The 111416-nt window shown below is 71.1% G+C and carries 108 protein-coding genes, 3 tRNA genes, 1 rRNA gene and 3 pseudogenes; 55 read left to right on the forward strand and 60 right to left on the reverse strand.

The genetic code is table 11. The features are described 5' to 3' along the window. Nucleotides 1-289: helix-turn-helix domain-containing protein (locus G567_RS29355; RefSeq protein WP_154667158.1), on the reverse strand; the 289-nt coding region annotated here is incomplete at its 3' end. On the opposite strand from G567_RS29355, the gene G567_RS37230 reads away from it, so the two are divergent. Then, entirely contained in the window at nucleotides 171-998 is an 828-nt protein-coding gene (locus G567_RS37230; protein ID WP_084796191.1) for a sensor histidine kinase, read from the forward strand. The genes G567_RS29355 and G567_RS37230 overlap by 119 nt on opposite strands. 3 nt (nucleotides 999-1001) lie before the next feature. Then, the gene (locus G567_RS33370; protein ID WP_084796192.1) at nucleotides 1002-1688 is read left to right on the forward strand and encodes a response regulator; all 687 of its coding nucleotides are present in this window, start codon (nucleotides 1002-1004) and stop codon (nucleotides 1686-1688) included. Nucleotides 1689-1773: 85 nt separating this feature from the next. Here G567_RS33370 and G567_RS36895 read toward each other — a convergent pair whose 3' ends face one another. The 5 genes and pseudogenes from G567_RS36895 to G567_RS0116300 form a co-directional block, all read right to left on the reverse strand. After that, complete coding sequence (locus tag G567_RS36895) at nucleotides 1774-2082, reverse strand: hypothetical protein (protein WP_307724169.1); 309 nt, start codon at nucleotides 2080-2082, stop codon at nucleotides 1774-1776. After that, on the reverse strand, nucleotides 2052-2465 hold the full coding sequence (locus G567_RS36900) for a hypothetical protein (protein WP_307724168.1): 414 nt from the start codon (nucleotides 2463-2465) through the stop codon (nucleotides 2052-2054). Before G567_RS36900 ends, G567_RS36895 begins: the two co-directional genes overlap by 31 nt. Beyond that, nucleotides 2465-3323, reverse strand: a pseudogene (locus G567_RS29365) (ATP-binding cassette domain-containing protein). The gene G567_RS36900 and the pseudogene G567_RS29365 overlap by 1 nt, the downstream one beginning before the upstream one ends. Before the next feature lie 17 nt (nucleotides 3324-3340). Continuing rightward, nucleotides 3341-3700: a GntR family transcriptional regulator gene (locus G567_RS0116295; protein WP_028930815.1), complete on the reverse strand. Its 360-nt coding sequence runs from the start codon at nucleotides 3698-3700 to the stop codon at nucleotides 3341-3343. Between the two features lie 97 nt (nucleotides 3701-3797). After that, nucleotides 3798-4688 carry an AraC family transcriptional regulator gene (locus G567_RS0116300; RefSeq protein WP_211223950.1) on the reverse strand — a complete coding sequence of 297 codons (891 nt, stop codon included), beginning with the start codon at nucleotides 4686-4688 and terminating at the stop codon, nucleotides 3798-3800. A 190-nt stretch (nucleotides 4689-4878) separates the two neighbouring features. On the opposite strand from G567_RS0116300, the gene G567_RS0116305 reads away from it, so the two are divergent. Then, nucleotides 4879-5577 (forward strand): class I SAM-dependent methyltransferase, encoded by a 699-nt coding sequence (locus tag G567_RS0116305; protein WP_037057494.1) that lies wholly within the window; start codon nucleotides 4879-4881, stop codon nucleotides 5575-5577. A gap of 42 nt (nucleotides 5578-5619) precedes the next feature. Here G567_RS0116305 and G567_RS36685 read toward each other — a convergent pair whose 3' ends face one another. Continuing rightward, complete coding sequence (locus tag G567_RS36685) at nucleotides 5620-5751, reverse strand: hypothetical protein (protein ID WP_261763878.1); 132 nt, start codon at nucleotides 5749-5751, stop codon at nucleotides 5620-5622. A 293-nt stretch (nucleotides 5752-6044) separates the two neighbouring features. Here G567_RS36685 and G567_RS0116315 point away from each other — a divergent pair, with 293 nt between their 5' ends. Next, nucleotides 6045-6410, forward strand: coding sequence for a DUF1330 domain-containing protein (locus tag G567_RS0116315; RefSeq protein ID WP_028930818.1), 366 nt, complete (start codon nucleotides 6045-6047; stop codon nucleotides 6408-6410). A 5-nt stretch (nucleotides 6411-6415) separates the two neighbouring features. On the opposite strand, the gene G567_RS0116320 is transcribed toward G567_RS0116315, so the two are convergent. Together G567_RS0116320 and G567_RS0116325 are read right to left on the reverse strand one after the other, a co-directional pair. Further along, nucleotides 6416-8581, reverse strand: coding sequence for a 3-hydroxyacyl-CoA dehydrogenase NAD-binding domain-containing protein (locus G567_RS0116320; RefSeq protein ID WP_028930819.1), 2166 nt, complete (start codon nucleotides 8579-8581; stop codon nucleotides 6416-6418). Between the two features lie 42 nt (nucleotides 8582-8623). Continuing rightward, complete coding sequence (locus G567_RS0116325; RefSeq protein ID WP_028930820.1) at nucleotides 8624-9844, reverse strand: acetyl-CoA C-acetyltransferase; 1221 nt, start codon at nucleotides 9842-9844, stop codon at nucleotides 8624-8626. A 98-nt stretch (nucleotides 9845-9942) separates the two neighbouring features. Here G567_RS0116325 and G567_RS0116330 point away from each other — a divergent pair, with 98 nt between their 5' ends. Together G567_RS0116330 and G567_RS0116335 are read left to right on the forward strand one after the other, a co-directional pair. Beyond that, nucleotides 9943-10683 carry a MerR family transcriptional regulator gene (locus tag G567_RS0116330; RefSeq protein WP_051233190.1) on the forward strand — a complete coding sequence of 247 codons (741 nt, stop codon included), beginning with the start codon at nucleotides 9943-9945 and terminating at the stop codon, nucleotides 10681-10683. Between the two features lie 38 nt (nucleotides 10684-10721). Continuing rightward, nucleotides 10722-11141, forward strand: a complete 420-nt coding sequence (locus G567_RS0116335) for an acyl-CoA thioesterase (RefSeq protein ID WP_028930822.1) — start codon at nucleotides 10722-10724, stop codon at nucleotides 11139-11141. 167 nt (nucleotides 11142-11308) lie between these two features. On the opposite strand, the gene G567_RS29370 is transcribed toward G567_RS0116335, so the two are convergent. From G567_RS29370 to dps, 4 genes are read right to left on the reverse strand one after another with little or no spacing between them, the layout of a single operon-like run. After that, nucleotides 11309-12511, reverse strand: coding sequence for a fumarylacetoacetate hydrolase family protein (locus G567_RS29370; RefSeq protein WP_051233191.1), 1203 nt, complete (start codon nucleotides 12509-12511; stop codon nucleotides 11309-11311). A 54-nt stretch (nucleotides 12512-12565) separates the two neighbouring features. After that, nucleotides 12566-13318, reverse strand: coding sequence for an enoyl-CoA hydratase/isomerase family protein (locus G567_RS29375; RefSeq protein ID WP_051233192.1), 753 nt, complete (start codon nucleotides 13316-13318; stop codon nucleotides 12566-12568). A 50-nt stretch (nucleotides 13319-13368) separates the two neighbouring features. After that, nucleotides 13369-13722 carry a 2Fe-2S iron-sulfur cluster-binding protein gene (locus tag G567_RS0116355; protein ID WP_051233193.1) on the reverse strand — a complete coding sequence of 118 codons (354 nt, stop codon included), beginning with the start codon at nucleotides 13720-13722 and terminating at the stop codon, nucleotides 13369-13371. Nucleotides 13723-13732: 10 nt separating this feature from the next. Further along, nucleotides 13733-14398, reverse strand: coding sequence for a DNA protection during starvation protein (dps, locus tag G567_RS0116360; protein ID WP_028930824.1), 666 nt, complete (start codon nucleotides 14396-14398; stop codon nucleotides 13733-13735). 189 nt (nucleotides 14399-14587) lie between these two features. Here dps and G567_RS0116365 point away from each other — a divergent pair, with 189 nt between their 5' ends. After that, a complete protein-coding gene (locus tag G567_RS0116365; protein ID WP_028930825.1) occupies nucleotides 14588-15013 on the forward strand; it encodes a Fur family transcriptional regulator in 426 nt (141 codons plus the stop codon). Between the two features lie 9 nt (nucleotides 15014-15022). Here the strand turns inward: G567_RS0116365 and G567_RS0116370 are convergent, their stop codons facing one another. After that, the gene (locus G567_RS0116370) at nucleotides 15023-16477 is read right to left on the reverse strand and encodes a glutamate synthase subunit beta (RefSeq protein WP_028930826.1); all 1455 of its coding nucleotides are present in this window, start codon (nucleotides 16475-16477) and stop codon (nucleotides 15023-15025) included. Between the two features lie 309 nt (nucleotides 16478-16786). Here G567_RS0116370 and G567_RS0116375 point away from each other — a divergent pair, with 309 nt between their 5' ends. From G567_RS0116375 to G567_RS0116385, 3 genes are all read left to right on the forward strand, one after another. Further along, the gene (locus tag G567_RS0116375; RefSeq protein WP_161631713.1) at nucleotides 16787-17521 is read left to right on the forward strand and encodes a G1 family glutamic endopeptidase; all 735 of its coding nucleotides are present in this window, start codon (nucleotides 16787-16789) and stop codon (nucleotides 17519-17521) included. 67 nt (nucleotides 17522-17588) lie between these two features. Continuing rightward, a complete protein-coding gene (locus tag G567_RS0116380) occupies nucleotides 17589-18860 on the forward strand; it encodes a cytochrome P450 (RefSeq protein ID WP_028930828.1) in 1272 nt (423 codons plus the stop codon). Between the two features lie 87 nt (nucleotides 18861-18947). Continuing rightward, nucleotides 18948-19706 (forward strand): acetoacetate decarboxylase family protein, encoded by a 759-nt coding sequence (locus G567_RS0116385; protein WP_037057496.1) that lies wholly within the window; start codon nucleotides 18948-18950, stop codon nucleotides 19704-19706. Here the strand turns inward: G567_RS0116385 and G567_RS0116390 are convergent. Continuing rightward, nucleotides 19694-20851, reverse strand: a complete 1158-nt coding sequence (locus G567_RS0116390; protein WP_028930830.1) for an MFS transporter — start codon at nucleotides 20849-20851, stop codon at nucleotides 19694-19696. The two genes, G567_RS0116385 and G567_RS0116390, sit on opposite strands and share 13 nt — an antisense overlap. Before the next feature lie 218 nt (nucleotides 20852-21069). Between G567_RS0116390 and G567_RS0116395 the strand changes: the two genes are divergently transcribed. Genes G567_RS0116395 through G567_RS0116415 form a run of 5 tightly spaced genes read left to right on the forward strand, consistent with a single transcriptional unit; the run spans nucleotide 21070 to nucleotide 25243 of the window. Further along, the gene (locus G567_RS0116395; protein WP_051233195.1) at nucleotides 21070-21765 is read left to right on the forward strand and encodes a metal-dependent transcriptional regulator; all 696 of its coding nucleotides are present in this window, start codon (nucleotides 21070-21072) and stop codon (nucleotides 21763-21765) included. Next, entirely contained in the window at nucleotides 21762-22715 is a 954-nt protein-coding gene (locus G567_RS0116400) for a metal ABC transporter solute-binding protein, Zn/Mn family (RefSeq protein WP_037057498.1), read from the forward strand. The genes G567_RS0116395 and G567_RS0116400 overlap by 4 nt, the downstream gene beginning before the upstream one ends. A gap of 10 nt (nucleotides 22716-22725) precedes the next feature. Continuing rightward, nucleotides 22726-23511: a metal ABC transporter ATP-binding protein gene (locus tag G567_RS29380; protein WP_051233206.1), complete on the forward strand. Its 786-nt coding sequence runs from the start codon at nucleotides 22726-22728 to the stop codon at nucleotides 23509-23511. Then, complete coding sequence (locus G567_RS0116410; RefSeq protein ID WP_028930833.1) at nucleotides 23499-24392, forward strand: metal ABC transporter permease; 894 nt, start codon at nucleotides 23499-23501, stop codon at nucleotides 24390-24392. The genes G567_RS29380 and G567_RS0116410 overlap by 13 nt, the downstream gene beginning before the upstream one ends. Continuing rightward, complete coding sequence (locus G567_RS0116415) at nucleotides 24389-25243, forward strand: metal ABC transporter permease (RefSeq protein WP_028930834.1); 855 nt, start codon at nucleotides 24389-24391, stop codon at nucleotides 25241-25243. Before G567_RS0116410 ends, G567_RS0116415 begins: the two co-directional genes overlap by 4 nt. A gap of 20 nt (nucleotides 25244-25263) precedes the next feature. On the opposite strand, the gene G567_RS0116420 is transcribed toward G567_RS0116415, so the two are convergent. From G567_RS0116420 to G567_RS0116445, 6 genes are all read right to left on the reverse strand, one after another. Next, complete coding sequence (locus G567_RS0116420; protein ID WP_028930835.1) at nucleotides 25264-26400, reverse strand: amidohydrolase family protein; 1137 nt, start codon at nucleotides 26398-26400, stop codon at nucleotides 25264-25266. Between the two features lie 96 nt (nucleotides 26401-26496). After that, nucleotides 26497-28185, reverse strand: a complete 1689-nt coding sequence (gene groL / locus G567_RS0116425) for a chaperonin GroEL (RefSeq protein WP_028930836.1) — start codon at nucleotides 28183-28185, stop codon at nucleotides 26497-26499. 98 nt (nucleotides 28186-28283) lie between these two features. Continuing rightward, the gene (gene mimD, locus G567_RS0116430; protein WP_028930837.1) at nucleotides 28284-28655 is read right to left on the reverse strand and encodes a propane 2-monooxygenase effector subunit MimD; all 372 of its coding nucleotides are present in this window, start codon (nucleotides 28653-28655) and stop codon (nucleotides 28284-28286) included. After that, nucleotides 28652-29842, reverse strand: coding sequence for an aromatic/alkene monooxygenase hydroxylase subunit beta (locus G567_RS0116435; protein WP_028930838.1), 1191 nt, complete (start codon nucleotides 29840-29842; stop codon nucleotides 28652-28654). The genes mimD and G567_RS0116435 overlap by 4 nt, the downstream gene beginning before the upstream one ends. Further along, nucleotides 29839-30894, reverse strand: a complete 1056-nt coding sequence (locus G567_RS0116440) for an FAD-binding oxidoreductase (protein ID WP_028930839.1) — start codon at nucleotides 30892-30894, stop codon at nucleotides 29839-29841. Before G567_RS0116440 ends, G567_RS0116435 begins: the two co-directional genes overlap by 4 nt. 96 nt (nucleotides 30895-30990) lie before the next feature. Continuing rightward, nucleotides 30991-32628, reverse strand: a complete 1638-nt coding sequence (locus G567_RS0116445) for a ferritin family protein (RefSeq protein ID WP_028930840.1) — start codon at nucleotides 32626-32628, stop codon at nucleotides 30991-30993. A 482-nt stretch (nucleotides 32629-33110) separates the two neighbouring features. Here G567_RS0116445 and G567_RS0116450 point away from each other — a divergent pair, with 482 nt between their 5' ends. The 3 genes from G567_RS0116450 to G567_RS0116460 are packed head-to-tail and all read left to right on the forward strand — an operon-like array spanning nucleotide 33111 to nucleotide 37022. Next, nucleotides 33111-34922, forward strand: coding sequence for a sigma-54-dependent Fis family transcriptional regulator (locus G567_RS0116450; RefSeq protein ID WP_028930841.1), 1812 nt, complete (start codon nucleotides 33111-33113; stop codon nucleotides 34920-34922). Between the two features lie 16 nt (nucleotides 34923-34938). Beyond that, nucleotides 34939-35835, forward strand: a complete 897-nt coding sequence (locus G567_RS0116455; RefSeq protein ID WP_028930842.1) for an ABC transporter ATP-binding protein — start codon at nucleotides 34939-34941, stop codon at nucleotides 35833-35835. Continuing rightward, nucleotides 35832-37022: an ABC transporter permease gene (locus G567_RS0116460; protein WP_028930843.1), complete on the forward strand. Its 1191-nt coding sequence runs from the start codon at nucleotides 35832-35834 to the stop codon at nucleotides 37020-37022. The genes G567_RS0116455 and G567_RS0116460 overlap by 4 nt, the downstream gene beginning before the upstream one ends. Before the next feature lie 23 nt (nucleotides 37023-37045). On the opposite strand, the gene G567_RS32250 is transcribed toward G567_RS0116460, so the two are convergent. The 4 genes from G567_RS32250 to pdxH form a co-directional block, all read right to left on the reverse strand. Beyond that, the gene (locus tag G567_RS32250) at nucleotides 37046-37552 is read right to left on the reverse strand and encodes a sunset domain-containing protein (RefSeq protein ID WP_147201035.1); all 507 of its coding nucleotides are present in this window, start codon (nucleotides 37550-37552) and stop codon (nucleotides 37046-37048) included. A 175-nt stretch (nucleotides 37553-37727) separates the two neighbouring features. Beyond that, nucleotides 37728-39035, reverse strand: a complete 1308-nt coding sequence (locus G567_RS0116470) for a citrate synthase (protein ID WP_028930844.1) — start codon at nucleotides 39033-39035, stop codon at nucleotides 37728-37730. Between the two features lie 126 nt (nucleotides 39036-39161). Continuing rightward, nucleotides 39162-40526: an MFS transporter gene (locus G567_RS0116475; protein ID WP_425414261.1), complete on the reverse strand. Its 1365-nt coding sequence runs from the start codon at nucleotides 40524-40526 to the stop codon at nucleotides 39162-39164. 57 nt (nucleotides 40527-40583) lie between these two features. After that, a complete protein-coding gene (gene pdxH / locus G567_RS0116480; protein WP_028930846.1) occupies nucleotides 40584-41249 on the reverse strand; it encodes a pyridoxamine 5'-phosphate oxidase in 666 nt (221 codons plus the stop codon). Nucleotides 41250-41613: 364 nt separating this feature from the next. On the opposite strand from pdxH, the gene G567_RS29390 reads away from it, so the two are divergent. The 3 genes from G567_RS29390 (at nucleotide 41614) to sepH (ending at nucleotide 45360) form a co-directional block, all read left to right on the forward strand. After that, the gene (locus tag G567_RS29390) at nucleotides 41614-42687 is read left to right on the forward strand and encodes a citrate synthase 2 (RefSeq protein ID WP_245585675.1); all 1074 of its coding nucleotides are present in this window, start codon (nucleotides 41614-41616) and stop codon (nucleotides 42685-42687) included. Between the two features lie 173 nt (nucleotides 42688-42860). Further along, complete coding sequence (gene serC, locus G567_RS0116490; RefSeq protein ID WP_028930847.1) at nucleotides 42861-43997, forward strand: phosphoserine transaminase; 1137 nt, start codon at nucleotides 42861-42863, stop codon at nucleotides 43995-43997. A 223-nt stretch (nucleotides 43998-44220) separates the two neighbouring features. Further along, entirely contained in the window at nucleotides 44221-45360 is a 1140-nt protein-coding gene (gene sepH, locus G567_RS0116495) for a septation protein SepH (RefSeq protein WP_028930848.1), read from the forward strand. A 51-nt stretch (nucleotides 45361-45411) separates the two neighbouring features. Here the strand turns inward: sepH and G567_RS0116500 are convergent, their stop codons facing one another. Next, complete coding sequence (locus tag G567_RS0116500; RefSeq protein ID WP_028930849.1) at nucleotides 45412-45966, reverse strand: DUF2537 domain-containing protein; 555 nt, start codon at nucleotides 45964-45966, stop codon at nucleotides 45412-45414. 4 nt (nucleotides 45967-45970) lie between these two features. After that, on the reverse strand, nucleotides 45971-46783 hold the full coding sequence (locus G567_RS0116505; RefSeq protein ID WP_028930850.1) for a TrmH family RNA methyltransferase: 813 nt from the start codon (nucleotides 46781-46783) through the stop codon (nucleotides 45971-45973). Nucleotides 46784-46949: 166 nt separating this feature from the next. On the opposite strand from G567_RS0116505, the gene G567_RS0116510 reads away from it, so the two are divergent. The 6 genes from G567_RS0116510 (at nucleotide 46950) to G567_RS29400 (ending at nucleotide 52793) form a co-directional block, all read left to right on the forward strand. Next, nucleotides 46950-48458: a glutamate-cysteine ligase family protein gene (locus G567_RS0116510; protein ID WP_028930851.1), complete on the forward strand. Its 1509-nt coding sequence runs from the start codon at nucleotides 46950-46952 to the stop codon at nucleotides 48456-48458. 243 nt (nucleotides 48459-48701) lie between these two features. After that, a complete protein-coding gene (locus G567_RS0116515) occupies nucleotides 48702-49493 on the forward strand; it encodes a chromosomal replication initiator protein DnaA (protein ID WP_028930852.1) in 792 nt (263 codons plus the stop codon). Between the two features lie 5 nt (nucleotides 49494-49498). Beyond that, a complete protein-coding gene (locus tag G567_RS0116520; protein ID WP_147201032.1) occupies nucleotides 49499-50083 on the forward strand; it encodes a hypothetical protein in 585 nt (194 codons plus the stop codon). 10 nt (nucleotides 50084-50093) lie between these two features. Next, the gene (locus tag G567_RS0116525; protein WP_147201031.1) at nucleotides 50094-50840 is read left to right on the forward strand and encodes a VldE C-terminal domain-containing protein; all 747 of its coding nucleotides are present in this window, start codon (nucleotides 50094-50096) and stop codon (nucleotides 50838-50840) included. Nucleotides 50841-50874: 34 nt separating this feature from the next. After that, a complete protein-coding gene (locus G567_RS32255) occupies nucleotides 50875-51972 on the forward strand; it encodes a glycoside hydrolase family 16 protein (protein WP_051233198.1) in 1098 nt (365 codons plus the stop codon). Then, the gene (locus tag G567_RS29400) at nucleotides 51948-52793 is read left to right on the forward strand and encodes a glycoside hydrolase family 16 protein (protein ID WP_051233199.1); all 846 of its coding nucleotides are present in this window, start codon (nucleotides 51948-51950) and stop codon (nucleotides 52791-52793) included. Before G567_RS32255 ends, G567_RS29400 begins: the two co-directional genes overlap by 25 nt. A gap of 107 nt (nucleotides 52794-52900) precedes the next feature. On the opposite strand, the gene G567_RS0116540 is transcribed toward G567_RS29400, so the two are convergent. Both G567_RS0116540 and G567_RS29405 read right to left on the reverse strand, forming a co-directional pair. Then, entirely contained in the window at nucleotides 52901-54190 is a 1290-nt protein-coding gene (locus tag G567_RS0116540) for an MFS transporter (RefSeq protein ID WP_028930855.1), read from the reverse strand. A gap of 22 nt (nucleotides 54191-54212) precedes the next feature. Then, a pseudogene (locus G567_RS29405) lies at nucleotides 54213-55254 on the reverse strand (NCS2 family permease). 41 nt (nucleotides 55255-55295) lie between these two features. Here G567_RS29405 and G567_RS0116560 point away from each other — a divergent pair. Both G567_RS0116560 and G567_RS0116565 read left to right on the forward strand, forming a co-directional pair. Beyond that, a complete protein-coding gene (locus G567_RS0116560) occupies nucleotides 55296-55553 on the forward strand; it encodes a DUF2530 domain-containing protein (protein WP_028930858.1) in 258 nt (85 codons plus the stop codon). Nucleotides 55554-55582: 29 nt separating this feature from the next. Continuing rightward, nucleotides 55583-56335: an SDR family NAD(P)-dependent oxidoreductase gene (locus G567_RS0116565; RefSeq protein WP_028930859.1), complete on the forward strand. Its 753-nt coding sequence runs from the start codon at nucleotides 55583-55585 to the stop codon at nucleotides 56333-56335. A gap of 146 nt (nucleotides 56336-56481) precedes the next feature. On the opposite strand, the gene G567_RS0116570 is transcribed toward G567_RS0116565, so the two are convergent. The 4 genes from G567_RS0116570 to G567_RS0116585 all read right to left on the reverse strand — a co-directional run bounded on the left by G567_RS0116570 (nucleotide 56482) and on the right by G567_RS0116585 (nucleotide 61707). After that, on the reverse strand, nucleotides 56482-58107 hold the full coding sequence (locus G567_RS0116570) for a helix-turn-helix transcriptional regulator (RefSeq protein ID WP_028930860.1): 1626 nt from the start codon (nucleotides 58105-58107) through the stop codon (nucleotides 56482-56484). 30 nt (nucleotides 58108-58137) lie between these two features. Beyond that, nucleotides 58138-59238 carry a flavin-containing monooxygenase gene (locus G567_RS0116575; protein WP_028930861.1) on the reverse strand — a complete coding sequence of 367 codons (1101 nt, stop codon included), beginning with the start codon at nucleotides 59236-59238 and terminating at the stop codon, nucleotides 58138-58140. Between the two features lie 154 nt (nucleotides 59239-59392). Beyond that, a complete protein-coding gene (locus tag G567_RS0116580) occupies nucleotides 59393-60562 on the reverse strand; it encodes a L,D-transpeptidase (protein WP_307724136.1) in 1170 nt (389 codons plus the stop codon). Between the two features lie 137 nt (nucleotides 60563-60699). Further along, complete coding sequence (locus G567_RS0116585) at nucleotides 60700-61707, reverse strand: UDP-N-acetylmuramate dehydrogenase (RefSeq protein WP_245585676.1); 1008 nt, start codon at nucleotides 61705-61707, stop codon at nucleotides 60700-60702. 78 nt (nucleotides 61708-61785) lie between these two features. Here G567_RS0116585 and G567_RS0116590 point away from each other — a divergent pair, with 78 nt between their 5' ends. The 4 genes from G567_RS0116590 to G567_RS0116605 all read left to right on the forward strand — a co-directional run bounded on the left by G567_RS0116590 (nucleotide 61786) and on the right by G567_RS0116605 (nucleotide 64916). Further along, a complete protein-coding gene (locus G567_RS0116590; protein ID WP_028930864.1) occupies nucleotides 61786-62292 on the forward strand; it encodes a DUF2505 domain-containing protein in 507 nt (168 codons plus the stop codon). Between the two features lie 26 nt (nucleotides 62293-62318). After that, entirely contained in the window at nucleotides 62319-63212 is an 894-nt protein-coding gene (gene purU, locus G567_RS0116595) for a formyltetrahydrofolate deformylase (protein ID WP_261763833.1), read from the forward strand. 115 nt (nucleotides 63213-63327) lie between these two features. Then, the gene (locus tag G567_RS0116600; protein ID WP_028930866.1) at nucleotides 63328-63525 is read left to right on the forward strand and encodes a hypothetical protein; all 198 of its coding nucleotides are present in this window, start codon (nucleotides 63328-63330) and stop codon (nucleotides 63523-63525) included. 5 nt (nucleotides 63526-63530) lie between these two features. Beyond that, entirely contained in the window at nucleotides 63531-64916 is a 1386-nt protein-coding gene (locus G567_RS0116605; RefSeq protein ID WP_028930867.1) for an amidase, read from the forward strand. 42 nt (nucleotides 64917-64958) lie between these two features. Here the strand turns inward: G567_RS0116605 and lon are convergent, their stop codons facing one another. From lon to G567_RS29410, 5 genes are all read right to left on the reverse strand, one after another. Next, the gene (gene lon, locus G567_RS0116610; RefSeq protein WP_028930868.1) at nucleotides 64959-67316 is read right to left on the reverse strand and encodes an endopeptidase La; all 2358 of its coding nucleotides are present in this window, start codon (nucleotides 67314-67316) and stop codon (nucleotides 64959-64961) included. Between the two features lie 121 nt (nucleotides 67317-67437). Beyond that, a complete protein-coding gene (locus G567_RS0116615; protein ID WP_028930869.1) occupies nucleotides 67438-68001 on the reverse strand; it encodes a YbaK/EbsC family protein in 564 nt (187 codons plus the stop codon). Beyond that, the gene (locus G567_RS0116620) at nucleotides 67998-68306 is read right to left on the reverse strand and encodes a DUF2516 family protein (protein ID WP_245585672.1); all 309 of its coding nucleotides are present in this window, start codon (nucleotides 68304-68306) and stop codon (nucleotides 67998-68000) included. Before G567_RS0116620 ends, G567_RS0116615 begins: the two co-directional genes overlap by 4 nt. Before the next feature lie 105 nt (nucleotides 68307-68411). Then, on the reverse strand, nucleotides 68412-69053 hold the full coding sequence (locus tag G567_RS0116625; protein ID WP_147201029.1) for a hypothetical protein: 642 nt from the start codon (nucleotides 69051-69053) through the stop codon (nucleotides 68412-68414). 20 nt (nucleotides 69054-69073) lie between these two features. After that, nucleotides 69074-69508 carry a helix-turn-helix domain-containing protein gene (locus tag G567_RS29410; protein WP_037057503.1) on the reverse strand — a complete coding sequence of 145 codons (435 nt, stop codon included), beginning with the start codon at nucleotides 69506-69508 and terminating at the stop codon, nucleotides 69074-69076. A gap of 153 nt (nucleotides 69509-69661) precedes the next feature. Here G567_RS29410 and crcB point away from each other — a divergent pair, with 153 nt between their 5' ends. After that, on the forward strand, nucleotides 69662-70135 hold the full coding sequence (crcB, locus tag G567_RS0116635) for a fluoride efflux transporter CrcB (protein ID WP_147201028.1): 474 nt from the start codon (nucleotides 69662-69664) through the stop codon (nucleotides 70133-70135). Continuing rightward, nucleotides 70132-70500: a fluoride efflux transporter FluC gene (locus G567_RS0116640; RefSeq protein WP_028930873.1), complete on the forward strand. Its 369-nt coding sequence runs from the start codon at nucleotides 70132-70134 to the stop codon at nucleotides 70498-70500. The genes crcB and G567_RS0116640 overlap by 4 nt, the downstream gene beginning before the upstream one ends. A gap of 27 nt (nucleotides 70501-70527) precedes the next feature. Here G567_RS0116640 and G567_RS0116645 read toward each other — a convergent pair whose 3' ends face one another. The 5 genes from G567_RS0116645 to G567_RS0116665 form a co-directional block, all read right to left on the reverse strand. Next, a complete protein-coding gene (locus tag G567_RS0116645) occupies nucleotides 70528-71331 on the reverse strand; it encodes an ABC transporter permease (RefSeq protein WP_028930874.1) in 804 nt (267 codons plus the stop codon). Then, nucleotides 71328-72314, reverse strand: coding sequence for a daunorubicin resistance protein DrrA family ABC transporter ATP-binding protein (locus G567_RS0116650; protein ID WP_028930875.1), 987 nt, complete (start codon nucleotides 72312-72314; stop codon nucleotides 71328-71330). Before G567_RS0116650 ends, G567_RS0116645 begins: the two co-directional genes overlap by 4 nt. Nucleotides 72315-72372: 58 nt before the next feature. Then, complete coding sequence (locus G567_RS0116655; RefSeq protein WP_084796197.1) at nucleotides 72373-73581, reverse strand: DUF445 domain-containing protein; 1209 nt, start codon at nucleotides 73579-73581, stop codon at nucleotides 72373-72375. A 370-nt stretch (nucleotides 73582-73951) separates the two neighbouring features. Next, complete coding sequence (locus G567_RS0116660; RefSeq protein WP_028930877.1) at nucleotides 73952-74476, reverse strand: hypothetical protein; 525 nt, start codon at nucleotides 74474-74476, stop codon at nucleotides 73952-73954. 382 nt (nucleotides 74477-74858) lie between these two features. After that, entirely contained in the window at nucleotides 74859-75062 is a 204-nt protein-coding gene (locus tag G567_RS0116665; protein WP_028930878.1) for a cold-shock protein, read from the reverse strand. Nucleotides 75063-75419: 357 nt separating this feature from the next. Here G567_RS0116665 and G567_RS0116670 point away from each other — a divergent pair, with 357 nt between their 5' ends. Beyond that, nucleotides 75420-76364, forward strand: coding sequence for an acyl-CoA desaturase (locus G567_RS0116670; protein WP_028930879.1), 945 nt, complete (start codon nucleotides 75420-75422; stop codon nucleotides 76362-76364). Between the two features lie 9 nt (nucleotides 76365-76373). Here the strand turns inward: G567_RS0116670 and G567_RS0116675 are convergent, their stop codons facing one another. Both G567_RS0116675 and G567_RS0116680 read right to left on the reverse strand, forming a co-directional pair. Continuing rightward, nucleotides 76374-76790, reverse strand: coding sequence for an iron chaperone (locus G567_RS0116675; protein ID WP_028930880.1), 417 nt, complete (start codon nucleotides 76788-76790; stop codon nucleotides 76374-76376). Nucleotides 76791-76861: 71 nt separating this feature from the next. Then, nucleotides 76862-77449 (reverse strand): protoglobin domain-containing protein, encoded by a 588-nt coding sequence (locus G567_RS0116680; protein ID WP_028930881.1) that lies wholly within the window; start codon nucleotides 77447-77449, stop codon nucleotides 76862-76864. A gap of 77 nt (nucleotides 77450-77526) precedes the next feature. On the opposite strand from G567_RS0116680, the gene G567_RS0116685 reads away from it, so the two are divergent. Further along, on the forward strand, nucleotides 77527-77997 hold the full coding sequence (locus G567_RS0116685; protein WP_028930882.1) for a TlpA family protein disulfide reductase: 471 nt from the start codon (nucleotides 77527-77529) through the stop codon (nucleotides 77995-77997). 9 nt (nucleotides 77998-78006) lie between these two features. Here G567_RS0116685 and G567_RS34870 read toward each other — a convergent pair whose 3' ends face one another. Further along, nucleotides 78007-78447 (reverse strand): MarR family winged helix-turn-helix transcriptional regulator, encoded by a 441-nt coding sequence (locus G567_RS34870; RefSeq protein ID WP_051233200.1) that lies wholly within the window; start codon nucleotides 78445-78447, stop codon nucleotides 78007-78009. A 51-nt stretch (nucleotides 78448-78498) separates the two neighbouring features. Between G567_RS34870 and G567_RS29420 the strand changes: the two genes are divergently transcribed. Continuing rightward, nucleotides 78499-81504: an ATP-binding protein gene (locus G567_RS29420; protein ID WP_051233201.1), complete on the forward strand. Its 3006-nt coding sequence runs from the start codon at nucleotides 78499-78501 to the stop codon at nucleotides 81502-81504. 80 nt (nucleotides 81505-81584) lie between these two features. Next, nucleotides 81585-81857, forward strand: coding sequence for a DUF4242 domain-containing protein (locus G567_RS0116700; protein ID WP_028930883.1), 273 nt, complete (start codon nucleotides 81585-81587; stop codon nucleotides 81855-81857). Nucleotides 81858-82598: 741 nt separating this feature from the next. On the opposite strand, the gene G567_RS0116710 is transcribed toward G567_RS0116700, so the two are convergent. Further along, entirely contained in the window at nucleotides 82599-83255 is a 657-nt protein-coding gene (locus tag G567_RS0116710) for a hypothetical protein (RefSeq protein ID WP_028930884.1), read from the reverse strand. Nucleotides 83256-83266: 11 nt separating this feature from the next. Then, on the reverse strand, nucleotides 83267-84121 hold the full coding sequence (locus G567_RS0116715; protein WP_028930885.1) for an AfsR/SARP family transcriptional regulator: 855 nt from the start codon (nucleotides 84119-84121) through the stop codon (nucleotides 83267-83269). Between the two features lie 83 nt (nucleotides 84122-84204). On the opposite strand from G567_RS0116715, the gene G567_RS29430 reads away from it, so the two are divergent. The 3 genes from G567_RS29430 (at nucleotide 84205) to G567_RS29435 (ending at nucleotide 88622) form a co-directional block, all read left to right on the forward strand. After that, nucleotides 84205-84927 (forward strand): class I SAM-dependent methyltransferase, encoded by a 723-nt coding sequence (locus tag G567_RS29430; RefSeq protein WP_051233202.1) that lies wholly within the window; start codon nucleotides 84205-84207, stop codon nucleotides 84925-84927. A gap of 104 nt (nucleotides 84928-85031) precedes the next feature. Continuing rightward, nucleotides 85032-87137, forward strand: coding sequence for an ATP-binding protein (locus tag G567_RS0116725; RefSeq protein WP_028930886.1), 2106 nt, complete (start codon nucleotides 85032-85034; stop codon nucleotides 87135-87137). Between the two features lie 60 nt (nucleotides 87138-87197). After that, nucleotides 87198-88622 (forward strand): FAD-dependent oxidoreductase, encoded by a 1425-nt coding sequence (locus G567_RS29435; RefSeq protein ID WP_051233203.1) that lies wholly within the window; start codon nucleotides 87198-87200, stop codon nucleotides 88620-88622. On the opposite strand, the gene mftR is transcribed toward G567_RS29435, so the two are convergent. Together mftR and G567_RS0116740 are read right to left on the reverse strand one after the other, a co-directional pair. Then, a complete protein-coding gene (gene mftR / locus G567_RS0116735) occupies nucleotides 88569-89198 on the reverse strand; it encodes a mycofactocin system transcriptional regulator (protein ID WP_028930887.1) in 630 nt (209 codons plus the stop codon). The two genes, G567_RS29435 and mftR, sit on opposite strands and share 54 nt — an antisense overlap. 85 nt (nucleotides 89199-89283) lie before the next feature. Continuing rightward, nucleotides 89284-90447 (reverse strand): FAD-dependent monooxygenase, encoded by a 1164-nt coding sequence (locus G567_RS0116740; RefSeq protein ID WP_028930888.1) that lies wholly within the window; start codon nucleotides 90445-90447, stop codon nucleotides 89284-89286. Between the two features lie 132 nt (nucleotides 90448-90579). On the opposite strand from G567_RS0116740, the pseudogene G567_RS32260 reads away from it, so the two are divergent. Both G567_RS32260 and G567_RS37235 read left to right on the forward strand, forming a co-directional pair. Further along, nucleotides 90580-91026, forward strand: a pseudogene (locus tag G567_RS32260) (YybH family protein). Further along, on the forward strand, nucleotides 90930-91358 hold the full coding sequence (locus G567_RS37235) for a nuclear transport factor 2 family protein (RefSeq protein WP_147201025.1): 429 nt from the start codon (nucleotides 90930-90932) through the stop codon (nucleotides 91356-91358). The pseudogene G567_RS32260 and the gene G567_RS37235 overlap by 97 nt, the downstream one beginning before the upstream one ends. Before the next feature lie 21 nt (nucleotides 91359-91379). Here G567_RS37235 and G567_RS0116755 read toward each other — a convergent pair whose 3' ends face one another. The 6 genes from G567_RS0116755 to G567_RS0116780 form a co-directional block, all read right to left on the reverse strand. Further along, nucleotides 91380-92081, reverse strand: coding sequence for a cation diffusion facilitator family transporter (locus G567_RS0116755; RefSeq protein WP_028930889.1), 702 nt, complete (start codon nucleotides 92079-92081; stop codon nucleotides 91380-91382). Then, complete coding sequence (locus G567_RS0116760; RefSeq protein WP_147201037.1) at nucleotides 92078-92425, reverse strand: ArsR/SmtB family transcription factor; 348 nt, start codon at nucleotides 92423-92425, stop codon at nucleotides 92078-92080. The genes G567_RS0116755 and G567_RS0116760 overlap by 4 nt, the downstream gene beginning before the upstream one ends. A gap of 308 nt (nucleotides 92426-92733) precedes the next feature. Continuing rightward, nucleotides 92734-92807 (reverse strand) — tRNA-Phe (locus G567_RS0116765). A gap of 33 nt (nucleotides 92808-92840) precedes the next feature. Further along, a tRNA-Asp gene (locus G567_RS0116770) sits at nucleotides 92841-92914 on the reverse strand. Nucleotides 92915-92933: 19 nt separating this feature from the next. Continuing rightward, nucleotides 92934-93006 (reverse strand) — tRNA-Glu (locus G567_RS0116775). A gap of 306 nt (nucleotides 93007-93312) precedes the next feature. Continuing rightward, nucleotides 93313-93540 (reverse strand): hypothetical protein, encoded by a 228-nt coding sequence (locus G567_RS0116780; protein WP_028930891.1) that lies wholly within the window; start codon nucleotides 93538-93540, stop codon nucleotides 93313-93315. Between the two features lie 287 nt (nucleotides 93541-93827). Here G567_RS0116780 and G567_RS29445 point away from each other — a divergent pair, with 287 nt between their 5' ends. The 5 genes from G567_RS29445 to G567_RS29450 all read left to right on the forward strand — a co-directional run bounded on the left by G567_RS29445 (nucleotide 93828) and on the right by G567_RS29450 (nucleotide 99486). Further along, on the forward strand, nucleotides 93828-94208 hold the full coding sequence (locus G567_RS29445) for a hypothetical protein (RefSeq protein ID WP_051233204.1): 381 nt from the start codon (nucleotides 93828-93830) through the stop codon (nucleotides 94206-94208). A gap of 77 nt (nucleotides 94209-94285) precedes the next feature. Continuing rightward, a complete protein-coding gene (locus tag G567_RS0116790; RefSeq protein ID WP_211223952.1) occupies nucleotides 94286-96184 on the forward strand; it encodes a propionyl-CoA synthetase in 1899 nt (632 codons plus the stop codon). Nucleotides 96185-96211: 27 nt separating this feature from the next. Continuing rightward, entirely contained in the window at nucleotides 96212-96406 is a 195-nt protein-coding gene (locus G567_RS0116795; RefSeq protein ID WP_028930893.1) for a ferredoxin, read from the forward strand. A 127-nt stretch (nucleotides 96407-96533) separates the two neighbouring features. After that, nucleotides 96534-98144 (forward strand): acyl--CoA ligase family protein, encoded by a 1611-nt coding sequence (locus tag G567_RS0116800; RefSeq protein ID WP_028930894.1) that lies wholly within the window; start codon nucleotides 96534-96536, stop codon nucleotides 98142-98144. 205 nt (nucleotides 98145-98349) lie between these two features. Further along, nucleotides 98350-99486 carry an MFS transporter gene (locus G567_RS29450; protein ID WP_245585673.1) on the forward strand — a complete coding sequence of 379 codons (1137 nt, stop codon included), beginning with the start codon at nucleotides 98350-98352 and terminating at the stop codon, nucleotides 99484-99486. 162 nt (nucleotides 99487-99648) lie between these two features. On the opposite strand, the gene G567_RS0116810 is transcribed toward G567_RS29450, so the two are convergent. Then, a complete protein-coding gene (locus G567_RS0116810; RefSeq protein ID WP_028930895.1) occupies nucleotides 99649-100512 on the reverse strand; it encodes a DUF72 domain-containing protein in 864 nt (287 codons plus the stop codon). Between the two features lie 64 nt (nucleotides 100513-100576). Here G567_RS0116810 and G567_RS0116815 point away from each other — a divergent pair, with 64 nt between their 5' ends. From G567_RS0116815 to G567_RS32265, 4 genes are all read left to right on the forward strand, one after another. Continuing rightward, nucleotides 100577-101410, forward strand: coding sequence for a serine hydrolase domain-containing protein (locus G567_RS0116815; protein WP_028930896.1), 834 nt, complete (start codon nucleotides 100577-100579; stop codon nucleotides 101408-101410). Between the two features lie 228 nt (nucleotides 101411-101638). Next, nucleotides 101639-101899, forward strand: coding sequence for a hypothetical protein (locus tag G567_RS0116820; protein WP_028930897.1), 261 nt, complete (start codon nucleotides 101639-101641; stop codon nucleotides 101897-101899). Nucleotides 101900-101940: 41 nt separating this feature from the next. Next, a complete protein-coding gene (hrpA, locus tag G567_RS0116825) occupies nucleotides 101941-106050 on the forward strand; it encodes an ATP-dependent RNA helicase HrpA (RefSeq protein ID WP_245585674.1) in 4110 nt (1369 codons plus the stop codon). A 57-nt stretch (nucleotides 106051-106107) separates the two neighbouring features. Further along, a complete protein-coding gene (locus tag G567_RS32265) occupies nucleotides 106108-106809 on the forward strand; it encodes an acetoacetate decarboxylase family protein (RefSeq protein ID WP_051233205.1) in 702 nt (233 codons plus the stop codon). A 6-nt stretch (nucleotides 106810-106815) separates the two neighbouring features. Here the strand turns inward: G567_RS32265 and G567_RS0116835 are convergent, their stop codons facing one another. Both G567_RS0116835 and G567_RS0116840 read right to left on the reverse strand, forming a co-directional pair. Then, nucleotides 106816-107670, reverse strand: a complete 855-nt coding sequence (locus tag G567_RS0116835) for an alpha/beta hydrolase (protein WP_028930899.1) — start codon at nucleotides 107668-107670, stop codon at nucleotides 106816-106818. 12 nt (nucleotides 107671-107682) lie between these two features. Next, entirely contained in the window at nucleotides 107683-109245 is a 1563-nt protein-coding gene (locus tag G567_RS0116840) for an MSCRAMM family protein (protein ID WP_028930900.1), read from the reverse strand. Nucleotides 109246-109442: 197 nt separating this feature from the next. On the opposite strand from G567_RS0116840, the gene G567_RS0116845 reads away from it, so the two are divergent. Together G567_RS0116845 and G567_RS0116850 are read left to right on the forward strand one after the other, a co-directional pair. Next, on the forward strand, nucleotides 109443-109817 hold the full coding sequence (locus G567_RS0116845; RefSeq protein ID WP_028930901.1) for an RNA-binding S4 domain-containing protein: 375 nt from the start codon (nucleotides 109443-109445) through the stop codon (nucleotides 109815-109817). A 38-nt stretch (nucleotides 109818-109855) separates the two neighbouring features. Then, nucleotides 109856-110962 (forward strand): quinone-dependent dihydroorotate dehydrogenase, encoded by a 1107-nt coding sequence (locus G567_RS0116850; RefSeq protein ID WP_028930902.1) that lies wholly within the window; start codon nucleotides 109856-109858, stop codon nucleotides 110960-110962. Nucleotides 110963-111107: 145 nt separating this feature from the next. On the opposite strand, the gene rrf is transcribed toward G567_RS0116850, so the two are convergent. Continuing rightward, nucleotides 111108-111224: ribosomal RNA gene (rrf, locus tag G567_RS0116855) — 5S ribosomal RNA — on the reverse strand. Between the last annotated feature and the right edge of the window lie 192 nt (nucleotides 111225-111416).

A 111416-nucleotide genomic window follows, 5' to 3' on the forward strand; every position in this document is an offset into this window, starting at 1 on the left:
CGACCTGCTCGTCGGTGACCGTGCGCGGAGCACCGGGCCGCGGCTCGTCGGACAGGCCGTCCAGGCGCGCCTCCACGAAGCGGCGCCGCCACTTGCCCACCGTCTGCGGCCACACCCCGAGATCGGCGGCCACGTCCTGATTGGACCCACCGTCCGCGCAGGCCAACACGATGCGCGATCGCAGCGCCAGCGCCTGCGACGACTTCGCCCGCCGCGACCAGCGCACCAGAGTCGCCCGTTCGTCGTCGATCAAGGTCACCGCGGCCACCGGCCGTCCCGTGCGTGCCACGACGCCCATACTAGACATCATCAACGAATTTCAGGCGCAAGACACTAGGGATTGTGAAAGGAGGCTCCGGCAAGAGGTCCAGAAGTACTCCGTAGAGCTGCGCCACGCACACGAAACGGAGCGGCACCGGGTCGCGCGGGAACTACATGACGAAGTCGGCCAGACACTGACGGCGCTCAACTACACATTGGAGCGCATGGCCCTTCATAGCAGCGGAACGGGCATCGAAATCGCTAAAGAAGCAAGCTCGCTCGTGGCCGATCTGACGTCGCGCGTAGGCGACCTGTGTCTGGCTCTTCGCCCGCACGTTCTGGACGATTTCGGCCTGGGCCCAGCGCTCATTTGGCTTACCCAGCGCTTCGAGCAGCAAACGGGGATCCTGGTCGAACTACTTCACGATGGACTTGCCAAGAGGCTACCTCGCGAAGTTGAGTTGGGGGTTTATCGGCTTATCCAAGAAGCACTCACGAATATTGCTCGCCATGCAGGCGCCAAGCGTTGCGCCGTCCGGTGCGCTTCATCACCGGAGAATCTCGTCGTGTCGGTTCGTGACTACGGTGTTGGATTCCAGGTGGACCGACTGAGTAGTGGGCTCCGTGGAATGGATGAGCGTGTACAAGAACTTGGCGGGAGGCTCACAATCCGATCGTCGCCTGGTCAGGGGACATGCATACGCGCCAAAATTCCGTTGCCGATCAAGGCATGGTGATAGATGATCCAGATCCTCCTTGTCGAAGATCATAGTGTGGTACGAGAGGCGCTTCGGGCCCTGCTAAGTGCGCAACTAGGTATGGAGGTCATCGCGGAGGCCGGCAAAGGCGAGGAAGCTGTCCGGCTTGCTCGCAAGGTGCGGCCGGACATCGCCGTAGTAGATCTCATGCTGCCGGGCATGACCGGCTTCGAGGTAATTCGCGAAGTGCTTAGGGTCCATCCCCGTTGTAGAGTGGTCGTGCTCTCAATGTATTCGAATGAGTCGTACGTTTTGGAGGCACTTCGATTGGGTGCATCCGGCTACGTCCTCAAGCAGGCTCCGGCGGGAGATTTCGTACGCGGACTGCGGGAAGTGGCAGACGGCAGAAGATACCTCAGCCCTCCGCTCTCGGTATCGAAGCTGGACGCTTATGCGGAGCGTGTGGGCGATGGAGACAAGGGCGGAGAACTGTCTACCGACGTACTATCCGGACGGGAGCGCGAGGTCGTCCGGCTTGTTACGCAAGGAAAAAGTAATGCGCATATCGGCGAGATACTTGGAATTAGCCACCGGACAGTCGAAGGCCATAGGGCCGCAGCAATGCGCAAATTAGGGCTTCGCAACCAAGCTGATCTCGTTAGATATGCCCTATCCAGCGGCCTTCTTCCACAGGATCCAGTTCTGCGGGAGCCTTGCTTCGGTGACTGAGCCCCACCACGGTGACGACCTGGTCCTCCGGTGGTAGGGCGTGATCATGTTTCGGGTCGTCGTGCGTAGTGGCTGCTGCCGGGCATCAGGGTGTCGCGCGGCGCAGCGTCAGGTACCCGGCACCGACCATCAGCACAGCCAGCGCGAGCGGATAGCCGGCCAGTGGCGCAACCGCAGGCTGCTCGACGAAGAACCGGCCGACCGCGGGCCACCAGCCCCGCCAGGTCACGAGCACCGCTGCGACGGCCAGCAGCACGCCGAGGCCGAGCCACATCACGTACATGCCGAACTGCCCCCACCGCTTGAACACCACGCCGGTGAACACGCCGAGGAAGCCGATGAACACGAACGGCGCCGTGTAGATCAGGATCCGCACCAGCGGGTTGTCGTGCACGAGGAACGGCAGGCCGAAGAACTCCAGCGACAGTCCCCATCCCCCGTCGCCCGCTCGGCGAGCAGCATCAGGTACAGGCCCACGCCGTAGGCCAGCGACTGGCCCAGCACCACGAGCCCGGCGGCGGCGAAGAAGTCCCGGCGGGTGACGCTCAGCCCGAGCGCGAACGGGAAGGTCTGGGTCATCGTCTGCAGGTGCGTCACCATCATGGCGATGTAGATCGAGATCAGGGCGCCGATATAAGTGTTCGGCGGTGTCTCGCCGATCGCACCGAAGATCGCGAGGTTCGCCAGGAACGCGAGGGCGAGGACCAGCACCGGCACCCCGAGCACGGAGGGTGCGTTGACGAGCTGGATCCGGGCGACGCGCAGCACGCGGTTCATCACAAGTCCTCCGTCCGGTCGGATGCGAACTGCTGGGTGGTCCGGACGACGAGCTGCTGCAACGACACCGGCTCGAACTCCAGGCCATCGCCGTTCATCGTGGGCCGCGCGTCCTGCAGTGTGACCCGCAGGAACCCGCCCAGCCGCTCGCGGTGCAGCTCGGTGTGCCTACCGGCGAACGCCTCGACGGCGGACGCAGGCCCGGTCACCGTGACCGCGCGGCCGCGCAGCGTCTTGGCGTTCTCGTCGATGAGGATCCTGCCCCTGTCGATCAGGATGACGTGCTCGATCAGCTCGCTGACCTCGTCGATCAGGTGTGTGGAGAGCACGACCGTGCGGGGGTGCTCGGCGTAGTCGGCCAGCAGCCGGTCGTAGAACAGTTGGCAGGCAACGGCGTCCAGGCCGAGATAGGGCTCGTCGAAGAAGGTCAGCGGGCCCGCGAGGCCAACCTGATGATCACACCCACCGCGGAGAGCTGCCCCGGGACAGCTTCTTGATCGTCCGGTTCGGCGGCAGGCCGAACTCCGCCGTCAGCGAGGCGGCGAACTCGGCGTCCCAGTTCGGGAACAGCAGCTCCGCCGCGGCGAGCGCGTGCCGGACCTTGAAGATGTCCGGATACCGCTGCGACTCCTTGACGAAGCAGATCCGGCGCAGCACGTCGGCGTTCTCGCGGGGATGCGCCCCGAACACCTCGACCCCTCCGGCGGTCTCGAAGCCCTGACCGGACAGGATCTGCATGATCGTGGTCTTGCCGGCGCCGTTGCGGCCCAGCAGCCCGTGGATCTGGTTCTCCCTTAGGTCCAGGCTCACCTCGTCCAGCGCCGCGACGTCGCCGTAGCGCTTCGTCACGTTACGCATGCTGGCCACGGCGGTCGTCACCGATCGTCTCCCCACAGTTCGATCATCTTCTTGAGCTCCTCGACGTCCATTCCGAGCTTGCGTGCCTCAGCCAGCAGCGGAGCGATGTACTGACGGCCGAACTCCTCCCGGCGCCGTTCCAGCAGCCGGGTGCGTGCCCCTGTGGCCACGAACATTCCGATCCCCCGTCGCTTGTAGAGAATTCCGTCGGCAACCAGCTGGTTCACGCCCTTGGCAGCGGTGGCCGGGTTGATCCGATGGAAGGCGGCCAATTCGTTGGTCGAGGGCGCCTGTGCCTCCTCTGCGAGCGAACCATCGATGATCGCGCCCTCGATCCGCTCCGCGATCTGGACGAACAGCGGGCGGCCGTCGTCCATCACGGCGCCCGCCGCGACCGACTTCGGTTCATCGGTTCATTACTCATATAGCCAACCATGGAGGCAAAGTGGTCTCGGTGTCAAGCCGGGCCGGGGATCAGTCCGGCCGGCGCGGTGCCCCGCCCGCCGACCGCCATCCGCGCGGGGTCAGGCCGTGCATTCTCCGGAAGGAGCGCGCGAAATAGCCCGGGTCGGTGAACCCGACCATCCGACCGACCTCGCTGACGCCCAGGTCGCTCTCCGCCAGCAGGCGGCGCGCCTCGGTCATGCGCCGCTCGGCGATCCAGTCCTGCACCGTGCGCCCGGTCATGCGCCGCACCGTGGTCGTCAGGTATCCCGGTGACAGGTTCACCGCCCTGGCCACATCGCTCAGCGACAGCCGCCCCCGGTAGCGCCGCTCGATCACCGTGAACACCTCGGCGAGCAACGATTCGTCATTGAGCCGAAGGTCGCCGACGACGTCGGTCGCCAGCCTCGAGACACCGACCAGCAGCAGGACGAGATGGGCGAGGACGGCCTGCCGGTAACCGTCCCGGCGGTCGGCGAGTTCCGCCTCGATCGCCCTCACTCGTGCGAGCCAGCCCGCCCGGTCGGCCTCGGGCACCTTCAGCCGCAGCGCCCCGGTCGCCGCGCCGCCCACGAAGGGGAACAGCAGCGGATGAGCCCGCCAGGACAGGAACGCTCCCGGCCGATCCGGCCCCAACGCGTCCTGGGTGAAGAAGACGGCGATACCCCCGGCGTGCTCCAGCCCGGCGGTTTCGCCCATGCCCATCACGTCCCCGGGAGCGATCACGTAGAGATCACCCGCCTCGACCAGCCACTCCCGGTTCCCCGAGCGCAGCGAGCCGCCGCCGCGTTCGAAATACGCCAGTCCGGGAAAGTCGTGGGTGTGCTCGCCGGGCTGCTTTCGGTGGAAGGCGGCAGGATCCAACCGCAGAACCGACACCGGCGGCAGCACCGGATCGGGGACGTAGGTGTAGACCGGCACGCGGGCGCTCCGCCGATCCCGTCTCGCCGTACCGGCCACGTCGCACCTCCTCGGCCGCGCCGGTCATGCCGCGGTGGCCTGGCAAGGATCCTCCTACTCAGCGCAAACTTCGGCGCGGTCGCGCCGGGCCCGCGGCGTTCAGGATGGGTGGACAGACCGCGTCATCATCCTCGAACCCGGAGGCACCGCCATGAGCAGCAAGACCATTCCCGCCCGCGAGCCGAGCCATCGTCACGGCCACGACTACCTCCCCGGTTTTGGGCACGATCGCCTCCTCCCGCTCTACGACCTGGTTCAGCGGTTGTTCGGCGCGCCCGAACAGCACCGAACCCTCGTCGACCTGGCGGGCCTGGACCGCAGCAGGCGGACGCTGGAGATCGGCTGCGGAACGGGGAATCTGGCGATCCTCGCCAAACAGCTCCACCCGACGACCGAGATGGTGGGGGTCGACCCGGACGAGCTCGCGCTGGCCCGCGCGAGGCGCAAAGTCGAGCGTGGGCCACAGGTCAGCTTCGACCACGGCTACGGCCAGGATCTTCCCTACCCGGACGCCACATTCGACCGGGTGCTCTCGGCGTTCATGTTCCACCACCTCGATGCGGACGCCAAACGGGCGACCCTGCGTGAGGTGCTGCGCGTGCTCACCCCCGGTGGGGCGCTCTATCTCGTCGACTTCGGTGGACGGGTGCGCGCCGCCGACGGCCTGATGGCCCGGCTGCAGCTTCGCTCGCAGCGAGTTCGCGACAACCTCGACGAGGCCATTCCCAACCTGATGCGCGAGGCCGGCTTCACCCGGCCCGCCGCGCTCACCTCCCGGGTCGGCCGATTCGGCCGGGTCACGTTCTACGAGGCCGTCCGGGAACCCGCCGCTGCCAGACCATCTCGGTGACGTGGCTGCGGTCCGTGACGCTGCTCACCTTCGCGCTCGACTTCAGCCGTTGGCTGTGCATCTCGCCGGGCCGCATGAGGCGCCGTCGACCCATGTGTCGATCCGGCCGAACTTCTCGACGGCGGCGCTCGCGAGCCGCTCGACCTGATGGTACTTCGCGACGACGGTGGCCACCTGAGCACCTCGTCGTTCCGCGCGGCCGCGACCACCGACGAGCCGCATCGCGCGAACCCCCGCACCGCGGCCCGTCCGATCCGCTGGACGCACCGGTGACCACGACGGCCTGCTCGACGATGGGATGTGGCATCGGGAACCCCGTCGGGTCACCGAATGAGCCTCGCCGGGGCATGCCCGCGCGGGGCCGGCTGCCACCCGTTCCCGACTCGGTCGCGGAAATACCCCGACTCGCGGGGAGGGGCCCGGCCAGTAACTCGGCTGCATGGCGGCCGGCGCGACAGGATGGGCCCATGGCCGTGAACCCGACCGGTGCCGACATGAAGGCGTTCCTCGCCGCCGGCCCCGACCAACCCATCGTCATGCTCAACCTGCTGCGGTTCGCCGAGGGCGGCGCCGAGCGGTACGAGGAGTACATCGCGCACTTCCGGGTGTTCGCGGAGAAGGTCGGGGCCACCGTGTTGTACTACGGCCACGGCGCCGAGCCGGTGGTCGCCGAGCCGGGCCAGGCCTGGGACGCTGTTCTCCTGGTGTCCTACCCGAGCCGGCAGGCCTTCTCCGACATGGTGCGCGACCCGGGCTACCAGGCGGGCACCCAGCTGCGCACGGAGGCGCTGACCGAGGCGGTGCTGCAACCGACCATCCCCCGCCCGGCCTGACCGCATCAGGCCGCGGCGGACGTCCGCTGTGCGCGCTCGCGCAGCGACGCGGGCACCGCGAAGCGCTCGCCATACTTCGCGGCGAACTCGTCGGCGCGGGCCACGAAGCCGGCCACACCGCCCGGGTAGCCCTCGATGTACTGCAGCACGCCCCCGGTCCAGGCCGGGAAGCCGATGCCGAAGATCGAGCCGATGTTGGCGTCGGGCACCGAGGTGAGCACCCCCTCGTCGAGGCACTTCTGGGACTCGATGGCCTCGACGAACAGCATCCGCTCGGCCAGCTCGTGCAGGTCGACGTCGTGATTGGTGGCACCGAACTCCGAGCGCAGCCCGGGCCACAACCGCACCCGCTTGCCGTCGGCGTACTCGTAGAACCCGGCGCCCGAGCTCTTGCCCTTGCGGTCGAACTCCTCGACGAGCCGATCGATCACGGCCTCGGCCGGATGCGGGCTCCACATCCCGCCCGCGGCCTCGACCGCCACCCTCGACTCCTGGCGGATCTTGCGCGGCAGCGTGAGGGTCAGCTCGTCCATCAGCTGCAGCACCGGGGCCGGGTAGCCGGCCTGCGAGGAGGCCTGCTCGATCGTCTGCGGGTCGATGCCCTCCGCGATCATCGCGACGCCCTCGTTGAGGAAGGTGCCGATGACCCGGCTGGTGAAGAAGCCGCGGCTGTCATTGACCACGATCGGCGTCTTGCGCATCCCCTGCGTCACGTCGAACGCCTTGGCCACCGCGGCGTCCGAGGTCTGCTCACCACGGATGATCTCCACCAGCGGCATCTTGTCGACCGGGGAGAAGAAGTGCAGGCCGATGAAGTCGCCCGGCCGGTCGACGCCCCGGGCCAGCTCGGTGATCGGCAACGTGGACGTGTTGGAGCACAGCAGGGCGTCCGGCTTGACGACCTTCGCCGCCTCCTGGAAGACCTGGTGCTTCAGCTCGACCGACTCGAACACGGCCTCGATGACCATGTCGCACCCGGCGAGGTCGGCGTAGTCGGCCGTGGGGTGGATGCGGGCCAGCAGCGCGTCGCCCTTCTCCTGCGTGGTCTTCCCGCGCTTGACCCCCTTGGCGACCAGACCCTCGGAGTACGCCTTACCCTTCTGCGCGGCCTCCATGGAGACGTCCTTGAGCACGACCTCCCAGCCCGACAGCGCGCAGACGTAGGCGATACCCGCCCCCATCATCCCGGCGCCGAGCACCGCGACCCTGGTGAGCGAGTAGCGGTCGAACCCGTCCGGGCGCGATCCCCCACCGTTGATGTGCTGCAGGTCGAAGAAGAACGCCTTGGTCATGTTCTTCGCGACCTGGCCGGTGACCAGCTCGATGAAGTACCGCGCCTCGATCCGCAGCGCGGTGTCGACGTCGACCTGGGTGCCCTCGACGGCGGCGGCCAGGATGTTGCGCGGGGCCGGCATCGGAGCGCCCTTGAGCTGCTTGCGCAGGTTCGCCGGGAACGCCGGCAGGATCGCCGCCAGCTTCGGGTTCGACGGGATACCGCCGGGAATCTTGTAACCCGGCTTGTCCCACGGCTGCGCGGCGTCAGGGTTCGCGGCGATCCACGCCCGCGCCTTGTCCATCATCTCCTCGGGCGTCGCGGCCAACTCGTCGACGATGCCGATCTCCAGCGCGGCGGCGGGCTGGTGCCGCTGGCCCTGCGCGAGCACCTTCATGAAGCCGTCGACGATGCCGAGCATCCGGGTGATCCGGGTGACGCCGCCCCCGCCGGGCAGCAGCCCGAGCGTGACCTCCGGCAGCCCGTAGACCACGCCCTTGGCGTCGAGTCCGATGCGGTGGTGGCAGGCCAGGCCGATCTCCAGCCCACCGCCGAGCGCGGTGCCGTTCATGGCGGCGACCACCGGCCTGCCGAGGGTCTCCAGCTTGCGCAGCTGGGCCTTCACCCCGGTGACGTTCTCCAGGATCGCCGGGGCGTCCGCGGGCGTGGCCTTGATCAGGGTGTCCAGGTCGCCGCCGGCGAAGAAGGTCTTCTTCGCGGACGTGATGATCACCCCGGTGACCTCGTCCTTGGCCGCCACCAGCTCGTCGACGACCTGGCCCATCGCCGCCTTGTAGCGATCGTTCATCGTGTTGGCGCTGCGGCCCGGGTCGTCGAGGGTGACGATCGCGATCCCGTCCGCGCCGCGCTCCCAGCGGACGGCCTGCTGCTCACTCACTGGTTTCCAGTCCAATCTCTGGTGCCGCTCGCGCGGGGATGGTCAGACGCGCTCGATGATCGTGGCGATGCCCATGCCGCCGCCGACGCACAGCGTCGCGAGGCCGTAGCGCAGATCGCGGCGCTCGAGCTCGTCGAGCAGGGTGCCGAGGATCATCGCGCCGGTCGCGCCCAGTGGATGCCCCATCGCGATGGCGCCGCCGTTGACGTTGGTCTTGTCATGCGAGATACCCATGTCTCGCATGTACCGCAGCGCGACCGCGGCGAACGCCTCGTTGATCTCGAACAGGTCGATGTCGTCGACGGTCAGCCCGGCCTTGGCCAGCGCCTTGCGGCTGGCCGGTGCCGGACCGGTGAGCATGATCGTCGGGTCGGCGCCGGACAGCGCGGTGGCCACGATGCGGGCCCGCGGGGTGAGCCCGGCGACCGTGCCCGCCGCCTCGGTGCCGATCAGGCACAGCGCCGCGCCGTCGACGATGCCCGACGAGTTGCCGGCGTGGTGCACGTGGTCGATCTTCTCGACCCAGTGGTAGCGCTGCAGCGCAACGGCATCGAAGCCGCCGGCCTCACCCATCATCGCGAACGACGGGGTCAGCCCGGCCAGCGACTCCAGGCTGGCGTTGGCGCGGATGTGCTCGTCGCGGTCGAGGATCGTCAGACCGTTGCGGTCGCGGACCGGGACGACGGAACGGGCGAAGTAGCCGTTGGCCCAGGCCTTGGCCGCGCGGGTCTGGGACTCGACGGCGAAGGTGTCGACGTCGGTGCGGCTGAAGCTCTCGATCGTCGCGATCAGGTCGGCGCCGATGCCCTGCGGGACAAAACCGGTCTCGTAGCTGGTCTCCGGGTCCATCGCCCAGGCCCCGCCGTCGGAGCCCATCGGTACCCGCGACATCGACTCGACGCCGCCGGCGAGGACCAGGTCCTCCATGCCGGACCGGATCTTCTGCGCCGCGACGTTCACCGCCTCGAGCCCCGAGGCGCAGAACCGGTTGAGCTGCACGCCGGCGACCGTGTGGGGCAGGCCCGCCGCGATCGCGGCCGTCTTGGCGATGTCGCCACCCTGGTCGCCGATGGGCGAGACCACCCCGAGCACGACGTCGTCGATGACGGCCGGGTCGAGCTCAGGGAAACGGGTGCGGATCTCGTTGATCAACCCGATGACCAGCGATACCGGCTTGACCTCGTATAGCGAGCCGGAAGCCTTGCCCCGGCCGCGCGGTGTGCGGATTGCGTCGTAGATGTACGCCTCGGGGATCTCGCTCATGTGAACCTCTCGTCTGCTGGTGCCAACGATGTGGACACTCCCCTCCGTTGTTACAGCAGTACTGTCACATAGGTCAAGGACTGCCGTAACCTGCTCACATGGCAGTGCCGACCCCGCCGACCCCGCCCGCCGAGCCCGATCCCGAGCTGCTCACCATCGACGAGCTGGCCGAACGCAGCGGTATCACGGTCCGCACGATCCGCTTCTACGCCGGGCGCGGCCTGCTCCCCCCGCCTCGGCTGCGCGGCCGCACCGGGCTGTACGGCCCCACCCACCTGGCCCGGCTGGAGCTGGTCAGCGAGCTGTCCGCGCTCGGGTTCACACTCGCCGCGATCGAGCGCTATCTGCAACGGATACCCCTGTCCGCGGGGGCCGACGAGCTCGCGCTGCACCGGGCGCTGCTGAGCCCGTGGGTGCCCGAGCAGATCGAGGAGATCGACCGCGCCGAGCTCGACCGCCGGACCGGCCGCACCCTGGATGACGATGCCCTCGACGCGCTGGAGGCGCTCGGAGTGCTGGAGCGGCTGGAGTCCGGCCGGATGATGCGGCTGCACGGCCCGTTCGGCCCCGGGCTGGAGATGCTCGACTCCGGTCTGCCCACCCCTCTGCTGCGCGACTCGCACGAACTCATCGAGAAGCACACCACGGCGCTCGCGGAGGACCTGATGGCGCTGTTCCAGCGGCAGGTCCTCCAGCCCTACCGCGATGCCGGGCATCCGGCCGAGGAACGCGACCGGCTCACCGCCATGCTCAGCAAGCTCAAGCCGATCACGGTGCAGGGCGTCGTCACGGCGTTCGGCCGCGCGGTGAACCGAGCCATCCGCGAGCGGATCGGTTGACGCGCTCGCACCGCTGCCGGGGCGCATACGCTCGCGGAGTGGCTGATGTCTTCCTGCACCCGGTCAACGTGCGTTATCTCGAGGTCGATGCGCAGGGCGTCGTCTTCAACTCCTGGTATCTCGCCTATTTCGACGACGCGATGACCGCGTTCCTGCTCGACCGCGGGCTGCGCTACCGGGACATGATCGAGGCAGGCTACGACGTGCAGCTCGTGCGCTCGGAGATCGATTGGAAGGCCGGAATCGGCTGGGGCGACGAGATCGTCGTCGCGGTGTCGACGGCGAAGGTCGGGCGGACCAGCTTCGCGCTCGACTTCGAGGTGCGCCGGTCCGGGGAGGTCACCTGCACCGGGCGGACGGTCTACGTGGTGGTCGCCACCGACGGCTCGGGCAAGCGCGAGATCCCACCCCTGATCGCCGATGCGCTGGGCGAGCCCTCGCCGCTACTGGCGCCCTAGCCGTATCGGGCATCGGGCGAGCCCGGCCGGGCCCGCCCGACAACCTTGATCGCGGTTTGGGAGCCGGGAACCGCGGCGATCGCGGCCGACGCTGCCCAAATGACGATCATGGTGACCCGGGAGGCCGCCGGACCGGCCATCCGGCAGCAGGCCCGCCGGTCCGGACCTCAGCGCGCGGGCAGGATCTTGCCCTGGACCTCGCCCAGCGACAGCCGCCCACCACCCACCGCGGGGGCCGTCGCCGTGATCACCACCTCGTCGCCGTCGAGCAGATAGCTGCGCGCCGACCCGTCGGCCAGACCCACCGGTTCGGCTCCGTTCCAGGCCAGCTCGAGGAAGCAGCCGCGCTGCTCGCGGCGCGCGCCGGAGACGGTGCCGGAGCCGAGCAGGTCACCCGCGCGCAGCGGCGCCCCGTTCGACGTCAGGTGCGCGATGAGCTGCGCCGGCGTCCAGTACAGGTCCGCGGCGGGCGGGCTGGACACCAGCTCGCCGTTCAGCCAGATCTCCAGCGTCAGGTCCAGCCCGCGGTCGGTGGGCCCCAACAGGTAGGGCAACGGCGGCGGATCGCGCGGCGGCGGGTCGATCCAGGCGGCGGCGAGCTCGTCGAGTGGCGTGACCCACGCGGAGATCGACGTCGCGAACGACTTGCCCAGCAGCGGTCCGAGCGGCCGCGACTCCCAGGCCTGGATGTCACGGGCCGACCAGTCGTTGAGCAGCACGACACCGAAGACGTGGTCGAGCGCGTCCTCCAGCGGGACGGGTTCGGCCGCGGCTCCCCGAGAACTGCCGAGGACGTATCCGATCTCGGCCTCCACATCGAGGGCGCCGCTCGGCCCCATATCCCCCGGCCCGCGCTGACCCGCAGGCCGCGCCACCGGCGTCCCGCTGACGACGACCGTGCCCGCGCGCCCGTGGTAGCCCACCGGCAGGTGCCTCCAGTTGGGGGCGAGCGGCTCGCCGCGGGGCCGGTAGATCTTCCCGGCGTTGACCGCGTGCTGCTCGCAGGCGAAGAAGTCGACGTAGTCCGCGACGGTGAACGGCAGCACCGGGACCACCCCGGTGGCCGGCAACAGATGGCCGGACAGCCGGTCCGGGTCGGCCAGCCGCTCGGCCAACCACCCGACCACCTCCCGCCAGACCGCACGTCCGGCGGCGAGCAGCCCGTCGAGATTCGGCTGCTGGAGCAGCGCCGCATGCGGCCCATGCTCGGCGACGGCCAGCGACGCGACGTCGAGCACTGTGTCACCCACCGGGGCCGCGATCCGCGACGGGCCCGGCCGCCCGCTCCCGGCGACGACCCCGAGCGCGGTGCCGAGCGGCGGCTGGGCGGGCGTGCCTGCCGGACGGGTGCCAGAACTGCCGAGCCGCATGCCTCACCGTAGCGACGCGCCCGCCCCGGGGGCACCGAAGTCCGCCCCGACGGGTTACCGCCGGGTCGCCGCCTCCAGGTAGGCGGCGGTCCAGCCGTCGGTCGCCCGCCTGCTCCACAGCTGGATCGCGGTGTCGTCATCGCCGGCATAGCGGGCGGTCCGCTCGAGCGCCTCGCGGCGCAGCTGGGTCTTCGTGGCGGCGAACGTGTCCGCGGGTGACTCCTCCGCCAGCGCGCGAGCCGTCCGCACGGCACGGGTGAGCAGCTCGTCCCCGTCGACGAGCTGGTCGACCAGCCCGATGGCCTTGACCTCGGCGGGCGGGTACGTCTGGGCGCCGAGCATCAACCGGCGGGCCGCGACCTCGCCCACGGCGTAGCGCAGGACCTCCAGCGCGATCCGCGGGAACGACACGCCGACCTTGATCTCCGGGACCCCCATCCGGCCCTTGCCGTCGGTCATCAGCGTGACGTCGGCGGTCGCGGCGAGCACGCAGCCGCCGGCGATCGCATGTCCGTTGACGGCCGCGACCACGGGTTTGGTCAGCTCGAACGCGGCCTGGAAGGAGCCGGCGAGGGCGGGCATGAACCGTTTCACGTAGTCGGCCCCGCCGTCGAGAAAGCGACGAAGATCGACCCCCGCGGAGAACGACGACCCACTGCCGGTGATGACGACGGCGCGCGCCGAATCGGTGACCAGCGCGTGGAAATGCGCGATCAGGCTCTGGCAGAGCTCCAGGTCCATGGCGTTCACCGGCCCGTGGGTCAGCCGCAGCACCGCGATGTCTCCGTCGTCCGAACGCTCGATCATGGCCAGGAACCTAGCCGCGATGGCGGACGAAGTCACCGAGGCCGAGCGGGTCACACGCCGTACGGGGTCGGCAGCCGGTGGGCGAGGCGGTGATCGCGCATGGCGATGGCCTGGTGGGTGCGCAGCCGCAGATCGGCGCGCGGCGTGGCGCGGCAGATCAGCGCGAAGCCCGCCTGCTGATCGGCCGGGAAGTAGCGCTGGGCATCGGTGTGGTCGAGCTCACCGTCCAGGACGCGCACCGCGCAGGTCAGATCCCAGCCCACCTCGCAGCGGCTCGGCAGGTCGAGTCCGGCCCGGCGGGCCGCCGCGAGGACGTACTCGTCGCGATCCGTAGTGACGGTGTGCTCGCTTCCGTCGGGAAACTCGAACGTGATGTGGAACGTGTCGGTTCCGTCCCCGGCCACGAGGTGCTCGTCAGTTGCCGGCACCGCCGTGGTGGAAGGCGCGGTTGCGCGAGTAGGGGGCCTCCCCCGGTGCGCCGCGGCGGAAGTGGCCGGACGGCTGGACCTGTCCGTCGCGTTCCATGGCGAGCAGCTCGATGAACCAGGCCTCGTGCTCGATCTCCTCGTTCAGGATCCGCGCGGCCAGATCGTAGGTGCGTGGGTCCTTACCGGCGCAGATGTCGCAGATCTCCTGCCAGGAGCGGATCGCGCACCGCTCGGACTCCAGCAGCACGGTGAGGATGTCGGCCGCCGAGGGTGGCTGCTCGGGCGGGTGCGAGCCGTTGTCGGTGCCCGGCAGGTAGGCATGGGGGCAGCCGGCCCGGTCGGCGAACTCGTGCAGGCTGTAGGGCAATGATCCGCCCAGCTCGTAAATGCGCGGCAGGATCAGCTCATAGTGCTGGCGATCCTCCAGCCGGGCGTCCTCGCAGATCTCCTTGTAGTCCTCGTGCCCGGCCAGATACATCCGAAGAATGGAGTAGTAATAGTACGTCGAGGCGAACTCCGCCGCGGCATTGTCGATCAGCTTTTGGATCAGCTGTTCGACGTCGATCCCGCGTTGCCGGAGCATCTCGATCCCGACCCGGCGGGTGACATCGCCGGGGGCAACCGTCCCGGTGGCGTGCGGTTTCTCCGTCATGTCAACCCTCCTGCGTAGACGTCGGTGCACACAGAGTCATCCCGGTCCGGTGGCGTCCGCCCGAACGCGGCGCCGGGGCATCGACTCTGGCTCCGTCGCGCGGGCGGCTACCGCCCGGTGGGCCTGCAATATAGGCTGGTGCGACCGGGTCGGCTATGCAAGAGGCTCATTCCATTGAATCGCCACAGAATGCAGATCCAGGACCGCAGACATGCCGACTGGTTGCGTGCCGCGGGCCTTCGGGTCACCGCGCCCCGGATGGCGGTGCTCGCGGTGCTCGAGCACGACGGCCACCCTACGGTCGAGGACATCGCGCACGCGGTGCGCAGGCGGCTGGGCGCGGTCTCCACCCAGGCGATCTATGACGTCCTGCACGCCCTGCAGCGCCACGGGCTGATCCGGCATGTCGAACCGGCCGGGCATCCCTCCCGGTACGAGACCCGCGTCGACGACAACCATCACCACTTCATCTGCCGTGAATGCGGCGCGGTGGCCGATGTCGACTGCGCCGTCGGCGAGGCTCCCTGCCTCCTTCCCGCCGACGATCCCGGCTACCTCATCGACGAAGCCGAGGTCACGTACTGGGGTCGCTGCGCGAACTGCCGGCGCGCCTGACTCCCGGGGTCAGGCGAGGGGATTGGCGGTCGGCAGGATCGGGCGAGGCAGGAGATCCCGGCCGGTCAGGTAGGCGTCGACGCCGGCCGCGGCGGCCCGGCCCTCCGCGATCGCCCAGACGATCAGTGACTGCCCGCGGCCCATGTCGCCCGCGACGAAGACGCCCTCGACGTTGGTCATGAAGTGCTCGTCGCGCCCGACGTTGCCGCGTTCGTCGAGGTCCACACCGACATCGGCGAGAAGCCTGCCGCGCTCGGGACCGAGAAACCCCAGGGCCAGCAGCGCGAGCTGCGCCGGGATCTCCTCGACGGCGCCGATTCTGGGGTGGAACCGCTTGTTCTCGTCGCGATATCCCTCCGTGATCGTGATGGCCCGCAGCCCGCCCTGCGCGTCGCCGTGGAACTCCAGGGTGTCCACGGCGAACAGCCGCGCGCCGCCCTCCTCATGAGCCGGGGACGTCCGGTAGATCGCCGGATGGGTCGGCCACGGCATCTCCTCGGTGCGCCGGGCAGGTGGTCGTGGCCGGATGTCCAGGTGCGCCACCGACCGCATGCGCTGCCGGTGGGCGGTGCCCAGGCAGTCCGTGCCGGTGTCGCCGCCGCCGATGATGACGACGTCGCGGCCCTCGGCGGTGATCGGGGAGACCGCAACATCGCCTTCCTGGACGCGGTTTGCCCATGTCAGATACTCCATCGCGAGATGGACGCCGGAGAGTCCGCGACCGGGGACGCGAAGCTCGCGGGGCGCGGTGGCGCCCCCGGCCAGTACGACCGCGTCAGACCCGGACCGGAGTTCGTCGACGGTGAGGTCGATGCCGACCTCCACGCCCGGCCGGAAGACGGTCCCCTCGGCTCGCATCTGCTCGATGCGCCGCTCGAGCCGGAACTTCTCCATCTTGAACTCGGGGATGCCGTAGCGCAGTAATCCCCCGATCCGGTCGGCCCGCTCGAAGACGACGACGTCGTGCCCGGCCCGGGTGAGCTGCTGTCCGGCGGCGAGCCCGGCCGGGCCGGAGCCGATCACGGCGACCGTCCGCCCGGTCCGTCGCTGCGGTGGCAGCGGGGTCACCCAGCCGCGGCTCCAGGCATGGTCGATGAGCTGTAGTTCGACCTGCTTGATGGTGACCGGATCGCTGTTGATCGCCAGCACGCACGCGTCCTCGCACGGAGCCGGGCACAGCACCCCGGTGAACTCCGGGAAGTTGTTCGTGGCGTGCAGCCGTTCGATCGCGGCGTACCAGTCATCGCGGGAGACCAGGTCGTTCCATTCGGGGATGAGGTTGCCCAATGGGCAACCCTCGTGGCAGAAGGGAATGCCACAGTCCATGCACCGGCCGGCCTGCTGCCGCAACCGGGCGTCGGGCAACGGCCTGTGGACCTCACGCCAGTCCCGCAATCGCAGGTCGATCGGCCTGCGCTGCGGAGCCTCGCGCGCGGTGTGCAGGAATCCCCTGACATCGCGCATGGCCGGCCTCCCCGATTTGGCCACGCCCCCGAGTACGCATTTGGTCGCTTACGGTGCCGGGCCGGTGGCCTCTTGACAAGAGACGGGTCCACCCTTCGCCCGGTTGCGAAATGATCGTATTCCGCGGCCGGGGCCGGCTGCCGTACTCGATCGCGACGAGGCTCCGCCGTGATATCGGCAACAGGTCTGAGGGACCCGCGCGTCGGTCCTTCCGGCACTATGCCGGGTACGGCTCGGTTCGTAGCGTTCGACGCTCGCCATCGGAGAGGCAACTGGACATCGACGACAGATGACGGGATGTGCACCAACGTGCGGAACAAGAGCATATGGGCCGGCAGAAACATCGGGATGCTGCTCGCCTCGCTGATCGGTTTGGCATCCCTGCTGCTCGCACCTGCGGGGACGGGAGCCGATGGGGCCGCCGCGGAAGCTGATCCGGGGACGGACTCCCAGATCAGGTTCAACCAGGACGGCGGAAATTGGTCGGGATTCGTCACCTCGGGCACGGGATTCCACTCGGTATCCGCCAGCTGGCGACAACCGCCCGTCACCTGTAGTTCGGTCGGCAACAAATTTGCGATCTGGGTCGGCATCGACGGCTACGGCAGCAGCACCGTCGAACAGACCGGCGTGGCGACCGACTGTTCCTCCGGCTCCCCCAGCCACCAGGCGTGGTACGAGATGGTCCCCGCTCTCCCCGTCTACCACGACGACCCGGTCCAAGCCGGTGACTCGATGACGGCCGGCGTGGTCCGCAGCGGCAGGCACTACACGATGACGATCACCGACAACACCCGGGGCTGGACCAGAAGCGTCACCGCGGCCGCCGATGCCGCCAACACCTCTGCCGAGATCATCGTGGAACCGGCCGCTGGTTCGCTCCCCCGGTTTGGCAAGATCACTTTTACCGATGTCACGGTCGATGGGAATCAGCTGAGCGCCGGCACCGCCTTCGCGATCGACGCAACCAACAGCGGCGGCTTCGAAACTCTCACCAGCCCGCTGTCCGGAGGTCGGTTCTCGGTCAGCTACCTGCGCGAATGATGCGTCCTGCGCCCCGAGCCGCGGGCCGCTTCGGGGGCCTCATCGACAACCATTAGGATTGTTGATCATGGGATTGGGCTCACGGGTCGTCGCCTGGTTCGGACGCAGGTACCTCGCACGATCCCGGAACCACGGCTTCGCACTGTCCAGGCTCTCCTACTTGCCCAGCGCCACGCTGATGCCGTTGCGGCGAATCGGTCTCGACCCCGTCCCTGAGCTGGGACGCAAGCGCCGCGCGGAGCCGATCAGCAAGCTGAAGGTACCAATTGGACTCAATACGTGGCTGGTGACCGGCCACGAAGAGACCAAGGCAGTGCTCGGCCGTACGGAGGGATTCAGCAACGATTTCGACCATCTGGTTGGTAACACCGGAGTTACCGCGGAGCAGAATCCGGGTGGCCTGGGATTCTCCGATCCGCCGGTGCACACCCGGTTACGCCGTTTGCTCACACCGGAGTTCACCCGACGCAGGCTGGCCCGACTCGCACCGAGAATCGATGCGATCGTCGCCGATCAGCTCGACGCGATGGAGGCGGCGCGGCAACCGGTCGATCTGTGGCAGGCCTTCGCCCTGCCCATCCCGTCGCTGACGATCTGCGAGCTGCTGGGGATTCCCTACGCCGACCGGGCCGACTTCCAGCGGTTGAGCACCGCTCGGTTCGACCTCGTCGACTCCGCGGACTCCCCGCTGAGCGCGATCTCGGAGTCACTCGACTACCTGCGTACGGTCATCGAGAAGAAGCGTGGAGCTCCGGACGACGGCCTGCTCGGCATGCTGATCAAGGAACACGGTGACGAGATCGACGACGAGGAGCTCACCGGGCTCGCCGACGGCCTGCTCACCGGCGGGTTCGAAACCACCGCGAGCATGTTGGCCCTCGGTGCGCTGATGCTGCTGCAGAACCCGGAGGCCGCTGAGCTGCTCCGCCGCGACGACGACGCAACCACGCCGTTCGTCGAAGAGGCGCTGCGCTATCTGACGGTGGTCCAGGTGGCCTTCCCCCGCTTCGCCACGCAGGACATGGAGATCGCCGGGGTGCAGATCTCCCGCGGGGACGTGGTGTTGTGCTCGCTCAGCGGTGCCAATCGCGACGACGCGCTGGGCGCCGGCATGGAGAGCTTCGACCCGTCGCGGCGACCCACCTCGCATCTGGCGTTCGGCCACGGCATCCATCGCTGCGTCGGCGCGGAGCTGGCCCGGATGGAGCTGTGCACCGCCTTTCCCGCGCTGGTGCGCCGGTTTCCCGCGATGCGCCTTGCGGTCCCACCGGAGAAGCTGGCGTTCCGCAAGACCTCGATCGTCTACGGGCTGGAGGCGCTGCCGGTGCTGCTGCGATAGAACCGGGCGGCGCTATCCGATCGCCAGGGACTGTGGCACGTTCGGGGACGTGGCCCGATACGGTTCTCGGCAAGGGAGCGCTACGCGATGAACACCGCTCCGTACAGCGGAATGGCCGGTGGGGCATGGACGCCGCCCGCCCCGCAGCTGCTCAAGGACGTCCTGATGCTCATCGTCGGCTACCGGGCCGACCCCGACGTGCTTGCGCAGCTCCTCCCACCCGGGCTCGAGCCGCATCCGAGCGGCCTGATCCAGATGAACATGTACGAATGTCCCGATCCGGCACAGACGAGCGGCTTCGGTGCCTTCAGCCTCACCTACCTGACGGTGGAGATCGCCGGTCACGACAGCCAGACCGCGGACGGCACCATGTCGATCCCGGGGCGGTACTGGGTGGGCTACTGGAACAGCTCACCGCGGGTGCGGACCTACGCCCGCGAGCAGGCCGGCATCCCAGCGCTTCCCGGCGAATGCACCTGGACGCTCGACGGTGATCGTCTGCTGTCCCGGCTGTCCGTCGACGGCACGCCCGCGATCGAGGTCACGGCGCGGGTCGGCACCGAGGAGATCGGCGTGCTCGGCGGTCACCTGAACTACTACACCCACCGCGAGATCCCGGCCCCGGCGGGCGGGACCAACGCCATCAGCGAGCTGCTCGAGATCCCGATCCCGTTCGTGGCCCACCTGCGCAACGCCGAGGTCGAAGATGTCACGTTCCGGTTCCGGGAGAGCTCGCCGTTCGCCCGCCTCGCACCGAACTCGCCGCTGGAGATCGGCGGAGTCCTGCACGGCAAGGTCACCTTCACTTACTCGATGGCCCGTCGCGTGGTCGACTACCTGGCCTGACGATCTCGAGCGCGGGTGAACGGGGCCGTCAGCACCAGCAGCAGCGCTGCCGCGCCGAATGCCGCCCGGAACCCGAACGGTTCCGCGATCGCCCCGAGGCCGACAGCGCCCGCGGCGGTCCCGGCGTCATAGGCGATGTTCCAGACCGCGCTCGCAGTGCCGTACCGCTGCGGCCCCGCCGCCGCGAACAGCGCGACGAGCGCGTCGTTCTGCACCAGCCCGAAGCCGAGCCCGACGACGAGCGCCCCGGCCGCCAGCCCGGCCCCGCCGGCGGCCCCGGGTACGCCGGCGGTCAGCACCTCCGCCGCCATGCCCAGCGCCGCCACCAACACGCCGGGCCACAGCAGCCGCCCGGCGAGACCGCGGCGGTCGACGAGCTCACCGGCGGCCAGCCGCCCGAGCAGCGCGCCCGCCGCGGTGCCGAACAGCGCGATCGGCGCCACGAGACCGGGATCGGCGGCGGCCAGCGGCAGGAACGTGACGAGTCCGCCCTGGGCCGTCGAGCAGGCGAGCATGGCCAGCGTCGGACCGACCGCACTGCGCCGCAGCCGCTCAACCCGCTCGGCGGGATGCGACGCCGGGCTGGTCACGGGCCGCATCCCGATGAACGGCACCAGCAGCACACCCAGCAGCGGCACCGCGCCGGCGAGGAACACCACCGGGAATCCGAGCTGCCCCACCACCGCGACACCGGCGGGCAGCACAGCGAGCTGCGGCAGCCCGACCGCCAACCCGTAGCGCGCGGTCGCCCGGCCGTGTTCGGACGGCGACACCAGCTCGGCCACCAGCGCGCTACCGGCCACCGTCAGGAAGCCGAAGCCGATCCCGCGTACCGCGGAGACGGCAAGCACCGGGCCGAGCTCGGCCGAGACCATGAGCAGCGGCACCGGTCCCCCGAGCAGCACCAGCCCGGCCCCGAGCACGAGTCGGTGCCCCCAGCGACGCAGCAGCCACGGCACCCCGAGCTGGGTGATCACCGTGGCGAGCAGCAGCACCCCGGTGCTCGATCCGGCCCCGAACGCCCCCGAGCCACCGTGCACCACCCATAGCGGCACCACCGGCAGCAGCAGCGCGTACCCACCGAATCCCAGCGCCGTCGCGCCCAGCATGAGCCGGAACGAGGGGCTGCCCAGCCCCGCCCTCACCTGGCGGGCCGCCGCGGGGACGGCCGCGTGGCGATCACCGTAACGCGGGTGTTTCCGGCCGCGGGCGGGTCGATCACGGGCGCTGGCACGCGAACCAGCCTAGGCCGACGCGTCACGTTCCCGGTGGTGTCTCACTCTGCGACGACGGGGAGGCCCGACCTTCCGCATGGCCGATACTCCTCGTTAGAGTGCACTGAGGCCGGAGTTAGAGGAGACTAATGTCAGAGTTAGAGCAATCTCCCTGCTGCGGGCTGGTCCGGTCCCCGGCCGTCGAGGACGCGCTGCGCACCATCTACGTGCGCACCGGTCGTGGCGAACAGATCGGCACCTCCGCGCTCGCCCAGCACCTGAGCGTCACGCCGCCGTCGGCATCGGCGATGCTCAAGCGGTTGACGGCGCACGGCCTCGTCGAACGCGGACGTGACCACCGGGTCGCGCTGACCGCGCACGGCGCCGAGCACGCCCGCGACGTCGTTCGCCGGCACCGGCTGCTGGAGACCTTCCTCGCCATGGTGCTCGGGCTGACCTGGGACGAGGTCCACGCCGAGGCCGATCTGCTCGAGCATGCGGTCTCCGAGCGGTTGCTCGACCGCATCGACGAGTATCTGAAACACCCTGCGAGAGACCCGCACGGGGACCCGATCCCGCGGCCGGGAACGGAGCACGAGGAAGGCTGGAGCACCCCGCTGGCCAGCGCGCCGGTCGGGAGCCGCTTCCTCGTCGAACGCGTCTTCGACGAGGACGGCGCGGCGCTGCGTTACCTGGCCGGGCTCGGCATCCACCCCGGTGTCACCCTGGAGGTGACCAAACGCCAGCCGTTCGGCGGTCCGCTGTGGGTCCGGCTCGACGCCCACCACTCGCACGCCCTCGGCGACCAGCTGGTCGGCCTGGTGGCCGGGCGGGTGGCCTCGTGAGGCGGCTGCTGGCGGTGCTCGTCGCGCTGGCCGGTGCCCTCACCCTCGCCGGCTGCACCGCCGAGGCGTCCGGCACGGCGCCGATCACCGACGGCCGCCCGCTGCGGATCACCACGACGACGAACTTCATCACCGACACGGTCGGGCGGATCGGTGGCGACCGGCTCGAGGTCACCGGACTGATGGGGCCGGGGGTGGATCCGCATCTGTACCGGGCCAGCGCCGGGGATGTGCAGGCGCTGCGCGAGGCCGACATCATCTTCTACGGGGGCCTCAACCTCGAGGGCAAGATGGGCGACCTACTCGCCGACCTCGGCCGCAGCCGGACCGTCCGGGCGGTGACCGACGGCATTCCGCGCGATCAGCTGCTCAGGGGACCCGGGACGAGCGAGGCCGACCCGCACGTCTGGTTCGACGTCACGCTCTGGCAGCACGCCAGCCGGGCGATCGCCGAGACGCTGGCCGCGGCCGATCCCGGGCACGCCGCCGACTACCGGCGCAACCTCGACGCCTACCTCGCCGAGCTGACCTCCCTGGACGCCGGGATCCGCGAGCGGATGGCCGCGGTGCCGGCGCCGCGGCGGGTCCTGGTCACCTCCCACGACGCGTTCGCCTACTTCGGCCGCCGCTACGCCGTTGAGGTGGCCGCCATCCAGGGCATCTCCACCGCCGCCGAGGCCACCACCGCCGATATCGAACGGGTGGCCGAGCTGATCGCGAGCCGTCAGGTCCCCGCCGTGTTCGTCGAGACCTCGGTGCCCCGCCAGACCATCGACGCGCTGCTCGCCGCGACGGCCCGGCGCGGACACCCCGCGGTCGTCGGCGGGGAGTTGTTCACCGACGCCGCCGGGGCACCCGGAACGCCCGAGGGCAGCTACCTCGGGATGGTGCGGGCCAATGTTGATCGCATCGCGGACGCGCTGGGCGCGCCCGCCGCAGCGGGAGGCTGATCGGATGCTCATGCCCAGCCCGAGTCCGGGCGCAGCCCCACCCACAACGGATACCGCGGCCCGCCCCGCGGTGGAGGTCCAGGGGCTGACCGTCTCCTACCGGGAGGCCCCGGTCCTCTCCGGCATCGACGCGCAGTTCCCGACCGGGACGCTCAGCGCCATCGTGGGGCCGAACGGCGCGGGGAAGTCGACGTTGCTGCGCGCGGCGCTGGGGTTGGTCCCGGCCGAAGCCGGGCAGGTCCGGATCGCCGGCGCGGAGGGCAGGGCGGTGCTCGACCACGTGGCCTATGTCCCGCAACGGGAATCGGTGGACTGGGACTTTCCGATCACCGTCCGCGAGGTCGTCGAGATGGGCCGCTACCGGGCCACCGGCTGGTTCCGCCGGGTCGGCCGGACCGACCGGGCGATCGCCAGGGAGTGTCTCGACCGGGTCGGGATGGCCGCGTTCGCGCGGCGGCAGATCGGCCGGCTCTCGGGTGGCCAGCGGCAGCGGGTGTTCCTCGCCCGCGCCCTCGCCCAGCAGGCCCCCGTCCTGCTGATGGACGAGCCGTTCGCCGGGATCGATGCCCGCACCCAGGCCGACCTGCTCACGCTGCTGGGTGAGCTGTGCCGGGACGGCGGCTCGGTCGTCGTCGTGCACCACGACATCGCGCAGGTCCGAGCCGTGTTCGACTGGACGCTGCTGCTCAACGTGCGGGCGCTGGGCTGCGGGCCGACCGCGGAGGTGCTCACCGACTCCGCCATCCACGAGGCCTACCTCGGGCCCGGCGAGGGGACGGTCGTATGGGCGAGCTGAGCACCCTGCTGCGCCTGCCCTACACCGACACCGTCGTCGTTGTCGGGGCGGTCGTGCTCGGGGTGACCAGCGGTGTGCTGGGCGCATTCACGGTGCTGCGCAGGCGCAGCATGGTCGGCGACGCGGTGGCGCATTCGACCCTGCCCGGGGTCTGCCTGGCGTTCCTGGTCGCCGGGGTGAAGGACGTGCCGTCGCTGCTGGTGGGCGCCGCGGCCGCGGGGCTGGTCGCGGCGCTGCTCATGGTGGGGATCGAACGGGTCGGGCGGATCCGCCCGGACGCCGCGATCGGCGTGGTGCTCTCCGGGTTCTTCTGCCTCGGCGTCGTGCTGCTCACCCACATCGGCAGCAGCGGCAACGCCGACCAGGCCGGCCTGGAGAACTACCTGTTCGGTCAGGCCGCCGGGCTGTTGGAGCGCGACGTCGCGATGATGGGCGCGGTCGGCGGCGCCGGGCTGCTCGTGGTGGTGCTGCTGCGCCGGGCGTTGACCACGACGCTGTTCGACCCGGGTTTCGCGGGCGCGATCGGATTGCCCGTGCGGGCGGTCGAGGCGCTGATGACCGGGCTGCTGGTGGTGGCGGTCGTCGTCGGTGTCCGGGTGGTCGGGGCGATCCTGATGGTGGCGATGCTCGTCATCCCCACCGTCACCGCCCGCCAGCTGGCGGACCGGTTCACCGTGGTGCTTGCACTCGCCGGCCTGGTCGGCGCGGTGGTCGGCGCGACCGGATCGCTCACCGCCACCAAAGCCGAGCTGCCGACCGGGCCGGTGGTGATCCTGGTGGGGTTCGCCGTCGTGGTCGCCGCGCTGACGCTGGCCCCCGGCCGTGGGCTGCTGTGGCGCGCGCTGCGCGACCGGCGCAGGCCCGCGGGGCTCCGCTCATGAACGACGATGCGGTGATCGTCGTCGTGGCCGGGTTGGTCGCGACGGCGTGCGGGCTGCTCGGCCCGTTCCTCGTGTTGCGCCGCATGGCGCTGCTCTCCGATGCCGTCAGCCACGCCGTGCTGCCCGGGATCGTCGCCGTCTGGCTGATCGGGCAGACTCGGGCGCCGCTGCCGGTGATCGCCGGCGCCGTGGTCTTCGCCGTGCTCTGCGTGCTGGCGATCGACGCATTGCGCGCCAGTCGCCTGGTGGCCTCGGACGCGGCCATCGCGCTCACCTTCCCGGCGCTGTTCTCGCTCGGGGTGCTCGGCGTGACCCGGTTCGCCGAGGGCATCCATCTCGACCTCGACTCCACCATCTACGGCGAGATCGCGTTCACCCCGTTCGACACGATCACCCTCGGCGGGCTCCCGTTCGCCAGGGCCGCGGTCGTGCTCGCCGTTGTCACTGCGCTGAACGCGCTGTTCGTCGGGCTGCTGTGGAAGGAGCTGAGGGCGACGACGTTCGATCCCGAGTTCAGCACGGCGATCCGGCTCCGCCCGCGGCTGCTGTCGCGGTTGCTGCTCGGCGCGGTCGCGGTGACGGCGGTCGCCTCGTTCGAGGCGGTCGGCGCGATCCTCGTGGTCACCATGCTCATCGTCCCGGCGGCGACGGCGTATCTGCTCACCGAGCGACTGATCGTGATGGTCGGGCTGACGGTGGCGGTGGGGTGGTTCGGGGCCATCGCCGGGCACCGGGTCGCGCTGATGCTCGACAGCTCGATCGCCGGCGCCGTGGGTCTGGTCTGCGTGGCCTGCTTCGCCCTCGCGCTGCTCGCCAGGCTCGCCTCACGACGCGTCGTGCGATCGTCCTGACGCTGCGCCGTCCGGCCACTCTATGAGCCCGCACCCGGACGGCGCAGCGGCAGCTGGGGAGCAGTGGTGCCCGCCGGGAGCGGGATGCGATAGAGCCGGGCGGCATTGCCGCCCAGGATCGCGTGCCGGGTCACCGCGTCCAGCTCCGCGAACCCCCCGCGCAGCTGGGCCGGGAAGCGGAAGGTCGCGAACTCCTCCACGAGGCGGCCCGGGCGCATCAGCGGATAGCCGCTGCCGAACAGCAGCCGGTCCCCGCCGAACGCCTCGAGCAGGGTGCCCAGGGCGCGGGCGGCCGGAAGCGGGCGGATCCGCAGGCCGGCCAGCAGGTCGGTGAGCAGGACGTGAACGTTGGGCAGCCGGGCCAGCCGGCACAGCCGGGCCGTCGGCAGGCAGGCCGCCCCGAGGACGAACTGGACGCGTGGCAGGGCTCGGGCCAGCTCGCCCAGCTCGGCCGGATCGAAGCGGATGCCGGCCGGTCGACGGGCCGCGCGAGTGCGGACCGGCAACGCCGAGCCTGCCCGCACCGGGTCGGCCCACTGCGGCCACCGCGGCCCGTCGGCGGCCGATCCGGTGGTCGCACGGACCATCCAGTCGGGCTCGTCGGCCCCGGCCGGTGCCGACGGGCCGACGCCGAGGTGTACGACGGCGGCCCCGGACTGCTCACAGCGCGCCAGCACGCGGCGCAGCCAGGGCTCGGCGAGGCCGAGCCGGCCTGTCGGACGGCGGGCGGGGGCCAGGTGCAGGCCGCGCAGGTCGCCGTTACGGACCCGCGCGGCGAGCCCCCTGGCCCCCGCCGAACCCAGGCTCGGGTCGAGCTCACCGGTGAGCACGAACCGTCCGGGCAGCAGCTCGGCGAACTCGGCGTGCCAGGTCGTCGGGCTGAACCCGAGCACGAACAGCTCGTCGAGCGCGACGGGCTGCAGCACCCCGCGGTCGACGTGCCCGCCGAGGACGTCGGCGGTCAGGCCCGCCTCGGTGACCCGGGCGAACTCATCGGCCGTAACCGGCCGGGGCATCCGGTCGAGGAGCCGGTGGCGCCGGTACAGCTCGGCCACGAACTCCTCGCCGGACGGCCCGGCCTGGTTGTGCGGGCTGCCGTCCCAGGCATGCACCTGGGCGTCGACCACGGCGTAGCGCTCGGAGGCGACGTGGTACATCTCGGCCTCCTACCAGCGGTTGGTCGGGCGGTCTCCGGCAGCTCATCGGGCACGGACATCCCGCGACTCGGTCGCGGAAATACCGCGACTCGCGGGTCAGCCGACGGAGGGGCCGAGCCCGAGTGACTGGGGTGTACTCGAATCCGGGGACGGCTGCGGGATACCCTCGTCGAGCGAGCCGAACTCGGTCATCAACGCCTTGTTCCAGGGCGTCTGCTCCTCGGCCACCAGCGAATTGGTGGTGAGCACCAGCCCGGCCACCGACGCGCCGTTCTGCAGCGCCGAGCGTACGACACGCAGCGGGTCGATGATCCCCATCTCGACCATGTTCCCGTAGCGGCCCACCAGTGCGTCGAATCCCTCGTCGATGCCGAGCGCGGTCATCTGCTTGACCACCTCCTGGCCGTCATAGCCCGCGTTGCTCGCGATGAGGTGCGCAGGCTCGGTGAGCGCGCCCCGGACGATCTCGACCCCGATGCGGTAGTCGCCGTCCACGTCCAGGCCGTCCAGGGCGGACTCGGCATGCAGCAGCGCAGCGCCGCCGCCGGCCACGATGCCCTCGGCCATCGCCGCCCTGGTTGCCTGCAGCGCGTCGTCGACCCGGTGCCGGATCTCCTTCAGCTCGGCGTTGGTCGGGGCGCCGACCAGGATGATCGCCGCCTTGCCGGACAGCCGGGCGATGCGCTCGGAGAAGAAGTCCTCGTCCGTGCCGATCGTGGCTCGCTCCAGCTCGGCGTGCAGTTGCCGCAGCCGCAGCTCGACCGCCTCCCGGTCGCCGGCCCCCCCGATGATCGTGGTGTCCTCGCTGGTCACCCGCACCTGCGAGGCGCGGCCGAGGTGCTCGACGGTCATCTGCTCCAGCGAGAACGACGACTCCTTGCTGTGCACCTTGCCGCCGCACAGCGCGGCCATGTCCTCCAGCAGGTGGATGCGCTTCTGGCCGAACCCGGGTGCCTTGATCGCCACGGCCTGGAACGTCTTGTTGACGTGGTTGTGCACCAGCATCTGTAGCGCGGTGCCCTCGACCGTCTCGGCGATCACGACCAGCGGCCTTCGCTCGGCGCGCATGATCTTGTCCAGGATCGGCATCAGGGACTGCACATCCTTGATCTTCTCCGCGGAGAAGAGGATGTACGGGTCCTCGACGACCGCCTCCAGCCGGCCGGGATCGGTGACCATGTACGGGGAGACATAGCCGTTGTCGAACTCGAAGTCCTCGACGAAGGCGACGCCGAGGCCGAGTTGCGGCGAATCCTCCACGGTCACCACGCCGTCGTCGCCGACGGTGTGCAGCGCCCGGGCGACGACCCGGCCGATCGCGTCATCGTCGTTGGCCGAGATCGCGGCGACGCGGGCATAGTCCTGCTCGCTCTCGACGGGGTGGGCCACCCGGGTGAGGCGCTCGACCAGCGCGCCGACCGCAAGGTCGATGCCGCGCTTGACCAGCACCGGGTTCCCGCCGGACTCGATCGCGCGCATGCCCTGGTGCACGATCGCCTGCGCGAGCACGGTGGCGGTGGTCGTGCCGTCCCCGACGATGTCGTTGGTCTTGATCGCCGCTTCCTTGACCAGCTGGGCGCCCATGTTCTCGAACGGGTCGCGCAGGTGGATCTCCCTGGCGATGGTCACCCCGTCGTTGGTGACATCCGGCGTTCCGGTGATCTTCTCCAGAATGACGTTGCGACCCTTGGGGCCGAGCGTGGATTTCACTGCCTCGGCGAGCTGGTCGACGCCGGCCTGCAAGGCGTGGCGGGCGTCGGCCCCGAATCGAAGTTCCTTGGCCATGGGTTCTCCTGGACTTCTCGATCGACGTTGGTCTGCTGCGCGGGTGCGGAACAACGCCGGGCCGCCGCCCTGGTTTCGGGCGGCGGCCCGGGGTCCAGCTAACTGATGGCCTGCAGGTCGAATCCGAGGTACTCGGCGGCGTCCTCCGGGTTCGCGAACATGATCGTGCGGTCGTCCAGGTGGACCATGCGGCCGTAGTGGGTCGACATGTTCTCCTCGAACTCGGCCGAGTTGAACCAGCCCTCCTCCTCGCCGGCCTCCTCGTCGACGTCGGCGTAGACGACGTCGAACCGCCCCTTGCCGTCGACCCGGATCATCGAGGGCAGGTGGGTGACCGTCACGTTGTCCAGCCTCGACATCACGTTGGTGATGATCACCCCTACCTGGTTGTTCATCAGGGTGAACCCGCATCTGTTGGACGCGGTGTTGTCCGACTTGAACGGGCTCTCGGCCGTCTTGAAGGTGGTCACTGGCTGAGCTCCTTCGGGGTCTCGAGGTGAAGATCGCTGAGGATGCCGGCGAACCGGTTCTTGGCGCGGTCGAGGCTGTCCTCGAAACGTGGCGGCTTGGCATCGGGCTGCGACCAGATCGGCTGCAGCGTGCGCGCGGCCTCGATGCACTGCGGGACCCAGTGCGCCAGCCAGCCCTGCATGAGCTGCTTGTTGTGGTCGGCGAACTCGCGGTCCTGGGTGAGCGGCGCGAAGCAGGCGATCGTCCAGCGCAGGTCGCGTTGGGCATAGTCGTACTCGCCGGCGCCCATGACCGTCGGCGTCACGAAATCGCCGTTGCCCGCGGCCGACTGCATCACCAGGTTGCTGCGGAACAGCTCGCCGAGCAGCGGCTCGAACACGACGTTCGCGGCGAAGACCGACTCACCCCAGTCGTCCTGGACCGCCGTGAGTGCCTCGGCGACCTTCCGCACGCCCTGCCACACCGGGTCGTTGTTCCACGCGTCGAGGTGCGCGGTGCCGTCGAAGCCGTCCAGTTCCTCGGTCAGGGTCAGGTTGTACAGCGCCAGGTCCTGGGCGAACCGGATCTTGTGCGCGCTGTTCACCGCCATCGCCGTGTTGTGCATGTTCGTCGGGCCGGACCGGTTGCACGCGGCGAACACGTAGAGCCCGAGGACGTGCTCGACGTGCATCCAGGCGCCGACGTTGCGCTCGACGAACTGGACCCAGTTCCGCGTCCACTGCCCGAAGGCCTTCGCATTCCGGGCATTCTCGATGTTCTGGTTGAGCTGCCGGACAACGTTCGCGTTGTACCGGTAGAGCGTCATCTCCCATTCTTCGTTGGGGTCGCGGAACTCGTGCCAGCCGTGCGCGGGCCAGGTGAAGTCCTTGGGCAGACCGCCGGTTCCGACGCCGCGCACCGGCTCGGGTTTGTCGACGCCCCAGGCCTTGAGCTTCGTCCAGTGCAGCGGGTATCCGGTCTCACCGTTCGCGAAGCCGTAGATCCAGCCCTGGGCGAGGTAGTGCCGCGGATCCGGCTGGACCTCGACGGTGACGTCCTCGTAGTGGCTCTGCTTGCGCTTGGCCGGTGTGAAGTAGTTGAAGCGGCGGGCCTTGGCGTCGGAGTCGGGGAACTCGCGCGCGCCGGCTTCCGCGTCGGTGAACACGGGCTTCGGCACGCTGCGTTCGGGACGTTCGGTTGTGGTCATGGGCCGTCCTCGCCTTCCGGTTCACCTGTGGTGGTGAACTTGTCGTAGAAGATGTTCTGCTCGCGCACTCCCAGCGACGTCAGCATCGGGATCGCCGCATCCACCATCGGCGGCGGTCCGCAGACATAGGCGTCCACCCCTTCCAGCCCGGTTTCGCTGCGCTTCACCACATCGGTGATGAGCCCGACCTCCCCCGCCCAGCCCTCCGCGTCGGAGGGCTCGGACAACGCCGGCACGTACCGGAATCCGGGCCGTTGTCCCTCGAACGCCCGCAGCTCCTTCTCGAAACAGAGGTCACGCAGCCCCCGGGCTCCGTAGTAGAAGGTGGCCTTGCGCTCGACGCCTCGTTCCGCCATCGACCGGAGGAGCCCGAGAATCGGTGCCATTCCGGCCCCGCCGCCGACGAAGATCAGGTCCGAGGTCCGACTCTCGCGCAGTGTGAAGGTGCCGAACGGGCCCTCCACGTCGAGCCGGTCACCGACTTGCACCCGAGTGGCCAGATACTCCGAGAACAGGCCGTCCGGATAAATCTTGATGACGAACTCGAAGTGCTGGTCCCGACTGGGGGTGTTCGCCATCGAGAACGAGCGGCTCTCGTTCGTCCCCGGAACGGTGAAGTCCATGTACTGCCCGGGGAAGAACTTGATCTCGTCCGGTTCGACCAACCGGACGACCAGATGCCGCATGTCGTGCGTCACCGGCTCGTTGGCGACGACCTCGACGGATCCCTTCCGCAGCGGCAGCCCGGACCGGATGATCTCCTCGTCGTAGTTGAGGAGCTCGATCACCAGATCCTCGTAGGCGTGCGCGCGGCAGAGCAGCGTCGAGCCTTCCTCCTTCTCGTAGTCGGGCAGGGCGAAGGTCGAGTACCGGTCGAGCTCGATGTCCTCGCCCTCCAGCACGAACGACTTGCAGGCGGCGCACTGGCCCTCCTTGCAGCCGTGCATCAGCTGCACGCCCTGCTCGGCCGCGGCCCGCAGGATCGTCTGGTCCTCGTCCACCTCGATCTCGATACCGACCGGCTCGAACCGGACTACGTGTTTGTCACCCATCTATGGCAATCCTTCGGCTCATCACCGGTCGGGAAGGGCGCTGGCCTGGCAGGGGGAGGGCCGGCGACCGGCCCTCCCCCCTCGCCTGACCCGCGCTCAGGCGTTCGCGGGTGCCGGGCGACCGGCCGGACCCTGACGGACGTAGTCAGCGGCGAACGCTTCGCGTTCGGCGTCGGTCATCTCGTTCAGGACCACGTTCGGGCTGACGAACGACGGGCAGCGCCGCATGTGATCCAGGGTCCACATCTTCTTGGGATCCAGGTTCAGATGTGGCTGCGCCGTCATGGTGTTGCCGTCGTCGCGGACCATGCCCATGTCCTTGACGACGTCGGCGAAGTTCCAGCCGTGGTAAAGCGTCTCCCACTCCCGCTTACCGACGAGCCGGCCCATGTTCGGGGTCTCCCGGCCCTGATAGGTCGGCCGGAACGCCACGGTGTCGGTCCAGTGGCAGACCTCGTGGCAGTACGTGCGCCACTGGCCGTCGACCTTGTCGGTGACCATGTCCTCGCGCACCAGGCACGGCACCATGCAGGTCCAGCAGCGGTGCGGGTACACGTAGTCGACGTCCTCGAAGATGATCGGGTTGTGCCCGTTCGGGGTCGCCAGCCTGCTGTAGTTCTCCCACCACTTGCCGTACTTGTCGTACCAGCCCGGGTACTTGTACTCGAACCACTCGAAGTCCTCGTCGGTCATGCCGTCGATCCGCCAGTAGTTGGCGAGCCAACCGGTGGCGAAGAACTGCGCGACCTCGTGGACGTAGCCCTTCTCCCAGATCTGCTTCCACGCCTCCTCGATGAGGTCGTGCGGGATCACCAGGCCATACTTCTCCAGCGGCACCAGATAGCTGCGGTAGTAGTCGTCGTAGATCCAGCGACGCCACATCTCCGCGTAGGACTCGCGGTCCTTGCGCCGGTCCTTCGTGCCGTACTCGATGAAGGTGCCGATCGCGGCGTCCACCACGCGGTGGTTGTTCCACCACGCGTAGCGCAGGTCGCGCTCGAGCAGCTGGCGGTTGTCCTCGTCCGACAACGCCATCAGCAGCGTGGCGTAGCCGTTGGAGATATGCCGCGACTCGTCGGACTGCACCGAGTGGAACACCGTCGGCAGCAGGTAGTCGCCGTTGGCCGCCGCCTCGGCCGGCATGGCCACGAACAGCGTGTTGGTGAACGCCGTCTCGGCGACGATCGTCAGGTAGATGCTCGCCGCGGTGATCGCGTCACCGGTGATGAACCCCTCAGCGAACTGACGGCCGATCGTTCCGCAGTAGTCGTTGTGGAAGTTCCGCAGGCTGTTGTTGAAACCCGCCGGGTCGATGTAGTTGTTCATGTACAGGCGCTTGAGGTTCTGCTGGATCGTGCTGTGCCGAACCTCGTCGATCATCTGGATCGCCTGGCCGTTGTGCAGTTCCGGGTTCGGTACCGCGTGGAACAGCATCGGCATCGAGCGGGCCGCTGAGATCTCCGGCAACGGAATGATCGACAGGAAGAGCTTCTGCCATTCCAGCCAGCGCTCCTGCACCTGACGGAACATGTTCCCGCGGATGGCGCCGTCAGAGGCGCCGTACACCCGGTGGTCCTTTTCCTCCTGCATGGGGAAGTAGGACCGCAGGACCTGCTTGAGCGGGTCCTTCTTCTGCGCCTTCCGGAAGGTGTAGTCGGTTCCGTACTTCATGTACGGCTCGTGGTACTGCGGCTCCCAGGCGAGTTCCTGGATCTTCTGGTGAGCCTTCGCCAGACTCTGCCGACTCACGTCGTCTCCTCACGGTGGTGGGTGGTGGAGCCAGCGCCAGGTGCTGACCCCGCTTCCCGCGGCCCCGCGGGCCGCCGGCCTGGTGGTGGGACCGGCGGGGGTCGTGGGCGTTCTCCCGTTGTGCGCCCGCCGCCTCGGGCCGGGGCTGACGCGAGATCCCCGGCGACAGCGGTGGACCGGAGATGAAGCCAGGCCGGGTTGCGCGGGTCCTCGGCGTAGCTCATCTCGTGCTGGGAATCACACATCCGCCACCCGCGGCCTGCGGTCTCAATATGAGACGGTTGGCAGTTGGTCCCCCCTATCGTGGAGCGCGTCCGGGCGGTACCGTCCGGATCGATACCGGCTGCCGCGACGACGCGGACCACAGCTGCTCCGAGGAGGGCGACCGGTTGGGCCATCCGGCAGAACGCTCGACCCCCGAAGAGGCCCGTGAGACGCCCAAGGGCGGCACGCGGGCGGTCCCCGCCGTGTCCGTCCCCCTGGCTCCCGCCGAGCGGATCGCGCACGCGCGCACGGCGTTTCTCGTGAACGACCCGGTCGACCCCGGCATCGTGCGCGCGCCGATCCTGGCGTCCTGGACCCGTTCCCGACACTACGACGTCCCGGCCGACCATCTCGAGCTGCCCTACGAAAGCGACTGCGCGCCCGACTCGCCGCTCGTCCGCGCCGCCACCCCGATCGTCCTCGAGGTCGCCGACCAGCTCTCCGGCGAGCCCGTCAGCGTCATCCTCTGCGACGACGAGGGCGTCGTCCTGCAGCGACGCACCGGTGATTCAGCGCTCAACCAGCATCTCGACCGGGTGTGGCTGGCACCCGGGTTCAGCTACGCCGAGCGCTATATCGGCACCAACGGCATCGGCACCGCGCTGGAGGGCCGCGGACCGGCCCAGGTGTTCGGCCACGAGCACTACATCGAGCAGCTCGAGGACCTGGCCTGTGCCGGCGTCCCGATCCGGCATCCGATCAACGGCAAGCTGCTCGGCGTCATCGATCTCACCTGCTGGCGGCGCGAGGCGAACAAGATGATGGCGACGGCCGTCGCCACGATCGCCCGGCGGATCGAGGAGACGCTGCTCGAACAGTCGGGCCGTCGCGAGCTCACCCTGCTGCACGACTATCTGGCCGCCTGCCAACGCAATCGGGGGGCGGTGCTCGCACTCAGCGACGACCTGCTGATGATGAACGATCGGGCGCGCGAGCTGCTCGATCCCGGCGACCAGATGCCGCTGGTGACCAACGCCGCCGAGGCGCTCAGCTCGGGGCGGCGGCGCCAGCTGCTCATCGACCTGCCCAGCGGGGCAACCGCCAGGGTGCAGTGCCGGCCGAGCTGGGTCGAGGGCGGAAGCAGCGGCGGGGTGCTGCACGTCCAGCTGGTCTCCGCCGACACCGCGGGTTCGCGCGCCCTGAGCCTGCCGCATCCGGCGGCGCTGCCCGCCACCGTCGGCTCGGGGCCGATGTGGGCGAAATGCTGCCAGGCCGTCGACCGGCACTTCCGATCCCGCGAATGGCTCGTGCTGCAGGGTGAGCCCGGCACCGGAAAGCGGACCCTGGCCAGGGCGACCCACCAGCTGCGCAGCCCGGCGGCCCATCTGCGGCTGCTCGACGCCCAGGACTACGGGCCGCGCTGGATCGCCGAGGTCGTCGAGGAGCTGGCAACCGGGGCCGGGACCCTGGTGCTCTGCCATGTCGACCAGCTCTCGGCCGAGGGCGTACAGGCCCTCGGCGATGCCCTCGAACCGCATCGGGAGTCGACCGATCCGGAGCGGCCGTGGGTGGTCGCGACCGTCGATCGCAGCCGGGCGCGGATGAGCCCCGCGCTGACCGAGCTGCTCGCCTCGTTCCCCCGAACCGTCGACGTGCCGCCGCTGCGCCATCACATCGAGGACGTCACCGAACTGGTGCCGCATCTCATCGCCCGGCTCACCCGGGGCGCGGAGCTGACCTGCTCCCCGGACGCCATGCGGGTGCTCATGCGCAACCACTGGCCGGGCAATGTCGAACAGCTCTACCAGGTGCTGCGCAAGATCGTCGCGCGGCGGCGGACCGGCCAGGTCAGCCCGGCCGACCTGCCCGCGGAGTGCCGGGCGACTACCCGTCGCGTCCTCACCCCGCTCGAGGCGATCGAATGCGACGCGATCGTCGAGGCGCTGATCGAGACCGACGGGAACAAGGCCGAGGCGGCACGGCACCTGGGGATGTCCCGGGCGACGATCTACCGCAAGATCCGCGGCTACGGCATCTCCGTGCCGGCCGCGGCGGACACAGGCCGGACGGGCTGACCGATACGCTCGGTTTGTGCTCGAGATCGACGGGATCAGCAAGCGGTTCGGGCCGGTGCAGGCGCTGCAGGACGTCACGTTCGCGGTCCGGCCCGGGGAGATCTTCGGCTTCGTCGGCAGCAACGGCGCCGGCAAGACGACGACGATGCGCATCGTGCTCGGCGTGCTCGAGGCCGACGCGGGTGAGGTGCGCTGGAAGGACGCGCCGATCGACGCCGATATGCGCAGGCGGATCGGGTACATGCCCGAGGAACGCGGGTTGTATCCGAAGATGAAGGTGGGCGACCAGCTCGAGTACCTGGCGCGGCTGCACGGGGTCGAGCCGGCCGAGGCGCGTGCCTCGGTCGAGCGCTGGACCACCCGGCTGGGCGTCGACGCGCGGCGCGGCGACGAGGTGCAGAAGCTCTCGCTGGGCAACCAGCAGCGGGTCCAGCTGTCCGCCGCGCTGGTGCACGATCCCGAGGTGCTCGTGCTCGACGAGCCGTTCTCCGGGCTCGATCCCACCGCGGTCGAGGTGATGAACAGCGTGCTGCGCGACAAGGCCGACAGCGGGGTACCGGTGATCTTCTCCAGCCACCAGCTCGATCTCGTCGAACGGCTCTGCGATCGTGTCGGAATCATCTCCGGCGGCCGGATGGTGGCCGTCGGCACGGTCGCCGAGCTGCGCACGGACAGCACCGAGCGGTTCGACGTCGTCGGGCCACCACCGGCGGCCTGGGCGCACGCGCTGCCCGGCGTCACCGTCGTGTCCGTCGAGGGAACGCGCACCCGCGTCGAGCTCACCGACGGTGCCTCCGACCAGGACGTTCTGCGGGCAGCGCTCGCGGCAGGCCCGGTCCACGAGTTCCGCCGCTACCAGCCACCGCTCACCGACCTCTACCGCGATGTGGTCACCTCGGGGGCCGCAGCGTGAACGCACCACTCCCCCCCGGCCGGGCCGTACTGCTCGTCGCCCGTCGCGAGTTCATCGCCCAGACCCGCTCGCGCAGCTTCGCGGTCGGCCTGCTGATCACGATCGCGATCTTCGGGATCTACATCCTGCTGTTTCAGTTCATCGGCAGCCAGACCTCGAGCAACACACTCGGGGTCACCCCGCAGACGGCTGCGTTGCGCGAGGCGCTGCAGGCGGGCGCCCAGGCCCAGGACCGGACGCTGACCATCACCGAGGTGGGCCACGAGACCGGGGAGCAACAGGTCCGCGACGGCGATCTCGACGCGCTGCTCGTCGGCGTACCGGGCAGTTACAAACTGATCGGGCTGGACACCGTCGACTCGTCGCTGCAGGCCATCGTGTCCGGGGTGATCGGGCAGCGCGCCGTGAACGACGCGCTGATGCAGGCCGGTGTCGATCCGGCGCAGATCGCCGCGCAGGGGCATGTCGCGGTGACGACCCTGGAGCCGGTCGACCCCGAGCGCGGGCAGCGGCTCGTGCTGGCGATCGTCGTCGCGGTGCTGCTGTTCATGTCGCTGGTCGGGTACGGGACCGCGGTCGCCCAGGGCGTCGTCGAGGAGAAGACCAGCCGGGTGGTGGAGCTGTTGCTCTCCACTATCAAGCCGGTGCATCTGCTGGCGGGCAAGATCCTCGGGCTGGGTGCCGTCGGGCTGCTGCAGCTGCTGGTCCTCAGCGCCATCGGGCTCGCGGGATCACTCGCGTTCGGGCTGCTCACGATCCCGACGGCGGCCGCATCGGCCCTGGTCTCGGCCGTGATCTGGTATCTGCTCGGGTTCTTCCTCTACGCCGCGATCTATGCGGCCGCCGGGTCGACGGTGTCGCGGCAGGAGGAGCTGCAGACGATCGTCGCGCCGATCATGTTCCCGCTGCTGATCCCGTTCATCTTCGCGGTGAGCGTCCTGCCCAATGACCCCCGCAACACGCTGGGCACGGTGCTGTCGTTCATCCCGTTGTTCTCCCCCACCCTGATGCCGGCCCGCGCGGCGATGGGGGTGGCGCCGCTGTGGCAGGTCGGCCTCGCGGTCGCGCTGACCCTCGCGTCGATCGTCGGGGTGGTGCTGCTGGCCGCGCGGATCTACCGCAACTCGGTGCTGCGCACCGGCGCCCGGGTGAGCCTGAAGGAGGCGCTCAGCCCGCGCCGGGGGTAGTGCCCGGGCGGTCCTTCAGTGCTTCACCCGGAACGACCGGCACGAGGCTTGCGCTTCCACTCGGTGAACCCGGCGCGCCGGGCATCCTCGGCGGTGCGGAACCATGCCTCGGCCTTGGTGCGGGCGAAGTACGGGCTCGACGGGGTGTGAAACAGCTTCGACGCCCCGCTGCCCTTGATCGTGTAGTCCGGCCCCGGCGCGGATCCGTCGGGCAGCGGACGGGCCGACCCCGGGCCGTATGGGGCGTCCGGATCCTCGGCCGGAACCGGTTCGGCGGCAGCCGGTGCGGGTTCGGTAGGTGATGGTTGGGCCGACGGGGTCGGCGGCACCGTACCGACCGGCTCCGCCGGCGGCGCGGCGCGGCCATCGGCCACGGCCGGAGGCGTCCGTGGGGGTGGCGCCGTGGCAGCGTTCCGCTCCTCGTCGGATCGGTCCGCGATCCGGCGGTAGGTGATCCAGCCCACGAGGCCGAGGAGCACGGCGAGCACGATCCATTGGCTGCGGTGCACGGGCGTCGACTCGTCAGACATGCGTCTGCCTCCCCCTTTCGGTGTGGGCAGAGACTAGGCGGTTGCCCGTGTCGACGTCGCGATGCCCGGCCGCGCTTGAGCGGCTCATGCGCCACTGGGTGATGCTTGCGCCGCTCAAGCAGCGGTCACGTCGCGGCTTGCACCGTTGGGAGCGCCCGGTGGGGTGGGCTCCGGCTCAGCGCTGGGCGATGGGCACGTAGTCGCGCTTCGCGGGCCCGATGTAGACCTGCCGCGGGCGACCGATCTTGTTGTGCGGGTCGTTCATCATCTCCCGCCAGTGCGCGATCCAGCCCGGGAGCCTGCCCAGCGCGAACAGCACCGTGAACATCCTCGTCGGGAATCCCATGGCCCGATAGATCACGCCGGTGTAGAAATCGACGTTCGGGTAGAGCCTGCGCTCGACGAAGTACGAGTCGGCGAGCGCCTTCTCCTCGAGCGCCTTGGCGATATCGAGCAGCGGGTCGGAGACGCCGAGCTTGATGAGCACCTCGTCGGCGATCTGCTTGACGATCCGCGCCCGCGGGTCGTAGTTCTTGTAGACCCGATGGCCGAAGCCCATCAGACGGGCGCCCTGCTCCCGTCCCTTCACCCGCTCGACGAACGCCTCGACGTTGCCGTTCTCGGCGGTGCGGATGTGCTCCAGCATCTCCAGCACCGCCTGGTTGGCGCCGCCGTGCAGCGGGCCGAACAGTGCGTTTATTCCGGCCGAGATGCTCGCGAACAGGTTCGCCTGCGACGACCCGACAAGCCGGACCGTCGACGTCGAACAGTTCTGCTCGTGGTCGGCGTGCAGGATCAGCAGGATGTCGAGGGCGCGGGCGAACGCCGGGTCGACATCGTAGGGCTCGGCCGGCAGCCCGAAGGTCATCCGCAGGAAGTTCTCCACGAGACCCTGCGAGTTGTCCGGGTAGAGGAACGGCTGGCCGACCGACTTCTTGTAGGCGTAGGCGGCGATGGTGAAAACCTTGGCCATCAGCCGGACCGTGGAGAGCTCGACCGCGTCCTCGTCGAACGGGTCGAGACTGTCCTGGTAGAAGGTCGACAGCGCGCTGACCGCCGACGACAGCACCGGCATCGGGTGCGCGTCGCGCGGGAAGCCGTCGAAGAACCTCTTGAGGTCCTCGTGCAGCAGCGTGTGCCGGCTGATCTTGGTGGTGAACGCGTCGAACTCCGCACGCGTGGGCAGCTTGCCGTAGATGAGCAGGTAGCTGACCTCGAGGAAGGTCGACTTCTCGGCGAGCTGATCGATCGGGATGCCCCGGTACTCCAGGATTCCGGCGTCACCATCGATGTAGGTGATCTTCGACATGCACGAGGCGGTGCTGTTGAAACCGGGGTCGTAGGTGACCAGTCCGGTTTTCGCCAGCAGCTTGCTGACGTCGACGGCCGAAGCTCCCTCGGTCGCGGAACTGATCGGCATCTCGTGCTCGCCGCCGGGGTAACGAAGGACGGCGATGTCGGAGGCGGCGGACTGGTCGGCCATGTGGAGGTTCCCTCTCACACTCGAATGTTGCCTGTTTGTGGCCACGCTAGTGCGCTCGGACTGGTCTGCGCCGCTTGACGAATCGGACGTACGTCACGTTTGGTGCCGCCCCGCGTTATCGGCCGGTCAGGAGGCTTCGACCGGGCCGCGGTAGCGCCAGAACGCCGGGAACCGGGCGACGACGGCGATCGCCGCGACGACCACCGCCGCGCCGCCGACAGTCGCCGCCGCCCCGGGCCCGAAGCCCGCAGCGGCCGGGCCGTGCCACATGTCGGCGATCCGCGGCCCGCCCGCGACGACAACGACGAACACCCCCTGCATCCGGCCGCGCATCTCGTCGGTCGCCACCCTCTGCAGCATCGACGACCGATAGACCGAGCTGACCATGTCACCCGCCCCGCCGATCGCGAGGAAGAGCACGGCCAGCCACAGCGAGCCCGTCAGCCCGAACATCGCGACCCCCGCGCCCCACAGGCAGATCGCCAACGTCACGGCGACACCCTGCCGGTGCACCCGCTGCAGCCAGCCGGAGAACAACCCGGCCACGACCATGCCGAGCGGGATCGCAGCGAACAGGGCGCCGAGCGCGATACCCCCGCCCGGCGGGTCGCCGAACACCTTCTCCGACATCTCGGGGAAGACCACGCGCGGCATGCCGAAGCCCATCGCCACCACGTCGATGAGGAAGGAGACCAGCAGCACCTTGTGCATGCCGACGTAGCGGAACCCGTCCAGCACCCCGCGGAAACCGACGTGTCGCTGCGCGGTGACGCCGGTTCGCTGGGGCGGCACCGGAGGCAGCCGCCACGTCGCCCACAACGTCGCGAGCAGGGCGATCGCGTCGAGCAGGTAGAGCGTGGGCAGTCCGACGACGGGGATCAGCACACCCGCCAGCAGCGGGCCGACGATCGCGCCGGTCTGGAACACCGTCATGTTCAGCGCGTTGGCTGCGGGCAGCTGCTCGGCCGGGATGAGCCGCGGGATGACGGCATTGCGGGTCGGCTGGTTCATCGCGAGCATCGCCGACTGCACGGAGAACAGCGTGAGGATGATCCAGATGTTGCCGACCCCGCCGGCCGCGACCACCCACAGCGCGAGCGAGGTCATGGCGATGCCCGAGCCGGTGAGCAGCAGCAGGACCCGCCGGTCCATGACGTCGGCGATCGCGCCGCCCCACAGGCCGAAGACGATCAGCGGGACCAGGCCGAACAGCCCGGTGAGACCGACGTAGGCCGACGAACCGGTGAGCTCGTAGATCTGTGTCGGGACCGCGACGACCGACAGCTGCGCCCCGATCACCGTGACGATTCCGGCGAGCCACAGTCTGCGGTAGGCGGGGACGCGCAGCGGGCGGGTGTCGGCGAACGCGCCACGGATCACGGCGGAGAGCTTGCGGGTCCGGGCCTCGGGCCCGGTCCCGAGCTCGCGCGTGGGGGCCTCGGGCCCGGTCCCCAGCTCGCGGGTGGGCCCCTCGGAACCGGGGACAGTCACCCGTTCAGGAGTACCATGTTGCGGCGACGGTCGTGGCATCCGCACGGCGCCGCCCCGTCACGGTGCCAGCCGGCGCACCTGCCACGTCCGGTCGATCCCGTTGATCTCGAAACGCAGCCGATCGTGCAATCGGTTCGCCCGGCCCTGCCAGAACTCCACCTGGTTCGGGACGATGCGCCAGCCGCCCCAGTGCGGGGGCCGCGGCACTCGTTCGAGTTCGGCGAAGCGCCGGGTCATGTGGCCGAGCGCGTCGTCGAGGACCCGGCGGTCGGTGACCACGGTCGACTGCGCCGACGCCCACGCGCCCAGCTGCGCCCCGCGCGGTCGCGTCGCCCAGTAGGTGTCGGCTTCGGCGTCGCTCACCCGTTCGGCGGTGCCGCGCACGTGGACCTGCCGATGCATCGCGAACCAGGGGAACGTCGCGGACGCGGCCCGGCCGATCCGGAGGTCGCGGCTCTTCGCCGAGGTAAAGTTGGTGAAGAACAGGACGCCGCGGGGGTCGAGCCCCTTGCACAGGACGGCCCGCGACGAGGGTTGTCCGCGCTCGTCGGCGGTCGCCAGGATCATGGCGTTCGCCTCGGGGATTCCGGACGTGGTCGCCTCGGCCAGCCAGCGGGCCAGCTGCTCGTGCCAGGTCGGGGCGAGATCAGGGAGGTCGAGGCCATCGGTGTCGTATTCGATCCGCATACCTGCCACTGTCGCGCCGGGCGCCGCGTACGCCATCGCACCTCCTCCGCTCCGGACCCCTGACCGTAAGTCGCGAGCAGCCGATTTGGCGGTGCCGGTGACCGATGCCACCCGGACTCACCGTTGCCTCCGCTGCTCGCCGGGGGCAGGGTGGCGCCAGCCCACGGTAACCGTCCACAGCGGTCGTGGGCCGCTCGCAATCCGGGCAAAGGGCCCGCCGCACGAGCGGGCATCGATCGACGCTGTCCGGTGTCGGGCCGATGCGAGTGTCGGGGACCAAGATCAAGGAGGACGGGTGTCCACTGCACCGACTGCGCCCGCCACGCCGAACACGCGGGGTGCCGCAGGCCAGACGGACGGATCGGCGGTACCCCCGCCTCCGCCCGGGTTCAAGTCCGGTCTGGAGGGCCACGTCGCCTTCCGCACCGAGATCGCCGAGCCGGACAAGGACGGTGGCGCCCTGCGCTACCGCGGCGTCGATATCGAGGACCTGGTCGGGAAGGTCACATTCGGCAACGTCTGGGCCCTGCTCGTCGACGGCCGGTTCGGGCCGGGGCTGCCACCCGCCGAGCCCTTCCCGATCCCGGTGCGCACCGGTGATGTGCGCGTCGACGTGCAGGCCGCGCTGGCTATGCTCGCGCCCTACTGGGGCTACCGCCCATTGCTCGACATCACCGACGATGAGGCCCGCCAGCAGCTGGCGCGGGCCTCGGTGATGGCGCTGTCCTACGTCGCGCAGTCCGCGAGGGGTATCGGCATCCCGGCCGTCCCCGAGTCGCGGATCGACGAATGCACGACGATCACCCAGCGGTTCATGGTCCGCTGGCGCGGCGAGCCCGATCCGGCCCACGTCAAGGCCGTCGACGCCTACTGGGTCTCGGCCGCCGAGCACGGCATGAACGCCTCCACCTTCACCGCCAGAGTGATCGCCTCCACGGGAGCCGATGTCGCGGCATCGTTGTCCGGTGCGATCGGGGCGATGTCCGGTCCGCTGCACGGCGGCGCGCCGGCCCGGGTCCTGCCGATGATTGCCGAGGTCGAGCGGACGGGCGATGCCGAGGCGCTGGTCAAGGGCATCCTGGACCGCAAGGAGCGGCTCATGGGCTTCGGGCACCGGGTCTACCGGGCCGAGGACCCGCGGGCCCGGGTGCTGCGTCGCACCTGTCGGGAGCTGGGCGCGCCGCGCTACGAGGTGGCGGCCGAGCTGGAGCGGGCCGCGCTGAGCGTCCTGCGTGAGCGCAGGCCGGACCACCCGATCGAGACGAACGTCGAGTTCTGGGCGGCGGTGATCCTCGATTTCGCCGAGGTACCGCCGCATATGATGCCCGCGATGTTCACCAGTGCCCGGACCGCCGGCTGGTCGGCGCACATCATGGAGCAGAAACGCGAGAACAAGCTGGTCCGGCCGTCGGCCCAGTACGTCGGCCCGGGGCCGCGCAAGCCCGAGGACGTCGAGGGCTGGCCGAAGATCTAACCCCTGGGAGTGCGTAACAGTGTTCGAACACTGTTACGCACTCCCAGGGGGTTGAGCTGCGATGTCCGACCGGGCCCGTGTGAGCCCGGTGTGAGCAAGGCCGTCCGTGAGTTTCACCGCGTTCGCCGCCCCGCGCCTGAACCGGCGTCCCGCGGGCTGCCAGACTGGCCCCCGTGACGTCCACGACCAGCACCGATCTTCAGATTCCCGCCGACCTCAAGCCCTCCGACGGGCGCTTCGGTTGCGGACCGTCCAAGGTTCGTACCGACTCCCTCGCCGCGCTCGCCGACACCGGAGCCGCGGTCATGGGCACCTCGCACCGCCAGAAGCCGGTCAAGTCCCTCGTCGGCCGGGTGCGGGCGGGGCTGGCCGAGCTGTTCTCGCTGCCCGACGGCTACGAGGTCGTCCTCGGCAACGGCGGCTCCACCGCGTTCTGGGACGCCGCGGCATTCGGTTTGATCCGCGAGCGTGCGCTGCACCTGACCTACGGCGAGTTCTCCGCCAAGTTCGCCGACACCACGAGGGGCGCGCCGTTCCTGGCCGACCCGGTGATCGTCAAGGCTGAGCCGGGCAGCGCCCCCGAGCCTGCCGCCGACCCGTCCGCCGACGTGCTGGCCTGGGCGCACAACGAGACCTCGACCGGCGTCGCCGTGCCGGTCGTTCGGCCCGAGGGGACGAGCGACGGTCAGCTCGTGCTCATCGACGCGACGTCGGGCGCCGGCGGGCTGCCCGTCGACATCTCGCAGGCCGACGCCTACTACTTCGCCCCGCAGAAGGGCTTCGCCTCCGACGGCGGGTTGTGGATCGCGCTGATGAGCCCGGCTGCCCGGGAGCGGGTCGCCGAGATCGCCGCGGGCGAGCGCTGGATCCCGCCGTTCCTGTCGCTGGCCACCGCGATCGACAACTCGGCCAAGGACCAGACCTACAACACGCCGGCGGTGGCGACGCTGTTCCTGCTCGCCGAGCAGATCGACTGGCTCAACGGCCTCGGCGGGCTGGACGCTGCCGTGGCCCGGACCGCGGAATCGTCGAGCCGGCTGTACACCTGGGCGGAGAAGACCGCGTACACGACGCCGTTCGTCGCCGACCCGGCCCACCGTTCGCAGGTCGTCGGCACGATCGACTTCGACGCCGCCGTCGACGCCGCCGCCGTCGCCAAGGTGCTGCGGGCCAACGGCATCGTCGACACCGAGCCCTACCGGAAGCTGGGCCGCAACCAGCTGCGGATCGGCATGTTCCCCGCCGTCGAGCCCGACGACGTCTCGGCGCTGACCGCCTGCATCGACTGGGTCGTCGAGCGGCTCGGCTGAACCGCCGCGGCGGCCGTTCGTCACACCAGCATCGGTGGTCCCAGCTTTACCAAAACCACCATGCCGTGCAACGCTGTGGGGGCGACACGTGCGTGGGGGCGCACAGCCTGGTGTGAAGCCGCGCCGGGCAGCCGAGGCATCTCGGTCCGGCGCGCCTCCGCCGCAGGTTTCGATTTGGCAACTATCTTCACCCGGACGGGAGAGACAGAGCGGGGGGCCGCCGATGCGGGCGTTGCGGGTCGTCGGGATCGCCGAGGACGGTGCGGTCGTCCTCGAGGATCCGGCGCGTCGCGAGCGCTTCACGGTGCCGGCCGACGAGCGGTTGCGCGCCGCCGCCCGGGGAGACCTGACCCGACTCGGACAGATCGCGATCGAGTGGGAGAGCCAGTTGCGACCTCGAGAGATCCAGGCGCGCATCCGGGCAGGGGCGTCCGTGGAGCAGGTCGCCTCGGCAGCCGGGGTGCCCCTGCAGAAGATCGAGCGATTCGCCTATCCGGTGCTGCTCGAGCGCTCGCGGACGGCCGAGTTGGCTCAGGGCGCGCATCCGCTGCGGGCCGACGGACCCGATGTGCGCACACTCGGCGAGGTCGTCGCCCACACCTTCGGGCTGCGCGGACAGGACTACCTCGACGCCGAGTGGGACTCGTGGAAGGGCGACGACGGCAGATGGGTCGTCTGCCTCAGCTGGAGCGCCGGTCGTTCGGACAACCGCGCGCACTGGACGTTCCAGCCGGGGCCGCACGGCGGTACCGTCACCGCTGTCGACGAGCACGCCAGCGATCTCGTCGAGGGTCTGCCGCTGCGCCCGCTGCGCACGGTTGGCCCGGTGATCGACATCGGCCGCGCCGAGGAGCCGGAACCGCAGCCGGCGCCGGAACCCACCGAGCAGCAGGTCGTGCGCGCCGCCGCGGCCGGTGCCCCGGTGCGGGAGCGACCGACGGAGGCCGGGCCGCCCGCGGAACCGCGTCGGCCCGCCACCGCGGCCCGGCCTCCCGAGCCGGTCCGGCCCGGGCCCGCCAGCCCGCCGCCGGCAGACCCGGAGCCTGCCGAACCGGCCACGGCGGAGAAGCAGCGGCACGCGCCCGCCCGGCCGGCGCCGCAACCCGGCCCGGCCGGCCCCGACGCGGAGGCAGCACCCGATACAGAGGCAGCGCCCGATACGGAGACAGCGCCCGATACGGAGACAGCGCCCGATACGGAGACAGCGCCCGATACGGAGACAGCGCCCGATACGGAGACAGCGCCCGATACAGAGGCAGCGTCCGAGCCGCAGCCGGAGAAGCCCGTGCGGCGCACCAAGAAGGGCAAGCCGGTCATGCCGTCGTGGGACGAGGTCTTGCTGGGCGTTCGCGGCCAGCGGTAGGTGCGCTGCGCGGTCGTGAGCGTTGCGTATCGCTCCACCGTTACGCGGCGCTCACGGGGGCGTCAACCCAAGGCATACCCACGCGCTGACCAGGCCCGCGGCGGCGCCGAACGCGGGCCACCGCCAGAACGGGGTGCGGCGCAGCAACCACAGCGAGGGCGCCAGGCCGATCGCGACCAGCAGGTTCGCCGGCGCCCACAGCACCCCGAACGCATCGGCGAACGCGCGGCTGAGCACGATATCGGCCAGCGCGGTGAACGCCGCGAAGAAGGCGGACACGGCAAGTCCCGTGGCCCAGGGCGTGGGCGCGGCGCGTTCCGGGTCCGTGCGGGGCGGCGGACCGGTCGCGCGTCCCCACACCGGTTCCACCTGGCCCGTCACCGGGTCGTGGAACTGCACCGGACGCCCGATCAGGTCGGCGAGCCGGGCGGCGAGCTGCCGGCCACGGCGGTACACGAGCGAGCGTTCCGACGGCCCGCCGTTCAGCTCGACGGCCTCGGCCACCTCCGCCCACTCACGCAGGGCGGCCACGAGGTCGTCGGGCAGCGCGGGATCGTCCGGGCGTTGCTCCCCGAACACCACCTGACCCCCCGCGCCAAGGTGCACGGTTTCAGGGTACGGCCGGGGCCACCGCGTGGAAGGCGACGGCGGCGGCCGTTGCCACATTGAGAGAGTCGACACCACCGGCCATCGGGATCCGCACCCGGACATCGGCGGCGGCCAGCGCGGCGGCGCTCAACCCGGGTCCCTCGGCGCCGAGCAACAGCGCGACCCGCCGCCCGGCCAGGCCCGCCGCCGCGATCGGCCGGGCCTCCGGCATGGGGGTCAGCGCGACCACCCGCAGCCCGCAGGCGCGGAGCAGATCGAGGCAGCCCGGCCAGTCCCCGGGCAGCGGCGCGAACGGCACCCGCAGCACATGGCCCATCGAGACCCGCACGCTGCGCCGGTACAGCGGGTCGGAGCAGCGCGGACCGAGCAGCACCCCGTCGACCCCCAGGGCGGCGGCGTTGCGGAACAGCGCACCGAGGTTCTCGTGGTCGCCGACACCTTCGAGCACGGCGAGCACCTGGGCGCAGCGGGCGAGTGTGGCGGCGTCCGGAACCGGTGCCCGATCGGCCACCGCCAGCACCCCGCGGTTGAGGTGGAAACCGACCGCGGCCGCCATCGTGTCGGCGTCGGTCTGGTAGGCGGGCACGTCGATCGTGGCGAGATCGTCGGCCAGCTCGGCCAGCCGCCGCGATACCCCGAGCAGCGAGCGCACCGGATACCGCGAGTCGAGCAGCCTGCGCACCACGACGACTCCCTCGGCGATGACCAGGCCGCGGCCACCTGGCCGGTCGGGGCGCCGGTCGGCGTTGGTGAGATCCCGGAAGTCGTCGATGCGTGGATCGTCCGGATCAGGGATGTGGGTGATCGTTGCCACGATCGACCATCGTCGCAGGTGGTGCCGGGCCGCCCGCCCTCCGTCATCCAGTCGGCCGGTACCGCGCACCACGATCGTGTGACACGGTAGGCAACCGCTCAGGACCCAGCCGTAATGGGCTCGTGGTCCGTCCCGACCCCGGGGGACAGGGAGGGTCAGGCTTCACATGGGCCAGGACGTCGACCGGACCAGATTCAGTCGACGAGACAGCCAACGCTACCGTGGCAAAGTACACCGATGTCTCGATGCGCTGGCCGCGATGCTGCGCGAGCATCCGTTCGCCCAGGACGAACCCATGACCGGGATCGAGCTCGAGCTCAACCTCGTCGACCGCCAGCTCGAACCGGCGCTGTCCGGTGCCGACGTCCTGGCCGCCATCGGGTCGGCCGGATTCCAGAGCGAGCTCGGTCGCTGGAACATCGAGCTGAACCTGCCGCCACGGCTACTGCCCGGGGACGAGTGGCGTCATCTGGAGCATCAGCTGCTCGACGAGCTCGCCGCTGCCGGCGCCAAGGCGAGGGACTGCGCCTCGCAGATCGTCATGATCGGCGTACTGCCCACCCTCGGCCGCGGCCATCTCGTGCCCGGCTCGCTCTCCGACGGTGACCGATATCGGGTGCTCAACGAGCAGATCCTCAACACCCGCGGCGAACCGATCCGGATCGATATCACCGGCGCCCAGCCGTCCGGGCGCCCCGACGTCGCCCCCGAGCGGTTGACGGCGGACTTCGACTCGATCATTCCCGAGGCGGCCTGCACCTCGATGCAGCTGCATCTACAGGTCTCGCCGGAGGCGTTCGCCGGGTACTGGAACGCCGCGCAGTGCCTCGCCGGGGTGCAGCTCGCGGTCGGAGCGAACTCACCGTTCCTGCTCGACGCACAGCTGTGGGCGGAGACCCGGATCCCGCTGTTCGAGCAGGCCTGCGACGTGCGCACACCCGAGCTGCGCAACCAGGGCGTGCGACCCAGGGTGTGGTTCGGTGAGCGCTGGATCAACTCGATCCTCGATCTGTTCGCCGAGAACTCCCGCTACTTCCCCAGCCTGGTGCCGGTCGCGGAGGAGGTCGATCCGCTCGCCGAGCTGGAGGCGGGCCGGGTCCCGGTGCTCGACGAGCTGCGGCTGCACAACGGCACGATCTGGCGGTGGAACCGCCCGGTCTACGACGTCGTCGACGAGGCCCCGCACGTCCGGGTCGAGAACCGGGTGCTGCCGGCCGGGCCGAGCGTGGTCGACATGGTGGCCAACGCGCTGTTGTTCTACGGGCTGCTGCGGGTGTTCGTCGAGGCCGAACGGCCGCTGTGGAGCACGATGTCGTTCGAGGCGGCGGAGCAGAACTTCATCACCGCGGCCCGGCACGGCCTCGATGAGCCCCTGTACTGGCCGGGCACCGGCTGGATCCACCCGGACGAGCTGATCCTGCGCAAGCTGCTCCCGCTCGCGCACGAGGGCCTGGCGCGCTGGGGGGTCAGCAGCGCGGTACGGGACCGGTACCTTTCGGTGATCGAGCGCCGCTGTGCGCTGCGCCGGACGGGCTCGAGCTGGCAACTCGACGCCGTCGCCGCGCTGGAGGCCCGCGGCGCCGACCGGCCGGCCGCGCTGCGCGGGATGCTCCAGCGCTACGTCGAGGCCTCGACCGCCAACGAGCCCGTTCAGGCCTGGCCACTCCCCACCTGACGCTCCGCGAGTCGCGGTATTGACGCGACCGAGCCGCGGTGGCCGCGCTGATCGTCGACGCCGGTCGCTGACCGGCGGGTTCACCATCGCGAAGGGACGGTTCGTTCCCGGCCGGGCGAGCTCGCCCGCTTCTACTGTCTGCGCTGTCCCCGCGGTGGTGATCAGGCACCGCCGTCCTCCAGCCCACTGAGCAACCGGCGCCGCGTCGGGTGCCGATTCCGCGTGCCCGCAGACGGGAGACTCATGGCCCGCTTTCGCCTCTTCGGCCGCAACTCCGTCGGGCCCGGTGCGCCCCCGACCCCGCCATGGCTGCCGTATGGGCCCGGTCAGCACCCGTCGGGCTATGGTCCACCACCCTCCGGATGGACCGCCGGACCTCCCGACGACCACGGCCCGGCCACCCGGGCCGCCCGGCCCGCATATCCCGCCCCGTTCCGCGCCGCCGGGCTGCAGCGGGAGCCGCTCACCGATCCCCACGGCTTCCCGCCGGTCGCCGCCGGCCCCGACGCGACCCCACACCCCGCGGAGGCGGCGGCCCTGGCCGGGGCGTTCGCCGTCGACTACCTGTCCTGGGACGAGGACGATCCGGACCGCCGTGGATTCGTGCTCGCCGACTACCTGCCGGCTCCGGTGGGCGAACCGGCACGACTCGGCTGGTCGGGAGCCGGCAGACAACGGGCCGAGCTGGCGCTACCCGGGCGGGTCCGCCCCGATGGCGAGGACCGTGTCCTCGTCGACGTGCGGGTGCGGATCACCCCTTACCGGCCGGTCGGCAACCGCACCGACGAAGCCCCGGCCCAGGTCGAGCCGGAGATCGCCGGCACTCCGGCGGTGGCGCCCGCGCCGACCGGGCGCGGCTGGCGCAGTCTGGCGTCCTACTGGGTTCGCATCAGCGTCCCGGTCGCCGTCTACGCTGGACGGCTCGTCGTCGACGTGGGCAAGGAGGCCCTCGACGACAAGACCCCGTCGACCGAGCACCGCGACACCGGCGACGCGGACCTGCCACGGGACGACCACCCCGAGGGTGCGTGGTGAGAAGGATGCGCGCACCCGTGGTGGCGGGGGTGGCCGGCGGGGTCGGGACGACGACGGTCGCTGTAGCCCTGCACGGCCTTGACGCCGGACGTGCGGTCGACCCTCGCGTCGACGTGCTGGTCTGCCGGTGCGCAGGCGATTCGTTGCATCGCGCCGCGCGGCTCACCGATCGGTTCGGCGGCCCCGGCCCGCGCCCGGTGCTCGCCGTCACGGCCGAGGGCTCGGTTCCGGCCAGGAGCCCGCTGCACGCGGCACTGCAGCAGGTCCAGAGCCAGTTCTCGGGGATCGTCGTGCTCCCCCGGATCGAGCGCTGGCGCGAGCTGCTCGACCCGCTGACCGAGGCCTCGGGGATGCTCGCGCAGCCGGCGGACGCGCTGCCGCGGCAGCTGCGCGGTTACGCCACGGCGCTGCGGCAGCTCGCGCAGCTGGTCGCCGCAACGGGCCGGTTGCACCGCGAGCCCCCGGCGGGACATCCGGTCCGCCGGATGCCCGGCCCCGTCGCCGCGGCACCCCCGGCCCGGCCCGGCGACGCGGGCCGGCCGGTCGGGGGGCTCCGGATCATCGCCCCCGACCCCGCGTGGGCGGAGTGACGGGTGAATCGTGCGGGCGTCCATGTTGCCCGGTGCGTTGACGACCGCACTGGCCGCGCTGCTGAGCGCGCTGGTACTCGGTCCTGTGACCGAGAGCGACCAAATCCCCGGCTGGCCGACGGCCACGGCGGAGCGGGCCCGGCCCGCGTCGCTGGCCCGGGAGCCGTCGCCGATCCGGGAGTCGCTGCCGCTGACCGACGGGCGGGCCGGCCTCATCCGCGACTCCCTCGACGCCGTCCGCAGCGCCATCGAGGAATCCGGCGCGGCGGTCGACCGGAGCTCCGTCCCGCGGTACGACCCCGGCCCGCCCGGACCGAAGGGCTGCACACTGCCCGATCCGACGCGCCCAGGCGGATGTCTGACCGCGGCCGCCCGGCACGGTCTGGAGGCGATGGCCGCGGAGTTCGGCGGCTGGCGGGAGGGGCCGGTGATCCGCTCCGCGAGCTGCTGGGACGTCCATGCCTGGAACCCGGCCAGCGATCATCCGCACGGCCGGGCGTGCGACCTGTTTCCCTCGGCGCCCGGGGCCTTCCCGGAGGGCGAGGAGCTGGCCAACGGCTGGCGGGTGGCCAACTGGTTCCGCGCGAACGCGGCGTCCCTCCGCGTCGAGTACCTGATCTGGCAGGGCCGCTACTGGGACCCGTCGGTACCGGACGCGGACGGCTGGGGCAGGCCCTACACGGGCGGCGGTGTGTACGACGTCCGCGACCCGACCGGGGGGCACTTCGACCACCTGCACGTGAGCTTCGCGGAATGACGCCGGGCGATGCCCGCAGCGACGAGGAGCGCGCATGACGATCGACGAGATCGAGAAGCTGATCCGGCGGTATCTCACCACCGGGGTCGCCGTGGTGGTGATCGTGTCGGGTCCGGGCTCGCAGACCCCCGATCTGAGCGCGCTGCCGGGCGACCCGCAGGTCGTGACGGTGGGCCCGACGCCGGTCGGCCGGGCGCCCGCGGGCGGCACCGTCGAACCGCCGCCCGGATCCGGCGGGGACTCGGCACCGAATACCGGCTCGGGGAGTAGTGGCGCCATCTCGACGCAGGGCGGCACCGCGGCCGCGAGGTACGGCTGGGGCACCCCGAACCGCGTCGACGATTTCGACGGCGGCGCCGGCCAGTGGAACATCTACGACGGCCCCGGCCACGCCGGGCAGGGCACCCGCTCACCCAGCGCGGTGTCGATCGCAGACGGCGTCCTCACGATCACCGGTGACTCGTCGGGGACGACCGGGGGCATGGCCTGGCTCCCCGGACAGAAGTACGGACGCTGGGAAGGCCGGGTGCGCGCCCCGTCGAGCGACCCCTCGTACAACGCGCTGCTGCTGTTGTGGCCCGACGCCGAGGACTTCCCGGTCGGCGGAGAGATCGACTTCATGGAGATGATGGATCACACGCGGCAGAAGACGAACATGTTCCTGCACTACGGCGCGGACAACTCGCAGATCTCCGGCGAGGTCGAGGTCGACGCGACGCAGTGGCACAACTGGGCGCTGGAGTGGACGCCCGAGTCCATCACGGCCTTCGTCGACGGCGAGGAGTGGTTCCGCACCACCAACACCGGCATCTTCCCGCCCGGCTCGATGCACCTGTGCATCCAGCTCGACTGGTTCCCCCATGGCGACACTCCGCAGGAGTCGCGGATGGAGGTCGACTGGGTGCGCCAGTACTCCCTCGACGCCCCGGCCGTCGCGGATCGTCCCGATCCGGCCGGTGGCTCTCAGCGTGCACACAGTGACGGCGCCATAGGGTCGCCCGGTCAGTCGGATTCACCGGGGGAGACGCCGTGGGAGCCCAGGACCAGCTCACCGTCGGGATCGAGACCTCGCAGGAGCCGGAGCCTCCGCGGCGGCCGAGGGGTCGGATGGTTCTCACCGTTCTGGCGGTGATCGTCGCGCTGGCCATGCTCACCGTACCGATCGTGCTCGTCCGCAGCCTGATCCGGCCGCCCGCCCAACCGGCCGCCGAGCAGGCCGTTTCCCCTGTCACCGACACCAACGATCCGGTGGCCCCGAGCGGACGTGCCGAGCTCGACCCGGCGACCCGGTCGGACACCGAGGCCGCGGTCGTGCACGACTGGCCGCTGCTGCTGCACGACGAGTTCGACGGCGACACGCTCGACACCACCTTCTGGCATCCGTACTCGGGCGAGACGACCGGCGGTAACGGTCGGCACCGGCCGTCGAACATCGCCGTTTCCGACGGCGTCATGACGATCACCAGCCGGGGACGGGAGTCGGCCGGCATGGCCTGGCAGCCCGGCCAGCTGTACGGCCGCTGGGAGGTGCGGGCCCGCACCGAGGTCGGCACCGGCTACGGCGCGGTCATCCTGCTCTGGCCCGACGCGGAGGACTTCCCCAAGGGCGGCGAGATCGACTTCATGGAGATCCCGAAGCCGTCGCGGACCGAGTCGAACTTCGTGCTCCACTACGGCCGCAACAACAGCCAGGTCGGCACCTCCGTGCAGGGCGACTTCACCGAATGGCACAACTACGCGGTGGAATGGACCCCCGACCACGTCGCCGGCTTCATCGACGGCCAAGAGATCTTCCGGAGCACCGACAAGGCACAGATTCCGCCCCGGCCGATGCACCTCGCGATCCAGCAGGACATCGGGCCCTACGGCAAGGACTGGATCCCGCCTCTGGACGAGACCTCGCCCGCACAGGTCCAGCTGCACCTCGACTGGGTGCGCATCTACGGACTGTAGGAACGCCGCTCGCCGACACGCCTCGGGCCCCGGCCGACCGGCCGGGGCCCGAGCCATCCCGAACTGACACGCCGCTCCCACCACGAAGCGACGTGAGTCACGTTAGCTTACCCTTGCCTTACTCGCAAGCCTCGAGGCCGGGTGACCGGCATCACGGATCTCTCCCGTGCCAGCAGCACCAGGCTGACCAGTAGGACCGACACGACGGTCAGGGCCCCGCCGAGGATCAGCGGCGCCCGCCCGCCCCAGTGCTCGGCCACGAGCCCGAGCAGCGGGGCACCCAACGGCGTGCTGCCGAGGAAGAGCAGCATGTAGAGACCCATCACCCGGCCGCGCATGGACGGCTCGACCGAGAGCTGCACCGTCGCGTTCGCGGCCGTGGTGAACAGCAACGCCGCGAAGCCGACGAGCACAAGCATCACCCCGGCGGAGGCGAAGGTGGGCATCACGCCGACGGCGACCAGCAACGCACCGAAGGCCAGCCCGGATCCGGCGACGAGCCGCAGCCGCGGCTGTCCGCTGCGACGGGCCGCGAGCACCGCCCCGGCCACAGAACCGATGGCCAGCAGCGTGGTCAGCAGCCCGTAGGCCTCGGCGCCGCGACCGAACACGTTGCGAGCGAGCACCGGGATCGTGACCGGGAAGTTGATCGCGAACGCCGACACCAGGAACACCAGCGCGAGCACCCCGATGAGTTCGGGTCGCGCGCGCACGTGGAGCAGCCCCTCGCGCAGCTGGCCGGGACGGCGCGACACCGGCTCGGTACGGAAGAGCCGGGCCTGGTTCATCACCAGCAGCGCCACGACCACGCCCGCGAAGCTCAGGGCGTTGATCAGGAAGACCCAACCGGTGCCGACCGCCACGATGAGCACGCCGGCCACGGCGGGGCCGATGATCCGCGCGGTGTTGAACGTGAGCGAGTTGAGCGCCACCGCGTTCGCCACCTGGGCCGGGCCGACGAGCTCGGAGACGAACGCCTGCCGGACCGGGACGTCGAGCGCGGAGAAGCAGCCGAGCAGCAGGCAGAAGAGGTAGACCTGCCACAGCACCACCGCGCCGGTGACCACAGCGAGCCCGAGCAGCAGCGCGCAGGCGCCCATCGCGGTCTGCAGCACGACCAGCAGCCGGCGTTTGTCCACCCGGTCGGCCAGCACACCACCCCACAGCGAGAGCAGGAGGGTGGGCAGGAACTGCAGCGCCGTCGCGATGCCGAGCGCCGTCGCGTTGCCCCCGGACAGGTCGAGCACCAGCCAGTCCTGCGCGATCCGCTGCATCCAGGTACCGACCAGCGAGACGATCTGGCCGCTCGCGTAGAGCCGGTAGTTGGGCACGTGGAGGGATGCAAAAACCCCGCGCTGGCGCGGGGCTGAGGTCGGGGAGTCAAGGACGGCAGTCATCTATTTAGTTAGCATACCAAAATTATTTGACCAGCGCCTCCAACGGACCCACGGCGAGGTAGCCGACGAACGCCACCGCCACCACCCACATCAGCGAGTGCACCTGCCGAGCCCGCCCGGTCACCGCCACGAGCACGACATAGCAGATGAAGCCGGCGCCGATGCCGTTGGCGATGGAGTAGGTGAACGGCATGATCACGATGGTCAGGAAGGCCGGGAGGGCGACCCGGTGACGACATCGGCCAGCCCGGTGCGGGCCCCTCGGCGATACCGGACGCCGACTCGATGTACACCGTGTTCGACGACGCCGACGCCGCTCCACCCGCGATTGCACCGGTGCCCTCGACCAGCAGGGCGCGGCCGACGTTGGGCAACTGCCCGTCCGGTCTGAGCAGCCCGGACTGCTTGCCGAGCCCGGTCATCGTGCCGATGGCGTCGAAGAAGTTGGCCAGGACGCGATCGAGCCGTTGATGCCAAGCCCGACCGGCACGGTCGTGTTGGCGGCGTCGGGGATGCGGCGCACGAACCCGGCGTCGACGAGACCGATGAAGCAGATGAACAGCCCGACGCCCACCGCGATCGCGGACTTCAGATCGGGGGGCACCGCGTTGAAGACCGCGGTGCGGAACCCGGTGACGGCCAGCAGCACGATGATCAGGCCGTCGACGACGACCGAGGCCCATCGCCTCGGGCCACGTCATCTACGGCGCGATCGTGACCGCGACCAGCACGTTGGCACCCAGCCCGGTGGCCAGCGCGAACGGGAGGTTCGCGACCAGCCCCATCGGCAGCGTCATCACACCGGCGACCAGCGCGGTCGATGCGGCGACCTGCGGTACGGACAGGACGTTGCCCAGCACGTCCACCTTGGCACCGGGCCCGCCGGCCGTGAAGCTGCCGATGATCAGCGGGTTGAGGACGATGATGTAGGACATCGTCACGAACGTGACGAGCCCGCCGCGCAGTTCGTGGGCGACCGTCGACCCACGCTCGGTCAGCCGGAAGAAGCGGTCGACCCGGGAGAGACCGCGAACGTCCGTCGGCACCTCCTGGCCGCGCTCCATGAGCATCAACGTTAGCGTCGGCGGGGCCGTAAGCTGACAGCGTGGTCGTCCCGCCGCCGCTACCCCGCTGGACGAGCGACATCACCCGGATCGTCGCCGTCGGCACCCTGCTGTGGCTGGCCGGAGCGGCCATCCTGCTCGTGGCCCATCTGGTGGCCGGGCGGCCGCTCGACATCTGGTTCACCACCTGCGTCGCCGGGGTGGTGCTCGGTGGAATCGGATACGGGATCTTCCGCTGGCAGCGCGCGGCGGCGCGCCGCGGCGCGCGCACCGCCCAGGACGGGCTCCACGAGTCCTGAGGCCGGCCGCCGAGTTCTAGGGTGCGGGGATGACCACCGCCAACAGTGCCCGTCCCGTAGCCGCTGTTACCGGTGCCAGCTCCGGCATCGGCGCCGCCGTCGCTCGCGCACTGGCCGCCGCCGGCTTTCACGTGGTGCTCGGCGCCCGCCGGGTCGATCGCTGCTCCGCGATCGCCCGGGAGATCGACGGCACCGCGGTCCGGCTCGACGTCACCGATCCGGCCTCCGTGTCGGCGTTCGTCGCCGCGGTACCCGAATGCCGGTTGCTGGTCAACAATGCCGGTGGCGCGAAGGGACTCGAACCCGTCGCCGAGGCCGACGAGGACGACTGGCGCTGGATGTGGGAGGCCAACGTCATGGGCACGCTGCGGGTCACCAAAGGTCTGCTGCCCGCGCTGATCGCCTCCGGCGACGGGCACATCATCACGGTGACCTCGATCGCCGCCCTCGAGCCCTACGACAACGGCGCCGGTTACACCGGGGCCAAGCACGCCCAGGCGATGCTGCACCGCACCCTGCGCGGGGAGCTGCTCGGCCGGCCGGTCCGGCTCACCGAGATCGCGCCCGGGATGGTGGAGACGGAATTCTCACTGGTGCGCTTCGCGGGCGACGCCGAGAAGGCGGGCGACGTCTACCGCGGCCTGACCCCGCTCACCGCCGAGGACGTGGCCGAGACGATCGTGTTCGCCGCCACCCGGCCCGCGCACGTCAACATCGACCAGATCGTCCTCAAGCCGCGCGACCAGGCCTCGGCGATGCGGGCTCACCGCCGCGAGGGCTGAGCCGAAAGAGTGCGCTCGACGACTCCATCCGCGAGGGCAACCGTCACCTATGACCGGGACTTCGATCGCTTTCCCGGCGTGCGATGGGCCCCACCGCGGAATCTGACCGGGCGGTTCGGTGCGCGGCGGGTTCGCCGCCCCGCTCGTCAGACCAGGTGGTGCTCGTAGGCGAACGCCGCCGCGGCTGTGCGGGACGAAACGTCGATCTTTGCGAAGATGTTGCTCACATGCCGGGCCACGGTCCTCTCGCTCAAGAACAGTTCGGTGGCGATCTCGGCGTTGCTCCGCCCCGAGGCGACCAGCCGGAGCACCTCGACCTCGCGCGCGGTGAGGCCCCGGGGAGCGGTCGGCTGCAGCAGCCTGTTCGCTTCCTGTTCGGCCAGGCGTGCCCCGAGCTCGGCGAAGGCCCGGCGGGCCTGCGACAGCTCGCTCGACGCCGAGTCGAGATCGCCGAGGCGCCGGTAGGCCTGTCCGATGAGCACGCGGCACCGGGCCACCTCGTATCGGCAGCCCAGGCCGGCCCAGCGCGCGGCCGCGGTCCGCAGCGGCGGCAGTGCCGCCACCGCGTCGCCCTGGGCGAACAGCACGCTGCCCGTGGCGTGGCCGGCCATCGCACGCAGCGCCGCACACCCGAATCCCTCCGCGATGTCCGCCAGCTCCGCGGCCAGACCGGCCGCCTCGTCGATCTCGCCGCAGGCCAGCAGGACCTGAACCGCGGCGGGCAACACCTGCGACCGGTGCACCGGATCGCGGGGCTCGGCCACGAGCCGGCGGACCGCCGCCAGGGCCGCCTGGGTGCGTCCTTTCGCCAGCCACAGCAGCGCGAGCCCGGGCTGCGGGTCGTGGCCGAAGGCCGACGCCTTCTGGCAGGCCTCCTCCGCGGCCGCCAGCTCGCCCTGGATCCGGAGTACCTCGGCCCGCTCGCTCATCGCCAGCCCCGCCGCGTACGGGGTCTCGGACGCCAGGTACCGCTGAACCGCCCGGTCGAACTCCTCCAGCGCGTGGGCATAGACCCCGCGCACGCGCATGATCTGCCCCCGATGGACGGCGCACTGCCCGGTGAACGGCACCAGACCCGGCTGGGCGTCGCACCACCTGGTCAGGGCGCTGGTCCACTCGGCGGCGCGGCCGAAGTCGGAGACCTCCTGGCAGCCTTCGATCATGGTGCAGTAGACGATGCCGGCGAAGATCGGCGACACCTCGCCGGCGGCGATGCCGACCATCGCCTCGTCGAACAGCGCCAGGCCCTGTGGCACCTGCCCGGCGTAGAGCAGTCCCCGGCCCTCGGCCGACAGTCCCATCGCGACCAGGTCGGGGTCGTGGAACCGCCGGCCGTAGCCGGTGATGTCCACCGCCCGCTCGTGGGCGGCCGCGAACTCGCCGGTGCTGACGTGCCGGAACATCACGGGGATCAGCACGTACCCGCGCTCGACCAACTCCCCGGGTGCGTCCTGGAGAAGACGCTGCGCCCGGGCGATCCAGCCCCCGCCGACGGCCGCCTCACCGTCGCGGATCAGCGTCATGGCGAGCCAGAAGGCACAGCGCACCGCGGCCAGGGTCTCGCCGGCGTCGAGGTTCACCTGGTAGGCCCGTTGCAGGGCCTGCACGCAGTCGTTGCGGTGGCCCAGGAGATAGGCCGCCGTCGCCAGGCGCGCGAAGTCGGCCGCCGTGAGGCGGGACGGGTCGAGGTCGGACAGCGCGCCATAGGCCGCCACCCACTCCCGGCGCTCGAAGGCATCGCGCGCCCGGACCAGGTCATCGATGATCCCCATCCGACCCCCTTCGGCGCGCACGCGGAGACGTCAGGCCGCCGCGGGCACCGCGCTGCGTGTCCGCGACACGACCCGCCGAGCGACATACTCCGCGTCCCGGCCCACGCCGGGGAAGACCATCGAGGCGAACGCGTACTGGAAGCTCAGCCCGCAGAAGAACAGGCCCGGCGCCGCCTCGACCGCGCCGCGGTACTCCACCGGCCAGCCGTTCGCGTCGAGGACCGGGAGGTCGATCCAGTCGAACACCTGCTGGAAGCCGGTGGCCCAGATGACGTTCGCGCAGTCCACCATGCGGCCGTCGTCGAGCAGCGGCCGCCCGCCCGACACCCCCGCGACCCGTGCGGTCACCCGCTCCACCCCGCGCGCGGCGAGGTCCGCGCGTTTCACCCGCAGACTCGGCCCGCCGTGGAAGCGCACCTCGTTCATCACCTTGCGACCCATCGGGGTCCGGCGGGTGAGGACGTGCCGGAACACGAACACCATCACCGGCAGGACGACGTGCGCGCGCCGCGACTCCAGCCGGACCGGAATCTGCCCGCAGTCGCGCCCGCACAGGATCGTCTCGTGCGTCCGGGCGACCTCGTAGGCGATATCGGTGCCCGAGTGGGACGCGCCGACGACGAGCACCGGCCCGGGCCGCAGCTGGCTCGGACGGCGGTACTCGCTGGAGTGCAGCCGCCGGATCGAGGGGTCGAGGTCTTCGGCGAAGGAAGGGACGTACGGGGTGCGGCCGAACGTCCCCGTGGCCACCACCGCGTTGTCACAGCTGATCGTGTCGGCGCCGATCCAGGCGAGGTAGCCTCCGCCGTCGCGCGGCTCGAGCCGGTCGACCCAGGTGCTCATCCGCACCGGAAGGTCCCAGTGCAGGGCGTAGCGCTCGAGGAAGTCGGCCACCTCGTCCTTGTGCGGGAAGTGCCAGGCGGGTGCCGGGAACGGCAGTCCGGGCAGCCCGTCGTACTTCGCCGGCGTGTAGAGCCGCAGGGTGTCCCACTGCGCGCGCCAGTTGTCGCCGACGCGTTCGTTGCCGTCGACGATGAGGCAGGACCGCCCCCGCCGCTGCAGGTGGTAGCCCGTCGAAAGGCCGGCCTGACCTGCGCCGATGATCAGTGTTTCCGTGTGTTGGGTGCTCATCTCGCGCCTCCCGAATGCGACATTGCGCACCGGACGCTAGGTGCGCAGGCGAGGCGTTCGCGTCGGGGAGACTGCGCATCCGTTCGGCGGCCGCATGGGCATTCCGGCGTAGGGTCGCCTGCGCGATGGCTCCAGCCGGACACGCGTGGAACGGCTACAGCGCCGAGAGCTGCCGCCACTGCTGCCAGCTCAGCGTCCAGTCCCAGATGTCGCCGTCGCGGGCCGAGAGCTGGACCGGGGTGCCGGTCACCTCGACCGGATCCCCGTAGAGCGCGGTGTCGTAGTAGGCCTTGGCGTCCTCGGTGGAGAGGTTGACGCAGCCGTGGGTCACGTTCGACGAGCCCTGCGCGTCGGCCGACGCGGGGTTGGCGTGGATGAACTCGCCGTTGTTGCTGATCCGAACGGCCCACTTCTCCATCACGTCGTAGCCGTAACGCTCGCTGACCATCCGCTTGTCGGTGAACTTCTCGCTCACCACGTGGATGCCCGAACGGGTGTTGCGGTCGGGGTCGGAGGCCAGCCCGTAGCTCGCCGGGTAGTCGGCCACCTCCCGCCCGTCGCGGATCACGGTCATCCGGTGGGAGTTCACGTCGGCCTTGACGATCTGCGCCCGGCCGATGGTGAAGGTGCTGGACAGGTCGGCGACGCCGTACCGGCCGTCGCCGTAGGCCACGCCGTACAGCTTGGCGGTGACGGTGACCTTCGTGCCCGGCTTCCAGTACTCCTTGGGCCGCCAGTGCACCCGGGAGCCGCCGTTCTCGTCGGGCAGCCAGCCCCAGGCGCCCTCGGTGGGCACCGAGGAGGTGACCGACAGCGCGCGCTCGACGGCCGCGCGGTCGCTCACGTGCGAGTGGAACTGGATCTCGATCGGGGCGGCGATGCCGACGGTGCGGCCGTCACCGATGTTGAGCGCGCCGCGGACCTGCCTGGCCGGGTTCAGGGTCGCGAACCTGGCATCGACCGGGACCTGCCTGCCGTCCGTGCCGGTCGCGGTGCCCCTCCAGGTGTAGGTCTTGCCGTAGCCGAGCGGCTCGGCGCTAGTCCAGACGGTCCGCTCCGGGCTCAGCGTGCCCCGCACCGCGGCGCCGTCGGGGTTGACCAGTGCGACCTGGTCGAAGGCGCCGTCCGTGACGGTCGCCGAGATCGGCGCCGTCGGGTTCACGTCGGTCGAACCCGCCGCGGGCTGGTAGCTCACGATGGCCTTCGGCGCCAGGATCGGGGCCGGGTTCACCGCGTCGGCCCCCCGCCCCGCGGCCGTCGCCGCCGTGACCACCGCGACCGATCCGACCGCGATGACGGCCAGGATCAGCAGAATCCGTCGCATCCCCATCCCCCCAGGCAACCCCGATCTCACCCTAGAAGGACGCGCGGCGGTTGCAGCGGTTGCGCCCACGGGTCGTGATCCGAGCACCCGAGAGGCTACGCCCGCCGATCAGCCGACCGAATCCCGTCCGCTCCGAATCAAAGCCGACACCCGACCAGCACCGGTTCCGGGTGCAGCAGCACCCCGAACCGGGCGGCGACGCCGGCGCGGACCTCACGGGCCAGCGCGAGCAGGTCCGCGACCGAGCCGCCCCCGCGATGGGTCAGCGCGAGCACGTGCCTGGTCGACAGCGCCACCCGCCCGCCGGGGCCGCGGTGCCCGCGGGGGAAGCCCGCCCGCTCGATCAGGCCGGCGGCGGGCAGCTTCACCAGCCCGGGACCGGCGGGCCAGCGCGGCAGGCCGTCCACCCGCGGCGCCTCGTCCTGTGGCAGCACCGGGTTGGTGAAGAAGGAACCGGCGCTCCACGTGTCGTGATCATCTGGGTCGAGGACCATGCCCTTCCCGCGGCGCAGCTCCAGGACGGCTTCCCGGGCCACCGCGGCGGGCACCCGTGACCCCTGCTCGACGCCGAGGGCGCGGGCGAGCTCCGGATACCGGATCGGAGCGCTGTCCCGCCCGCCGGGCAGCGCGAACCGCACCCGCAACACGATCGCGTCGTCCCGGCCCTTCAGTCTGCTCGTGCGGTAGCCGAGCCCGAGCTCGGCCGCGGGGACCTGGCGGCGCACGACACCGGTCCGCCGATCGTAGAGATCGACGTCGACGAGCAGGTCGGCGACCTCCACACCGTAGGCGCCGACGTTCTGCACGGGGGTGGCGCCGGTCCGCCCCGGGATGCCGGAGAGGCACTCCAGCCCGCCCAGACCCTCGGCAACGGTCGCCGCGACGACGTCGTCCCAATCCTCCCCGGCCTCGACGGTGAGCAGCACCGACCCGTCGGGGCGGCGCTGCGGGGCGGCCCCGCGGCTGGTGACCCGGACGACGGTCCCCGCGAAGCCCTCGTCGGCGACGACGACGTTGGATCCGCCGCCGAGCAGCAGCACCGGGTCGTCCTGCGCGTCGGCGGCGCGGACGGCCTCGACGACCGCCTCCGCGGCCGGGGCCTCGACCAGCCGGGACGCCGGCCCGCCCAGCCGCAGCGTCGTCATCGGGGCGATCGGCACGCCCGCCCGGGCCGGGGCTGCCACATGAGGGGTCGACACGATTGCCAACGGTAACCTCCGTCCATGGCGCGCCAGATCTTCCACCGGTCGACATCGACGTTCCCGGCCGACAAGGTGTATGCGGTCATGGTCGATCCGGACCAGCTGCAGGCCCGGCTCGATGAACTCGGTGGTCCCGGGGCGGCGCTGCTGGTGTATGCGGCCGACGACGGCGGCGTCCGCTACCGGCTGCGGCACGGGATCGATCCGAGCAGACTGCCGCCGATGCTGCAGAACCTCGCCCCGACCGAGCTGCGCATCGAGCGCACCGAGGCGCTGCGGCCCGTGGGACCCGGTCGCTACGCGGGCACCGTCGGCGTCGAGATCGTCGGCACCCCGGCCTCGATAACGGGGACCCTGCGACTCACCGATACTGCGGAGGGCAGCGAGTTCGTCATCGATGGCACGGTGACGGTCAAGGTGCCGCTGATCGGCGGCAAGATGGAGGGCATCCTCGTCGAGCACGTACAGGACTTGCTCGCCTCCGAGACCGCCTTCACCCAGGAGTGGCTCGCGCGCACGTATACGTGACGGTCCGGCATGGCACGATGCCGCTCGTGGAGCCTGCGGCCGACCGGCGTTACATCCTCACCCTCAGCTGCCCCGACCGTACGGGGATCGTCGCCCGCATCTCCGGATTCCTCGCCGAGGCGGGAGCCTGGATCCTCGAAGCCGCCTACCACGCCGAGCCCGAGGAGAACTGGTTCTTCACCCGGCAGGTCGTGCGCGCGAGCTCGGTCCCCTTCAACGTCGACGAGCTACGCGCCCGGTTCGCCCCCGTCGCGGCGGAGTTCGGCCCGGACGTGACGTGGCAGGTCACCGACACCGGGGCGGTCAAGCGCGCCGTGCTGCTGGTGACCAAGGAACCGCACTGCCTGCACGACCTGCTCGGCCGAGTCTCGGCCGGCGAACTACCCGTCCGGCTCGAGGCGGTGATCGGCAACCATCCCGAGCTGGCCGAGATCGTGCGCGCGCACGGCGTCGCGTTCCACCACGTGCCGTTCCCCGGCGCGGGCACCCGGGATCGGGAGGCGGCGCGCGCGGACGCGTTCGAGCAGGTCCGCGAGCTGGTCCGGGTCCACGATCCGCACGCGATCGTGCTGGCCCGGTTCATGCAGATCCTCCCCGCGCAGCTGTGCGCGGGCTGGGCCGGGCGGGCGATCAACATCCACCACAGCTTCCTGCCGTCGTTCGCCGGCGCCCGGCCCTACCATCAGGCGCACGCCCGCGGCGTCAAGCTGATCGGCGCGACATGCCACTACGTCACGCCCGACCTCGACGCGGGCCCGATCATCGAGCAGGACGTCATCCGGGTCGACCACGGGGATACCGTCGGCGATATGGTCCGCCGCGGCCGCGACATCGAGCGCCTGGTGCTGGCCCGTGGCCTGCGCTGGCATCTGGAGGACCGGGTTCTGGTGCACGGCAACAAGACCGTGGTGTTCCGCTGAGCCGGTCAGCGGCGGGTTGCTTGACCGTTCGTGGCGCCCATGTTTGGTTGAGGTCGGACAATCCCCCGTACCTGAGGAGATCTTGTTGCGGGGGCCTCGCCGAAGGGAGACCGCGATGGCCGGACCGCGTCCCGGGTGTTCCGGGCCGACGCTCGACGAGCTCGCCCGGATGGCCCGCCTGGATCTGACGCCGGAGCGCAAGGCCGTCGCCGGCCCGGCGGTCGATCTGGTCTACGGGCTGGTGGACCAGCTGGACTCGGTCGACCTCGGCGACCTCGCCCCGGCGACGGCCTTCGACGCGCGGTGGGAGTGAACCCGGTGGAACCCTACGAGCTGCGCCTGTCCGAGGCCGCAGAACGCATCCGCAGCCGCGAACTGTCGCCGGTGGAGCTCACCGACTCGGTGCTCGGCCGGATCGAGGCACTGGACGAGCGGGTGGGCGCGTTCGCGGCCGTCATGGGCGACCGGGCCGTCGGCGCCGCCCGCGCCGCCGAGCAGGAGATCGCCGGCGGCCGGTACCGCGGCCCGCTGCACGGGGTCTGCATCGCGGTGAAGGATCTGCTGGACACCGCCGGGGTGCCCACCACGTCGAGCTCCCGCACCCGGGCGGACAACGTCCCGGCCGCGAACGCGGCCGTGGTCGACCACCTCGAGGCGGCGGGCGCGGTCATCGTCGGCAAGACCCACACCCACGAGTTCGCCTACGGCGTCATCACCCCCACCACCCGCAACCCGTGGGACCTCGACCGCATCCCGGGTGGATCCAGCGGCGGGTCCGGCGCGGCGGTGGCCGCCCGGATGTGCCAGGGCGCCATCGGGACCGACACCGGCGGATCGGTCCGGATTCCCGCGGCCGTCTGCGGGACGGTGGGGCTCAAGCCGACCTACGGGCGGGTCTCCCGCCGCGGGACCGCCTCGCTGAGCTGGTCGCTCGACCACATCGGACCGCTGACGGGCAGCGTGCGCGACGCGGCGCTGATGATGGACGTCATCGCGGGCTACGACCGCGCCGACCCGGCGACCCGCGACGTCCCCGTGCCCCGGCACGGCGAGGGACTGTCGGCCGGGGTGGAGAACCTCGTGCTCGGCGTGCCACGCAACTACTTCTTCGACCGCATCGACCCCGAGGTCGAGGCGGCGGTGCGGGCGGCGATCGGGCGGCTCGAGGACCTCGGCGCCGAGCTGCGGGAGGTCGACCTCCCGCACCCCGAGCTGTACATGCCGGCCGAGTTCGGCATCCTGGTGCCCGAGGCCAGCGCCTACCACCAGGAAACCCTGCGCAAGCTCGGCGACCTCTACACCGAGGACGTGCGGATGTTCCTCGAGGCCGGCGAGCTGATGCTGGCCACCGACTACATCAGGGCGCAGCGCGTCCGCACCCTCATCCAGCAGGGTTGGCGAGACATGTTCGCCGGCATCGACGCGGTGCTGGCCCCGACGCTGCCCGCCGTCGCGGCGCGGGCCGGCGAGCTCGCGTTCACCTGGCCCGACGGCGTGGAGGAACCGGTCATCAACTGCTACGTGCGTACCTCGGCGCCGGGCAACCTGACCGGTCTGCCGGCCCTCTCGGTGCCCTGCGGCTTCAACTCCGAGGGGCTGCCGATCGGGCTGCAGATCATCGGTAGGCCGTTCGCGGAACCGACGGTGCTGCGCATCGGCGCGGCATACGAGACGGCCACCGACTGGTCGGACCGGCACCCCTGAGGCGTCGCTGCGGCCCCGTGAGTGGCGAGTAACGCCAGAGCGTTACTCGCCACTCACGAGCGCCGGAGGGCGCACAGATGCCGGCTCCAGCGCCAGCTCCAGCACCTCGGCGACGTCGGCCACGGGATGCACCCGCAGCTCGCCGCGGATCGACTCCGGCAGATCATCGAGGTCGGGCTCGTTGCGCTTCGGGATGATCACGTCGGTCAACCCGGCCCGGTGCGCGGCCAGCAGCTTCTGCTTGACCCCGCCGATCGGGAGCACCCGACCCTGCAACGTGACCTCACCGGTCATCCCGACACTCGACTTCACCGGGCACCCCGAGCCGAGCGAGGCCAATGCCGTCGTCATCGCGATGCCCGCCGACGGCCCGTCCTTCGGGACAGCGCCCGCCGGGACATGCACGTGCAGCTTTTTCGACGCCAGATCGCCGGCCAGGCCCTTGGACCGCAGGTAGGACAGCGCGATCGACACCGACTCCTTCATGACGTCGCCGAGCTGGCCGGTGAGCGTCAGGCCGGGGTCACCATCCATGGCCGTGGCCTCGATGAACAGCACGTCCCCGCCGGTTCCGGTCACGGCCAGTCCGGTCGCCACGCCCGGCACCGAGGTGCGTTCCGCCGACTCCGGAGTGAACCGCGGCCTGCCGAGGAACCGGACCAGCGCGTCGGCGTCGACGTGCACCGGGGCCTCGGTGCCACCGCGCGCAGCGCTGGCGGAGTGCGCATCAGCGCGGTCCAGCGCCACCGCGACCTTGCGCAGGACCTTGGCCAGGCCCCGTTCCAACTGCCTTACACCCGCCTCCCGGGTGTACTCGGCGGCGATCATGCCCAGCGCCACGTCGGAGAACTCGACCTCGGACGGTTCGAGACCGGCCTTCTCGATCTGCCGGGGCAGCAGGTGGTCACGCGCGATGGCGACCTTCTCCTGCTCGGTGTAGCCGTCGAGGGTCACCATCTCCATCCGGTCGGCCAGCGGGCCGGGGATGGTGTCGGCGACGTTGGCCGTGGCCAGGAACAGCACGTCGGACAGGTCGAGGTCGACCTCGAGGTAGTGGTCGCGGAACGTGTGGTTCTGCGCGGGGTCGAGGACCTCCAACAGGGCGGACGACGGGTCGCCGCGGAAGTCGCTGCCGAGCTTGTCGATCTCGTCGAGCAGCACGACCGGGTTCATCGACCCGGCCTCCCGGATCGCCCGGACGATCCGTCCGGGCAGCGCGCCGACATAGGTGCGCCGGTGCCCGCGGATCTCCGCCTCGTCGCGCACGCCGCCCAGCGCGACGCGCACGAAATTCCGGCCGAGCGCCCGCGCGACCGACTCCCCCAGTGACGTCTTCCCGACGCCGGGCGGTCCGACCAGTGCGAGCACGGCGCCGGAGCCCCGGCCGCCGACCTTCTCCAGGCCGCGGCGGTCGCGCCGGGCGCGGACGGCGAGGAACTCGACCAGCCGCTCCTTGACATCGTCGAGACCGGCGTGGTCGGCGTCCAGGATCGCCCGCGCGGCGGCCAGGTCGTCGGTGTCGGGTGTGTTGTGACTCCATGGGATGTCGAGGACCGTGTCGAGCCAGGTGCGGATCCAACCCGCCTCCGGGTTCTGATCCGACGCGCGCTCCAGCTTGCCGACCTCGACGAGCGCGGCCTTGCGGACGTCATCGGGCAGGTCAGCGGCCTCCACCCGGGCACGGTAGTCGTCCTCACTGCCCTCGGGATCGGACTCGCCGAGCTCCTTGCGGATCGCGGCCAGCTGCTGAAGCAGCAGAAACTCGCGCTGCGCCTTCTCCATGCCCTCCCGGACGTCCTTGGAGATCTTCTCGCTGACCTCCTGCTCGGCGAGATGCTCCTTCGTCCAGCCGATGAGCAGCTCCAGCCGCCGGTCCACGTCCGTCTCGGCCAGCAGCTGCGCCTTCTGCTCGACGTCGAAGTAGGGCGCCCAGCCGGCAAGGTCGGCGAGCTGGCCGGGGTCGGTCGTCTGCTGGACGGAATCGATCACCTGCCAGGCGTTGCGCTGCTGCAGGATCGCCACGACCAGCGCCTTGTACTCCTTGGCGAGCTCCTCGGTCCGCGCGGTCACCGGGCCGTCCTCCACCGGGGAGGCCTCGACCCACAGCGCGGCACCCGGGCCGGGCTGGCCGGATCCGATGCGGGCGCGCCGCTCACCGCGGACCACCGCGGCCTTCTCCCCGCTGGGGAGCCTGCCGATCTGCTCGAGGACGGCGACCGTGCCGATCGCGCCGTACTTGCCGTCGAGGCGGGGAACAGCGAGAACGCGCCGGTCGACGCTGTTCGCCGCGTCGACCGCCGCCTGGATCTCCGGCTCGTCGAGCCGGAGCGGAACCACCATACCGGGCATTACCACCGAGTCGGGCAGCGGAAGCACCGGCAGCTTCAGCGTCTCTGTCATGTCCCGTTCAACACTTACACCGTTGAATCCATTCCAGCATTCAAGTAAGTTCGCTCAGAGCGAGCGACGCCGGACCACGTTGTGGCCCCATAACGCGCGTGGGGGCTGGGGACATCCCGCGTTATGGCTCCATAGTGCGCAGCGCGAGAGCCTCGACGACCTCCGCGGCGGGCAGCGACGCCACGAGAGCACCCGGGACCGCCAGTTTGCCGGCCCGGATCCCGCTGCCGATGACGACCGCCGCCGCGGCGGCCACCTCGGGGGCGACCAGCAGCGGCCACCCGGTCGGCAGCCCGATCGGGGTGATCCCGCCGTACTCCATCCTGGTCAGCTCGACCGCCTCGTCCACCGGCGCGAACGACGCCTTGCGGACGTCGAGCCGCTTGCGCACGACACCGTTCACGTCGGCGCGCGTGGTCGCGAGGACCACGCAGGCGGCATATCTGACCTGCCCACCGCGCCGACCTGCCACGACCACGCAGTTGGCCGAGCCCTCCAACGGAGACGAGTAGGCCGTGCAGAAGTCGGCGGTATCGGCGAGCGCGGGATCGATCTCGGCGACGCCGACGCGCGCGGCGTCGGCCGGGTCGAGCAACGTGAGCGCGTGCTCGACCGGATCGGCGAGCAGATCGGGCCGGTCGAGCGCGGGGACGGCGTGCAGCCTCCCCAGCACGGCCCAACTCACCAGCGTTGGTCCCCCCGCTGCACCCCGACCACGGCCGGCTTCACATCGACGAGGTAGACGAGAACCGCCACGAGGCCAGCAATCCAGAACAGCGCTCCACCGCTCCAGGGACCCTGGAACACGACGAGCACCAGCAGCCCGGCGCCGGTGATCCCCAGCCAGGCGTTCTTCGTCAGCTTGCCGACCGCCGTGAAGGCGTCGGCGCGCTGGCGGAGGGCGTGGATGAAGGCGTATGCACCCACCGGCATCCCGAGAATCCACAGCCCGAGCAGGACGTAGTCGTCGAGTCTGTACAGCAGGTCCACCCAGTCAGGGTACGTGCGCGAGGCCCCTCGTGACATCCCGACCCGCAGACTGCCTCAAAGAGCAGCCCCGAGACCACGGGGGTCTCGGGGCGCTGGCCGCTCACCTCAGCTGGACGCGGTGTCCTCGCTGCGGGGGCGACGTGCCGTCGAGCTGCGGGTGGCTGTCTTCGGCGCGGTGCGGCCGGCCGCGCGGCCCGCCGGGGTCTCCTCCGCGGCCTTGGCCGGCTCGGCGGGCTTCGCCGGTGTCTTCTCCGCGACCTCGGCGACGGCCTTCTCCGCGGCGTCGTGTGCGACGGCCTTCTCCGCGGCGTCGTGTGCCTCGTCGACGAACTCGTCGACCTGCGCGTCGAGCTTCTCGGTGTACGACTCGAGCGCGTTCAACGCCTGCTGGATCCGCGGCTGCTTGCGGATCTCGGCCCAGGTGACCTCACCGCGCTTGGCGAGGTCCTCGTAGTACTTCGTGGCCTGGGTACGCCACTCCTCGACGGTCTTGCGGATCTCCTCGGAGGCCAGCTTGGTCCGCAGATCCTCGACCTCGGTGGGCAGATCGGCAAAGCGCTTCTGCGCGGCTTCGGCGCGAGCCCTGGCGTCGGCGATGACCTTGGTCACCGTGTTGACGGCGTGCTCGCCGGCGCCGAGGACGGCCATCAGCGGGGCGCGAGCGGCCTCGGCCCGATCTGCGGCGTTCTTGGCGGCCTGCTCGCGGAGCTTGCGGACGTCCGCGGCGGTCGGCAGCGATACGGCCATGATGATCACTCCTGTTCTTCTCACGAAGGCTCTGTGCCTGCGGCGGAGTCGACCGGTCGGCCATTCTCCCGCCGGAAGGCCTGGTAGACGTCGAGCAGCACCTGCTTCTGACGTTCGGTCAGCGTGGGGTCGGAGAGCACCGCGTCGGTGACGGCGCTCGCCGGACGTTCCTCGAGGATTCCCGCCCGGACGTAGAGCGCCTCCGCGGAGATACGCAGCCCCTTCGCGATCTGCTGCAGGATCTCGGCCGACGGCCTGCGCAGCCCCCGCTCGATCTGGCTGAGATACGGGTTGCTGACGCCGGTCGCCTTCGCGAGCTGCCGCAGTGACACCTGTGCTGCCTCGCGTTGCGCCCGGATGTAGGCGCCGATGTCGTCAACGGCCTGACCCACCGCCTGGCCGACCTGCTCGACCGTGTGTCCGACGATCTCGGCCGGCTTCTCCTGCTCGGTCATCGGCGCTCACCTCCATGCGACACATCCGACCGTACCCCTGAATGCTAGCAATTGCTAGCGCAGTGCTTGCGCAGGTCAGGCGGCAGTAGGGTGGATCACCTCGGGAAGGGCCTAGGGTCGGATGGCCCTGCCCCCGGTACCGGAGGTCGCCAGGTGGACCATCCGCTGCCCCCGAGCGGCGAGGACCGCGTCGCTGCGCCCCGGCCGCACCCACCAGCCCCGCTATCGGGGCAGGCCGGGGTCTACGCGGTGATTGCGGTCGGCGGCGCACTCGGTGCGCTGGCCCGATGGGGCGTCGGCCTCGCGCTGCCCACGCACCAGGGCGAATTCCCGCTCGGCACCTTCCTCATCAACGTGGCGGGTTGCCTGCTCATCGGGATGCTGATCGTGCTGATCACCGAGGTGCGACCGGCGCACCCCCTGGTCCGCCCGTTCGCGGCCACCGGCTTTCTCGGCGGATTCACCACCTTCTCCACCTACGCGACCGACGCTCAGTACCTGCTGCTGCACGGGCATATCGGCACGGCCGTCGGCTATCTCGCGGCGACACTCGCGGGGGCGGTCGCGGCCACCTGGGTCGGGATCACCGTGGCCAAGGCCATCAGCGTCCGGCTGGTGCACCGGTGATCCCGCTGCTGGTCGTCATCGGGGCGATGGTCGGTGCCCCCTTGCGCTACCTCACCGACCGGCTCGTCCAGTCCCGGCACGACACCGGATTCCCGTGGGGGACCTTCACCGTCAACGCCGTCGGCTCGTTCATCCTCGGACTGACGCTGGCCGCCACCGTCTCGCCCGAGGTCCTCGCGCTCGTCGCCACCGGCTTCTGCGGCACGCTAACCACGTACTCGACGTTCGGCTACGAAACCGTCCAGCTCGCGGCAGGCGGCAGCAAGCTGTTCGCGCTCTTCAACGCGGCCGGCTCGATGCTCACCGGCCTCGGAGCCGCCGGCCTCGGCATCGCCATCGGCTCGGCGCTGCACCCGGTCTTGTAACGGGCCCGGTCCGCTGGCGGTGGCCCGCTACCGGCTGGCCACCCGCCGGTAGCGGGCCACCGCCAGCGGCAGGAACACCGCGACGATCGCCAGTGACGACAGCACCGCATACAGCGCCGCGTGCTGCGCGGGCCATGCCGAGGACTCCCCGAAACCCGGCAGCTGCGTCGGATTGCCGAACAGCTCCCGCGACGCCCGCGCCACCGCACTGACCGGGTTCCACTCCCCGACCGGCTGCAGCCAGCCCGGGAAGCCCTGCACCGAGACGAACGCGCTGGACACGAACGTGAGCGGGAACAGCCAGATCAGGCCGGCGCTCTGCGCCACCTCCACGTTGCGGGCGGTCAGCCCGACGAACACGCCGATCCACGACATCGCGAACGAGAACAACAGCAACAAGCCGAACCCGGCCAGCGCGTCGAGCACGCTGCCGCGGATCCGCCAGCCGACCACCAGCCCGGTCAGGGACATCACGATCAGCGTGATCACGCTGACCCCGAGGTCGGACACCGCCCGGCCGAGCACCACCGCCGTCCGGGACATCGGCAGCGACCGGAACCGGTCGATGATGCCCTTCTGCAGGTCGTTGGCCATGCCGATGGTCGTGAAGAAGACATTGAAGGCGACGGTCTGGGCGAAGATGCCGGCGACGAGGAACTCCCGATAGGGCGCACCCCCGAGACTGCCCGCAAAGACCAGCGCGAACAGGACCACGAACATGATCGGTTGGATGGTGAGTCCGATCAGTGCGTCCGGCACCCGTCGCATTCCGACCAGGTTGCGCCAGGTGATGACCCCACCGTCACGAATGGCCTGGGTCAGCGCGCTCATGATGCCGCCATCTCCGTCTTCATCTCGGCCTGCTCGGTCTCCTCGGCGAGGTGCCCGGTCAGGGTCAGGAACACGTCGTCCAGGGTCGGTCGCTGCAGCGCCACGTCGAGCACCTCGACACCCTCGGCATCGAACCGGCGCAACGCCTCGATCAACGCCTTGGTTCCGCCGCTCACCGGGACCGAGACGCGCCGGAGGTGCTCGTCGACCAGTAGTTCACCGGTCCCGACGTCGGTGAGCACGCTCCGAGCGATCGCCACCTGGTCCGGGTGGGCAACGACGACCTGCAGCCGTTCGCCCCCGATCTGTGCCTTGAGCTCGTCGGAGGTGCCGCGGGCGATCGCGCGACCACGGTCGATCACGACGATGTTGTCGGCCAGCTGGTCGGCCTCCTCGAGGTACTGGGTGGTGAGCAGCACCGTCGTGCCGTCGCCCACCAGCTCGGAGATCAGCGACCAGGTGTCGAGCCTGCCGCGCGGGTCGAGGCCGGTGGTCGGTTCGTCGAGCACGACGACCGGCGGCGCGGCGACCAGCGCACCGGCGAGGTCGAGGCGGCGACGCATGCCACCCGAGTACGTCTTCGATGGACGCTCGGCCGCCTCGGTGAGCCGGAACCGTTCCAGCAGCTCCTTCGCCCGGGCCCGGGCGACCGCCCGGCTCAGCCCGTAGAGCCTGCCGACCATATAGAGGTTCTCGATCCCGGTGAGGTTCTCGTCGACGGCGGCGTACTGCCCGGACAGCCCGATCGATCGCCGGACGGCCTGCGGCTGCACCACGACATCGTGACCGGCCACCCACGCCCGCCCCGCGTCGGGCTTGAGCAGCGTGGTGAGGACACGCACCATCGTGGTCTTCCCCGCCCCGTTGGGGCCGAGCAGCCCCAGCACGGTGCCGGTCGGGATCCCGAGATCGACCCCGTCGAGTGCCTGGGTGGACCCGAAGCTCTTCTTGAGGCCCTCGACCCGAACGGCGAATTGGTTCATGGGGGCGAGGGTAGGACCGCTCCCCGACAGAAGTCGTGCGAATTGCGCCCGGCCACCGTCAGAAGATCAGCTCGGAGAATGTGTAGATCGCCAGTCCGGCCAGCGCGCCGACGACGGTGCCGTTGATCCGGATCCACTGCAGGTCGCGCCCCACCTGCAGCTCGATCTTCCGCGATGTCTCTGCCGCGTCCCAACGTCCGACCGTGTCGGTGATCAACGTGGTGATCTCGCGCCGGTAGTGACGCACGACATGGCTCGCGACATCGCCGAGCCAGCCGTCGATCTTCCCGCGGAGCTCGGAATCGGCGCCGAGCCGTCGGCCGAACGCCATCAGCCCTTTGCTGACCCGGATCCGAAGCTCGCTCGACGGGTCGGCCGCGGCGTCGAGGATCATCCGCTTGACCGTGCCCCAGGCCTGGCCGATGAACCGCTGCACGTCGGGATGGTCGACGATCTGTTGTTTGATCTGCTCGGCCCGCTCGATCGTCGCGGGATCGCGCTGTAGATCGTTCGCGAACTCGATCAGGAACTTGTCGACCGCCTTGCGCAGCGGGTGCTCGGGGTCGGCCTTCACCGCCCAGGCGAAGTTCTGCACCTCCACGAAGACCTTGTCGGCGACCATGTCGTCGACGAACCGCGGCGTCCAGTTCGGTGCGCGCTCGCGGACCACCCGCAACACCATGTCGTGGTTCTCGGCAACCCAGTCGTAGGCCCGGTCGCACACCAGGTCGACGAGCCGGCGGTGCCCCCCGTCGAGGAGCACGCCCTCGAGCACCTTGCCCAGCGGCGGCCCGACCGGTTGCTCCAGCAGTTTCCGCACCAGGATCTGCTCGATGACCGCCTGGACGTCCTCGTCGCGCAACACCGTGACGATGCCGCGGGCCGCGGTCGAGAGCTCGGCGGCCACCCGGTCGGCGTTCTCCTGCAGCCCGATCCAGCCCCCGACCCGGCCGGCGATCTCGGCCCGGTCGAGCTTGTCGCGGACCACGGCCTCGGACAGGAAGTTCTCCCCGACGAAATCGCCGAGACTGTCGCCGATCACATCCTTCTTCGCCGGGATGATGGCCGTGTGCGGGATCGGCAGGTTGAGCGGCCTGCGGAACAGCGCGGTGACGGCGAACCAGTCGGCCAGCGCGCCCACCATCCCCGCCTCGGCCGCGGCGCGCATGTACCCGGCCCAGGCCATGCCGAGGTTGACCTCGAGGTAGCGGCCGACCAGGAACACGACGGTGGCACCGAGCAGGAACCCCGTCGCGACCATCTTCATCCTGCGCAGGTCGCGCCGCTTGATGTCCTCGTTGAGCGGGCTGAACGAACCCAGCGGCGTCGCTGCTGCCGGTCGGGACGGCCGGGGTGACGGGACAGCGGGTGGCTGCGGTGAGCGGGCCGGTCCCTGGGCCTGGCGAATCTGCACGAACTCAATAGTGCCCCGCGCCACGGCTGAGCCACACAGGAACGTGGCTCTGGCCGAGGCCGGCGATACTCCACCGGCCCCGGCCACGTCGAGGTGCGGCTGCACGGCAAGGGAGAAACGCTCCCTCAGGCGCCGCACCGGGGTGCGCCCGCCCGTCCCGGCGCGATCCGACGATCTGCGGCAGCGGGACGGTGAACGGGCGCGGCTCGCGGTGGACCCGGGGCTAGGGCCCAGACCGCGGGCCTCCGACGATCGCCGCGACGGACCGCTGGGTGCCCGGCAGCAGATCGCTGGTTGCCTGCGACCGCACCGCATCGGTGACGGCCTCGACGATGACCGCGGCGTCGGGCACCCGGTAGCCGGTTCGCGCCGGCGCCACCCGCCAGTGCACCCATCCGTCCGGGCGCTCGGTCGGCGGGGCGAGCACACCGATCCCGTCGGTGTGCGACACGACCTCGGGGTGCAGGCTCAGTTCGAGCGGCAGCCCGGATCCGGGGCTCATCGGGAACCACCAGGTGCCTTGCGGCGTGGCTGCCACCGGCACCACCAGCCCGCAGTCGCGAAGCGTCGCGCAGGCTCGGCGGCCGAGCTCGGCGGGCACCTCGACGATGTCGAGGACGGTCCCGGTGGCCAGCAGGATCTCCGTGCCCGATCCCGGTACCAGTGGCCATCCGTGGTGGGCGTAGTCGCGCGCGGCCGCCCTCAGCTCCGCGCCGTAGACGGCCCGGTAGCTGTCCCACCACGACATCGTCCGACCTCCTTGGAGCACGACCCCGGCCAGTCGCCCGGAGCACCGTTCTGTGTTCTTCAACACCAAGAATGACTCCCGGGGTACGGGAAATCGCCTGGTCAGCGCTGACTGCACCAGGCCGCGAGACAAGCGGGCCTCGAACCGTGGCGCGCCGGACGACGTCCGGTCACCGAGGGTTGGCCGGTCCGCCACCCGGGACCGGCGGCTACTCCGTTCGGTCCGCCACCGAACGTCTGCCGTCATGCGACCGCCCGTCGGCCGACGGAGCAACGGCTCGGCCCGTCGCGCCCCGTACCGCTCCGGAAACGCCGGTGCCGGCGATCCCGAGGGGATCACCGGCACCGTTTCCGAGCCGTACGCCCGGTGGCCAGAGGCCGTCTCAGATGATGCGGACCGAGTCCGCCTGCGGGCCCTTGGCGCCCTGGCTGGCCTCGAAGGAGACGCGCTGATTCTCCTCGAGGGTGCGGAAACCCTCCGACTGGATGGCCGAGTAGTGGACGAAGACGTCCGGACCGTTGTCGTCAGTAGCGATGAAGCCGAAGCCCTTCTCGGCGTTGAACCACTTGACGGTGCCCTGCGGCATTAGTGTTCTCCCACATGTGAAGCGAACCCGGCCGGCACTGTGCCGACCGGTGGCTGCGTGGGGCGTACTCACACGGGGAGGGCATTCCTCGGGCGCGTGGAGCCCCACTGTCACTCTCCACGGACGCTTCACAACGATCGAGGAAGACACGACTGCAACCGGCCTCCACGCTAGCACGGGACGGCCCGGGTGGGCCCGAAGACCGTCGCCACCCAACAGGACACGTCCCGTTGCCGTAGTGTCGGCTTCGATGCCGGGCCGTGACACCCCAGCCAGGGCGGGCCGCACCCGATGTCGTCGCGTTCCTGACAGTCCACGCCGTGTCGGCGCGCATCCCCCCTCAACCGAAGGTGTTGTATGCCCTCGACCCTCCAGAGCCGTCCCCCACCTCGCGCCACGGCACCGCTGACCGACGGCCATCGCTCCGTCACCGAGCAGGCGCTCGTCCTCGTGTTCATCGCGCTTCCGCTGCTGGCGTTGGTCGTCGCCGTACCGTTGGCCTGGGGTTCGGGGCTCGGCTGGACGGACGTCGGGCTCGCGCTCGGCTGCTACCTGCTCACGGGGCTCGGGGTGACCGTCGGTTTCCACCGCTACTTCACCCATGGCGCCTTCAAGGCGAGCCGCGGGCTGCGGATCGCGCTGGCGGTCGCGGGCAGTTTCGCACTCCAGGGCGGGGTCATCACGTGGGTGGCCGACCACCGGCGCCATCACGCGTTTTCCGACAAGGAGGGCGATCCGCATTCGCCGTGGCTGTTCGGCACCGGTCCACGCGCGCTGGCTCGCGGATTCTGGCACTCGCACATGGGCTGGCTGCTGAACCGGGACAAGACCAACGCCCGCCGCTTCGCCCCGGACCTGCTCGCCGACCGCGACCTGGTACGGATCGACAACGGGTTCATGTGGCTGACCATCGCGAGCCTTGGGCTGCCGGCCGTCGTCGGCGGGCTGGTCAGCTGGTCGGTCTGGGGCGCCTTCACCGCCTTTTTCTGGGCCGGCCTCGTCCGCGTCGCCCTGCTGCATCACGTGACCTGGTCGATCAACTCGATCTGCCATATCTGGGGTGACCGCCCGTTCGCGGCCCGGGACCGCTCCGCGAATGTCTGGTGGCTGGCGCCGCTGTCGTTCGGCGAGTCGTGGCACAACCTGCACCACGCCGACCCGACCTGCGCCCGGCACGGGGTCAAGCGCGGACAGCTCGACATCTCGGCCATGGTCATCCGGATGTTCGAGAAGCTCGGCTGGGCGCGCTCGGTGCGCTGGCCAACCCCGCGACGTCTGCAGCGGCTCACCCGGTCGGGCTGAGCCGGGTGCTCACCGCAGCGCCCCCGGCGGCCGAGCCGCGGCCTCGGTGAGCAGTTCGGCGACCACGTCGAGGTCGAGATCCGCGACCCGCTTCACCCGGATGCAGCTCTTGCCGATCGATGCCTTCGGCAACCGCTCGGCACAGGACTCCGCGAGATAGCGGCCGTCCTCGGTGGTCGCACTGACATACAGCGAGATGTAGCGCTTGTTGCTGGCCATGGCGACGAGCGCCCAGTCACCCTCCCGGCCCGAGGCGTATCGATAGTGGTAGGTGCCGTAACCGGGCATTCCGAACTCCATCGTCGGCTCGAGCTGCGGCACGACGCGGCGGATGAGTTCATGCAGCGCGCGGATCTCGCCGCGGCGCGGTTCGTCGAGGCCCTCGATATAGGCCTCGTGGGTGGGCGCGGTGGATCTGCCTCGCACGGCATGGCTCCTCGGGGTCGGGACGCCGATCGTGCCAGCCGACCCCGACAGTCCGAGTCGCGCTGCGTCCGTCACCATTCCCGTTCGGCGTACGGGCGCGACCACAGCGCGACCTGCAGGGTGACCGACTTGAACCACGCCGCGTGCATGCGCTCGACGTCGGCCTCGGAGTGGCCCTTCTTCGCGAGGAACGGCCGCATCGTCGCGGTGATCGGGTAGATGAACGCGATCAGGTAGCGCAGCGGCACGACGGGCACCGAGTCGACGCCGTCGGTCTTGTTCTTCTTCGCCGGCGTGTGTCGCAGCGCGATCTCCTCCTGGTAGGCCAGCCAGCGCTCGTCGTACGGCCGCCGGCAGGTATCCAGGATCCAGCGGCCGAACCGGTGGTAGACCGCGTCCAGGTAGCTCTTGATCGGCTCGCCGTCGCGGTCGGCGAAGTAGGCCACCAGATGTGGGTGCGAGCCGACGAAGCCGTACCAGGTGTCGAGGACGTCGGTGATCTGGTCGGCGAGCACGTCGCCCGCCATCGCCAGCGCGGCGGCGTCGTCGTCGGTGAACAGGACGCTTGCCTTGAGTTGCTCCAGTTCGGCGGCGCTGACCGGCGAGGCGGGGAGCGCGTGGTCGTCGTAGGTGTAGCCGGCGGGGGCAGACACGGTCATGACAGCTCCGTTGAATTAGGATTCCTAATTACGAGTGCTAGGCTAGCGACTCCTCGACAGCGGCGAAAGGACCTGGGATGAACGCCGAGCCGGCACCGGCCCCCGAGCTCGACGTCACGGAGTGGCTCAACGCCGGCCCCCTCACGCTCGCCGGGCTGCGCGGGCGCGTCGTCGTACTGGAGGCGTTCCAGATGCTCTGCCCCAGCTGCGTGAGCCATTCGCTCCCGCAGGCCAAACGCGTGGCCGCGACGTTCTCCTCCGACGACGTGGTCGTGCTCGGGCTGCACACGGTGTTCGAGCACCACGAGGCGATGGGCCCGGTCTCCCTGCGCGCCTTCGCCCATGAGAACCGGCTGACGTTCCCGATCGCCATCGACCGTCACGACGACCACGACCCCACCCCGGTGACCTTCGCCCGCTACGGCATGCGGGGCACGCCGACCACGGTGCTGGTCGACCGCGCCGGACAGGTGCGCAACCAGGCGTTCGGCTCGGTGCCCGATCTCGCCCTCGGCGCCCAGATCGCCGCCCTCGCCGCGGAGCGCTGAGGCCCCGGGCTATCGCAGCGGCGCGCCGAGGGCGGCGTCCAGTGCCCGGGCTGCCTCCGGACCCAGCGCCGCGCCGAGCCTGCGCAACCAGGCCGCCTCGATCTCGGCCAACTCGGCCAGCGCCAGACGTTGCAGCGCGCGGCCGCGGCCGGTCAGCCGCACCAGCCGGGCCCGGCCGTCGGTCGGATCCAGGACACGTTCGAGGTACCCGAGCCGCTCCAGATCCGCCACCAGCTCGCTCATCGACGGATGGGCCATCCGGCCCCGCTCGGCGAGGACGGTGAGCCGCGTTCCGTCCGCGTCGATGTTCTCGAAGACCTGGCTGTGAGCGACGCGGATCTGCGGGTAACCGGCCGCCGCGAGCCGGACAACGAGCTCCTCGAGGATCTCCTGAACGGCGGCTCGCATCACCGTGACCAGCGTGTGGCGGCGCACCGCAGGGTTGACCACCGCCGACTCCCGCTTGACGAAATTACGTAGGCTGCCTACACAATAGCGGCTGTGCCCGTGGAGGTCCGGCTGCTCGGGGGCTTCGCGGTGACGCTGCGGGGCCGGCCGGTCCCGGACTCGGCCTGGCCCCCGCGGCGGGCCGCGGACCTCGTCGCGCTGCTCGCCCTGGCCCCGGCGAGATCGCTGCTGCGGGATCAGGTGGTCGACGCGCTCTGGCCCGATCTCCCCGCCGAGGCGGGCGCAGCGAGCTTGCACCGGGCCGCCCACTGGGCCCGCCGGGTGCTCGGCCCGGATGCGGTGACGCTGCGCGGCGGCCGGGTCACGCTGTTCCCCGGCGACGAGGTCGCCATCGACGTCGACCGGTTCGAGGCGGCCGCCCGGCGGGCTCGGGCGACCGAGGACCCCACCTTGTATGCCGCCGCCGCGGACCTCCATCTCGGTGAGCTGCTGCCCGACCGCCGCTACGCCGACTGGACGGTGCCACGCCGCGAGGCGTTGCGGCTGCTGCATCTGGAGATGCTGCGCGGCGCGCAGCGGTGGGACGAGCTCGTGGAGCTCGACCCGTGCGACGAGATCGCGCACCGCGCCCTGATCCGCCGTCACCTCGCCCGCGGCGACCGGCACGCCGCGCTGCTCCAGTTCGGACGGCTGCGCGCCGCACTGGACCGCGAGCTCGGCGTCGGCCCCGCCGCGGAGACCCTCGCGCTGGTCCGTCAGGTGACCGGGTCGTTGACCCGCGCCCGACGGGGCGACGTCCTGGTCGGCCGGGAGGTCGAGCTGTCCCGGCTGCGGGCCGCGCTGCGCGCAGGCACGCGGGCCATGCTGGTCACCGGCGAATCCGGCATCGGGAAGACCCGGCTGTGCGAGCAGCTGGTCGACGCCGCGGCGGCCGACGGGGTGCTGGTCCTGCGGACCACCGGGCTCGGGGCGGACGATCTGCCGTTCGCCGCGGTGCTGCGGGCCGCCGACGCCGCACTCACCACGCGACCGGAGCTGGCCGAGGCGCTGCCGGCGGACGCCCGTTCGGCGTTCGCGGCGCCGATGCGCGACCCGTCCCCGCTGCCGACCCGCGCCCGGCTGATCGCCGCGCTGGACCGGCTCTGCAGCGCCGGGGCGGCGCCCGTGCTGCTGTTCGTCGACGACGCGCACCTCGCCGACGAGGACTCCCTCGGGCTGCTGGTCGCGTTCACCCGCTGCGCCCGGGCCCGCGCCACGGTGCTGCTGTCCATGGCACCCGATCCCGCGCGGCCGGCCGCGGAACAGGCTCGTGCCGAGCTGGTGGGCAGACCGGGCTCGATCGAGGTGACGCTCGGCCCGCTGACCCGCGAGGAGACGCGCGAGCTCCTCGAACACCGCTGCGGGCGCAGGATCACCCCGGAGACCCTGCGCGAGGTATGGGCGGTCTCCGGCGGGCACCCGCTCGTCACCGTCGAGGTCGCCGCGGGACTCACCGAATGCGGCCGGGTCGAGGTGACGGCTGGCGCCGCGGCCGTCGTGGGCGCGCGGTTACGCCGGCTGCCCGCCGAGCTGACCGAGGCATTGCGCAGGGTCGCGGTGGCGCAGGAGGAGCTTGATGCGGGCGAGTTCGCGGCGCTGGCCGGCCTCGATCCGGATGCGGCCCACGACCTGCTGGAACGGGCGATGAACGCGGGGCTGATCGAGGTGGCGGGCGGCGGCTACCAGTTCCAGACCGCCCTGATACGCCGAGTCCTTGCCGACGGACTGCCGCCGCACCGGCGGACCGCCGTGCACCGGGAGGCGGCCGAGCGGCTCGCCGGCGCCGGCGCCCCTCCGGCGCGGGTGGCGCGGCACCTCGTCGCCGCGGGGCGGGGCGTGGAGGCGCTGCCCTGGCTGGTTCGCGCGGCCGACCGCGCCGCCGGGCGCGGCGCGGTCGCCGAGGCGCTGACGCATGTGGAGACCGGTCTGGAGATCGAGCCGGACCGGCTGGACCTGCTGTGCCGGCGCGCCGAGTTCCGCTACGCGTGCGGCGACCCGAGTGCTCCGGTGGCCTTCGGTGTCGCGGCCGCGGCGGCAAGCGGGGAGACGGCGGACGCGCTGCGCATCCGCCAGGCCCGCATCCTGCTCATGGCGGGCGACGCCGCCGGCACGGTGCAGGCGCTGGACGGGATCGTCCCGACCGAGCAGACCCGCCTGGCCTACCTGCTCACCACCGGCCTGCTCGCCTGGTTCACCGACCGCATCGACGAGGCCGAACAGACCGCCGGGCAGGCCGGCTTGCTGGCGACACTGGCCGGCAGGCCCGTCGACGTGCTGGACGCAACCATGCTCCGCGCGCTGGTGGCGCACAGCCGGGGCCGGTACGGCGCACAGCTGGTCGCCGACGTACTCGACCCGCGCAACGCGGCCGCGCTGGCGGGGATGCTCTCCGACGCACACCTGTGCGTGGCCGAGATCGTTCTGGACGACCCGGATGGCCGGGCCGAGCTGGCCGAGTTCGCGGTCCGCGTCCGCGCCGCGGCCTGCGGTGGGGCCGCCCGCGGGGCCGCGTTCGCGACCACGGTGCTGGGCGAGGCCCAGTTCCTCGACGGCGACCTGGCCGCCGCCGAGGCGAACCTGCTGGCGGGGGCCCGGGCGCACCGCGCCCTCGGGGAGCGGGGTGGCGAGGCGATCGCCCTGCACCGGCTCGCCGAGCTGGCGATCGCCGTGGGCAGGCCCGCGGCGGCCGGGCCGCTGCTCGACGACGCGCTGGACGCCGCCCGGTTCTCCCCGTTGTCCACCCGGCATCTGCTCACCCGCATCTACGGCACCATGGCCAGCGTCGCCCCCGACGACGCCGCCGCGCTCGCCGTCCTCGACGCGGCCGAGGTGAGCCTGGTGCGCCCCGCCGAGGTATGCCCGCTCTGCTGCGTCCCGTTCCTGGTGCCGGCCGCGGCGGTGCGCGCCCGAACCGGCGACGTCGATGCTGCCGAGCGGTTGCTCGCCGCGGCCGAGCCCGTGGTCGAGGTCCTGTGGCACGGGCGGGGCCGGTGGCCGGTGGCGATCGCCGAGGTGCGGGCGCTGCTGGGCGACGGTCACCCCGCGGTTGCGGGGCCGTAGCGCGGCGCCGGAAAGAAACCGGAAAGGTCTGCTGCCTAACGTCTGCTCCCGCCAGATCGACCCGCACGAAGGAGACGACAATGCGAAAGTTCCTGATCGAGCGCACCGTTCCCGGCATCCAGAACATGCCCGAGTCCGACCGGCGGAAGGTCTGGGCCAAGTCCAACGCCGTGCTCGCCGAGCTGGCCCCGGACCTGCAGTGGGCGCACAGCTACGTCACTGACGACAAGCTCTACTGCGTCTACTACACCTCCGACCCCGAGCTCATCCGCGAGCACGCCCGCCGCGGTGGCTTCCCGTGCGACTCGATCATGCCGATCGACGACATCGTCGACCCGACGCGCGCGGGGTGAGCCCGGTGGACTCCCTGGTCGCCCGCTCGTTCGCGCATCCGGACGAGACCCGGACATTCGCCCGGGCCGGTTCGTGCTGGAGCCCGGGTGGCGCTGGTCGGAGTCGGTGCGCCCGCTGGTCGGCAGGGAGTCCTGCCGGACCCTGCACGTCGGCTACGTGCTGTCCGGTCGGATGCACGTGGTGACCGACGACGGCGCGGCCGGGGTACGCCGCCGCGCACTGACGCCGAAGGACGCCGAGCCACCCGCGGCGGCTCGGCGTTGCCGTACGGCTGCGCGAAGAGGCGCCCGATCCATGCTCGGCGAGATGGCGGTCGGTCCCTCGAGGCAGCGAGGCGGCTCCGCGACGCCGCCGCCGGCCGTCCTGTACGGCGGTGTCGGCGGCGAGCACCTGGGTCCACCGCTGTTCGGCGCCACCGCTGTTCGGCGCGACCGTCGAGCGGCTGGCGGCCGCCTGGAAGCGTGTTGTGGGACGACTCGGGAACGATGCCGCCCGACGCGCCGCCGACCGCGGGCGGGCTCTCGCGGCAGCGGACCTCGTCGACTACGCGTCGGCGATCGCCTCGGGGCGGGGGAACAGACGTGGGTTCGTGACGAGGCGAACGAACGCGAGCAGGCTCGGCCACGGCAGCCCCACCGGGGCCGATCCTCCGAGCCGGGCATCAAGTCACCGGCGTGCCACGGCGTGCTGCGCGTAGTCGGCGACGTGCGCGTACAGCAGGACGTTCGCATCGAGCAGGATCACCGGTAGGTGTCGTTCTCGACGAGCACAAGGACCTCCGCGACATCGTCGACGTCCGGCAGGGCCGGCCGGCCCAGAGAGACCGGCCGGGTGAAGGACGTCGGACGCGACGGAGCCGGCGACTCCAGGCGGCTCAGTCCGGCGCGCAGGGCGTCGTTGAGCACCTCCTTGAACGTGCCTCCGCGGAGGGTCGGGCCCAGCTCCGCCACCGCGACCCGGGCCCGGTCGACGACGTGGGACCGCGGCAGCAACGCGGCCAGCTCCGAGATCCCTCCGTGCACCTGCGGGCCGACCCGGTCCTGCAGCACGTCGTGCAGCCGGCGGTAGCGCTTCGCGTCCGCACCGGTGACGGCCGGCGCGGAGGGCACCTGGGCGGCCGCCGCGAGCAGCAGCGCGGCGGTCTCGTCGCGGCCCCGGGCGGCGAACAGCTCGGCGAGAACGCGCAGCGACGTCCACAGCTGCGGCCAGGCGGCCAGCCGCAGCCAGCGCTCCAGCAGCGGACCGGCGACGTCCGCGACATCCCCGCGCCAGCAGGCGATCAGGGCCAGGGTGGCGTAGCCGTCCACCCGCCGGGTCGGCGCCAGCCCCCCGACGGACAGCAGCTCCCGCCAGCACGTTGCGGATCGGTCGTGATCGCCCCGGTAGAGCCTCGCCACGCCCAGTGCGGTCAGCGCGAGGAAACGTTCGTCGACCTCCCGGACCCCGTCCCGCGCGACGGCTGCCAGCGTCTCGGCCGCGTCCAGGTCGCCCTGCTGGAGCGCGGCGAGCGCGCCGGCGTCTCCCCGACGCCCGGGTGCTCGGCCATCTTCCGGACCAAGCCGGCCAGCTCCGGCCGGAGTGTCCCGGGCATGGCGGCGAGGGCGAGCCCGCCCGTGATCTGCCCGGCCAGCTCGATGTGCCCGGTCCGCAGCGCCCAGGTCAGGGCGGCCCGGCGGACGTCGGTCTCGACATCGGTCTCGGCGAGGCGCTCCGGGGCGAAGGCCCGCACGATCTCCAGCAGCCGGTGCCGGGCGCCGCCGGGACCGTCCCGGCTCACGACCAGTGACGCGTCAACCAGCTCGGCCAGGTCGGTGGCCACCGGCCGGTCGCACAGCGGCGCGGCGACCAGCTCCGCCGCGTCGTCGTCGCGGCCGAGGAACGCCGCCTCGCTCACCGACCACCGAGGCGGGGGCGGCGGGCCGGATGCGCGTGGGGCGGGCAGGTCGTGGTTGAGGATCCGCACCTGAAGCTCGTTCAGGCTCGGTGACAGGTCGAGCCCGATCTCGTCGGCGAGCAGCCGCCGGTAGTCCTGGTAGCGATCCAGCACCTCGCCGACCCGCCCGGCCCGGTACAGCGCGGTCATCAGCAGGCCGGCGCGGTCCTCGACGGTGGCCAGTCGCAGCTCGTTGAGCCGGACGGTCTCGGCCCGGGTGAAGTCGCGCTCGGCGAACTCCGCGTAGGCCGGCCCCCGCCACAGCAGCTCGGCGGCGTCCAGCAGCTCCAGCGCCGCCCGCGCGGGAGCATCGGCGGCCCGGTCGCGCAAGGTCTCGTAGCGCGCGGCACGGCCGGCAGCACCTCACCCCACGCCGCCTCGATCAGCGCGTCGGCGGGAACCGGCCGGTTCGCGTGCACCAGCAGCGCGGCCAGCACGGCCCGCTGGCGGCTGCTGGGCAGCGGCACCGGATCGCCGCCGCGGCACACCTCCAGGGCACCGAGTGGCACTACCGGGTCAGCTACCGCAACAGCCTGATCACCGAGTGGATCCCGGCCCTGGACGGCGTGGAGGCCAGGCTGCGCTCCGGCGCCCGGGTGGCCGACATCGGCACCGGCCACGGTGCCGCGCTGATCTTGCTGGCGCAGGCCTACCCGGCGTCGGAGTTCGTCGGATACGACTCGCACCCCGGCTCGATCGAGGTGGCTCGCAAGCGGGCCGTCGAGGCCGGAGTGAGCAACCGGGTGCGGTTCGAGGTCGTCGAGACCACCGGCTACCCGACCGGGGAACACGACCTGGTCTGCTTCTTCGACACGCTGCATGACCTCAGCGACCCGGTCGGCGCCGCCGCCCATGCCCGCCGGGCGCTGGCGCCGGACGGCACCCTGATGCTCTTCGAGCCGCTCGCGTTCGACGACCTGGCCCCGAACCTGGCGAACAACCCGGGAGCGGCCCTGTACTACGGCGCGTCGACGTTCCTGTGCGTGGCGAACTCGCTGTCCCAGCCGGTCGGCCTCGGTCTCGGCGCGCAGGCCGGCGAATCGCGGCTGCGGGCGGTACTCGCCGAGGCCGGCTACCGGCACGTCCGGCGGGTTGCGGAGAGTCCGTTCAACATGGTGCTCGAGGCCCGTCCGTAGCGGTCGGCGCTCGGCGAGCCGGTCGCCCCCCGCGCCGGCGGCGAAGCCACCGGCGCCCGTCGCTGAGATGCGCCACGCTGATCAGCGCCCCTACGATCAGCGGCATGACCAGCGCGGGCGGGCCGTCCGGGACGCTCGGCGAGGTGCTGGCAGGCCGCCGGGGCCGGTACTTCGTGGGGCGCATCGCCGAGGCGAGCCTGTTCCGCGACGCACTGCAGCAGGACGAGCCGCCGTTCTCGGTGCTGCACGTCCACGGACCGGGGGGCATCGGGAAGACCGCGCTGCTCGACGTGTTCGCCGGGGTCGCCGATGCGGCGGACGCGACGGTGGCCCGCCTCGACGGCCGCGACCTGGACCCCGCACCGTCGGCGCTGACCGAGGCGTTGGCGGCGAGCCTGGACATCCCCGGCGGGGACGGGGTGATCAGCGCTCCCGGCCGGGTCGTGCTTCTGATCGACACCTACGAGCGGCTCGCCCCGGTCGACGACTGGATTCGCGCGCGGCTGCTGCCCCGGCTGCCGGCGACGGCGATCACGGTGCTCGCCGGCCGCGAGCCACCGACTCCGGCGTGGCGCGCCGACCCCGGCTGGCGCGACCTGCTTCGGGTCGTCTCCCTGCGCAACCTGCGCCCGGAGGACAGCCGCGGATACCTCAGCGCCGGCGGAGTGGACCCGGCGCTGCACGAGCGGATGCTCACGGTCACGCACGGCCATCCGTTGGGGTTGTCGCTGCTGGCCGACGTGGTCGCCCGGGACGGCGAGATGCCGGCCGATCCGCTCACCCCGGATCTCGTGGGGACCCTGTTGCAACGGTTCGTCGAGGCGGTGCCGAGCGCGCTGTGCCGGCGTGCCCTGGAGGTGTGCGCGCTGGCCCGGGTGACCACCGAGTCCCAGCTGCGCGACGTCCTCGAGCTCGATGACGCGCACGAGCTGTTCGGTTGGCTGCGCGAGCTGTCGTTCGTCGAGGCCGGCCCGGACGGCGTGTTCCCCCACGACCTGGCCCGCGACGCACTGGCCGCCGACCTGCGCTGGCGCGACCTGGACGGCTACCGGCGCGTGTTCCGCGGCGTCCGGAACCACATCCACGCCCGTCTGGCCGCCGCCGAGGGTCGCGAGCAGCAGCGCGCGATCGTCGACGAGAAGTTCCTGTTCGAGAGGTTCGTATCTCGCAACCTTCCCGGCGTCGCGGTGCCGGTGGACTGGGAGTCGCTGGGCCGGCACTACCCGGTGCAGGCCGGGCCCGAGGACCGCACGGTGATCCTCGACCTGGTGCGGGCGTGGGAGGGCGAGGAGTCCGCGGCTATCGCCGAGCGCTGGCTGGACCACCAGCCCGAGGGCTTCTACGTCCTCGGCGGCCACGACAGCCCGGTGCGGGGCGTCCTCGGTTTCCTCGACCTGACCCGAGCCTCCACGGCGGACCTCGCCGCCGATCCGGGCGCCCGGGCGGCCTGGGACTTCGCCCACCGGCAGGCGCCGCCGCGGGCCCGGGATGCCGTCCGGCAGACCCGCTTCGTCATCGACGCCCATGCCTACCAGGCACCGTCGCCCACGATGACCGTCGCGCCCGCCCTGTCGATCCAGCGGCATCTGCACACCCCGAACCTCGCCTGGAACTTCCTCACCCTCGCCGAGCCCGACCGGTGGGCCGAGTACTTCGCCGTGGCGGAGACCCCTCGCGCGGCAGGCGCCGACTTCACGGTGGGCGGCCGGCGCTACGGACTGTTCGCCCACGACTACCGGCAGCTGTCCGTCGTCGCCTGGCTGGAGTTGGTGACCGAACGCGCGCTCGCCGAGGACGTGCGCGTCGCGCCGCCGGTACGGCCGCCGGCGCTGCTGGTGTTGTCCCAGCCGGAGTTCGCCGACGCCGTCCGGCAGGCGCTGCGCGACCTGCACCGGCCCGACCTGCTCGCGCGCAACCCGCTGCTGCGGACCCGGCTGTTGTGCGACCGCGCCGGGGACGGCGAACCGGGCGCCGGCACGCTCGAGGCCTTGCTACGAGACGCCGTCGACGGGCTGGCCCGGCACCCCGGCGATGACAAGCTGCTGCGGGCGGTCGACCGCACCTACCTGCGGCCCGCGGGCACGCAGGAGGCCGCGGCGGCCGTCCTCGGGCTCCCGTTCAGCACCTATCGGCGACACCTCGGCCGTGGACTCGCCCGGATCGTGTCCTGGCTGTGGGAGCGCGAGGTCTACGGCCCTGAGCACAGGTGACCACGAGTGAACAGCAGCTGACCTGGAGAACGGTCACCGGTCCAGCGCACCCTCGGCCCCATGGACACGCAGATCGGAGATCACGCGCTCGTGCTGGGCGGGGGCATGGCGGGGCTGCTCACCGCCCGCGTCCTGGCCGACGCCTACACCGAGGTGACGGTGGTGGAGCGCGACGCGCTGCCCGTGGGCTGCGCCCCGCGCCGCGGTGTTCCGCAGGCCCGCCACGCGCACGCGCTGCTGGCCCGCGGCCAGCAGGTGCTGGAGGAGCTGTTCCCGGGGTTGACCGCAGAACTGGTAGCGGGAGGCGTGCCGACCGGCGACTTCCTGCGTGACGTGCGCATGTATCTGGGTGGGCACCAGATGCGGCGGGTCGAGACGGGTCTGGTGGCGGTGAGCGCGAGCCGCGCGTTTCTCGAGCACCACGTCCGGGCGCGGGTGCACGCTCTGCCCGGCGTCACGTTCGTGGACCGCACGGACGTCCTGGGCCTGGCCGCCACCTCCGACCGGAGCAGGGTCACCGGCGCGCGCATCATCCGCCGGGCCGACGGCAGCGTGGAGGAGGTGCTCGCCGCCGACCTCGTCGTCGACGCGACCGGCCGCGGGTCGCGCACCCCGCTCTGGCTCGACGAGCTCGACTATCGGCGGCCCGAGGAGCAACGGGTGCCCATCGACGTTGGCTACGCGACCCGCATGTACCGCATCGGGGGCGACGTACTCGACGGTGACCTGGCGATCCTGCACGGTCCGACCGCCCGCCGTCCGCGGGCCGGTGTCCTGGCCAGGCTGGAGGGCGGCCGGTGGATGCTGACGCTCGCCGGCGTCCTCGGCGACCATCCGCCCACCGAGCCGGACGGGTTCGTCGAGTTCGCCCGGTCCCTGCAGTTCCCCGACATCCACCAGGCACTCCGGGACGCCGAACCGCTCGACGACCCTGTTCGGTTCCGGTTCCCGGTGAGCCTGCGCCGCCGATACGAACGGCTGGCGCGGTTTCCCGACGGCCTCCTCGTGACCGGCGACGGCCTCTGCAGCTTCAACCCGGTCTACGGGCAGGGCATGACCGTCGCCGCGCTCGAGGCGCTCGCGTTACGCCGCCACCTGAGACGGGGTGGACAACCACGACCGGCACGCTTCCACCGGGACGCGGCCCGGGTGATCGACGGGCCATGGAGCATCGCGGTCGGCGGCGATCTCGCCTTCCCCGGTGTCGAGGGACGCCGCACTCCCGCCGTCCGGTTCCTGAATGCCTACGTCGCCCGGCTGCACGCAGCCGCCGCCCGCGACGGGCGGCTGGCCCGCGCATTCGTGCGAGTCTCCGGCCTCGTCGATCCCCCGCAGGCGCTGTTGCGGCCCGGGGTCGTCGTCCGAGTGCTGCAAGCTCCGGCGCGCAGGCCCCGGGGGCTGTCGCACCCGGGACCGGCAGGCCGGAGACTCTCAGCGACAGGAGTCACCGTCGGTGCCCGCGCCGATGAGGCCGTGCTCGAGTGAGCAGAAGACCTCGTCCAGCAGCGCGCGCAGGTCCGAGCCCTCCGCGGCAAGCCACCGCTCGTAGGCCGCGAGCGCGACGCCCAGGCTGGCGTGCCCGATCGTCTGCGGGATCAGCGCGTCGCTGGGCTGCCCGAGCCGCTCGGCAGCATAGTCGGCGACAACCTGCCGCCAGGCGGCGTAGCGCAGCGTCGAGTGCGCCTGCAGGGCGGGAGTGCCGAGGATGAGCCGCAGCCGCCTGCGGTGCCAGGGCTGCTCCGCGGGTGCGACCTCGTTGAAGTCGAGCACCGCGGCCCGGATGCCGGCCATGACCGGGATGTCGGGCGGCAGCGCGGCGAACGTCGCCCGCATCCGGTGCAGCTGCTCGTCGAACGCGCCCCATGGCACGTCGTTCTTGGAGGCGTAGTACCGGAAGAAGGTGCGTCGGCCGATGCCGGCGGCGTGTGCGATGTCGTCGACCGTGGTCGTGTCGAAACCGCGCTCGGTGAACAGGTCCAGGGCGATGTGTTCGATCTCGGCGCGCGACGTGACCGGGCGGCGACCTGCCCTTCGTGCGCCTTCGTCGGCAACTGTGGACATCATCCCTTCCTCTGCGGCACGGGGTGAGGCTCGCGCCTGCCTTGAGCATCCCATGGCGGCGGTCCTGCTGGTCCCGGCGACCTGATCAGGCCGGCCCGCGCGGCGGCACCCCCGGTGGCGTCCAGCCCAGCACGTCGTCCATGGAGCGCAGCAGCAGGTCCGGGAACAGCCACGACCCGGCGGTCAGCAGCCCGTCGCGAAGCCCGAGCGCCACCGGGTGGCGCAGCCGGGTCAACCGGCAGACCCGCCAGGAGCGGCGTACCAGCGCGGTGGCGCGGGCGAGCCGCGCCGCGGTGTACGCCGGCAGGTCGACGCGGCCGGCGCCCTCGCCTGCAACGTGCGCGAGGACCACCGCGTCCTCGATCGCCTGGCACCCGCCCTGGCCGAGGTTGGGGGTCATCGGATGCGCGGCGTCCCCGAGCAGCGCGACCCGGCCGCGGTGCATCGCCGGCAGCGGCGCGCGCAGCGAGTAGACGTCGTTGCGCAGGACGGCGGCGGGGTCGGTGGCGGCCAGCAGCGTGGGGATCGGCTCGTGCCAGTCACCGAACGCGCGCAGCAGCTCGGCTCGCTCGTCGTCGGCCCGCAGCCCGGCCGGGACGCCGTCGGTCGCGTAGAGGTAGACGAGGTCGGCGGCCAGCGGGATGACCCCGAAGACCCGGCCCCGGCCGCCCCAGGTCTCGGTCGCCCGCACCGGCTCCCCCTGCCACGGCACGACCGTCCGCCACGCGGTCACCCCGGCGTATTCGGGCCCGGGGTGGCCGGGGAACGCCAGGCTTCGGGTCAGAGACCCGATGCCGTCGGCGCCGACGATCAGGTCGCCGTCGAGGTCTCCCGCGTCGGTCATCACCCGTCCGCGCTCGGGATCGACGTGCTGCACGGTGCGCCCGAGCTGCAGCACGTCGGGATCCAGCCGGTCGAGAAGGATCTCGACGAGCCGGGCGCGGAGCAGGACGACCACCGAGTCGCCGTAGCGGGCGGCCGCCACGTCCTCGGTGGTTCGGGTGAGCCAGCGACCGTCGAAACGGCGCACTCCGGCGACGCCCTGGATCCGGGACAGGCGGCGGACCTGGTCACCGAGCCCGACGGTATCCAGCGCCTTCAGCGCGTTCGCCGCGATCGCGATCCCGGCGCCGACCGGCTCGAGGACCGCCGCCCGCTCGACGACCGTGACCTCCCAGCCGCATTGCCGCAGTGCGATCCCGGCGGTCAGCCCACCGATTCCACCGCCGACGACGATCGCGCGCGCCATCCCCCACCTCCGTTACCTCATGCCCTGACGGGCCGGTGAGCGCCCAAGTAACGTCCGGACGATCACCGGCGCTCACGAGCCCGCCAGGGCAGTTGCGCGATGAGTTCCGACGCGGCGCGGAGTCCAGATTGCATGACGGAGGACGAGAAGCAGATCCGGGCGTTGATCGAGCAGTGGGCCGCGGCGGTGCACCGCGGCGACATGAACGGGGTCCTCGCCGACCACTCCGACGGCATCGTCATGTTCGATGTGCCGCCGCCCTACGAAGGCGTCCGTGGCATCGACGCCTACCGCGAGACGTGGCCGTCCTTCTTCGAATGGCAGGCGCACGGTGCCTCGTTCGAGATCGTGTCCCTGGACGTCGCCGCCGGCGACATCGCCTATGCCTACACCTTGCTGTGCTGAGGAACGCGGGAGGAGCTGGCCGAAAACCCGGGGAACCGCCTGCGCCTCACCCTCGGGTTGCGCAAGGAGCACGGCCGATGGGTCGTCGCACACGAGCACCACTCGTTCCCCGATACCGGAGATGGAACGGGCGCAGCGAGCGAGCGCGAGGTGCGCGCCATTCACCAGCGGTGATTCGACCGCACCGCGGCGAAGGATCTCGACGGGCTGATGGCGTATATCGTCGAGGACGTCGTCTCCTACGAGCACGACGAACCGCTGAGCTTCATCGGACGAGAAGCGCGCGGGAGGTCTGCAGGCGCGGTCTCGACGCGTCGTCCGGCGCGGTCGCCTGGGGCCTCGACCGGGCGCGCGCGGAGCAGCCTGACGGTGAGGTCGTCGAGAACTGGTCCCGCGGAACCCGGGTGTTCCAGCGGCGAGACGGCGAATGGGTGATGAGCCACCGGCACCTCTCGTTCCCGTACGACCCGCAGACGGGCGAGGCGAGGACCGATCTGCGGCCGTAACTCACATCCATTCCGAGCCGGTCATCGAGGCGCTCCCGCGCAGCAGGAACCGGTGCACCCAGCCGGGCTGCCGCAGTCGTCCGCCGGGTCGGCGTCGAGCCGCAGCGGCGCACAGCAGCTATCTCCGCGCAACGCCTCCCGGCCCTCCCGCACGGCGACGACGGCCAGCCCGAGCGCGACGAGCGGGTCGGCCCACCACCAGCCCAATGCCGCGTTGAGGACGAGCCCGACCAGGACCCCGGCCGACAGGTAGGTGCACAGCAGCGTCTGCTTGGAATCGGCGACGGCGCTGGCCGAACCGAGTTCGCGACCGGCGCGACGCTGCGCCCACGCCAGGAACGGCATCGCCACCACGCTGACCGCCACCAGCGCGATCCCGACCGTGGAGTGCGCCGGCTCGTCGCCGCCGAACAGCGTGCGCAGCGCCTCGACGGTCACGTAGACCGCGAGCGCGAGGAACGAGCCCGCGATCACCCGCAACGCGATCCGTTCACGGCGTTCCGGGTCCGGACCGGAGAACTGCCAGGCCACCGCGGCGGCGGAGCTGACCTCGATCACCGAGTCCAGTCCGAACCCGATCAGCGCGACCGACGAGGCGATCGTCCCGGCCGACAGCGCGATGATCGCCTCGATCACGTTGTAGGTGATCGTGGCGGCGACCAGCAACCGGATGCGGCGACGCAGGACGGCACGGCGGTCGGCCGCCGCGGCCGGCTCGCTCACGACGCGATCTCCCGCGCCGGATCGCCGTAGACCGGGCAGAGAGCGACCGCCTCCCCGGTCCGCGCGAGCAGGTTCTCCGCACTGCGCAGCAGGTCGATCAGCTCCGGGTGGGTCAGCGAGTAGAACGACTGACGGCCCTCCGTGCGGAAGTCCACCAACCGGCAGTCCCGCAGGCAGGCGAGGTGTTTCGACACCGTCGACTGCGCCAGCCCCAGCCCGCGGGTCAGGTCCACCACCCGGGCCTCCCCCTCCGCCAGCCGCATCACGATCGCCAACCGCGCCGGGTCGCCCAACGAGCGGAACAGCACCACCGCCGACGCCGGGGCAGGCCCGACCTCATTCATTGCCACATGGCGATATTATCGCTGGGACGTTGTAGAGCCATAATGTGCTCCCTGCCGGTCCCACCGCACGTTGTGGAGCCATAAGACACTGAAGCGGAGCGCCCCGGCCGCGTTGTGGAGCCACGACGCGCTGCCCTACTGCTGTCATGGGAACGAGACGCTCAGCCGTATCTGGCCACCGAGGACCCCGAGGGGATATGAGACCCCGCCATGCCGGCGCGTCACGCCGACCGGACAGATAGCGCGATGGCCTGGATCGGAAGCGACGAGGCGGAGGAGCCTACCAGCCGACGGTGCTGGCTTGACTGTGGCCAGGGGCGGGGTCGAACCGCCGACCTTCCGCTTTTCAGGCGGACGCTCGTACCAACTGAGCTACCTGGCCCGGCGGACCGGCGAACCGGAACCCGGTGTGGAGCGACCCAGACGGGACTCGAACCCGCGACCTTCGCCGTGACAGGGCGACGCGCTAACCAACTGCGCCACTGGGCCTTGCTGTCTGCTACTACCGTACCCCCAACGGGATTCGAACCCGCGCTGCCGCCTTGAAAGGGCGGAGTCCTAGGCCGCTAGACGATGGGGGCTTGGAGCACCGCAGGGTGTTCCTTGCCCTCCAACGGCTTTCCGTTGGGAGCGAGGACAAGCATAGGGCAGCCGTTCAAGCCGGGCGAACCCACCCCCACCAGATACCGAAACCGCTGGTCAGAGCCACTCTGTCCGGCTCGGTGTACATCGAGGGGCCCTCCCGCCCGGCCGATCCACCGGTCATGATCTCGGCCACTGGCTCGTCTCATCCGGCGATCGAACCGACGAACAGGTAGCTTCTCGGGGCCCGGGCCCGGCCGGTATGCCACGACCGGGGGGTGCGTACCGGTCCGCCCGGGCCGATCTCAGCGGCTGACCGGCGGCGGCTGGCCAGGACTCGACGAGATGAGCCCGAGCATGTCGAGGAGCTGGCGCAGGTCCTCCGAGTCGGATGAGTTCCGGGCCACGATCAGGCGGGCGCGATGCACCTGGTCGTCCGAGACGCGGTAGGCGTCCGCCGCTGTCCGCGGGGTCGGAATCGAGCCTGCTCGGTCCTCGCCGATTTCCCGCCGTACGCTGCCGATTCCGCTCATCGACGCCCTCCCCGTCCGGTCGTCATCTGGCTGCGCAACAAGAATCTCTCGCAAGCGCGAACGAACCCGCGAGCCGTCTGAGTTCCCGCCCCACCCCAGAAGTCGCCTGGCCATCCCCATGGCCGTGACCGGCACGCTACCTATCGTGCTGACCTTCCGCACGCCTCTTCCCGGGTGAGGTCGCCGACTGCGCGATCGGGCCTCGCGCACGGCCGACCACCTACCGGAATCGACAGTGTTCGTTCTGTTGTCCTCGCGACAGCCCGACCACCCCGTAGGCTGCCTCCATGCCCCCGTTCCGCGACCGCTCGCGCTCGCGCCACCGCGGACCCGACCAGCAGCCGGCCGCTGAACAGGGCGACACCGATCTCGCATCACACGATCCCGAGCTCGACTCCTACCTGGCCGCGCTGGCGCCCGAGTCCGATCCCGGAGCGACGGCGCTGACCGGACGGTTCGGCTCCGCGCAGGTCTTCCAGCTGCGCATGCCCGCGCCGCGCATCGAGCAGCTGCGCCGGCTCGCGGCCGAACGCGGGGTCTCACCGAGCGCGATGGCCGTCGAGTGGGTGATCGACCGGCTGGACCGGGAGGACACTCCGACCGGGCCGCTTCCCGTCGTCGAGGAGGACCAGCGCCGACGCCCGTTCCGCCGCCGCCGCCGGCCGTGAGCGCGGCGTCCGCGAAGGGCGTAAGGCGCCTGCGTGGGCGGAGAGCAAGGTTTAGTGTCTTCCGGAACCGATCGAGGATGCACAAAGGAGGCCGACACGTGGGCGAGTACGAAAAGATCTTCCGCGCCAGTGTGGAGGACCCAGAGGCCTTTTGGTTGCGTGCCGCCGATGCGATCGACTGGTATGTGTCACCGACCACGGCAATCGACTCGTCGAACCCGCCGTTCTACCGCTGGTTCTCCGACGGGGAGCTGAACGTCGCGCACAACGCACTCGACAGGCATGTCGACGCCGGACGCGGCGACCAGGCGGCGCTGATCTACGACAGCCCGGTCACCGGCACCAAGCGGACCTACACCTACCGGCAACTGCGCGACGAGGTAGCGACGTTCGCGGGTGTCCTGCACGGACTCGGTGTCGGCAAGGGCGACCGGGTCGTCATCTACATGCCGATGGTCCCCGAGGCCGCGATCGCGATGCTGGCCTGTGCGCGGATCGGTGCGGTGCACTCGGTGGTCTTCGGCGGATTCGCGCCCAAGGAGCTCGCGATCCGTATCGACGACGCCGCGCCCTCGGTGATCGTGTCGGCATCGTGCGGTATCGAGGGCAAGCGGATCATCGAGTACAAGCCGCTGCTGGACAAGGCCATCGAACTGTCCGAGCACAAACCCGGCAAGCGGGTCATCCTGGCGCGCCCGCAGGCCGAGGCCGCGATGGGCGAGGACGACATCGACTGGGCGGAGGCGATGGCGGCGGCGACGCCGGTCGACCCGGTGCCGGTCAAGTCGACCGACCCGCTCTACGTCCTCTACACCTCCGGCACCACCGGAAAACCCAAGGGCGTCGTGCGCGACAACGGCGGATACGCGGTCGCGCTGAACTGGACGATGCCCAACGTCTACGCCGTCGGCGCGGGTGAGGCGATGTTCACCGCCTCCGACGTCGGCTGGGTGGTCGGGCACTCCTACATCGTCTACGGCCCGCTGCTGGCCGGCGCCACGACCGTGCTCTACGAGGGCAAACCCGTCGGCACCCCCGACGCCGGGCAGTTCTGGCGGGTGATCGCCGAACACGGGATCAAGTCGATGTTCACCGCACCGACCGCGTTCCGGGCGATCAAGAAGGAGGATCCGAAGGGCGAGCACCTGGCGGACTACAACCTCTCGAAGCTCGAGTACCTCTACCTGGCCGGTGAACGGCTCGATCCGGAGACCTACCGCTGGGCCTCCGACCTGCTGTCCATTCCGGTCATCGACCACTGGTGGCAGACCGAGACCGGCTGGCCGATCGTCGCCAACCCGGCGGGCATCGAGCTGCTGCCGATCAAGCCCGGCTCTCCGACCAAGCCGCTGCCCGGCTGGGATGTGCAGGTCGTCGACGCCGACGGCAGGCCGGTCGAGGCCGGCACCGACGGCGCGATCGTCGTCAAGCTGCCGATGCCGCCGGGCTCGCTGCCCACGCTGTGGAACGACGACGAACGGTTCGTCGAATCCTATCTGTCGGCGTTCCCGGGCCGCTACCTCACGGGCGACGGCGGGCATCTCGACGCCGACGGCTACCTGTTCGTCATGGGCCGCACCGACGACGTCATCAACGTGGCCGGTCACCGGCTGTCCACCGGCACCATGGAGGAGGTCCTCGCGACCCACCCCGCCGTCGCCGAATGCGCCGTCATCGGCGTCGCCGACAAGCTCAAGGGCCAGATCCCGCGCGGCTTCGTCGTGCTCAAGGCGGGGGTCGACGCCGACGAGGAAGCGATCACGGCCGAGTTGGTGCAGATGGTGCGCGACCAGGTCGGCGCGGTCGCCGCGCTCCGCGACGTCGCGATCGTTGCGGCCCTGCCCAAGACCCGTTCGGGCAAGATCCTGCGCAAGACCATGCGCAGCATCGCCGACGGTCGCGAGGAGCCCGTGCCCTCCACCATCGACGACGCATCGGTGCTGGATTCGCTGCGTCCGGTGCTGCGCCGGTCGTAGCCGCCCGGGCAGTGGCAGGATGACCCCATGAAGGTCGTCGTGGACTTCGATCTGTGCGAGAGCAACGCCGTATGCATGGGCATCGCGCCCGAGGTGTTCGAGGTGCGGGAGGACGATTTCCTCTACATCCTCGACGAGAACCCGCCCGAGGCGTTGCGGCCCAAGATCGAGGAGGCCGTGCGCAGCTGCCCGCGCGCGGCCATCTCGATCCAGGACGACTAGGGGGGTGATCTGGGCGGGTGGCGAGCGCCTCGACGAACTAGCGCCTCGGCCAGGCGGTGGCTTGCCACCCCACCGCGCGACCGGTCAGGATCGCATTCCCGATGCCCTGAACCCGAGGAGTGCACCGATGACCACCGTCTGGAACACCCCGCTGACGCCCCTGGCGTTCCTGCGCCGTTCGGCGGAGGTCTTCCCGAACAAGACCGCGATCGTCTACGACGACCGCAGGCACACCTACGCCGAGTTCGCGGCCGAGGCGACCCGGTTGGCGCGGGCGTTGCGCAGTTCGGGCGTCGAACCGGGCGACCGGGTGGCCTATCTGCTACCGAACATCCCGGAGTTGCTGGTGGCACATTTCGCGGTGCCGCTGGCCGGCGCCGTGCTGGTGGCGATCAACACCCGGCTCTCCAGCGAGGAGATCCGCTACATCCTCGACCACTCCGGGGCGAAGCTGCTGGTGGCGGATGCCGCGCTGTACCCGGGGGTGGCGCGGGTCGCGGGCGAGCTGGCGACTGTGCAGGAGATCGTCACGGTGGTCGACCCGGCTAATCCGGGCGACGGCGTCGGCAGCGGCGTCAGCTACGCCGACCTGCTGGCCCGCGGCACCGACGAGCCGTTGCCGTGGGAGGTCGACGACGAGAACACGACCTTGTCGATCAACTACACCTCCGGCACCACCGGCAAACCCAAGGGCGTCCAGTACACCCACCGCGGGGCCTACCTCAACTCGTTCGGCGAGATCGTGCACTCCTCGCACAGCCCGGACAGCGTGTACCTGTGGACGCTGCCGATGTTCCACTGCAACGGCTGGTGTACCGCGTGGGCGGTGACGGCGATCGGGGGCACCCACGTCTGCCTGCGTGAGGTGCGCGGCGACGTGATCTGGCGACTGATCACCGAGCATCGGGTCACGCACCTCAACGGGGCGCCCACCGTCGTCACGACGATCATGCGAGCACCCGAGGCGCGGGCGCTGGACTACCAGCTCGTCATCACCACCGCGGGCGCCCCGCCGAGCCCGACGACGATCCTCCAGATGGAACAGATGGGCTTCCGGATCGTGCACGTCTACGGGTTGACCGAGACCTACGGGCCCTACTCGGTCAACCAGTACCAGCGGGCCTGGGACGGCCTGGACCCCGAGGAACGCGCCAGGAAGCAGTCCAGGCAGGGGGTCGGGATGGTGTGCGCCGAGCCGATCCGTGTCGTCGACGGCCAGATGAACGACGTCCCCGCCGACGGGGTCACGATGGGCGAGGTCGTGATGCGGGGCAACAACGTGATGGCCGGCTACCACAACGACCCGGAGGCCACCGAGAAGGCGTTCGCCGGTGGCTGGTTCCACTCCGGTGACCTGGGCGTCATGCACCCCGACGGCTACGTCGAGCTGCGCGACCGGGCCAAGGATGTCGTGGTCTCCGGCGGGGAGAACATCTCCACGATCGAGGTCGAGCAGGCGGTCATGTCGCACGCGGCGGTCCTGGAGGTGGCGGTGATCGGGATTCCCGACGAGAAATGGGGCGAGCGCCCCAAGGCGTTCGTCGTCCTGGCCGAGGGACAAAGCGCTACCGAGGAGGACCTCATCGAGCACGTGAAGGTCAAGATCGCCCGCTACAAGGCGCCCAAGGCCGTCGAGATCGTCGACAAGCTGCCCAAGACCTCCACCGGAAAGATCCAGAAGTTCGAGCTGCGCGAGAAGGAGTGGGCGGGCCAGGGGCCCAGCCGCATCCGCGGCTGATGTCGCCGCCGCAACATTGGGCGCGCATGGCCCATGAGGTCGGGCCGCTCGTCGGTTAGCATTGCTCAGCGTGCATGGCGACCGTGGCGTGCCTGCATCCTCGCCGCAGCATGGTGGCTTTGCTCCGGTCCGACCGGAGCAAAGCCACCATGCTGCGAACGGGGGTGGGCTGCGCGCGGCCGCCGGGGCGATCGCGACGACGACCGTGACCGTGCTGCCCGTCTTCCTCACCGGCGCGCTGGCGGTTCAGATCTCGGCCGAACTCGGATTCGACCCGGCCGGGCTCGGCCTCGTGGTCGCGTTGTACTTCGGGGTCAGCGCCCTGACCTCGCTCCCGGTGGGCTGGCTCGTCGAGCGGTTCGGCTCCCGCGCGACCAGCCGGGTCGCCGTGCTCGGTGTCGCGGTCGCGATGGTCGTGCTCGCGGCGGGCGCCCGGTCCTACGGCGCGCTCGTCGCGATCCTGCTGTGCAGCGCATGGTGCAACGTGATGGGCCAGCTGTCGGCAAACCTCGCCCTGGCCCGCTCGATCCCGGCACATCGGCTCGGGCTCTCCTTCGGGATCAAACAGGCCGCGATTCCGTTGGCCACGCTGCTGTCCGGGGCCGCGGTGCCGTCCGTCGCGCTGACCGTCGGGTGGCGCTGGGCCTACGTCCTGGCCGCCGGCCTCGCGCTCACCACGCTGTTCGTCGCGCCGCGCGGGATAGCCACGCCCCCGCGCGTCCGCGCCGATCCCGGCGAACGGGCCACCGCAGCGCTGAGCGTGATCGCCGTGGCGTCCGGGCTTGCCGCGGCGACCGCGACCGCCCTGGGCATCTTCCTCGTCGCCTCGGCCGTCGACCGCGGCGTCGGCCCCGGGACGGCGGGGCTGGTGCTGACCATGGGCAGCGTGGTCGGGCTGTCCTGCCGGCTGCTGCACGGCTGGTTCGCCGACCGCCGCGACGGCGGGCATATCGCCGTCGTCGCAGCGAGCCTGGGGCTCGGTGCGGGCGGGATGGCACTGTTGGCCGTACCCGGCGCCCCGGCGCTGGTCGTCGGCACGGTCCTGGCCTTCGGGCTGGGCTGGGCGTGGCCGGGGTTGCTGCAGTTCGCGGTGGTCCGGCTCAATCCGTCGGCGCCCGCGGCGGCCACGTCGATCGTGCAGATGGGCGTGTACGCGGGCGGCTTCATCGGCCCGATCGGGTTCGGGTTCCTCGCCACCCACGCCGGGTTCTCCACCGCCTGGCTGACCTGCGCGGGGACGATCCTGGTGGCCGCGACCGGAATGGTCATCGGGCGCCGGATGCTGGTGGTACACGGTCGGTCCCGGCGGTCGGCGTCCGCACAGCCGTCGCTGCAGCGCTGAGCTGATCGAGCAGCAGCCGCAACGCGGCCCTACTGACCGCCTCGCACACCACCGTGGGATCACCGACGCCGGCGATTCCGGCGAGTTCCAGGCGCTGCACCCGGTGACGTCCGCCCGCAACACCCGGCGAGACCCGCGTGCCATCCCGGCGGGGTGGTCGGCTCAATCTCGCGCCAGCCGATCGGCCAACGCGATCGCGTCGCGCGGCGCATGCGCCTTGACGTCATTGTCGAAGTACACGAACGCGTCGCGTCCCGCGGGGAGCCGCGGCGTGGGCGGGGCGACGGTGTATGGGGTGACCGGCGACTCCCCCGCATGCCAGGCGCGCACCTTCGCCGCCCAGTCGTCGAGCGCGGCCGGGGTGTAACCGCTGGTGTAGAGCTCGGTGTCACCGTGCAGCCGAACGTAGCAGTGCCTGGCCGTCATGTCCGCCAGATGCGGCCAGACGCCCGCCGAGTCGGCCACCACCAACGCGATGTCGCGCTCCCGCAGCAGTCCGACGAGCTCGGCCGAGGCGAAGCTCGGGTGGCGTACCTCGAGCGCATGCCGGACGGGACGATCGACATCGGTGCTGGTCAGTGCCCAACCGTCGAGGCGCTCGTCGTGCCGGGACGCGAGCTCGGCGGCGGCGTGAGTATTCCGCGGGAGCTGGTCGAGGAACGCGGTGAGCCGCGCACGGTCGAACCGCATCCGCGGCGGTAGCTGCCAGAGCACCGGCCCCAGCTTGCGGCCGAGGGCCAGCACCCCCGAGGCGAAGAAGTTGGCCAGCGGCGCCTCGACGTCGCGCAGCTGCTTCATGTGCGTGACGAACCGCGGTCCCTTGACCGCGAAGACGAAGTCATCGGGGGTGTCCGCGGCCCAGGCGCGGTATCGCTGCGGGCGCTGCAGCGAGTAGAACGAGCCGTTGATCTCGATGCTCGTCACCGCGCGGGACAGGTAGCCGAGTTCCGCGCGCTGCGGCAGGCCGGGCGGGTAGAAGACGCCGCGCCAGGGCGGGTACCGCCAGCCCGACGTCCCGATTCTGATCTCGGCCACGAATCGGGAGTATCCCCGTGCGGCACTCCGACCGGATGCCCGAGAGGATGGGTTTGTGTCTGATGTGCGCAAGGCGGTCGGCGGCGTCCTCGACTGGCCCGTCGACCATGCGGCGGCGGTGCTCGTCGCCTCCGACGGTTCCGTGCTGGCGGCCGCAGGGGAGCAGGACCACCCGTTCCGGCTGGCGTCGGTGACCAAGCTGCTCACGGCGTACGCGACGCTCGTCGCCGTGGAGGAGGGCGCGGTCGAATGGGACGACCCGGCCGGGCCGGAGGGCTCGACCGTGCGGCACCTCGCCGCGCATGCGTCCGGTCTCGCCTTCGATTCCGACGCCGTACAGGCCCGCCCCGGTACCCGGCGGATCTACTCCAACACCGGGTTCGAGGTGCTGGGCGCGACGATCGCGGACGTGAGCGGCATGCCGTTCGCCGACTATCTCCATGAGGCGGTGTGCGAACCGCTCGGGCTCACCAGTACCCGCCTGGAGGGCTCACCCGGCGCCGGGGCGGTGTCCACCGCCGCCGACCTGGCCCGGTTCGCGGCCGATCTGCAGTCCCCGCTGCTCGTCGCGGCGTCGACGCTCGCCGGCGCGGTCGAGGTCGCGTTTCCGGGCCTTGCCGGGGTGCTGCCCGGCTACGGCCGCCAGCAACCCAACGACTGGGGTCTGGGCTTCGAGCTGCGCGACGGGAAGTCCCCGCACTGGACGGGAACCACCAGCTCGTCCCGGACGTTCGGGCATTTCGGCCAGTCCGGGACCTTCCTGTGGGTCGACCCGGACGCCGGGGCAGCCTGCGTGGTGCTCACCGACCGGGATTTCGGGCCGTGGGCGATCGAGGCCTGGCCGCCCTATGCCGATCGGGTGCTCGCCGCGCTGCGGGCCATGCGATAGCGGCGTCTCGGCGCAGTGGTCGATGCCGCATCCGGCATCGGGGAATGATCCGGGGGGGGTCGGTGGTTGTACGAGCTGTCCGAGTCGGGCGGACCGTGTCCCCGGGCCGCAATTGATAACCGCCGCCGCGGAATACCGTCCGGCTGGAGCCGCGGTGCGCCACTCGCCGCGAGGCGACCGCCGTCCGGCTCGGACCCTCTACCTCTCTGGCATAAGGACGGCACCACCATGAAGGGCGATCGGGTCGAGATCGTCATCGACGCGGGGAGCGGCACGACCCACACGTACGACGTCGTGGCGACGCGTGCCGGCCGCCGGGTGGACATCGCCCACGGGCGCGGCGTGATCGAGGTCAGTGAGGTCACCCGCGGCGGGACGACCGTGCGCACCGCACGGTTCCTCGCCAACCGGGTGCTCGCGCTCGTCGAGCATCCGGCCGCGGACGCGCCCGCCCCGGACGAGATCACACCCACCCTGCGGTCGGCCTGAGCCGCAGGGCCAGGCACACTGCACAGGCGATGTCTTCCCCCATGGCTCGAGCCACTGACGCGCGCTCCGCGCCGGCGGCCGGACCGGCCCTCCCGCCCGACCCGGGGGACGGCTCCACGGCCCGCAAACGGCCGCCGCGTCCCCGCATGCGCGGGGCGCGGGGCCGCAGCTCGGCGCGGCCCGCACAGCGGCCCGACGACGCCCGTACCGCCGAACTCGCGACCCGGATCGAGGCCCTCGGGCTGCGCGACGCCGACCGGCTCGGTCGCCGCCTCGACGGCACCCGCAGGCTCATCGACGATGGCGCCCACGGGCGGGCGCTCGCCGAGATCTCCGACGCCGTCGAGGTCGCCGAGCATCGGCTGCAGCGCCGCCGCGCCGCCCTCGGGCGCATCTCGTACCCGTCGGAGCTGCCGGTCAGCGCCCGGCGCGAGGACATCGCCGCAGCGATCCGCGATCACCAGGTCGTGATCCTCGCGGGCGAGACCGGGTCCGGGAAGACCACCCAGCTACCCAAGATCTGTCTGGAGCTCGGCCGCGGCGTGCGCGGGTTGATCGGGCACACCCAGCCGCGCCGGCTCGCGGCGCGCACCGTCGCGTCGCGCATCGCCGAGGAGCTCGGCACCGAGCTCGGCGACATCGTCGGCTGGAAGGTGCGCTTCACCGACCAGGTCGGCGACCACACCATGGTCAAGCTGATGACCGACGGCATCCTGCTCGCGGAGCTGGCCGGCGACCGGATGCTGCGCCAGTACGACACCCTGATCATCGACGAGGCGCACGAACGCAGCCTCAACATCGATTTCATCCTCGGCTACCTGACGCGGCTGCTGCCGCGGCGCCCCGACCTGAAGGTGATCATCACCTCGGCGACGATCGACCCGGAACGGTTCGCCGAGCATTTCACCGAGGCCCTCGGCGCGCCCGTCCCGATCGTCGAGGTCTCCGGCCGCAGCTACCCGGTGGAGATCCGGTACCGGCCCGTCGTCGATCCCGATGACCCGGACGCCGACCCCGACCGTGACCAGCTCGACGCCATCGCGGACGCAGTGGCCGAACTACAGCGCGAGGGGCCCGGCGATGTCCTGGTCTTCCTGCCGGGCGAGCGGGAGATCCGCGACACCGCCGACGCACTGGCGAAGCGGAAGTTCCGCAACACCGAGATCCTGCCGCTCTACGCGCGGCTCTCGACGGCCGAGCAGCATCGCGTGTTCGCACCGCATGCCGGCAACCGGATCGTGCTGGCCACCAACGTCGCCGAGACCTCCCTGACGGTGCCCGGCATCCGCTACGTCGTCGACCCCGGCACCGCGCGGATCTCCCGGTACTCCCGACGGCTGAAGGTGCAGCGGCTGCCGATCGAGAAGGTCTCCCAGGCCAGCGCCAACCAGCGCGCCGGCCGCTGCGGCCGGACCAGCGACGGCATCTGCATCCGGCTCTACGCGCAGGACGATTTCGACGCGCGTCCGGAGTTCACCGATCCGGAGATTCTGCGCACCAACCTCGCCTCCGTCATCCTGCAGATGATCGCGCTGGACCTCGGGGAGATCGCGGAGTTCCCGTTCGTCGAGCCGCCCGATCCGCGGGCGGTCGCCGACGGCCTCGCGCTGCTGCGCGAGCTGGGCGCGCTGCAGGACCGCAACCGGCTGAGCGCGGTCGGCCGGGCGCTGGCCCGGCTGCCCGTCGACCCGCGGCTGGGCCGGATGCTGGTTGAGGCCGATCGCACCGGCTGCCTGCGCGAGGTCCTCGTGATCGCGGCCGTGTTGTCCGTCCAGGATCCTCGGGAGCGGCCGACCGAGCAGCGCCAGGCCGCTGACGAGAAGCACGCCCGGTTCGTCGGCGAGAGCAGCGTCCGCGGAACGAGCATCGACGCGACCGGCTCCGACTTCCTCGCCTTCCTCAACCTGTGGACCTATCTGGGCGAGCAGCGGGTGGCGTTGTCGGGCAACCAGTTCCGGCGGCTGTGCCGCGACGAGTTCCTGCATTTCCTGCGCATCCGCGAATGGCAGGATCTGCACGGGCAGCTGCGCCAGGCCGCCCGCACCGCGGGCATGACGCTCAACGACGTCGCCGCGGAGCCGGACCGCATCCACACCGCGGTGTTGTCCGGGCTGCTGTCCCAGGTCGGGCTGCGCTCTGTTGATGCGCGCTCCGCTGGAGCTTCGCGCGGCGCCGAGACCAGGGAGTATCTGGGCGCGCGCGGCGCGAAGTTCATGATCTTTCCGGGCTCCCCGCTGGCCAAGCGGCCGCCACGCTGGGTGATGGCCGCGGAGCTGGTGGAGACCTCGCGGCTGTTCGCCCGCACCGTCGCCCGGATCAAACCGGAGTGGATCGAGCCGCTGGCCGGGCATCTGGTGAAGCGGACCCACTCCGAGCCGCGCTGGTCACGCAACCGCGCCGCCGCCGTCGCCACCGAGCGGGTCACCCTGCACGGCATCCCGATCGTCGCCAACCGGACCGTCGACTTCGCGCGCATCGATCCGGAGGTCTCCCGCGAGCTGTTCATCCGGTATGCCCTCGTCGAGGGTGACTGGGACACCCGCCACCGGTTCTTCCACGTCAACCGCGAGCTGCTCGACGACGTCGAGGACCTCGAGCATCGGGCCCGGCGGCGGGACCTGGTGGTGGACGCCGAGACGCTCGTCGCCTTCTACGAGGAGCGGGTTCCCGAGCACGTGGTGTCCGGGCGGCATTTCGACTCGTGGTGGAAGAAGGCGTCTCGCGGGCAGCCGGACCTGCTCGACTTCACCGAGGAGATGCTGCGCACCGCGCAGGCGGCCGAGGTCGACCGGGCCGCCTACCCGGACCACGTCGAGGCCGGCGGGCTGACGCTGCCGCTGTCGTACGCCTTCGAACCGGGCCATCACACCGATGGGGTCACCGTCGACGTCCCGGTGGCCGCGCTGCACCAGGTCGACCCGACCCCGTTCACCTGGCAGGTGCCGGGGCTGCGCGAGGAGCTGGTCACCGCGCTGATCAAGACGCTGCCCAAGACGTTGCGCCGGCATTTCGCCCCGGCCCCCGACCATGCCCGCGCGGTGCTCGCCCGGCTGACCGCCGGCGACGAGCCGCTGCTCGACGGGCTGGAACGCGAGCTGGGCCGGATGCGCGGGGTCGACATCCCGCGCGAGGCGTGGGAGCTGCACCGGCTCCCCGACCATCTCACCGTCACCTTTCGCGTGCTCGACGAGAAGGGCCACGAACTGGCCCGCGGCACGGACCTCGAGACGCTGCGTCGCGACCTCGCCCCGGCGGTCCGCGAGGAGCTGGCCGCGGCGGGTGTCGACATCGAGGTCTCGGGCCTCACCACCTGGACCATCGGCTCGCTCCCCCGCAAGCATCCGATTCGCCGTGGGAGCCACACGGTCACCGGCTACCCGGGGCTGGTCGACCGGGGCACCACCGTGGACGTCCGGGTGTTCCCGACCGCCGCCGAGCGCGACCCGGCGCACCATCGCGGCGTGCGCAGGCTCCTGCTGCTGGACACGCCGTCGCCGGTGAAGCAGGTGCAGCGCGGGCTGGACAACCCGACGAAGCTCACGCTGTCGCGCAACCCGCACGGGTCAGTCGCGGCGCTGCTGGAGGACTGTGTCACCGCCGCCGCCGACGCCTTGATCGCCGCGGCGGGCGGCCCGGCCTGGGACGACCCCTCCTACGCGCGGCTGCGCAAGCTCTTCGCCGAGCGGCTGGCCACCACCACCCTGCAGGTGCTGCACGCCGTGCGCGACGTGCTCGCCGGCTGGCACCGGGTGCAGGCCCTGCTCGGTGAGCTGCGCGCGCCCGTCCTCGCCGCTGCCGTCGCGGACATCGCGGCGCAGCTGAACGATCTGGTCGGCCCTGGGTTCGTCACCGCGGCTGGGGCGAAGCGGCTCGCCGACGTCGTCCGGTACCTGGAGGCGATGGAGCGGCGGATCGAGAAGCTGCGCGCCGATCCCGCCCGCGACGCCCAGTGGACGGAGCAGGTCCGGGTGGTCGCCGACGAGTACACCGTCGAACTGGCTGCGCTGCCGCCCGGTATGGAGCCGTCCCCGGAGCTGCGCGAGATCCGGTGGATGATCGAGGAACTGCGGGTGAGCCTCTACGCCCACCCGATGCGCACCCGCTACCCGATCTCGACGAAACGCATCCTCGCTGCGCTATCGCGCCTGTGAGTGCGTAACAGTGTTCTGACACTGTTACGCACTCACAGAGTGGGGTTAGCTGCAGGAATGGCGATACGGCTCGACGACGGCAGCTGGGAGGTCCAGGGGCGGCGAATCACGTTCCCGGTCCGGATCACCGACGCGGCCCTGGCCTGCGCGGTCCATCTCGTGCGCACCCGGCTCGCCCGGCACCTCATCCGCGGCACCGGACTCGAGCTGGTCTCGGTCGCCGGACGCACTCCGCTGTTCCTGCTGCTCGTCGACTACAAGATCAACGACCTTGGTGACTACGACGAGGTCGGTGTCGCGCTGCTCGTCCGGCATCGCCGACGCGCGGGAGTGCTCGTCACCCAGCTCCCGGTGACCCAGACCTTCACGATGGAGGCCGGGCGCGCGCTGTGGGGGTTGCCCAAATGGCTGGCCCACGCAGAGCTCGACATCACCGGCCGGCACGCCGAATGCCATCTCGCCGAGGGTGACCGGCACGTGCTCACCGCGGCGCTGAGCACGCTGCCCGGACGGCTGCCGATAACCGTCCGCGCCGGGCTCACCGCGCTGGGACCGCGCCAGGCCTCGGTGCTGGCCAGCCCGCTGCGGGCGCAGGCCCACGGGATTCGTCTCGGATGCGCCGGCCGCGTCGTGCTCGGGCGCGGCCACCCGATGGCCGACGAGCTGCGCGAGCTCGGGCTGCCGCGGCGCCCCCTGTGCACGCTGATCGTCGACCACCTCGCGTTCGGCATGGGTCCCGCCGTGGCGCTGCTGCGCTGAGCGGGCTCAGCGATGCGCGGCGAGCCATTCCCGCAGATCGGTGAGCGGGGCTGCGCGTTCGGGCTCGTTGTAGATCTCGTGCCAGAGCCCGTCGTAGAAGCGGACGGTCGCATCCACCGAACCGTGGGTGGCCTGGAGCCGTCTGCTGCCCACGGGATCGGTCAGCCGATCATCGGTGCCGTGCTGGAGCAGGAGCGGGATGCGCAGCCCGCGCGCCCGCTCGGGCAGCACGTCGAACTGCGCGAACAGCGCCGAGGACAGCGCGAGCGTCGGATTGCCGTGGTGAACGAGCGGGTCGGCGCGGTAGTCGGCGACGACCACCGGATCCTTGCTGATCCTGGCTTCGTCGATGCCCGCCGGGCGTAGCGTCGGGGCGACCTTGGCCAGCACGCTCAGCAGCGGTACCGCCGCCTTGGGTACGGCGTCGCTGGCCAGCGCGGGCGCGGACAGCACGAGGCCGCGCAGGTCGTCCTGGTGGTCGAGCGCGTAGGCGAGCGCGATCTGCCCGCCCATGCTGTGGCCGAGCAGGAACACCGGCAGCCCAGGGTGGCGGGCGACGACGTGGCGGCGGAACGTCTCGTAGTCGGCGAGCCAGTCGCCGTACCGGTCGAGATGGGCGCGGCGGCCACCGGAGCGGCCGTGCCCACGATGGTCAAGACCGTAGACGGCCCACCCGTCGGGCACGAGCGTGTCGACGACGTTCCCGTAGCGCCCGGTGTGCTCACCGAGACCGTGACAGAGCAGCAGGACGCCGGTGGGTGGGGGGTCGGTGCCGTTACCCGGCAGCCATCCCTGCCAGAACAGCTCGACGCCACGCGCGCCGACCAGCCGGCCCTCCACCCGCTGCGCCTGTGCCGCCATGCCCTCTCCCGATCATCCGTCCGTCGCGGAAACCGTCCGGCCGGGCGCGCGAGACTGCTCACCGCGCTGCCCGGCTGGGTGGGTGGTCGGCTCGCCGAGCGACAGCGTGACGTCGTGCTCGACCGCGGTCCCCTCGGACACCTGCACGACGACCGTCACCGGCTCGTATCGCGCCGTGTGCACGGCGAGGGTGTACTCGCCGGCCGCGAGATCAGCGAGCCGGTACCCACCGGCCGCGCCGGTTTCGGTGATCTCGACGATCTCGCCGTCCTGCAGCAACGTCACCCTCGCACCCACGACGGGGGTCGCCGACGGCGTGTGCACCACACCGCGCAGCGAGCCGGACCCCGCCAGCAGCACCTCGACGTCGAGGGGCGCACCGTCAACGGTCACCGCGACGGCACCGGGCTGGTGATCCGGCGCCGATGTCACCAGAACATATCCACCAGGCCTCGGCGCCTCGACGACACCACCGCCATCGGGGTCGGACACCGCCGTGCCCGTCTCACGGCCGTGACCATCCAGCAGCGTGACCGTGGCCTCGGGCACCGGGACAGCGTCCCGGCCGACCACCCGGAACCGGATCGGCTGCGCGGCGACGGCGGTGTCGTCGATCCTGCGGGCGACGGTCGGTGTCGCGAACGCGACGGCCGCTGCGCCCGGGCGCAGGTTCGGGTCGGGGAAGCCGAGCGTGCGTAACAGGGCCCGGTCGACCTCGTCGTGCTCGTCCTCCCGGACGGCCACGCGAGCATTCGCCGTCGTGCTCGAAGGCCGGCCGGGGTCGGGGGCGGCAGGCGCGCCACCACCCGGCCGATTCTCCACGGGGGTGTGGTCAGCGAGTTTGGCCACCGCTTCGGAAGAGCTGGCGTCGGCGGGACTCCCAGGCCCGAACGACGGCGGTGGGCCTGAGGAGCTCGGGGGATCGCGCCGGGCGCCGTCCTCGTCGGCGTCGACATCCGCCCAGTCCGTCCAGCCGACGAGTTCGTCGTCCGCCTGGGCGGCAGCATCCGTCGTCTCGACGGCCGGTTCGGATCGGTGCTCCGTCGCCACCGCGCGCCGCGAGGCCGGGTTGCCCTCGGCCGTGGGCCGACGCCAGGCCGGCGGGCCGACCGGGGCCGGTTCGACCGGCGGTTCCGGAGCGGCGGCGGGAAGGATCAGGCTGCCGTCCGGCACCCTGTTCCACGGCGGGCTGACCGGGCTGGGCCCGCAGTCCCCCATCGTGATGACCTCGGGATCCGGGAGCCGGGTGGGTAGCTCCGCGACCACCGGCCGGTGTTCGTCCGGAGGTGGGCTGGAGTTCGACGGCATGCCCATGGCCGGCGACTCGGCCTGGGTCGGGGTCTCCGGCTCGGGCGCGGGCTGCGGCTCGGCAGAGGCGATCGGGACGGCTTGGGCAACCGCAGAATCGGCCGCTGCCCGTTGGGCTGCCCGGAGCTGAACCAGCTCGGCGACGGTGCGCGGGCGGGCGGCGTCCTCTTCGCGGACGGTGCCGCGGTTGCCGGCGCGGACCAAGACCACCAGGCCTGCGACCACAAGGACGCCCAGCGTCAGACCGATAAGGCCCATCGCATCCATCGCGGGTCTCCCTCGCCACCATCAGACTCGGCGTGCGATGTGCGCGGAGGCCGTCCGCCGGGACGGCGGGGTCGGTCGCCGCACCGCGCACGCCCGGGCCGAGGCGGCCCGCTGGCGAACCGTAACACCCGTGCGCGCAGAACCCCGTTCTCACGGTGATATGCGCGCACGAATGTCCGAGCTGCCATCATCGAGCGATGGACTCCACGCGCGTCGACCGTTGGTTGTGGTCGGTCCGGCTGGCCAAGACTCGGTCCGACGCGGCAGCCGCCTGTCGCGGAGGGCACGTACGGGTCAACGACAAGCCGGCCAAACCCGCGACGCCGGTGCGGGTCGGCGACACCGTCCGGGCCCGGATGCACGCTACGACACGTGTCGTCGAGGTGGCTCGGGTGATCGACAAACGGGTCGGAGCTCCGGAAGCAGTCCGCTGCTACATCGACAACACCCCCGCTCCGCCCCCGGAGGCCGCCATCCCCGTTGCCCGGCGGGAACGCGGTACCGGACGGCCCACGAAGCGGGAGCGCCGTGTCCTCGACGAATGGCACCGCACTCTCCTGGGGCGACCCTGACCGCGTGGCAGTGGGAGCACGCCCGGGAAGATAAGCGGATGTACGACCTGCTCTTCCGCCACGTGCTGCGCCACGTCCCCGCCGAGTCCGCGCATCAGGCCGCATTCGCACTCCTCCGCGCGGCGGCAGGGCCCCTCCCGTTCGGCCGGGTGTGGGCCGCTGTGCGCGGACCGGTCGATCCCGTACTGCGAACGCAGGTCATGGGCATCGACTTCCCAGGGCCCGTGGGGCTGGCCGCCGGGTTCGACAAGGATGCCGAGGGTGTCAGAGCGCTGGCCCGGCTGGGTTTCGGCTTCGTCGAAATCGGGACGGTGACCGCTCGCCCGCAGCCGGGCAACCCGAAGCCGCGGTTGTTCCGGCTCCCCGACGACCACGCCCTGATCAACCGGATGGGGTTCAACAACGAGGGGGCCGAGAACGTCGCTGCCCGCCTCCGCGCACTGCGCAACGGCCGCGGTGAACCCATCGTGCTCGGGGTGAACATCGGCAAGAGCAAGGCGGCGCCCTCGGATCAGGCCGTGGACGACTATGTGCGCAGCGCGACGCTCCTCGGCCCGTTCGCCGATTACCTCGTCGTGAACGTCAGCTCGCCCAATACGCCGGGCCTGCGCGACCTCCAGCAGGTATCCGTCCTCGAGCCGCTGCTGACCGCGGTCCGGCAAGCGATGGTGACCGCCGATCCCACGCGGCGGGTTCCGCTGCTGGTCAAGATCACGACCGACCTCGCCTCCGAGGACATCGACGCCGTCGCCGACCTGGCCCTGCATCTGGGCCTGGACGGTGTCATTGCCACCAACACCACGGTGTCCCGTTCCGGGCTCCAGACCCCGCAGCCCGTGCTCGAGGACATCGGCCGGGGCGGTGTCTCTGGTCGGCCGCTGTCCGCACCGGCGCTCGCGATCGTTCGGCGGCTGCGGGAGCGCCTCGGCCCAGGTCTGCCGATCATTTCCGTGGGCGGAATCGAAACGGCTCAGGACGCGTACGAGCGCATCCGGGCCGGCGCCTGTCTCGTGCAGGCCTACACGGGGTTCATCTATGGGGGTGCTCGCTGGCCCGTCACCCTCTGCCGGGAGCTCGCCGCGCTGCTTCGCGCCGACGGCTTCGAGCGCATCGCGGATGCGGTCGGAGTGGACGCCCCGTCCTGACCCGCGGGGCGCCTCGCCGCCTATGGCGGCCGGAGCGGCGTGCCCGGTCATCTCAGGGCAGCGCCCGAGGAAATTCCGTGGCAATAAAGAAATGGTCACGGGCCCCTGCCGGTGTGGCGGGGCCCGTGGCCGTTGGGGGTTTGGGGGTCGGCGGTGTCCTACTCTCCCACACCCTGGCGGGTGCAGTACCATCGGCGCTGGAGGGCTTAGCTTCCGGGTTCGGGATGGGACCGGGCGTTTCCCCTCCGCCATCGCCACCGACCGTATTAGCGGTGTCTTTTAGCGGTGTGTTCGGTGTGTGTTTGGTGTGTTCGGGGGGTGGGTTCCCGGCCCGGGGGGGCGGGGTGGTGTGCTCAGGGTCACACAGTGGATGCGAGCAGCGGGTTGGGGTAAGTCCTCGGCCTATTAGTACCGGTCGACTGCACCCCTTGCGGGGCGTCCATCTCCGGCCTAT

The organism is Pseudonocardia asaccharolytica DSM 44247 = NBRC 16224, from assembly GCF_000423625.1.
Classification (GTDB): domain Bacteria; phylum Actinomycetota; class Actinomycetes; order Mycobacteriales; family Pseudonocardiaceae; genus Pseudonocardia; species Pseudonocardia asaccharolytica.

Excerpts from the sequence above, each read along its gene's own strand:
- G567_RS37230 (WP_084796191.1), top strand. The coding sequence starts at position 171 with ATGCGCGATCGCAGCGCCAGCGCCTGCGACGACTTCGCCCGCCGCGAC.
- G567_RS33370 (WP_084796192.1), top strand. The coding sequence starts at position 1,002 with ATGATCCAGATCCTCCTTGTCGAAGATCATAGTGTGGTACGAGAGGCG.
- G567_RS36900 (WP_307724168.1), bottom strand. The coding sequence starts at position 2,465 with ATGAACCGCGTGCTGCGCGTCGCCCGGATCCAGCTCGTCAACGCACCC.
- G567_RS0116295 (WP_028930815.1), bottom strand. The coding sequence starts at position 3,700 with ATGGACGACGGCCGCCCGCTGTTCGTCCAGATCGCGGAGCGGATCGAG.
- G567_RS0116305 (WP_037057494.1), top strand. The coding sequence starts at position 4,879 with ATGAGCAGCAAGACCATTCCCGCCCGCGAGCCGAGCCATCGTCACGGC.
- G567_RS0116315 (WP_028930818.1), top strand. The coding sequence starts at position 6,045 with ATGGCCGTGAACCCGACCGGTGCCGACATGAAGGCGTTCCTCGCCGCC.
- G567_RS0116325 (WP_028930820.1), bottom strand. The coding sequence starts at position 9,844 with ATGAGCGAGATCCCCGAGGCGTACATCTACGACGCAATCCGCACACCG.
- G567_RS0116330 (WP_051233190.1), top strand. The coding sequence starts at position 9,943 with ATGGCAGTGCCGACCCCGCCGACCCCGCCCGCCGAGCCCGATCCCGAG.
- G567_RS29370 (WP_051233191.1), bottom strand. The coding sequence starts at position 12,511 with ATGCGGCTCGGCAGTTCTGGCACCCGTCCGGCAGGCACGCCCGCCCAG.
- G567_RS29375 (WP_051233192.1), bottom strand. The coding sequence starts at position 13,318 with ATGATCGAGCGTTCGGACGACGGAGACATCGCGGTGCTGCGGCTGACC.
- dps (WP_028930824.1), bottom strand. The coding sequence starts at position 14,398 with ATGACGGAGAAACCGCACGCCACCGGGACGGTTGCCCCCGGCGATGTC.
- G567_RS0116365 (WP_028930825.1), top strand. The coding sequence starts at position 14,588 with ATGCAGATCCAGGACCGCAGACATGCCGACTGGTTGCGTGCCGCGGGC.
- G567_RS0116370 (WP_028930826.1), bottom strand. The coding sequence starts at position 16,477 with ATGCGCGATGTCAGGGGATTCCTGCACACCGCGCGCGAGGCTCCGCAG.
- G567_RS0116380 (WP_028930828.1), top strand. The coding sequence starts at position 17,589 with ATGGGATTGGGCTCACGGGTCGTCGCCTGGTTCGGACGCAGGTACCTC.
- G567_RS0116385 (WP_037057496.1), top strand. The coding sequence starts at position 18,948 with ATGAACACCGCTCCGTACAGCGGAATGGCCGGTGGGGCATGGACGCCG.
- G567_RS0116395 (WP_051233195.1), top strand. The coding sequence starts at position 21,070 with ATGTCAGAGTTAGAGCAATCTCCCTGCTGCGGGCTGGTCCGGTCCCCG.
- G567_RS29380 (WP_051233206.1), top strand. The coding sequence starts at position 22,726 with ATGCCCAGCCCGAGTCCGGGCGCAGCCCCACCCACAACGGATACCGCG.
- G567_RS0116410 (WP_028930833.1), top strand. The coding sequence starts at position 23,499 with ATGGGCGAGCTGAGCACCCTGCTGCGCCTGCCCTACACCGACACCGTC.
- G567_RS0116415 (WP_028930834.1), top strand. The coding sequence starts at position 24,389 with ATGAACGACGATGCGGTGATCGTCGTCGTGGCCGGGTTGGTCGCGACG.
- G567_RS0116420 (WP_028930835.1), bottom strand. The coding sequence starts at position 26,400 with ATGTACCACGTCGCCTCCGAGCGCTACGCCGTGGTCGACGCCCAGGTG.
- groL (WP_028930836.1), bottom strand. The coding sequence starts at position 28,185 with ATGGCCAAGGAACTTCGATTCGGGGCCGACGCCCGCCACGCCTTGCAG.
- G567_RS0116435 (WP_028930838.1), bottom strand. The coding sequence starts at position 29,842 with ATGACCACAACCGAACGTCCCGAACGCAGCGTGCCGAAGCCCGTGTTC.
- G567_RS0116440 (WP_028930839.1), bottom strand. The coding sequence starts at position 30,894 with ATGGGTGACAAACACGTAGTCCGGTTCGAGCCGGTCGGTATCGAGATC.
- G567_RS32250 (WP_147201035.1), bottom strand. The coding sequence starts at position 37,552 with ATGTCTGACGAGTCGACGCCCGTGCACCGCAGCCAATGGATCGTGCTC.
- G567_RS0116470 (WP_028930844.1), bottom strand. The coding sequence starts at position 39,035 with ATGGCCGACCAGTCCGCCGCCTCCGACATCGCCGTCCTTCGTTACCCC.
- pdxH (WP_028930846.1), bottom strand. The coding sequence starts at position 41,249 with ATGGCGTACGCGGCGCCCGGCGCGACAGTGGCAGGTATGCGGATCGAA.
- sepH (WP_028930848.1), top strand. The coding sequence starts at position 44,221 with ATGCGGGCGTTGCGGGTCGTCGGGATCGCCGAGGACGGTGCGGTCGTC.
- G567_RS0116510 (WP_028930851.1), top strand. The coding sequence starts at position 46,950 with ATGGGCCAGGACGTCGACCGGACCAGATTCAGTCGACGAGACAGCCAA.
- G567_RS0116515 (WP_028930852.1), top strand. The coding sequence starts at position 48,702 with ATGGCCCGCTTTCGCCTCTTCGGCCGCAACTCCGTCGGGCCCGGTGCG.
- G567_RS0116520 (WP_147201032.1), top strand. The coding sequence starts at position 49,499 with ATGCGCGCACCCGTGGTGGCGGGGGTGGCCGGCGGGGTCGGGACGACG.
- G567_RS32255 (WP_051233198.1), top strand. The coding sequence starts at position 50,875 with ATGACGATCGACGAGATCGAGAAGCTGATCCGGCGGTATCTCACCACC.
- G567_RS29400 (WP_051233199.1), top strand. The coding sequence starts at position 51,948 with ATGGTTCTCACCGTTCTGGCGGTGATCGTCGCGCTGGCCATGCTCACC.
- G567_RS0116540 (WP_028930855.1), bottom strand. The coding sequence starts at position 54,190 with ATGACTGCCGTCCTTGACTCCCCGACCTCAGCCCCGCGCCAGCGCGGG.
- G567_RS0116565 (WP_028930859.1), top strand. The coding sequence starts at position 55,583 with ATGACCACCGCCAACAGTGCCCGTCCCGTAGCCGCTGTTACCGGTGCC.
- G567_RS0116570 (WP_028930860.1), bottom strand. The coding sequence starts at position 58,107 with ATGGGGATCATCGATGACCTGGTCCGGGCGCGCGATGCCTTCGAGCGC.
- G567_RS0116575 (WP_028930861.1), bottom strand. The coding sequence starts at position 59,238 with ATGAGCACCCAACACACGGAAACACTGATCATCGGCGCAGGTCAGGCC.
- G567_RS0116580 (WP_307724136.1), bottom strand. The coding sequence starts at position 60,562 with ATGCGACGGATTCTGCTGATCCTGGCCGTCATCGCGGTCGGATCGGTC.
- G567_RS0116585 (WP_245585676.1), bottom strand. The coding sequence starts at position 61,707 with ATGACGACGCTGCGGCTGGGCGGGCCGGCGTCCCGGCTGGTCGAGGCC.
- G567_RS0116590 (WP_028930864.1), top strand. The coding sequence starts at position 61,786 with ATGGCGCGCCAGATCTTCCACCGGTCGACATCGACGTTCCCGGCCGAC.
- G567_RS0116600 (WP_028930866.1), top strand. The coding sequence starts at position 63,328 with ATGGCCGGACCGCGTCCCGGGTGTTCCGGGCCGACGCTCGACGAGCTC.
- lon (WP_028930868.1), bottom strand. The coding sequence starts at position 67,316 with ATGACAGAGACGCTGAAGCTGCCGGTGCTTCCGCTGCCCGACTCGGTG.
- G567_RS0116625 (WP_147201029.1), bottom strand. The coding sequence starts at position 69,053 with ATGGCCGTATCGCTGCCGACCGCCGCGGACGTCCGCAAGCTCCGCGAG.
- G567_RS29410 (WP_037057503.1), bottom strand. The coding sequence starts at position 69,508 with ATGACCGAGCAGGAGAAGCCGGCCGAGATCGTCGGACACACGGTCGAG.
- G567_RS0116645 (WP_028930874.1), bottom strand. The coding sequence starts at position 71,331 with ATGAGCGCGCTGACCCAGGCCATTCGTGACGGTGGGGTCATCACCTGG.
- G567_RS0116650 (WP_028930875.1), bottom strand. The coding sequence starts at position 72,314 with ATGAACCAATTCGCCGTTCGGGTCGAGGGCCTCAAGAAGAGCTTCGGG.
- G567_RS0116655 (WP_084796197.1), bottom strand. The coding sequence starts at position 73,581 with ATGAAGATGGTCGCGACGGGGTTCCTGCTCGGTGCCACCGTCGTGTTC.
- G567_RS0116660 (WP_028930877.1), bottom strand. The coding sequence starts at position 74,476 with ATGTCGTGGTGGGACAGCTACCGGGCCGTCTACGGCGCGGAGCTGAGG.
- G567_RS0116665 (WP_028930878.1), bottom strand. The coding sequence starts at position 75,062 with ATGCCGCAGGGCACCGTCAAGTGGTTCAACGCCGAGAAGGGCTTCGGC.
- G567_RS0116670 (WP_028930879.1), top strand. The coding sequence starts at position 75,420 with ATGCCCTCGACCCTCCAGAGCCGTCCCCCACCTCGCGCCACGGCACCG.
- G567_RS0116680 (WP_028930881.1), bottom strand. The coding sequence starts at position 77,449 with ATGACCGTGTCTGCCCCCGCCGGCTACACCTACGACGACCACGCGCTC.
- G567_RS0116685 (WP_028930882.1), top strand. The coding sequence starts at position 77,527 with ATGAACGCCGAGCCGGCACCGGCCCCCGAGCTCGACGTCACGGAGTGG.
- G567_RS0116700 (WP_028930883.1), top strand. The coding sequence starts at position 81,585 with ATGCGAAAGTTCCTGATCGAGCGCACCGTTCCCGGCATCCAGAACATG.
- G567_RS0116725 (WP_028930886.1), top strand. The coding sequence starts at position 85,032 with ATGACCAGCGCGGGCGGGCCGTCCGGGACGCTCGGCGAGGTGCTGGCA.
- G567_RS29435 (WP_051233203.1), top strand. The coding sequence starts at position 87,198 with ATGGACACGCAGATCGGAGATCACGCGCTCGTGCTGGGCGGGGGCATG.
- mftR (WP_028930887.1), bottom strand. The coding sequence starts at position 89,198 with ATGTCCACAGTTGCCGACGAAGGCGCACGAAGGGCAGGTCGCCGCCCG.
- G567_RS0116740 (WP_028930888.1), bottom strand. The coding sequence starts at position 90,447 with ATGGCGCGCGCGATCGTCGTCGGCGGTGGAATCGGTGGGCTGACCGCC.
- G567_RS37235 (WP_147201025.1), top strand. The coding sequence starts at position 90,930 with ATGGGTCGTCGCACACGAGCACCACTCGTTCCCCGATACCGGAGATGG.
- G567_RS0116760 (WP_147201037.1), bottom strand. The coding sequence starts at position 92,425 with ATGAATGAGGTCGGGCCTGCCCCGGCGTCGGCGGTGGTGCTGTTCCGC.
- G567_RS0116780 (WP_028930891.1), bottom strand. The coding sequence starts at position 93,540 with ATGAGCGGAATCGGCAGCGTACGGCGGGAAATCGGCGAGGACCGAGCA.
- G567_RS29445 (WP_051233204.1), top strand. The coding sequence starts at position 93,828 with ATGCCCCCGTTCCGCGACCGCTCGCGCTCGCGCCACCGCGGACCCGAC.
- G567_RS0116790 (WP_211223952.1), top strand. The coding sequence starts at position 94,286 with ATGCACAAAGGAGGCCGACACGTGGGCGAGTACGAAAAGATCTTCCGC.
- G567_RS0116795 (WP_028930893.1), top strand. The coding sequence starts at position 96,212 with ATGAAGGTCGTCGTGGACTTCGATCTGTGCGAGAGCAACGCCGTATGC.
- G567_RS0116800 (WP_028930894.1), top strand. The coding sequence starts at position 96,534 with ATGACCACCGTCTGGAACACCCCGCTGACGCCCCTGGCGTTCCTGCGC.
- G567_RS0116820 (WP_028930897.1), top strand. The coding sequence starts at position 101,639 with ATGAAGGGCGATCGGGTCGAGATCGTCATCGACGCGGGGAGCGGCACG.
- hrpA (WP_245585674.1), top strand. The coding sequence starts at position 101,941 with ATGGCTCGAGCCACTGACGCGCGCTCCGCGCCGGCGGCCGGACCGGCC.
- G567_RS32265 (WP_051233205.1), top strand. The coding sequence starts at position 106,108 with ATGGCGATACGGCTCGACGACGGCAGCTGGGAGGTCCAGGGGCGGCGA.
- G567_RS0116835 (WP_028930899.1), bottom strand. The coding sequence starts at position 107,670 with ATGGCGGCACAGGCGCAGCGGGTGGAGGGCCGGCTGGTCGGCGCGCGT.
- G567_RS0116840 (WP_028930900.1), bottom strand. The coding sequence starts at position 109,245 with ATGGATGCGATGGGCCTTATCGGTCTGACGCTGGGCGTCCTTGTGGTC.
- G567_RS0116845 (WP_028930901.1), top strand. The coding sequence starts at position 109,443 with ATGGACTCCACGCGCGTCGACCGTTGGTTGTGGTCGGTCCGGCTGGCC.
- G567_RS0116850 (WP_028930902.1), top strand. The coding sequence starts at position 109,856 with ATGTACGACCTGCTCTTCCGCCACGTGCTGCGCCACGTCCCCGCCGAG.